Source organism: Nocardia sp. CA-107356, assembly GCF_050946365.1.
In the GTDB taxonomy this organism is placed as follows: Bacteria; Actinomycetota; Actinomycetes; order Mycobacteriales; family Mycobacteriaceae; genus Nocardia.
This window is the reverse complement of record NZ_CP191992.1, coordinates 4,645,081-4,757,432: the sequence shown is the minus strand read 5'-3', so window position 1 is coordinate 4,757,432 and position 112,352 is coordinate 4,645,081. Positions and strand designations below refer to the sequence as shown.

Here is a 112,352-nt window from a genome sequence, read left to right as displayed (position 1 = left end):
AACACGGTCACACGTAGATGTGTCAATAGTCAACCAGTGATATATCAGCATGCTGATGCAGCGTCGGCATCGCGACCGCGATGCCGATGATCGACCCGATGCTGGCGAAGACGGATCCGGCCGCGATGAACGATTTCAACCGGTTGTTGATCGATCACTACCGCGACACCGGCGGCCGCCTGAGCGGGGTGTTCGCGGGTGCGCCGATGCTGGTGTTGACCACGGTCGGGATGAAATCGGCTCGCGCGCACACGGTTCCGTTGTCGTACGTGCCGCATCCGGACGGTGACGGCTGGGTGGTGGCGGTGGCGAAGTCCGGCTCGCCGACGAACCCGGCGTGGTATGCGAATCTGCGGGCCGCCGGCAATGTCGCCACCGTGGAGGTGGGTGCCGGACGGTTCGATGTGCGCGCCGAGGTGACCGCGGGCGCCGAGCGGATCGAGCTGCAGCGCCGCCTGGTCGAGGTGTGGCCGATGCAGGCCGACTACCAGGCCGACACTACCCGCGAGATCCCGATTCTGATCCTGCGCCGCACCAGCTGAGCACGAGCGCGCGTCGAGGAGCCGGCGGGAGGTGATGGTGATGTTGGCGACGCATCTGCTGGGCGGCCTGTCGCCTCAGGAGGTCGACCTGGTCGTCGCTGCCGAACTAGTGGCCCTCGACGACCTGCCCGACGAGCGCGCGGGCCATCGGCCGACCGACCTGCGGTAGCGGCGATCGAGCCCTGTCGCGCGCGTGCCCGACCGCTGAGGATGGGACCGTCATCCGGTTGCCTGGACGCCGTAGTCGGGCGGTGGGCCGGTCGGCCGCGGTCTCTTCTCGACTATTTCGTCGCGCCCGCGCAGCAGACCGCGAGCCTGTACTGTCGCAGGCCGCCCCGCATGTGGCCGCCGCTGGTGACCGGTTCCTCGGCGACGATGTGCCGCGCGTGTTCCTCGTCGGCGACCTCGAAGATCGCGATGCCGGTGTTGACCATGCCCAGACACGGGCCGGCCGCGATCAGGACGCCGTCGGCGAGCAGGCCGCGAAGCCAGCTCGCTTGCGCGTGAAACGCCGTTCCTTCGGCGGCGCTCATCGTCGCGATGAAGTCGTCGCGGGGAGGGGGCATCAGAAAGGCCCCTTCGCTCACATGCGAATCCTTCCACGTCGACGAACCGCCCGCGGTCGCGTGGTCCGTTCGCGCGGGATGACACGATCGAGTCCGCACGGGCACATCGCGGATGATCGGAATGTCGACCGTTGGGCAAACCTAGGGCGAGGGAGGAGAACACCGTGCCGGAGTATCTGTTGCTGATCCACCAGGACGAATACGTCTGGGAGCACACCGACCCGGACACGTACGGGCGGGTGATGCGCGGCCACCACACGTTCGAGACCGCGCATGCGAACCGGCTGCGTGGGGGCGCGCGGTTGCGGTCGTCGTCGGCGGCGCGGTCGGTGCGCCACGACCAGGACGGCGCCCTGGTGGTGACCGACGGCGCGTTCACCGAATCCAAGGAGGTCCTGGGCGGGTTCTACCTGATCGAAGCCCCCGACCAGGCCGAGGCCGCCCGCATCGCGGCGGACCTGCCGTCCCCGTTCGGCATCGTCGAGGTCCGCCCGGTCCGGCCCGACGACGACGGCCGCGCCGATCACCGGTGACGGCGATCGGCGGTGGTCAGCGCTGCTCGGTGGTGGACGCGCCGGTCAGCTTCGCGAAGTCGAAGCTGACCACCAGCGTGGCGGGGGTTTCGACGATGACCTGATGCGGGGTGTCGAGGGAGTGTTCCACGGCTCGGGCGGTGGGGTCGTTCGGGTGGCGGTCGGTGCCGGCGAACGCGGGGAAGAACCAGCCGGTGATCGCGGCCCAGTCCGGGTCGCCGGGGCGATGCAGCCGCGATCGGCCCTTGAAGGTGGCACTGCGGCCGTCCCGGTTGATCACGACGGCAGTCCGGGTTCGGGTGCGGAGCGCCCGGATGCGGGTGCGGGACTCGACCGAGGTGGTCCAGAACGCGCCGTCGCGGTAGAGGTAGCGCACGACGACGCCCATCGGGTATCCGTCGCGGGTGGTCCAGTTGAACACGCACTCGCCGCTCTTGCCGACCAGCTCGCGCGACTGGGCGGTGTCCAGGCGCATGTCGTCGAGGTTGTCGTAGTCGCTGCCGGCCTCGCCCGGGGGCCGCGTGCTCGTGGTGGTCATCGGAATCGGTCCTCTCGGGTCCCTGGTTGGTTCGGGTCGTTCCATTTATCCCGTCGGACCGCGGTCGCCGGGAATCGACAGCGCCGCGCAAAAGATTCTCGACCCCGATTGTCGATTCCGTGCTGCGCCCGCACGACGGATCATGGCAACGACAAACACCGCGGGCCGACGGCCCGGCGACGAGAAGGGGAACGCCGATGACGCAGTACTTGCTGCTGATCCACACCGACGAGCACGCCATGGCCCAGGCCGGCCCGCAGGTGGTGGCGCGCACGCTGCGCCGGCACGAGGAGTTCGTCGCCGCCAACGCATCCCGGCTGCGCGGCGGCAAACGGTTGCGGCCCGCCGCGACGGCCACCACGATCCGCCGCGACGAGCAGGACCGTCCGGTGGTCACCGACGGGGTGTTCGTCGAATCCAAGGAGGTGCTCGGCGGCTACTACGTGATCGAGGCCGCAGACCTGGACGAGGCCGTCCGCGTTGCCGCGCAGGTGCCCGCCCCGTTCGGCGGGGTCGAGGTTCGCCCGGTCTGGCCCACCGACGAACCATGACCACCCCGCCACCGCCACCGCCACCGCCACCGCCACCGCCACCGCCACCGGCGTCGGTGGCGGTGGCGGCCGCCGTCGCCGACGCGCACCGCCGCGAATGGGCGTTCGTGCTCGCCGCCACCGTGCGGGTGACCCGCAACCTCGACCTCGCCGAAGAATGCGCACAGGAAGCGTTCACCCAGGCGCTGCAATCGTGGGCGGTGTCCGGGATCCCGGACAAGCCCGGCGCGTGGCTGACCACCACCGCGCGGCGCCGCGCCCTGGACGAGTTGCGCCGCGACATCGCCTTCGAGAAAACCGTGCCGCTGCTCGTCGACGAACCGTCGGCTCCCGCCACCGACGAGACCGCGGCGGAGCCGGTCGCCGACGACCGGCTCCGGCTGATCTTCACCTGCTGCCACCCCGCCCTGTCGGTGCAGGCGCGGGTGGCGTTGACGCTGCGGCTGTTGTGCGGGCTGGCCACGGGTGACGTCGCGAAGGCGTTTCTGGTGTCGGAGACGACGATGGCGGCGCGGATCACCCGCGCCAAACAGAAGATCACCCAGGCCCGCATCCCCTATAAGATGCCCGACGACACCGACCTGACCGATCGGGTCGACGCCGTGCTCACCGTGCTGCACCTGCTCTACACCACCGGCCACACCGCCCCCACCGGCACCGAGCTGGTCCGCGCCGACCTGATCCAACGCGCCCTCGACCTGACCCGGATGCTGCGGCTGCTGCTGCCGACCGACCCCGACGTCGCCGGCCTGTATGCCCTGCTGCTGCTCACCGATGCCCGCCGCGGCACCCGCACTGACGAGAGCGGCGCGTTCGTGCCCCTGCAAGACCAGGACCGCTCCCGCTGGGACCGCGCCGCGATCACCGAGGGCATCGCGCTCGTCCGCAAAGCGCTGCGCAGCAGGCGCGGTGAGCCGGGCCGGTTCCCGCTGATGGCCGCCATCGCCGCCGTCCACACCGAAGCCCCCGCCTTCGAGGCCACCGACTGGGCCGAGATCGCCGGCCTCTACGACCATTTGATCGCGGTGTGGCCGTCACCGGTGGTCGCCCTGAACCGCGCGATCGCCGTCGGGCACGCCCACGGCCCGCAGGCCGGGCTCGCCCTGCTCGACCAACTCACCGCCGACCCCCAGCTCGGGGGCTACCACTACCTCCAAGCCGCGCGCGCCGAATTCCTCACCCGCCTGGGTCGCCGCGACGACGCCCGCCTGGCCTGGCAGGAAGCCCGGCTGCTCGCCGGCAACACCGTCGAAGCCGACTACCTCACCCGCCGCCTGCACGAACTCGACCCCTAACCCGACGTTAACTTCGGCCTAACCCCCGGGTCACCGACAGGACCGGGAATTCGTTTCCGCGGTTGCCGATTCCGGGACGCACCGCACTCGACGGATCAGCAGGACCGACCATCCGGTCGGGCCGAGGAGATCCGAACGAAGGGGCGAGGCGTTGATCAACGTGGAAACCGAGCCGGACCGGACCGAGCAACGGCTGCGCGCCGGCGAGCTCGCGTGTCCGGGCTGCGGTGGAGTCCTCGGCGGATGGGGCAGGGCCCGGCCGCGCCGACTGCGCGGCATCGGCGGGCCGGTCGAGCTCACACCGCGGCGGTCGCGCTGTCGCCGCTGCCCGGCCACGCACGTGCTGCTGCCGGTGACCACGTTCGCGCGGCGCGCCGACACCGCCGCGGTGATCGTGGCCGCGCTCGCGGCCAAAGCCCGGCACGGCGTCGGGTTCCGGCGCATCGCCGCCGACCTGCACCGTCCCGCCGAGACCGTGCGCGGCTGGCTGCGGCGCTTCGCCGAGCGTGCCGACGCGATCCGGTCGGTGCTCGGAGCGATGCCCAGTGAGGGCATTCAAGGAGATGAGTGGGACGCCAGCATCACGCTGCCACGTGCGGTGACGACGAACAGGGGATCGCCTACCGGACGCGAGTCCCAGGGCGACGGAGGTCTGGTAGTAGTCGCCGGAGTCACGCCCGGCCAGGGAGGACGGGAAAGCCGCCCGCAGGGCGAAGCAGACCAGGTGACCTGAGCATTCACTGATCGGGAGGTATGCGTAATGCAGAGCGCCGAAACGGTTCTGGATGTTCTGCGTGAGCGCGGCAGGCGGGGCCTGCCGCTGACACAGCTATATCGGCAACTGTTCAACCCGCAGTTGTATCTGCTGGCCTACGGCCGCATCTACGCCAACAAGGGTGCGATGACGGCCGGGGTCACACAGGAAACCGTGGACGGCATGTCGCTGGGCAAGATCGACCGCATCATCGGTGCAATGCGCGCCGAGCGGTATCGGTTCCGTCCGGTGCGGCGGGTGCATATTCCGAAGAAGAACGGGAAACTGCGCCCGCTGGGACTGCCGACCGTCGGTGTCCGCGGTATCCACCACCAGATCGTGTCTGCGCTCGGTGGGCAACCCCACGTGCACCACGCCACCCTCGCCCCACAGGCCGCCGACGCGCTCGCCGCCGAGCGGGCGGAGCGTGGGCGGGCAGCGGTCTTGGTCGTAAACGAGGGACACCTTTTGGCCCACGATCAGTTGGAAGCGTTGCGGCTGTTGACAAATTACAACCTCGACAGCTCAAGCCCGTTCGCCTGCCTGCTCGTCGGCCAACCCACACTGCGACGCCGGATGAAGCTCGGCGTGCTCGCAGCACTGGATCAACGCATCGGGCTGCGCTACGCCATGCCGCCGATGAGCGAGCAGGAAACCAGCAGCTGCCTGCGTCACCACCTCGCCCTGGCCGGCCGCGCCGACCCGCTGTTCTCCGACGACGCGATTGGGTTGATCCACCAGACGAGCCGTGGCTACCCGCGGGCGGTCAACAACCTCGCCCTCTAGGCGCTCGTCGCCGCGTTCGCCGCCGACAAGGCCATCGTCGACGAATCCTCCACCCGCACAGCCATCGCCGAGGTCACGACAGACTGAACACCACGCAGACACCCTGATCACCCGGACCCCGCCGGGCCCCAGACGGCGGGGTCTTCACATTGCCGGACATCCTCACCACGAATGCCGCCGTCGTCCTCATCCTGAGCGCCGGTCAACAATCGCCTTCCACTTCCCCGATCAAGTCCCCGCCCGGCACCAGGATGCACTGGCGGCCACCGCCAGCGATCTGGGCATCGGACCGGCGCTGACCAGCCACGCACCATGGCATGAGCACACCAACGCCCGAGCTAGGCGAGCGGCTGCGCACCCTCGCCGGCCCTGGATGGCACCTGCTCGCCGACAGCGACGAATTCCACCAATTCCCCACCAGCATCGACAACGCGATCACCACCGCCGAGAACTCCGGGACCCCGGTGGTCGGCGGCCTGCTGCTCGACCGGATCAGCCGAGACGGCGCACTGCGGCCGATCACCCCCGGCATGGATCTGGATCAGGCGTTTCCGCTCGGCGGGCACCTGACCCACCGGGTACTGCGCGGTGATCCCCGCAAGGTCGTCGCGGTCCGCTCGGATGTCGTGGTGGCCTCGGGTAACCATCGCGCCCCAGGCTATCGTCCAGATCCGGAGCGGCTGGTGTGCGTGCACCATTTCAAATGGCGGCGCGGTGTGCTGGCCGACCTGCATCAGCGGGTGGCCCGGTTCTCGAGCGGCGAGTGGATCGGGCACACGCCCGCGGTCCGCGACGAAGCCGCCCGGCTACTCGATCATGTCGGCAGCCGGCACGGCCGCATCGACCCCGCCGATCCGCGACCGGCCTACCGGCCGATCACCCTGGCCCAGCTGCCCGGTAATTGGGTGGCCGAGGCCCGTAACATCCTGGTCCAATGGCGGCCACCGATACCGACGAAAGGGGACTGACCGTGGGCGAATCCATCGTGGTCCTGCTGTGCGGCATCACCGGATCCGGAAAGACAGTGCTCGCAAAAGCACTCGCCGACACCGGCTTTCACCGGCTATCGGTCGACGAGGAAGTCCACCGGCGGCACGGCCGCTAGCGCATCGACTACCCGCACGACACCTACTTCGACAAGGAACGCCCCGTCGTCCAGGACATCCGCAACCAGCTCGCCGCCGAGATCACCGCAGGCCACGATGTGGTGCTCGATCACGGGCTGTGGCTGCGCAAGGATCGGGACGCCTGGCGCGAGTTCGCCGAATCCGCCGGCGCCGACGTGCGTTTGGTCTCCCGGTCAACAAGGCCGAGCTGCTGCGCCGCCTGGACGAACGCAACCAGCGCGAAGATGCCAACGCCCTCACTGTGTCCGCCGAAGCGCTCGATGACTTCTTCGCCCGCTTCAACCCACCCGAGTTCGACGAGCACGCCATCGTCTACACCGGCGGCGACCCCGCCACGGTGCTGGAGTGAGGATCGAGCCCCTGTCGGTGGCCCGGATCGGTGAGGTCATCGACCTGATGGGCACCGGTGCCCCCTACATCACCGCCCGCACCAACTCGGACTACTGGCTGTACGCGGCCCTGTTCTCCAGCACCTGCCCGCTCGCTATCATCGATGACCAGGTCGCGGGCGCGGTGATCGCGTTCCACATCCAGGACGACCCCGGCGACGTCGGCGACGGCGCGATCCATGTAGCGGCGGGCTTGCCGCAGTGAACACCCGAACCGATCCGCAAGCCTGCGCGCAGCATCGGCCACTGGCATCCACCAACTCCGCAGCCGCGTTGACACGACAGGCGAATTCATCGCACCTTGCAGAGGCGATTGACGCCCGACTTGCGAAACTCACCGCGACTACAGGTGTGGAAGCGAAATCGCGGAGAAAATATGTACGATTCCGCAGCACCGCCGTAGCCGAAGGACGGACCACCACAACTGGATCCAACAGAAATGGGCAAGCCACCCATTGCCTCTGGCTGCACGCTACCGGCCAAAAGAACTTGGCCACCAATTGATCTCACCCTCAGGCAGCGTGTGCGTCCAGGACTGGCTATCTACGCCCGGATAACCAAAAGAGCGCGAGTTGGGTTCGGTTCCGACAGCCGGTGACGGAAAGCGCCTGGGTGAGGTGTTTCTTCACCGTGTCTACGCCTATGTAAAGCTTATGGGAAATCTCGACATTGGTTAGTCCTTTTGCAACGAGGTCGACGACCTCCGCCTGTCGTGGCGACAGGGCGGGCTCTGGGACAGTGGTCTGCGTTTCGAGATGGATATCAACCAGCTCACTCGGGTGTTTTGACATGAAGTGGACGGCGCGGCCGAGTTCAGGAGGGGCAGAAGCACCAGGGCCCTGCTCAAGCGAGCTCATTCCGTTCGCCGGGGTGCTGCGTAGCCGATTTACGAACGCACGGCGCGGGCCGATGTCGAACTCGCCGTTGGGTAACCGAACGAGGTATCCCTCACGACGCAAAGTTCTAAGGAGGTGATAGCATGTGCGCTGCTGCAAACCGAGACTGCGAGCGAGCGACTTGGCGGTTACCGACCCGTTACGTTCGGCAACCGCATCAAGCAGAGCGAGCCCGCGCCTCAGCGTCAGCAGCACTGCGCTTTCAGTATCGCAGTTAACAATTCTCACGTCGGATACCATCACAAGCCGCCCCTGCGGGCTGTTCTGACGATTGAGCCCCCTGTGCCGCTGTTGCGCATCGCTTTTGCGGCAGCTTGACACATCAGAAAACTGCCGCCGAGATTGACGTCGATAATCCGATGAAAGAGAGCCGGGGGAAACTCAAGGGCCGGTGTCGAGGGCTCCTCTATGGCCGCGCAGTGAACGAGGCCGCTCACCCCTCCGAACCTGTCCACCGCTTGGTCGACCACCGATTCCACGTCGCTAGGCGAGGTGACATCGGCAACGACTCTGTGCAGGGACGTCAGACCCGCGTCATCGAGCATTGCGGCGTTGAGATCGCAGGCCACCACATCATGGTCGCGGCTTAGATCGAGTGCGATCGCGCGACCGATCCCTGACGCTGCGCCGGTAACGATAACGGTGCTCACAGCACCTCCTTGCCGAACTCTCAATCCAGAAACCGATCTCATAGGTCGGGTACTTGCATTACCCGACTGGAGCGGGACACACATAGTCAACTCGGTCAGCCATAGATGTGTCAATAGTGAACTCGTGATATATTAGACCCGTGAATGAGGATGACCTCGCCATCTTCGGCGACTCCGTGGTGCCACAGGTCTATTACGCGTTGCGTGACGACATCTTCGAAGGACGCATCGCGGCAAGCGAACTGGTGTTCGAGGCAGACGTCGCAAGGCGCTTCTCGGTGTCCAAGACCCCGGCGCGCGAGGCCTTACGCCTACTCGTGCTCGACGGGCTGCTGCATCTCATGCCCAGACGGGGGTATGTGGTGAGGGCGCCGGGACTGTCCGACATTCTGGATATCTACCATCTGAGAGCTAGTATCGAGCCGCGATTGGCGGCCGAGGCTGCCCGGCGCGCCACTGTCGAGCAAGCTGAACTGCTCGTTGATCTGTCGGCTCGCTACAGCGCAGAGACAACCTGGGGTGAAGAAGTGCGGCTGGCGGTCAAATTTCACCACGAGCTGGCGGTAGCGTCGAGCAACAAGCGCGCGGTAGCCATCGTCGACCGTCTGGTTTTCGATGCTCACCGAGTATGGATGAGCCTGCGAGGGGCACCGCCGCGTTCGGCCTACGAGCAGGCCCGTCCAAGCTACGAACGGTTGGCCTCGGCGGTCCGTTCGGGCGATGCCGCAGAAGCTCGCGACACGATGCAGGGCCTGCTGGCGACCGCCCAACAGCTTCTCACCGCGGTAGCTGCCGGGACCACCCCGACCGAGGCGGCCGACCGTACCCGCGCCTCCGGTCTGCCGGGGCAACTACTGTGAGCCTGGCAGAGGCCGACGGGCCGCTCATCGACACCGCAGTCACGCGCTGGTGGTTTGCGGCGCGGCGACTCGATCTGTCGCACGCACGGTTCGTGCAGCATTGGCGCGGCCCGCACGCCGACATCGCGATGCACCTCCCGGCGCTACAGAGCTACCGCCAGTATCACGTACTAGCCGACTACGAGCCCGAATGTTCGGCACTACCGGTCCATGGCTGTGCCCGAATGAACTTTCCATTATTTTCCTCCATGGCGATGGCAATGAATGGGTCTGTCGCTGCCCGTGCGAGTGCCGACGAACCCACGTTCGTTGACATCCGACGATGCTTCGCGCTGGTGACCCGACACGTCGGTACTCAGGAGCTTCGGCCGAGGACGCGAGGGGAGACCATCGCAACGATCGACCGCGACTATTCGGTGATCCAAGTCGGACCGAGAGCCGCCGAATTACCGACTTCATCACATGCACACATGATGGAGACGTATCAGGCTCTGCGTGAGGACTCGCGCGTGGTCCAGGCCATCTCATTCACCGATGCAGAGAGGGCAATCGACTACGCGAGTGCATTGAAAGAATCCATCTCCGGCGCAGGCGCGTTCGTCCTAGCCGCGCAGTGCGTTCGTATCCGGTAGCAGAGGCGGTGGCTCGCATCTGATCACAGCCCCGCCCGATATGCAGGCAACCGTGTTGGTGGACCTTTCACACCGGACCGCAGCACGGGCGACGTGCGGTGTCCCACCAGCGTGGACAACACGATCACGCTAGTGGAGCGCACCACATGCGGCGAGCGGTCGATGGACAGCAGCACCTCCTGCAGCCCTGCATGGTCAGGAGCGGCGATCCGGCACATCACGTCCCGCTCCTGTTGTGGCGAATGCCTCGATCACCCGCGGGATCTTTGCAAGATCAGCTGCGACCTCCTCCAACGCCCCCTGGGAGATCTCCAGCGAAATCACTGCCTGGACCGGGAAGCCAGCCGCGACGATGTCGATCGCCGGTCGATAGCTCCGAATCACACCATTCGACTCCAATCGCTGCAGCCGAGCCTGGACGGTGCCTCGGGCTACGCCGAGAATGCGGGCCAACTCCAGAACACCCACCCTGCCGTGCGTGGCCATCGCCTCGAGCAGTTCGACGTCGAATGCGTCGAGTCTGGTGCCTCCCTTCATCGCGCTGCCCTTCGAAACCTCAAACACCCTCCCAAGGCGGAGTGGTCATCTGGAATGGTCATTCTGACTAGTTGTAGTGCCGAAAACTGACCTGAATTGTACAGAAGTCACGTTATCAGCATGACTGATTGCAAACCAATCTCGATCCAGATAACACTATGCGCCACCTGGCCGAACACCGGGCACCGCCGTCCGATACGGCCACGATGAAAGGATTCAGATGAGTCTTGCGGATGAACTGAACACGGAGGAACGTTCGGCTCACCTCGACCTGCCCCAGCTCACGCAGCTGGTGGGTCTCGTACCGTACGACGTGAGCACAGATCCGTTTCCGGTCATGGGATGGGATGGCGTGTGGTGGATCGTCGGCAACGCCACCCAGACAGCTGGCTACTACCAGACAGTTTTCGGAATGGAACTGATCGCCTACTCGGGCCCCGAGACGGGCAATTCCGATCACCATGCCTACGTATTGCGCAGCGGCGCCGTGCGCTTCGTCATCGCCGGAGGTGTCTCCCCGGACAGCCGTATGGCCGATCATCACCGTCGTCACGGCGACGGCGTGTTCGACATCGCCCTGCAGGTGTTGGACGTCGATCGGTGCGTCGCACATGCACGACGGCAGGGGGCGACCGTGCTAGAAGAGCCACACGACATCAGCGATACGCATGGCACTGTGCGGCGAGCGTCGATCGCCGCATACGGCGACACCCAGCACACCCTCATCGACCGGAGCCGCTACGACGGCCCCTTCCTCCCCGGCTTTATACAACGGCACGCTGGCGACCGCCCCAACCGCCGCCGACTCTTCCAAGCACTCGACCATGTCGTCGGCAACGTCGAGCTCGGCGCGATGGACCGCTGGGTCGATTTCTATAACCGTGTCATGGGCTTCATCAATATGGCTGAATTCATCGGCGACGACATCGCGACAGAATATTCGGCACTGATGAGCAAAGTCGTCGCCAACGGAAACCATCGAGTTAAATTCCCGCTCAACGAGCCCGCCCCCGGAAAACGCAAAAGCCAGATCGACGAATATCTCGAGTACTACCGATCCCCCGGCGTGCAGCACCTCGCTTTGGCTACCAACAACATTCTGCACACCGTCGATGAACTCCGCAACGCAGGCGTCGAGTTCCTTACTACCCCGGATTCGTACTACGACGATCCCGCGCTGCGACGACGAATCGGCGACGTGCGCGTGCCTATCGGCGAACTCAAACGGCGCGGCATCCTGGTAGATCGAGACGAGGACGGCTATCTGCTTCAGATATTCACCAAGCCCATCGGCGACCGTCCGACTGTATTCTTCGAATTCATCGAGCGCCACGGTTCACTGGGATTCGGCAAAGGCAATTTCAAAGCCCTGTTCGAGGCGATCGAGCGAGAGCAGGAACGTCGCGGCAATCTTTGACCCGTCCGATCCCCGACCTCAGAATCATCAGTAATTCGCTGATCACCACGGTAGGAGCACAAGATGCCCTTCTATCAATACAGGGGCGAAGTCCCCACAAAACGGCATACGCAACACGCCGATAGCCTCGGCCGAATGTATTTCGAAGAACTCGTGGGAGAAGAAGGGTTCTCCTCCGATTCCTCGCTCTTATACCATCGTCGCAATCCCGCCGCGATCATTGCCGTCGCTCCCTGGGATCCACCGACCGTCGACGTAAGCCCCAACCACCCACTGCAACCCCGCCATCTGCGGTTGCCCGACCTCTTCGCGGAGAACTGCTGCGGCATCGATGCGGTCACTGGCCGCCGCATGGTCCTGGGTAACGACGACGTACGGATCAGCTACGTAGTCGCCGAGGAAACTTCACCGATGTATCGGAACGCCATCGGTGACGAGTGCATCTTCATCGAGGACGGCACAGCCAGCCTTGAAACAGCGTATGGACCGATCGAAGCCTCAAAGGGGGACTATGTGCTTATCCCCCGCACAGTCATCCACCGATGGGTGCCCCATGGCCCCTCGCCACTGCGCGCATACATCATCGAGGCGAACTCACACATCAACCCTCCGCGCCGGTACCTCTCCGAGCGTGGCCAGTTCCTCGAAAACGCGCCCTACTGCGAACGCGACCTGCGGCTGCCCGCGGCTCCGGCGATCGTCGAGGACGGTGGTGTCAAGGTATATGTCAAGCACCGCAAAGGCGCTGGGCTCGCAGGAACCGTCGTTACTTACGAGCACCATCCGTTCGACGTCGTCGGGTGGGACGGGTGTCTGTATCCCTATGCGTTCAACATCGGCGACTTCGAGCCTTTGACCGGCAGAATCCACCAGCCACCGCCGGCGCATCAGGTGTTCGAGGGCCACAACTTTGTCATCTGTAACTTCGTTCCTCGCAAGGTCGATTACCACCCGCAGGCCGTTCCCGTCCCTTACTACCACTCCAACGTCGATTCCGACGAGGTGATGTTCTACGTCGCCGGCGACTACGGTGCGCGTAAGGGCTCCGGCATCTCAGCCGGCTCGGTCTCCCTCCACCCTGGCGGTCACTCGCACGGACCCCAGCCGGGAGCCATCGCCGCAAGCATCGGTGTCGAGTACTTCGATGAGCTGGCGGTAATGGTTGATACATTCCGGCCGCTCGGGATCGGCGCGGCCGGGCATGCCTGCGAGCAACCGGAATACGCATGGTCCTGGGCCAACAAATGCAAGAGCATCCGATGACCGTCGACACCAGCGCTGGGCGTATCAACCGCGCGCTGGCCGCACTCGTAGACGACGCCGGACTATTCCCTCCAGCAAATCTGCCTATGGCCGAGGCATTGTCGCGTCACCGCCACGACACCCAGTACGCCAGTCCAGTACTGACCCATCGGTTTCTATGCCCTGTCGAACGTATCTCCGAGTTGCTTGAAGATCTTCACCGCGACGATACGATTCGCATCGTTTTGCTCGGCCCCACCACTGGGTCGAGCAGCGACAAGGTCGATGACGTCATCGCGGACCCTCGCGTCGAGGTCGCTGCGTTGGAGGCGCCCCTCGCCACACTCACCGTGTGCCACCCGGCACTGGACAGACTCCCGCGCTACGCCGAGATCCACCCCGACAACCTGGCAGCGCTTCCAGCCATCGCAGCCGCTGGGTTGCGTGCCAAGATCCGCTGCGGCGGGCTGCAAGCGGAGGCATTTCCCTCGGCGCGGCAGCTCGGTCGCTTCATCGCGGAGTGCGCACGTGTGGGTGTCGGATTCAAGGCAACCGCGGGCCTCCATCATGCGCTGCCCTACCGTGACCGGGTCACCCAGTTCCAGCATCACGGGTTTCTCAATATCCTGCTCGCTGTCGCTCGGGCGGCCGACGGGGCACCAGAGTCACAGATTGTGCACGTCCTCCAACTCGCCGATTCGACCAGCGTCGCCGACGAAGTTCGAGCGCTCGGCGCGGAACTAGCCGCAGCTGCCCGCCGACTGTTCACGGCATATGGATCGTGTGACACCCAACAGCCCCTTGACGATTTATACTCACTCGGGCTGATTTCCAGAAACGGCGATCCCCGATGACAGACACCTGGCTGACAACACCCGACGACACCGACTTCCCCATAGGAAATCTTCCCTACGGGGTGTTCTCCACAGCCGCTCTGTCGCCGCGGATCGGCGTCGCCATCGGCGACCACGTTCTCGATCTCAGAGCAGTAATCGCCGATCCTGTATTTGCCGCGACCACGCTCAATGCCTTCCTCAGAACCGGTCCGGTTCGATGGCGAGCGACACGCGATCGTGTGACCGAGCTACTGACGCAACCCTCCTACCGCGACCAGGTCACGCCGCATCTCTACCACCGGGCTGAAGTCCGACTCCACCTCCCCTTCGAGGTGAGTGACTACGTCGACTTCTACGCGTCTCGACACCACGCTATGAACCTGGGACGGCTGTTCCGGCCCGGAATGAACCCGCTTCCCGCGAACTGGGAGTACTTACCCAGCGGCTATCACGGTCGAGCAGGAACGGTTGTGGTGTCCGGGACACCCATCGTCCGGCCTTCTGGACAGTACCGGCCCGACCAGCATCGCCCTCCCAGGTTTGGCCCCTCCCAATGTGTCGATATCGAGGCCGAGATCGGCTTCGTCGTCGGTGTGCCGTCACCTCAAGGCCAGCGCGTTGCCCCATCAGAATTTGCACAGCACGTTTTCGGTGCGGTCCTGGTAAATGACTGGTCCGCACGCGATATTCAACGCTGGGAGTACACCCCTTTAGGACCGTTCCTGGGCAAGTCGTTCGCGACATCGATCTCCCCGTGGGTCGTCACTCTCGACGCCTTACAGGCTGCACGCATCGAAGGCCCACGACAACTCCCCTCACCACTGACCTACCTGCAACGCGCGGAGCCATGGGGGCTCGACATCGACTTGGAGGTGCACTGGAACGACACCTTGGTCTCTCGTCCGCCTTTCGCCGACATGTACTGGACGGCAGATCAGCAGCTGGCACACCTGACGGCGAACGGAGCCGCGCTGCGAACCGGCGACCTTTTCGCTTCGGGCACGATATCCGGGCCCGAACCCCAGCAACGAGGCTCGTTCGTCGAACTCACCTGGGATGGAGCCACTCCGGTGACGTTGCGTAATGGCACTACCCGTAGTTACCTACACGACGGAGACACCGTCACGATCAGAGCCACAACCAACGGAACAGACGGGCGGCGCATCGGCTTCGGCGAGGTGACCGGAACCATCACCGCCTATTAGCGAGGCCAGCTTCTGTCGTCCTAACCAGGAAATCTAACCCAGCCGAGCGGCTGGCCATAGCGGGCGCCGGAGGTCGAACAATGGCGAGCGCCGCCATGCGTCTGTTCAGAACAATTTTCCCACTCCAAACAGAAAGTGATCAGAAAGTGCGTCTCCGCCCCATGCTAGCCACGTTGCCCGTCTACAAACCAGGACATAGGTCGCCCGGCGCAATCAAACTGTCAAGCAACGAAATGCCCTATCACCCGCTTCCTTCGGTGCTTGTCCGGATCGATGAGGTTGCAGCGGAAGCGAATCGCTACCCCGACAGCTTTGCCCTCGAACTCACATCGGCGCTGGCCCGCAAGTTCAAAGTGAATGCTGAACAGGTCCGCGTAGGATGCGGGTCGATTGCCCTCCTCGACCAACTCATCCAAGCTGTTGTCGAGCCCGGAGAGCGAGTTCTGTTTGCTTGGCGATCATTCGAAGCCTACCCCATCATGGCAACAGTCAACGGAGCAGTACCTGTCCCGGTGCCGCTCTCTGCCGACCACGTTCACGACCTCACCGCAATGTCTGAGCAGATAACACCAGACGTACGATTGATATTCGTATGCAACCCCAACAATCCGACTGGAACAGTCGTTGATCGCCTGAAGCTCAAGGACTTCTTGAGCACAGTTCCCCCGGATGTCGTCGTAGCCCTCGATGAGGCATATCGCGAGTTTGTCACCGATACCGAAGTCCCCGATGGCTTGGATCTGCTCGAGGAATTTCCCAATCTTGTCGTCCTACGGACATTCTCGAAAGCCTACGGGCTCGCGGGGCTGCGGGTCGGTTACGCGATCGCAGGCGACCCCGCTTTATCCGAAGCGCTGCGGCAGACACAGCTGCCGTTCTCCATAACGAGTATTGCCCAGGCCGCAGCACTGGCCTGCTTGGAGCCCGCCGCGGAAAACGAGCTATCCAACCGCGTACTTCGCGTCGTCGCAGAGCGAAACCGGGTGCACACGGAACTCAGCCTGATCGGCTACAAACCTCCGCCCTCGCACGCCAATTTCGTCTGGCTGCCGCTTGGTGCCGCCACAGCGAAATGGGCCGCGGAGTGCGAGCAACGACAGATCACACTCCGCGCCTTCGATGGCGTCGGCGCTCGGATAACAATCGGCACCCACAGCGAAAATGACCGCCTGCTGGCCGTAGCTTCAGAATTGAGAAATCTTCTGCCTCCAACGGGCTAATAAATTTGACTATGCAGCCTCCCTCGACCCGGACACCAGCGCACCTGCAGCGGAGCTCGATGTACGAGACGTTCCTCCGGATCCGCGCTTTCGTGGCAACGCTCCGCCAATTATTCAAAAAGGACTATCGCCGACGAGGCGTATTATCGTCACGAGACGTTGTCGCCATGATGGGTAACCTTGAGCTGAGAACTGAAACGACACCAACGCGATCGATCCATTCACAATTTCGCTCCCGCACCATGGGCATTCACGGAGAGAGACACAACGCCGCTTCCGAGGCGCTGTGGTCGACGTTCGAGCACGCGTGCTGCCACCGCCACGCCTACGGAAACGACGGCTGAACTCGTTGCCGCAGTTGACAACGACGAACTCGTCCCGTCCCACCGACGAGCACTCCCGTCGAGTGCTGGGCCATCGCCGATCACATGCACGCCGAGTTGGTCGTGCATGCGGTAGACGGGGCGGGGTTCGTGCGCGGTGGCCGCGTTCGCCATGCGATCCTGGCTGCGATCGCGGCACTGAATACACCGCTGCCGCGGCCGGCGCGGCGTGTGCGCGGCATGGCTGATCAGGCTGATGGGCGCGACCGGGATGTTGGGACCATCCACGCGTCGAATGCGAAGTGCATGAATAGATTCGCCGGAATCGGTGAAACCGCTGACCCCTGTGGGGTTCCATGTCCTGTCGTTCCAACGTCCCGTCCGGACGATGCAGCGGCGCGTGTGTGGGCCAAACGCTGGTCGGGTTCGTGGCAGGTGCCGACGAGCGCGGCCATCTCACGGGCCCGGGTGAAGCTGGGGCCCGCGCCGCTGAAGGCGTTGTTCGCCGAGGTCGCGCGGCCGTTGGCCACGGAGTCGACACCCGGTGCCCGGTATCGGGGATGGCGCCTGGTCGCGGTGGACGGCACCGTGTTCGACGTCCCCGACAGTACTGAGAACGCCGAGTACTTCGGGCGCCCGAAGACCCATCGCACCGAGCGGTGCGCGTATCCGCAGGTGCGGATGGTGGCGCTGGCAGAGTGCGGCACTCATGCGATCACCGCCGCCGCTCTGGGGCCGTTCAAAACGGCTGAACCGGTCCTGGCCAGGCAACTGTTCGGGCATCTGGGTGTGGGGATCTGCTGCTGGCCGACCGAGGCTTCACCGATGTGCAGCTGTGGCGGGCAGCGTGCGCCGGTGGCGCGGATCTGTTGTGGCGCATCAGATCTTCACCTGATCCTGCCGGTCCGTCAGGAACTGGCAGACGGCTCCTACCTGTCGGAAATTGTCGAGGCGAAAGACCACCGCAAACGCCTCGATCCAACGATCGTGCGGGTCATCGAGTACACCCTTGACGGTCCCGGCTTCCCCGTCCAAGAGGCCCCCTACCGGTTGATCACCACGATCCTCGATCCCGACGCCGCCCCGGCGACTGATCTGCGGCATTGCATCACGAGCGGTGGGAGATCGAAACCGCGCTCGATGAACTCAAGACCCACCAGCGCGGACCCGCGCAGGTGCTGCGGTCGCGTTCACCCGAGGGTGTCGAGCAGGAGGTCTGGGGCCACCTGCTGGTCCATTACGCCATCCGCACCCTGATGCCGACGCCGCGAGCATCGACGCCGACCGGTTATCGTTCACCCGCAGCATCCGCCTCGCGCGCCGGCAGGTGACCGCGCAGGCGGGTTTCCCCGTTACCACCTGGCCCGGGCGTTGGCCGAGAGACTGCGCGAGATCGCCGGCCACCTGCTGCCGGCCCGCCGCGGACGCGTCAACCCCCGCGTCGTCAAACGCAAAATGTCTGGCTTCAAGGTCAAACGCGATGAACACCGCAAACCCGTTCCACCACAACCGAATCCAGCCGAAGCCGAAACCATCGCCCCGCACTGGCGCACCGCAACAACTACCCAGCCAAAACGAACGAAAGACAGCTCGCCAGATCCTCAAGTCACTGGTATTGGCCCCAGCCTCGATCTTTCGCCGGGCTGGCGGCCTGGCCTGATCGGGTTCGGATTGGTTTCCGGCGGCTGATCAGTGGTTGGTGGGCAACACAGGAAAGCCCGGTCAGCGGGTGGCTGCCGGGTTCCACGGGTCCGGATGGGAGCCCTTGCGATGCTTGCAGGAGTGGTTTGTGCTGGTCAGTCGGGTTGCAGCCGGTCCAGTGCGATCATCAGCAGTCCGGTGCCGTGGTGATGCCGGGAAAGACGCAGGTGGATGCGACGGGCGTGGCAGAAGATCCGGGCGGGAATCGAGAATAGTTGCAGGCGAAGGGTTTTCGGTTCCCAGCGCTGTGCTGGGTAGCCGTGCAGGCTGATGGTCTGCAGCCCAGCGGTCAGGTCCAGTGCCAGCGCGACGATCGTGACCCAGATCCGATTCGCATCGAAACTCTTGAACGTTATCTCTAGCTGAATCGCGTCCGTCCACAACGTGTTTGATGCGCACGAGAAGCCCTCGGCGTGGCGTCGTGGACGGGATTACCTTCCGTTATCCATCACGGAACGGGAGGTAGAGGTGCGTGTGCAGCGCGTGCTGATGCCGGGTACAGGGTTCGAGTCGTGGACGGTGCTCGGTGATGACCAGATGCCGGTGGAGCCGATCGAGCGGTTCCTGTCGTATCTGGCGTCGATCGAGAAGTCGCCGAACACGATCAAGGCGTATGCCCACGATCTGAAGGACTGGCTGACCTATCTGGAGCGGCACGGTGTCGACTGGCGGGCGGCGCGGTTGGAGGGTGTGTCCGGGTTTGTCGCGTGGCTGCGGATGCCGCCCGCAGGCCCGCGAGGCCTGGTGGTGGTGCTGCCGACGGTGGAGCCGTACTGCTCGGCGGCCAGCGTGAATCGAAAGCTGTCGGCGTTGACGTCGTTCTGCGGGTTCCATGCCCGCCATGGTGTCGAGTTGTCGGGGCTGTTGATGCAAGGCCCACACGACACGGTGGACTCAACTGGGTCGTCCCGACAGCGCGGAATACCTTGCGCACTGCCGGCGGCGTGGCACGGCGCGCATCGACTTCCGTGGGTTGACGCCCCAGCTCACACTTGAATTGCAGTACGCGGTCCAGTGCCGCCACGACCAGGCCACGATCACCGCCGCGCCACCGATCATCGCCTGGACTATCCGCATGGCCAAAGACACCGGAGTGACCTCGTTGCTCGATCTCACCGCTCAGCAATGGCGTGAGCTGGCAGGACCGAAAGAGGGTACCTACCAACGGTTCCTGATTTTCGCGCGCGACGCCGTCGACACCCTCGATATCGGCACTGGATGGGATGTGGAGTATCCGCGTGACATCTGGCGCCTGCATCAGCTGCCCGGCCTGACCCGAAGTCCCGGCAAGGCCCCACACGCCCGCATGCACCTGCGGTTCGACCGACTGCCTCAGCCGTGGCTCAGAGCACTGGCCAAACGATGGGCTCGGCTACGACTCAGCTCGGGACTGAGCCCGAGCACCGTCTGCAACGACGTGCTGGGCCTGACCCGGTTCAGCACCTTTCTCACCGAGTCCGAACCAAAAGCTCACGCGCTCAGTGACATTGACCGATCTCTGCTCGAACGCTACCTGGCATGGCTGGCCACCCAGCCCATCGGCCGCGGCGCGAAGGAGGACGCCCTCACCGCACCCGGAGTCTTCTTCCAGGCGATCCGGCAACACGACTGGGACCACAGCCTGCCGACCACCGCGGTGTTCTTCCCCGGCGACATCCCCGCTCGCCCACCCAGGCTCGCGCGTCACCTTGCCGAGCACATCATGGCTCAGGTCGAGGCAGCGGCCAACCTCGACCGGTGGCCCAACCCCGAGGGCCGACTGATCACGATCATCTTGATCCAGTGCGGGCTGCGCGCCACCGACGCCTGCACATTGCCCTTCGACTGCCTGCTCCATGATGGGCACAAAGCCGCCTACCTGCGCTACTTCAACAACAAGATGCGCCGCGAGGCCGCCGTCCCGATCGACGAAGAACTCGAACGCGAAATCCACGCCCAGCAGCAACGGGTTTCGGCCCGTTGGCCCGAACCTCACCCGCACTTGTTTCCTGCCTCCACCCGCAACCTCGGCGGTCAGAACCCGATCACCTACTACAGCTATCGGGGCATGCTCAACTCCTGGTTAACCACTTGCGAGGTTCACGACGAGTATGGTCATCCCGCGCACCTCACGCCCCACCAGTGGCGCCATATTGTCCCTGCTTAGTTCCCGTGTTGCATTAGCCTGGAAGTGGTAGCGGACCAGCGGGTTTGGGCGTTGCGTCGGATCGTGTGCTGTTCCTAGCGTGGCCGCTCATGATCTTGAGTTACTTCACCTCGGCGGGCTGGCAGTCCTGGGATGTCGAGCACCGGCCGGTGGGTATGGCGTTTCTCGTCGATGAGGACCTGTTGTTCGAGGACGGTCCGGCCGCGCCGCGCCCAGCGTCGGTGATCAACCTGTGGTTGCGGTTGCTTCCGGTGAGCGGGGCGCCGGCGCCGAGTTCGTGGGAGAACTACGCGCGAGCGGTCAAGGAATGGACCGAGTTCCTCGCTGAACATGGTGTGGCACTGTTTGATTCGCGCGACCGGCTCAAGGCCGGGCTGAGTCGCTACGCCGAGCATCGCGCCGCGGGGCCGGTGCGGGAAAGGTTCGCGGCGACCACGTGGGGCCAGCACATGAGCATTCTGTCGCTGTTCTACCGGTGGGCGATGGAGGAGGGCTACGCGGCCGCGGAGCCGTTCACTTACCGCACTGCGCGGGCGGTGTTCGCTGGCACCGGTCGCGAGGTGAGGGTGAACCTGGCGGTGCGTCGCACACCGAAACCTCACGTCACGGTCAAATACCTCGAGCCGGAATTCACCGACCTGCTGCGAAAAGGGTTGCGCGGCTTGGCTCCTGACGGCACCCGTGACACCGGGTATTCGGGGCGGGAGATGACCCGCAACGCCGCGGTCGGTGATCTCGCGCTGGCGACCGGGCTGCGACTGGGTGAGTTCACCCACCTGCTGCCCTGGGAGATACCGGCGCTGCCACCGGCACCGACGGTGGTCCCGATCCCGTTCCCGGTGCCGGGCGGAATCACCAAGGGCCGCAAGTTCCGCACCACCTGGATCTCCTTCGACGCCCTGGCCGGGCTGCACAACTACCTGCAACTCGACCGCGCCGCCGTGACCGACGGCTCGGTCTGGCGGCCTCCGCGTCGCTGGGGCGAACCCTTGCACGTCACCGACCCGGATGGACGTGGTGGCCGGATCAACGGCGTCCGCCGCTCCTGGGCGTCGCTGACCCCAGCGGAGCGGCGGAGGTTGGTGGCACCCGAGGGCGGGTCGTGTCTGCTGGCAGTCAAAGGTGACGGTGGCCCGTTCACGGCGTGGGCGACGGTTTTCGAGCGCACCGCCGATCGGATCCGGGCCCGGTTCGAACCGCGGTTCCCGCACGTCCACCCGCACCGGCTACGGCATTCGTTTTCTATGCAAACCTTGGAGTATCTGGTGACCGGTTACTACCGGCAGGCGGCGAAACTGGTGCGCGACACCGACTCCGACGCGGCGCTGGTGTTCTACCTGACCAAGGCCGACCCGCTGCTGGTGTTGCGGGACCTGCTCGGCCACTCCTCGGTGCTGACAACCGAGAAGTACCTGAAACGCCTTGATACGACACGCATTTACCGGCAAGCCTACGAAACAGCCGGAACCGCAGCAGGACTCACCGACGATACCGCAGCCCAGCGGGAAGCCGACGCCGAATTCGGCGACGACACCAACGAGGAGCTGTGATGCCAGCCAAAGTGATCGACGATCCGTTCGGGCTCAGCTGTGTGTTCAGCGACGGCAGCCGAGCCGAATTCGACTTCGCGGGGTTGCCGAATCCGCAGTTGGCGCGGGATCTGGTTGTCGGGCTGATCGAGTTGATCCATCCGCACGGCAGCGCCGATTCGGCAGGAACAGTCGACGCTTATGCGGTTGCACTGCGGGCGATGGTCCGCAAGCTTGCCGAGCTGGGATTTACCGGCAGCGCCGGTGATTTACGACGCGGGCAGTTGGCACAGTTCTGGATGGCGGGCTCGTTCCGGTTGGAGGCCGCCACGCGGGGATTGGTGAAGGGTTACGCCCGGGCCGGTGGGGTTCTGGGTGAGGGAGTGCTGCCGCTGGCGGCGGGCCGGAACTTCAATATCCAGCCCTTCCGTCGGCCGCTGCCGCCTTATCCGGAGATCGAGTGGCAGCGGTTGACCGATCACTGTCGCCAGCAGGTCGATGACTCCTACGCCGCTCACCGGCGCGCACTCGAAGCCATCCGGCACGGACGTCACCCGGATCAGGGTGGATGGACGCTGGGGAATTTCTGCTGGCTGCTGGCTCGATTGGGCCCGGTCGGAACGTTGGGGATCGTCGATGAGCTCGGGTTGACCTACGCGGCTTTCCGCTACCGCGGCGGCGCTGACCACTGCATACAAGCGCAGCAGGATGTGTTCCCGCATTTGGACGTCATGATCGCCCATCGATTGTTGTTCGGCGTCTACTCCGGCATCGTTCCCGACGGCATCGCCGACCTGCAGGTCGGCGATATCGACTGGAGTGGCGACGCCACCGTCTTGTTGTCCTACATCAAGCGACGCACCGCCGCCGAGAGCTTGAACCTGCCGCGACCCGCGGTCCGACTGCTCGAACAGTGGCTGGCCCACTCTGCGTTGTTGCGCAGCCATGTCCATCCCGCGCTGCGCGACCGGTTGTGGTTGGGGCTGAGCCGTCCCGGCGATAGCCTCATCGTCGGCGAGCTCCACCGCAACTCGATCAAACGCTGGGCTCTGCGCTGCGGCTTGACCGGACGGAAAACCGCTGAAGATTCACCGGGGACGCATCCGAACCACCCACTACGCGATGCGCAGCAAGAACGCATGGACCGGCAATACGCGGGCAACGATCGACCCGAACCACACCACTGCGGTCGAGGGTGACCACTACCTGACGGCGACAACACCGGGCCAGCGTCACTCCGTCGACACCATCATCGAAGACGCTCAGCACGATCTGCTGCGCCGCGCCCACCCGCCCACGGTGCTCACCGAGCAGGACACTGCCGCGATCGCTCGTGAATACCCCCAGCTGGTGACTGCGATGAATCTCGACAGCAGCGTGATCGACGAGCTGGTCGGCGGATCCCGTGACGTGTTCACCGCAGCATGCGCCGACCAGCTGGCGGGCCTGCACGGTCCGGTCGGCAAGCCGTGTCCGGCTCGGCCGTGGGTTTGCTTGCTCTGCCCGCTAGCTACTTGCCCCTGAAAAAGCCTGTCTGAAGGCGATCGTGGGACGGCGGCCGATCGGGTTGGCTTGCTGGCCAATTTATCTCCGCTGGTGTTCTGCCGTCTTGGTGCTCACCGGCTGATCACGGTCATCCGCTGGAGGTTGTAGGCGAAGATGCCCAACCCGATCCAGGTGCGGGCTCCCTCGTGGCGGCGCATGCGGGTGCGGCGCAGCCCGAATCCTCGTTTGAGGTGGCTGATGCGGGCCTCGACGCCGATGCGCCAGTTGCGCATTCGTCGGAAGGAGCGGGTGCGTTCGTGTTCGCGGCGGGTCTTGGAGAGGGTGCCGTTGCGTTGCAGGCCGATGTGCCGGACACCGAGTTCAGCCAGGGCTTTGTCGTTGGCGGCCGTGCCGAAGCCGCGGTCGGCGACGACGGTGGCCGGAGTGCGACCGGAGGCGGTGATGACGTTCTCGACGGCGGGAATCAACTGCCGGGCGTCGCTGGGATTGCCCTTGTTGACCTGATGGAACGGAATGAAGCCGCGATCGTCTTCGACGAGCAGGGTGGTGTAGCCGAACTGGGTCGGGTGTTGCGGTTTGCCTTTGCGGATCGGGCGCGCGTCCGGGTCGGCCAGCGACACCATCCGGTCGGGGATGATGCGGTTGCCGGCCAGTCGTTGTGCGGTCTGATCGAGCAGGCGCCGGGTGCCGGCGATGGTGTTCTCCAGGTCGGTGACCAGCCGGTACAGCCGTCTGGAGGGGCGGCGGGCCAGCATCCGGCGGGCGTTACGTGTCACAGCGTCCACCTCGGTCACCGTGTGGGTTGCGATGTCGGCGATTTCGCTGGTGAGCCGGTCGATCTCGCCCAATGCCTGGCCGGTGCGGCGCCGCAGCGTGCGGCTGATCTGCTTAATCCTCCGCCCGGCGGCGCGGCTGCGGTCGCGGAACGCGGTCCGCGATGCCGCGCCGGTCGCCTTGATCCGCCGCACCAGCCTGCCCAGCTTGCGGATGCCGTGGTCGAGCAGATCAGCGTCGGTCGGATGGTCGATATCGGCCTCCACAACGGTGGAATCGATGCGCAACTTGCCCGCGCGCAGCAGCCGGTCGGCAGCCAGTTTGCCCACCAGCTCGCGGTTGAGCTGGTCGAACACCTCCGGTCCGGCCCTGCCGACCAGCTTGACCAGTGTCGTCGGATGCGGCACACGGGCCTCCAGCGGGATCCGGCAGAACCGGCGCCAGGTGATCGAGTCGGCCACCTCCCGGCACAGCGTCTCGTATCCAAACTGGTAGCGGTGCTTCAAATACAGCAGTCGCAGCAAAGTGTCGACCGGCACCGAAGGCCGCCCCAGCCGGGTGTCGAACATGCCGCGCCACGATATGACAAACCGTTCATCGTCGAGATAGGCGTCGATGCGAGCCAGCTCGTCGGGAAGACGCATCATCTCCGGCGGCAACACCACATCCCACAACGAGATCTGCTGATCCGCGACCCGCAACATCGACCGCTACCTCCACCTAGAACGACACCGATGCCATTGTCACAGCGAAACATCCACTGCCGCAGCGGATTCCACGAAATCAGCACCGCTCAGCCGCCCTTACTTTTTCAGGGGCAAGTAGCTAGCGGTGGTCGCCCCGAGACATGCGGTGAACCTGTTGCGGCTCAAGGCGTTCTTCTCCCGTCAGTGGCAGCAGATGCCTGCCGCCCACTTCATGGCCGTCTTCGGACCCTATGCCGCCCGCATCGATGAGATCCTGCAACGCTTCGATCCCGCCGAGCTGGCCTCAGCATCTGTCCACGTCGCCGACATCGACGACGAAATTCCTTTGCGCCCAGAGGAACTCACCGCATGATCGCCTCAGCCGCTTCTGCGATCGGATTCGGGTCGCAGTCACCATTCACCGGCATCGACATCTGTGAGAACGCCGGACTGGTTTTGCCCGAGGGCACCCGCCGACCGTTGTTCGATGAAGACCTGTGGGACTTCACCCATGTCATCGGACTACCGGTCGACATGCCGCCCGCCGACCGGCGTCTCGACTTCACGCCGATCAGCGACCCACGCTGGCGTCTGGTCGCCAAGGAACTCATTTTCGCCTTGCTCGTTCCGCGTCATCCGGCGGTGGCACCGCTACCGAGGGCTCACCGGATCCCCTTGCATCTGCGAAGCTGCTCAGCTCGGCTGGAAGAAGCGGCCCGGTTGTTCGCGTGGCTCACCGCCCGGGCGGCAGCCTCTCTGACCGAATTGGACGACCACGCCTGCGAGGCTTACTTGGCGTTTCGCCGCTACGCCACCGATGAGGATGGCACGGTGGTCGGCGAGCAGAGTTCCAATGTTCGCGCCGCGGCGCTGATCGTCGTCAATCTGGTCGACTACCAGGAGTTGTTCACCGCCGACCGGGTTCGACCCGATCTGCGGCCCTGGGGCGGCGCCACAGCGAACGCAGTTGCTGAAATGTCTTCCGGCACAGGGATGAACAAGACTCAGCCGGTCCCGAACGAGGTGCTGCAGCCGATGCTGACAGCGGCACTGCACCTGACGGAGACCATCGGCCCCCATGCGATCGAACTCAACCAGGAGATCCGCGAGAACAACCGAACCTGTTCCGCCAATGCACCCGGGTTGCGGGCCACCGCACCAACAGCGGTCGACGACATCTCCGCGCTGCTGGCCGACTACGCGGCCAGCGGAACCCCATTACCGCAGATCGAGGATCACTTCGCCGACCGCAGGATCACGGCCGGGTGGTCGATCGAGGACCCGCTGTTTCGGGTCTCCTTCGGCACCTTGGCCCGGCAGGCCGGCTACAGGCAGTTGCTGCCGCACTGGTTGCAGCGGCTGCGCCCCGAACTCATCGAGACCGTCGCCGCTGTCGGGGTCGAGAAGATGTTCGCCCGCAACGCATCCGACGCACCCACCACAGATGGCAGCATCCGGCCCTGGAGTCTTCCGCTGCACAGATCCGAAGCAGCGGGCCTGGTCGGGATCGTGCGCACGGCGGCGATCATCACCCTGGCCGCCTGCTCGGGGATGAGGGCCTGCGAGTTGATGGAACTGCGGGTCGGGTGTCGGCTACCGGTCGAGGAACCGATTCCCGGCTTGAAGCGATTCCGCCTGGCCAGCAAGCTCATCAAAGGGCAACCCCTCGGTGGTGTCGATGACCAGTGGATCGTCATCGAACCTGCCTACCGCGCAACCGAGCTCCTCGAACGACTCCACGAGGAGCCCAGCGAGAGAGCATTGCTGTTGTCCCGGTTCGCTTTCCGGGTCCGCTACATCTGGTTCCGAAATTGGGTGAACTCCCCGGCCGGAGCACGCCTCGGGCTCGCTGCGATCCCGAAGGGACCGGTGGCACTGAGGATGCTACGAAGAACCCTGGCGCTGGAGATGGCCTATCGTCCTGGCGGAGTTCTGGCCACGAAAGTCCATATGAAGCACTGCGTCGTCGCCACCACCGAGGGCTACGCGGCACGGCCGGGAGGAGCGCAAGCCGAGCTTTTGGCCGAGGTCAACAAGCACGAGGCCGAGCGGAATCTGGAGCTGGTGCTCACCGAGTTCCGCAACTACCGCAACGGCATTCTGCCTGCCGGACCCGGCGCGCGCAGCCTAATCGACTTCTTCGCCAGCATCGACACCGACCTGGACACGGAATCGGTTGCGGCGCCGAAGATCCAGCGCAACGACCGCGACATTCTCAACCTGCTGTCCAAACGCGCCAAGACCCTGCACATCGGCCCAGCGAACTACTGCTGGTTCACCGACCCCTCCCGCGCGCTCTGCTTGAAACTGGCCGGCACCCCGACCGCGGACCGACCGCTGATCGGGATGTGTGACTCGGCCCGCTGCCCGCAGGCCACCCACCATCAGATCCACCGGCCCGTCTGGGCCCAGCACGCCGAAACCACCAAAACCTTCCTCGGCCAGCTCGGCAAGACCCGCACCACCGAACGCGCACGCCTGCAAACCGACCACGACCGCGCCCTGCGCGTCATCGCCAGCATCGACACCGCCACAACCGAGAGACAGTCATGAAAATCAGTGCAGCCCAACGCGTTCAGAACGAGAACCGGATCCGCGCCGCGATGGACCGGCTACTGCGCGGCGAGATCCCACCCGGCGGGAACTGCGATATCAAGACCCTCGCCCGCGAAGCGAACGTCGACCGCACCGCCTTCTACGGCACCCGCCCCTATGCACACCTCCGTGAGGAGTTCGAACACCGCATCCAGCAACTACAAGCCACAGGACACAACCCCGACCCGAAAACCGCCCAGATCGACCGGCTGAAATCCGAGATCGACAAACTCAAAAACAGTTTGGCTCAAGCGAACTCGACCATCCAAGAACTCTCCGACTTCCGCAGCCAAGCCCTCGCGCGGCTCGCCGCCCAACACGACGAAATCCAGCGACTCCGCACCACCGCCGACCCAGGCACGAACATCAGCCTCCTCCCATCAGCGCGACAGAAGATCATCGGACCATGCTGACACCAACGACAGTGACGTCGATCACATCACCGGCTGGATTATCGCCACACGGGCGACGATCCGCATCGCGAAGTTTGCGCCCGGGATCGTCGCAGCTCCAATACAACACGGACTCGACTGCACACGGCTTCTGCGGGCACAAGCCACACCTTCGCCTGCCGCTTGATCAACCGGGACGTTCCCCAAGAGGTCATCCGGGTCCTTCTCGATCACGAATCGACCCAGATGACCGCCCATTACGCCCGACTCACCGACCAAACCGTCCGCCGCCGCTGGGAGGCTGCGACCAAGGTCAACATCAAAGGTGAAAGGGTCTCGATCGACCCGGAAGGTCCACTGGCACAAGCACAATGGGCCAAAACTCGCTACGGCATGGCCACCCAAACCCTCCCCAACGGGTACTGCGGGCTGCCCCGGCAACGAACCTGCCCACACGCCAACGCCTGCCTGACCTGCCCAGTCTTCCTCACCGGCCCAGAGTTCCTGCCGGAACTGCGCGAACAGCAGCAGCGCACTCTCACGCTCATCGATGTGTCCGAACGCTACGGGCAGGACCGCATGGTCGAGATGAACCGGCAGGTCCTGACCAACCTGGTCCGGATGATCGGCGAGGTCGAAAAGACAATCTCGAGCGGCGAGGAGACCGCGCATGCGGGCTGACAACTCCCACCACATCATCGCAGCAGCTCGGCGCCGGACAACCGCTACGCGCCGCCGCGCCGCCGCCGCTCTGCGCCGGATGGACAATGCCGGACAATCGATCTCGTTCGACGCCCTCGCTCGCGAAGCCAAGGTGTCCCGCTCCTGGCTCTACAGCCAGCCCGATCTGCGCGCCGAGATAGAACGTCTCCGAGACCGCCGAAATCCAGCATCACCCGATCGACAAGTTCCCGACCGGCAACACGCATCCGACGCATCCCTACGCCAGCGCCTCAAGGTCGCGGCACATTCTTTTTCGGAATGCGCATCGAGCAGGGTGGCGTCCAGATCGATGGTCAGCAGGTTCTCGGCGGTGATCGCGTGATCGGGCGCCTGATCACCGGCGACCCGCCAAGCCGCCGCCCGGGCGATGGCGCGGGCAGAAGCGATGACCGGCAATGCTTTCGGTGCGTCGGCAGCCAGTATCGCGATCAACCGCGACACTGTCGCGTCCGACGCTACGCGACCGAACACTCCCGGCTCGCCGCGCAGCAACGCCAGATCGGCGGCGCAGTCGCCGCCGACAGCGATCATCACGGCCAGATCCAGCAGAACCTTCCCCAGATCATGCACTGCGGGGGGCTTACGCCACGATGCCAGCACCTGGGACAACGCCAGATCCAGCCCCACTTTCACGGCAGTACGCAGCAGCGCGACCGCCCCGGATTGTGCCACCACACCCGAACCATCCCTGCCAACTTTCGGCGACGGATACCACAACGTAGACTGCCTCACCAGAAGGGTGCTCCTCGATACTGCCGATTCAACCTTAGACAAGTCGAATCATCGCAGTTCAGAGCACCTCTCGCCATTCCTGGGCTATCAGCAACTCACTCGGCGTGATTGGCCGAGGCTAGGTAGCTGGGTGTCGAACAGGGATGTGGTGAGCTGTGATTTGCCGGTGATGCCAGTTGTTGGCCGATTTGGGTTGCGTCCGTGGCAATTTGGCCTGACAGCGTCGGTAGCCCGGCACTGTCAGGCACCGTTGGATTGCGGTGTCGACTGGGAGACACTGGAACCGTGGTGCCCGTCGAGGTGGAAGTCGGGGACATCGTCGTCTTCGCGTTGTTGACGCCGCATCGCAGCGGCCCGAACGTTTCGTCGGCACACGGAAGGCCTACATCGTGCAGCACGCCGTGGATGGGTCGGATGTGCTGCGCGACCCGACGCGCGGCCGTCTGAATGTGGCATTGACGCTAGTCAGCCGGTCCTGACGACGTCGAGCGCCAACAGGCCGTGGAAGACCAGGTCGGGAGCGTACTCTGGCTCGGTCGCCAGCATCCATGCCGACATGCGCGGCACCAGCTGCGCGAGCGCGACCTCCGTCTCCACCTTGGCAAGTGCCGAACCGGCAATACTAGATGCCGCGCCCGAATCCGAAAGCAGCATCCACTGCGGTCACCAGTCATCTCCCGCGGGCGCGGGCAACCGTCGTGAACCCGTAATCACCTCGGCCGCCAGATCACCGTATGCATCGACCAACTCGGCCAGACGGTGCCAAGCAGCGTGCACACTCGGATCGGCTGCGGTCGCCACGTTCATCAGTAGCGACTCCGCCCGCACCTGGGCGGCGGCAATCCGGTCGATTACGGTGCCGAGCGTCTCCGTGTGCAGGGCGCCGCCACGGCGGTGCTGCGGTACGTGCCGCTCGACCCACAGGTCGATAGCGTGGACGAGATAGCCCCGCTCACTACACCAATTTTCGCGGCCCATACCGGCGTCTAGGGTGTCGCCAAGAATCCGATGCAAGCCCGCCAGTAGGCTCGCCCACCGCGCCAACGGGTGATCATCGAGGTAATGACCCCGGATAGCGCACAACAGCACCTCCGCCGACGGCAACGGCTCTACACGATGCACAGTTGTTCCTTCCACGACTAACTGGCGCCATCGGGACGCCATGGTGAGTACCGTGCCGAAACTAGCTCCGGCCTCAGCCTGCAATTCGGTGGGTTCAAGTGACATCAATGCCTCCGAAACAAGGGCACGTTTTGTCAGAAAGAAAATCTTCTGCCAAAGGAATGGTTCCTGGTTGAGTCGTAGTGGGAGCTCCGGCACCTTTTGCCGTTTGATGATCTCCGACGCGCGATTCAATGCAATCGGTTGCTACTGGCAGCGCTAACCGTGTCCGGCACGTTTGCCGGGCGCGACGCGACCTAGTCTCAGTCCATCGCCCCGGAGGTGTGTCGTCGCAGTATCTGTGCCACTCTTGCCGCCCGATCGATCGAGACAGGGGATTAACGCAACCGTGGGCACCTCTCCGCTGCTGAGGGAGTCTCCGGGATCAGGCAACGCGCCTAATGCCGCGGGTGCAAGGCGGGAGAATTCGTGTTCTCAGCCGTTGGCTTGGCTGCATTCCATTGGCGTGCCCAAGAAGTCGTATGGACTCCACGGCTATGCATCCTCGACCACCGTCCGTCAGGCCGGGCCACCGATCCGCACCTGCGCCTATCTTCACCACAACGCCTCCTCTCAATCCGAAGACTGACGATAGGCTGTATCCCCACGACGTGGTCATGGCACAAAGGTGGAGCCTGTAGTCACAAAGCAGTCACACCGGATTAACGGGTCTCTTTCGTCGTCCGATTTCGACGGACCCGGCTAACGGCACCGGCGTGTCTAGCCAGCTTTGGTCGGCCACTTGCCCAGCAGTTCGAATGCGTCTTTAATGGGCCGTGCCGGTTGATAACTTCGGTGTTGAGCAGGCAATGCCGCGTAGTTTATGGCATTGGGAGGCAGGTCAACTCGGGTCTTATTGAGCCGAAACTATTAGGTTTCCTCTATTGTCGTGTAGCGGACGTGGGGAGCGTGAGAGTAGCTGCGGACGATGTGGGGTTGCTGTTGGCGGCGGTGCAGGAACCGGCGTGTCTCGGCGGGCGAGGTTGTCGGTGGAGCGGGCGCGGGCGGAGTGAAGGTGCCGTTTGATGTCGGCATTGAGGATCTCGTCAGGGTTGAATTCGGGGCTGTAGCCGGGCATCAGGTGCAGCTCGATGCGGTGGGCGTTGGCGGCGAGCCAGGCGGTCACCGCCTTGCTGGCGGGGACGCCTCCGACATGAGTGGCTGGAGCCCCTATACTCCAGGTGCTGAACCGGGTTCGGTTCCGGGGCGCCCCTACTACAAGGCCGAAGCATGGCGGCGATTCCGGCTGATCGACATCGCAATCCTGGATAACAGCGTCTTCGTGAAGTGTGCGTGGGATGAACCGGAGACATCCCACCTCGAGTACTTTGCGATTGTTCCGGTCGATCGGTACACCGGACTCGGAGCGTCTGCGTCTGACGTAGCATTCATCGTTCGAAGCCATATGCGGGACCTGTTGGCCCCACTGGACGCTCTCAAGTCCGCTCCCTCGAACAGCACTCCAGGCTGGTGTAATAGCGTCTCGCACACCTGGCTCGGACCGAGTTTCGCTCTTGTTGCCCAGCCCATGGCCAATCACACCCCGTCGGTACTCGATCCCTCATGAAACACCCGACCCGGGTCGGCGGCCGACGACAACGCACCAGCCCAGGATGACGACTACGCGCAACCGGCGACCGTTCCCGGCTACAGCGCTCTACACGTTTCGACGTCGGTACGAGGCCGAAGGCGCGACCATCAGCGAACCCCGACGCCCGCATGCCCCGCACCCGCCAAACCCCTTGGAATTACCCGTCTAGGCGCAATACCAGTGATTAGGAACCGTCGCGAAACAACACGTAATTTAGCTGAATGTTGTTGTGGTGGAGTGGTATTGGGTGACCGCGTCGGCGTCGGCGAGGGTGGTTCCGGTGGGGCTGACGGTGTGTCCGGCCAAGACGAGCAGCGGTCGTGTCTGGCGGACGATGTTGCTGATGGTCTGTTGGTTGATGCCGAAGAGGGTGGCGATGGCGCGCTGTCGGGTGGCGAACCGCAGGTGTAGCAGGGTGATGGCGACGCGGTCGTCGAGCGTGACTGCGGGTTTGCGGCCGGTACCGGGTGCGACTGTGCGGGTGCCGCCACGTCGGCCGTGGAGTTGCAGTTCGCGTTGGGCGTGGCGGGTAACGGTCAGCTTCTCGATCGGCGCGTCGCACGCGGTCGCAGTCAGTCCGGTCAATTGCGGAGACCGCAGCCAGGCGGTGTCGGGTCAGGCGGGAATCCGAGCGTGGTTGGGCGGGTCGGCGGGCCGGGCGGGTTCGTGGCCGATGGTATAGCTCCAGTCGCCGTGCCAGTCGTGGCGGGCGATGGGGACGGTGGCGAGTTGCTCGTCGGTGATCTTGACCTCGGTCGGGTAGAGACCGGGGTCGAGTTCGGCGTGCACCGTCAACCCGGTGCGGGTGGTGGTGGCCACGATGGTGTTGACGACTACTTCGTGGCTGGTCAGCGGCCTGCCGCGCCAGTTCGTTGTGATGTGGGAGAACAAGCGGTGCTCGACTTTGTTCCACTTGGACGTGCCCGGCCAATGCCGTTGCTTGACACCACAAGTGGTTCGTCGCGGTCGTGGTGGCATGTTGGTGGTGTGATCTTGTATCGGTCATGCATCCTTGGACCGGGTTGTCGGATCACGTGCGGTTGGGGGCGGTGACCCGGTGGGTAACTCCTGAGTTGATCGCAGAGGCGCTGGCCGAGTGCGGCGTCGGGGACGCCAGGCCCAGTGCGCTGCCGGCCGGGTTTATGGTCTATTTCGTGCTTGCTTTGGCCTTGTTCCAGCAGGACTCCTATGACGATGTGGCCGAGCACATGGTGGGCGGTATCGCGGGGCTGGGTAACGACATTCCGAACAAGTCCTCGTTCGCCCGGGCCCGTCAGCGCTTGGGGCCGCGGGTCCTGGAGACGGTATTTCGCATGCTGGCCGGGCCGCTGGCCCCGACACGGTTGGAGGGCTCCTTCTTTCGCGGGATGCGTATCGCCGCGGTGGACGGGTTCTTGCTGGATGCACCGGAAACCGAAGCGAATCGACGCCAGCTCGGTGGCTCGAAAGACGGCAAGGGACAGCCGGCGGGGTTCCCTCAGGCGAGGGTAGTGACGCTGACAGAGACCGGGACGCATGCTCAGATCGATGCCGCAGTGGGCGGATTCCGTTGTGGCGAACCCGAATTGGCGATCAGGCTCGCTGCCTCGGCCGCCGGGATGCTGGTGATCATGGATCGGGGATTCCCCGGGGTTGCGCTGTGGCGGGCCTATACCGAGGCCGGGGCTCACCTGTTGATCCGGGCGCGCTCGTGCGTGGCCGCCCGGCCCATCGAGTACCTGCCGGACGGGACTTACCTGGCCCGGATGAACCTGGCCGGGCAGAAGCGAGCGGCACCGGGGCATGTCGTGCTGCGGGTGGTGGAGTACCGAGTCGGCGCAGGCGAGGTGATCCGGCTGCTGACCGACCTGCTCGACCCCGACGCCTACCCCGCGGCCGAGTTGGCGTGGCTCTACCACGAGAGATGGGAAGCGGAGTCTTCGTACCGTGAAATCAAGACCTTCCAACGCGGTCCGCAGCAAGTCCTGCGGTCGGCCGATCCGGACCTGGTGTACCAGGAGGTGTGGGCACATCTGATCGTCCATCATTGCCTGACCCGGATCATCATGGAGCTGGCCGAAGGAGAGAAACTCGATCCCGACCGTATCTCGTTCCTCAAGGTGCTCAAGCACGTGCGCCGCAGTGTGATCGGGCAGACCGCGACCACGGCCAGGAAGATCAGGCTGTTCATGAGCACGCTGGCGTCGAAGGTACGACGCAAACTCGACAGCGGACAACGGCGTCTGCGCGAGTCCGACCGGTTACTCAAGCGGCCGGACTCGAAGTACTCCTTCCGCCAGAAAGGCCAAGCACGCAAGACAACCCGCAGAACCGCCGGCAAAGTCATTGCGTTACACCCCGTAACTGCTCAGTAGGTATGACAGATCAAGCAACGGCATTGCGTGCCCGGCGGGAAGTGGCAGACCGTGACCGCCAGCCCGGTCTCGGCGGCAAACCCGGCCAGCTCGGTTTTCCAGGCGCGGGTGCTGTAACTGTTGGAGCCGCCGGCGTCGGCGGTGACCAGCACCCGTCGACTGTCCGGGTAGTCGATCCGGCCCCGGCCGTGCCACCAGCGGCGCGTTCGCGGTCGAGTCGACATTGCCCCAGCCGGTGTTCGCGGTCAGGTCGTAGCCACCGTAGAGGATCGCCTGGCCCAGCTCGGCGTCCGGGAAATCGTGGGTGTTGACCGGCTCGGGCTCGCCCTTGGCCCGCCACTCGCGCCCGCCATTGCCGTAGCGGCCCACCAGTCCCTTCTTCTTGGTGTCCACACTCACCACCGGATCCGCACTGTCTTGATGGTCTTTGACCCGGTCGTTGAGATAACGGAACGGGCGTCGCGGTCTTCGTGGCATGCGCCCTCGATCGTCTTCGCGTTGGCCTGCAGACTGAACCCTTCGGCTCGCAGCAGCTCGCACACCACGTCCGGCGACGCCCGATGCTCGCGGCGTCGGCGGTGTCCTGCATCAGGGTGCGGATGGCGTAATGGACCAGCAGGTGGCCCCAGACCTCCTGCTCGACACCCTCGGGTGAACGCGACCGCAGCACGTGCGCTGGTCCGCGCTGGTGGGTGTTGCCGGTAACAGCATGGATCCGCGCGGCAGTGGCATGTGCGGCGTGCATCATCGACAGGAAGCAGGCTTGATCGTTGGTCGACTGGCCCAGGTGAACAGCGATGATGAGTTGATCGCCGGTCACCGCGAGTTGGGCGTTGTAGCCCGGCAGGAACCCTTTTCGGGTCGGCATGATCCGCGATTGCGGATCGGTGATGTTGGCGACTGTTTTCGGCAGCGACTTCGTTCGGGACGAAGAGGTCGCAGGTTCAAATCCTGTCACCCCGACTCGTGGTTGAGACGAAGAAAAGGGTCCTTGACCTGGGAAACCAGGTCAAGGACCCTTTTTCTTTGTCCCGCATCACCGCGCCGGTCCTACCCAGATCTGGGCCGAAACCGCAGTCTGGGGGAAATCTGGGGGAATCTCATTCCCCAACCCCCGCTTCCCTGCCGCATCCCAGCCTCGACAGTGGCGGAAATCTGCCGCCCGCAGACACTTTCGGCAACCGCGTGGCATCCACCCGACCTGGCGATTCACTACGGTGACCCGAAACCTCCTGGTTGATGCTGTCTGACATCAGGTGATCAACTGGACGCGACCTCCAGCCTCTCGACGGATCTAGCCCATCCTTAGAGCGGCCACAAAAATTGCCCCTCAGCGGACCTAGCCCGCCCGCCAAGGGGCCGCCAGGAAGAAGGAACCTTCCCGACATGAGCATTGTCACACGCCTGCGCCCGCAGGGCCGAACCCCGGTCACTGACCCGTTCAACCACGACTTCAACTACTCCCAACAGCAGCAGCGCGCACAGCAGCGAGTTGCCGAGCAGGTAGACCAGGCCTTCGTCGAAGCGCTCTCGAACGACGGCCTACTCGCCGATCGCGCTATCGAGGAGGAGATCCGAGCGCTGAAGCGAGCAGCACGCCTCAATGCAGCGAAGGACGCCCACCACCATCACGAGCGACGGCGGCGGCAGGAGTTCGCCGCTGCAGAAGCCCATGCGGACGCGGTCGCGGAGCATCGCCTCTTTACCAGCCCCGCCGCCCAACTCGGCCAACTGTTTCAGGGCCTACAGACTGACGGCCGCATACTTACTCGGCTTCTCTGGGCCTGCGTCGCCTGGGGTGCGGTGAACGTGCAACACAGCATGATGGTCGGTGTCCCGTTGACCGAACCACTTTGGTGGCTTGCGTTCGGCGTCGAGCCGATACTGACGCTGCCCCTCATCGTGATCATGCGTCTGGCGACCCGAGCATCGCGCCGAGGCCATGTGATCGCTAAGAAGAAGATCCTCCCAATCGAAGCCGCGCTGGTGCTCTTGACTGTGACCCTCAACGTGGGCCCGCACATTTGCGTGAGCGACATCTGGACGCTGATCTTCTATGGCATCCCGCCACTGATGATCGCCTCCATTGTCGGTCTCCATGCATTCGCGTCCAGCGAATACGCCACCATGATCGGCGACCCATCTCTTGTCGAACCGGCTCCATACCGCAAGGCGGACACCACGGTCGAACTCGTCTCCGAGGCGGCTTGACTACGCCCGGCCGGTCGCCCCAGGACAACTGAACAAGAACCTGTTGGACGCTCTGGCCATTGCGCACAGTTAGTTTCGCCCGATGGCGCTGATGCGGCACCCCCTTCCGCCCGACGCGCTGCTGCGGACACGAGTAGTCACCGGCAATTCCTTGCTTGGGATAGTGGACGATCCCGCAAGCCGATACCCCCGGTCACCCACGCCAGGGGCTTCGGAGCTCGGCACCTCGCCAGGGGCGGGCTTGCTTGCGTGTTGCGCCGCTCCTGCCCTCGGGGAATGGCGTGGCCATTGGGACCATGACTGATTGTGCGTCAAGCCAGCACGCGGGTGGATCAAACGTTGCGCATGTGGTGATGTTGATCTCGCCAGGCCCGGTCTCAGCCAGGCCACGTCATCCGACTGCGGGTGATGACGGCATTCGAGGCGAATCGGGCTGGCTTCGTTCGACTTTCGCGCTACACGGCGCGATTCGCTTTGCCATTGCGGGGTCGTTGGCGCATAATCAGGGCAGCTCGGCCTGGTCCGGCTGGGCACTCAGCGCGAATGTGCAGCTTCGATGCCTAGCGTTGGACGCGGACAGGGATTCTGCGATTCATCTGCGGTAGCTGTGTGTCGTATGTGCTGATTCGACGTACCTCCATGCAGTTTACATGGATGACGTATTGCACATCTAGCGTCCGCGATTTGTCCCCGATGTGCTGAGGATACGTTTGTGGAGCTGGTCCGCACCGACGATGATCTGTCGCGTTCTCACGGTCATAGATTCGCCGCAATTGCTTGCCCGACAATGGGTTTTCGCGTGAGCTCATCGCGATCAAGATGATCGAGCAGCAGAGTGCGAGGGTTCCCGAAGGTCATTTCGTCGCGTACTCCGGCACAAGCAGGCTGGAACGCCAATGCGATTGCGATCGAGATGAGACGCCTCACTGCCGCATCGGTCTATCGATCCACGATCGACCTCCACGTCCTGTGCGCGAAATCAATGGGTCTAGAAACCCCGTCCTGGTGGGCACTGCCACCCACACGAATCGCCTGAACCATGGCTAGTCCATCAGACTTTCGCACAGTGTGCCCAACCTCGTCGGTCAACCGAACATGAAGGCCGCCAAACATCGTGCAATTCCGGGCCATCAACTGAGAAGGAGGTAGCAACCCGAGGATCGCAAAGCCGGAGTAATCCCTTGCTGCTTCGAACACGTTGAGGCACAAGACATAACAAAACAAATGGCCCCCAGCTGGAACTGAGGGCCGGACAACCCGAAGGCTGCTAGTGCTAACCAGGTCTAAGGGTAGCTCATGCGTGCGCATGCCATCAAGCTCGGTTGGAGACAACCGCAGCGGTTGTGGCGTGCTCACCGACCGGCTATCCCCGCTACCCGAATCATCTTTTCCCGCTGATGTTTTGCCCGCGGAAGCGGTCGCGCGGGCTACGTTCGCGCGGTTGGCGCCGCTGCTGGCCGCGAGGCGGTCGATGCGACCGTGGGATCCGGCGCGGGACCGCTACAGCGACCGGTCCCGCGCGCTGACCAAACGCCTGCCCGCGCAGCCGGTGGCCCTGCCGCTGTATCAGCATCGGCGAACCCGGCTCTTGGGGCTGGATTTCGACGCTCGCCACCACGGCCGCGACGCGGTCGAGCGGGATGTGCGCCAATGCATGGCCTGGATCGGCGAATGCGGCGGGCGCGCGATCAGCGACCGCTCCACCAGCGGCGGCCGCCACGTTATCGTCCCGCTGCCGATCAGCAGCGTCCTGACCAAGGCCGAGGTGGAGCCGATTGTGCGCCTCCTGGCGGAGTGTCTGACAACCCTTGACATCACCCCGATGTGCAACGACGTCACCGGAGCACTCACCCCACCCGGATCACGATGCAAGGAAGGCGGCTACCGGCAGCTCGACGACACTCTCGACGATGCCACCGATGCCCTCGTTGTGCGCTCCGAGCCGGGCTTCGTCGGCCGTCTGGTCGAACTTCTCGGCGGAGCACGCATCACACCGAAAGTCGGTCGCGCACACGCTATCGCTAGTGCGCGCGCAACATGCACATCGCGCGCGGTGCAGACGAGCGCGCCGAACGTGTCTCGCACGCGCGCAAGCGAGACCGCGCGACTGTGGGAAGGCACCGGCGATGATGCGCGACTACGCACCGAATACCGCCGTCACACCCCGATGCCCCCCACTGTGACCGCGTTCGCCCTGCGCGGTGTCGCGCCCCCGGATCGGCGGTGGCGCGCGCGAAACGGTCGTCTCGACCGCTCCGCCGCGCGCCAATCTGTGCTCACCGCAGCAGTACTGCAAGGGATGTCCCTGACCGATGTCCAGGCACAGTTTCCCGCTGCCGGCGGGACGTGGATCGGCTTGGCCGAGGCCTACACCCGCTACGGGCACGGCGCCGCTGCCGCAATACGCCGCGACTGGGACAGCGCCTGCCGCTGGGCATCTGCGAACGCCCCCGAATTCCTGCCACTCGAGCACAAGAGGTCAGAGCACACAGGGGGGTGGCGGGGGGACCATCACGTTCACGCGAAAACCCAAACCCGATGGCTCGCAACCGCGATCGCATGGGTCGATGCTCAGTGGCCTGGTTCCCCTCGACGAGCCAACGTCCTAGCCGTCCTGCAAGCCCTCGCGCACGCCTCCGTTGTCGGTGGCGAGATCGTCGCTGGCGTACCAGCAGTCGAACTCGGCGGTCGATCGCTGTCGCTCATGGCTGGGTCCATGCCCGAAACCACGGTATGGCAGGTCCTCCGGGATCTCCGTGACGTGCCTGGCGCTCCCCTGCTCCGCGTTCGTCGCGGCGCGGGCCTGCTCGCCGACCGCTATGCCCTGGTCACGGCCCGGGTTGACGGCCGCCGCCCCCAGCCGAGCCTCACCCAAACCACACTTGCGCGGGTCGAACCTGTGCACTCGGCATGGAGCATCCTGGGGATCCACCACCGGCGCCTCTATGAGGTAGTCGTGCATCAAGGCCTCACCAAGCCCGCCGATGCGCTCGCCGCCGCCCGCATGAGCCGCAGCACTGGCTACAACACCATCGCTAGCCTCGCCACCGCCGGACTCATCACCCACTCCCGCGGCACCATCGGCCCCGGCCCAACCAGCCTGGACGACATCGCGCGCGCCCACGGACTCCACCACGCGCGCACCGAGCGCATCGCACGTCATCACCAGCAGCGAAAGGCGTGGATCTGCTGGCTCACCGCCCGATTCGGTACGTCCTCAATCACCGAACCACCCGAAAATCCCGCATTGACCGAGCCGTGGGAGGCCCACGACACCGAGGACTATGTTGCTTCTGTCCTTGCTGCAGGCCCACCGAGGTTCCCTTGAACGATCATCACCAGAACTGTCCCATACTGCCGCCAGGCCGAGTAAGCACATACGACCGCTATACGAGGCGCCGCAGATCGGATGTACGGGTCGATCACGAGCCCTCCCGCGATGGAAAATCTGGCGCGGCGTCGTTCCTCTCGTCGCGTTGGAGGTCGGCGCGGAACGCGGCCAGGAATAGCCCCAAGTGATCGATAGCAATGTCCCTGGCTGTCTCCTTGTCACAGGCCCTGTCGGTCAGCACGCTGATTGCCGTGTTCACTCCGGTCTTGTAACTAGATTGATCGTTGCGGCTGGCGGAGTCGACCGCATGAGAGAGCACCAGGACGTAGTCACCGCCGTACTGGCTGGTCAGCTCTGCGATCAACTCGGCGACTCGAGGCAACGGCATCCCTGCATCGCTGACAAATATGAACTCCCGCCGCGGACGGTAGGTCACGGGACGCCTTTCTGTTTCAGGGCAAGGGAAGTCTTCTCCGGCGCCCACGCCCAGCTGGCGCTGAACGGGTCAGATCGCTGCTGCGTGCGCGTGCGATGCAGCTTGTGCAGGAGCGCTCATCTATGACGGATAATTTCTGCTGGTTATGAGAGGGCAGCGCGGTGCTGGGAGTCCAGAGCTGAAAGGGCGTGATCCTGCGCCTATCGCTGCTCGCGTTCCGACTCGGTAACCAGCGGATCCAGGTCGAGCCTTTGCCAGGAGCACCCACCCATCGACCGGGCCGTGAGCAGCGCCGACGCCAAGGCTGCAGTGATCGGCCCTCGCCAGCTATCGCGGTTCGGTTCCAGATACCAGCTCGACAGCTTCGCTGCCGTGCAGGTAGTGCGCAGATCCGACGCCGAGATATCCAGATCGGCCGCCGTGTCCACCATCCGAGCGGAGACGTCGTCTTTCGTGCGCTGCTCACGACGATGCGCCCACAACAGTGCATATTTGTCCAAGCTCACCAACTCGACTTGACCTTGGACCGTCGAGCACAGCGGCTTGAGGGCACCTGCCAGATCGTGGCCAGTGATCACCTCGGCATGGCGGTTGCACTCGGTAATCCGGCCGTCGAGCTCGACAGTGAGGCTCGTCTGCGAAGTTGCGTCGTTGAGGACTTCGTAGCCGAATGTGAACCCTCGTTGATCCGCCCCGAGATCGCGAGGTTCCTGCACAGAAAAAGTCGCATACACCAGCCCGACACCCAACGGAGTGACTGCCAGAGCGACCACTGTCGGCATGGCAGCGCCGGTGGACCGGCCCGGATCACCGAACGGCTTCCGCGGATTCGCGAGATTCGTTGCGCTACTCAAGATTTCGTCTCCATCTGCCATCCAATGTACGGGTTGGTTGTCAAGCCCGCCGCATAGCGGCGAACGCGCTCAATCTGTCGTGACGTCGACCAGCACGCCGTCAAACACCGAGATACCCCACCCGCGCCCGGCAGTCGCGGTTGAACCGTCGCGGGATGGCGGCGGTGATCAGCTGGATCTGGAGATCGCTGAGCACGCCCCTGACTCGCGATTCGCCGACGATCGATGCCGCGGTGGGTGTACGAGGTTTCGCTTCAATACCGCTGGGAGGTTCGCTCGTTGGGTCCAGCCAGTGAGCTCGTCGCGATCGGCGAGGCCACGACTGACCGAGGGAGCACTCTACTGAGGCGAAGGGGTCGAGGCGGTCAAGAGTCACTCCTGATTCGGTCACCGAAACCCGAGACGAGCCACACACTGGTGACCGCCTTCGGACATAGAAGGTGCATCGGAAAAATGACATCGGCGATGTGCCGGGCCGTGCAAGCGTCGCGATCACAGCGACCACACTGATTTGGCCACGCGGGGATAGGTTGGCGCTCATAGCGGGAGACCTCACGCGGCGCGTTCGGCGAGCACATGTTCGACCAAGGCACGCAGCGACGCCGTTTCAACACAAGAGGCGCTGCTATCGGTAGCGGCCTGTCCGACGACGTTCGTCAGCAACATCACAGCGCCCACCTCGGGTCTCACAGCCGGATCGACCCCCGCCTCGCGCATAGCATCGGCTATGAACTTGGTTGCCTTACACCGGATTTCACGTAGCCGATCACGAGATACGTCCTCTGGTGCTGCGTCGCCGAGATCGAGTTCGAGCCGCACCCATCCAGGGTGCGCGGCCGCGAACACCACCCATGTTGAGATAGTGGCAACGAGTTGATCGTGATCGCGGACCTGATAGCGACGCACATGAGCATCAGCGCGGCGAAACAGCTGCTCCAGCACGGCGTCGGCGAGGGCAGGTTTGGTCGCGAAGTACTGCACGATCGCACCGGGGGTGAGTCCTGCGCGTTCAGCGATCCGCTGAAGCGACACCGCGGCATAGGAATCGGTAAAAAACAGGTCGGTCGCGGTCGCCAGCGGACGCTGACGGGTCAGTTCGGAACCGCGGGTGCGCGCTGTACTCGTTGCGAAAGGTTCGCTCATGTTCGACGCGCCTTACTGGTCGCGAGGGCAATACGGTGTTGTGAGCTACGTGGGCGGGCGTGAATCCGGCACCGAAGTCCGCCCCAGCTGTCTACGCTCTGCACGGGATGTGGCATGGGTGCGCAAACACCATGCGAGGAAGTCAATTTCAGTCGACCGCTCTTCATGCGCAGGCCGCCTGCCGATCTCCGGCCGCGCCGGCCGCAACCGACCCCGCCCATGCCACCAAACAGTCCTGAAACAACTTCGCGTTCGGCGCGACGGTCACCGCATGACCGGCCCCCGGGAGCACAAATGTCTTCAGCCGGGCCGCTAGCGCGAAATAGGGCCGCTCCGCCTCGGCCAGGCTCGCACTCGACGCGCACACCGCCCGCGCACACAGCAAATCCAACTCCCCATTGGCGACCAGGACCGGCACGTCGATGGCGCTGGTCAGGGGCGGGATCGTGCTGGCAAGCCCGTCCAGCATCGCCGCTGGACTGAACGTGTCGGCAACCTCGGCATCGTCAACAGAAAGCACGACGGGATCCGTACCCGGGCCCACGAAACTGGCTGCCCGGGTGCCCTGGCGAGTGGTCAGATACCCCGGGTCGAGGCCACGGTCGGCGAATCGTGAATCTGTGGCGGCGGGGACGAAGCTGGCCACCGCCTTCAGCGTGTCGATGGGCGACACCGAGTGTGAAAATCCTTGCAGCAGAACACCATCAACGTCATGGAACGTGCTGGCCTCTATCGCGGCCACACCCGCTCCCATCGACACCCCGCCAATGATGATCGTTGGGAACTCGTATCTGGCTAATCCGGACCGCAGCGCTGTGACGATCTCATGCAGGCCCTGGGCTTGAAGGGTGGCAGTCACCGCCGCACTCGGTGGTCGCGTGCTGGCGCCAGTCCCGAGCAGATCCAGGGTGAGCGTCGCAAAGCCAGCAGCGGCCAAGGAGCGTTGGACGCTGTAGGTCTCCGGCTGCACCGGCCAATCCCAATAACGGGCATTGGTCGCAGCACCCGAAACCAACAGCACCACCGTGCTCGTCGGCCGCTCGGGACGACACACCGTGCCGCCCATCGCACCACCCAGCACCGGCCATGACGTGGCCCGGCAACGCCCGGACACGGACGCGGATTGATCGGCATGCCCCACTGGGGATAAGCAGAGCAGCGCCGCGATCGCGGCTGTGACCGTCGAGACAATCTTGGCTCTGGCGCGGTACTTCGCCGCGGCGCTAGTCCATGTCACTGCCTGCTCCCTATGACGAGCTCTTCGACCCGACCAGTCGGCGCCCACCCCCGGCATGCGCCGAAAATCAGAACGGCCCACCAGACGGCCACAACAACATCAATCACTAGGTGCCAGCGACTGTCGTTGCCCCAGTCCGCTTTTCGGGCAGCGGCGGACGCTTCCGTCAGCCATGGCGGCATTGATGGCTCGCCTACCCGGGACACAATGTCCGGATGTCGCTCGGCGTCAGCATCATTGCGGGCCATCAGTTGATTCACGCCAAGGAAATGGGCGGCCATTCAATACCTCCAATTCGGCGAGTGCTGTGCGAATACAGGTCCGTCCAGGCCGCTCGGTCCGGATCGTTGTCTGACCGGGCATCCCAGCGAGGCAGACGATGTGACATGGTGGGTGGGCGGCGGCGGGGCCGTAGCGGCCATGAGCGAAACCCCCGAAATCTGTGGCGAGTGGTTGTCCCGCCAGCGAGGACATCGACGATGGCCCGCTGCCGGGAGTTGATAGAGCATTCGGCGCGTGCGGGCCGTACCCTGTAGCCAACCGTCCACAGCGGTCACCGGCCAGAGCACCCGCTGTGCACTATTGAGGCGTGAAAGAGGCATTGCCCCGCTGATCTTGGGTGTTACACAGGGGCGGAAGGCGGTAAGGGTATGGCGGCTGCCGGGCGCAGGGCGCGCCGCAGGTTCGCGCAGCGCCGTAAGGCGCAGGGGTTCACCCAGGAGTCTTTAGCTGCCTGTCTGGAAGTAGAGCGGTCAACTGTGGTCCGCTGGGAGGCCGGCAAGAGCCAGCCTCACGCGGAGCTGTGGCCGAAACTTGCTGCAACGCTGAAAGTTACGTCCGAGCAACTTACCGACTTACTCGCCGAAGGTTCCGTTGGTGCGGTCACCCACTCGCAGCTACAGCCACCTACGGTGATGACCTTTCCCGGCGGCGATACAGCCTTAGATAACTCAAACAGCGGCTCGCACCACGACAGTATGTTTCATTTGCGGCGGGTGCTTATGGGACGCATTCCAGATACACCGCCAGGAACACAGATAGAGCTCACGGCTGCAGTAGCGCGCGCATGGGATTTGTTCTTTTCGGCTCGCTTCGGCGAAATGGAACGGATGCTTCCTAGCGTCATAGCAAGCGCATATAGCGCTGCTCAGGCAGCGAAGGGTGGGCCACGGCGTCAGATCAATATTTCGCTTGCTCAACTATTGCACGCCTCATCAAATCTTCTGGGCTACGTCGCTCAGGAGGACTTGGCCGCCTTGGCGCTCCTCCGTGCAGATGCATTAGCAGCAGAAAGCGGAGACGAGCTGTCACGAGCCGCGATTAAAGGATCACATTCATGGCTGTTGGCGAAAAACGGCATGTATGACGACGCCGCCGCGTATGCCGATCAAGCAGCTACCGAAATTGAACCACGATTGTCTACCGCTACACCGCGCCATGTCTCCATTTGGGGAGAACTTCTGTGCTACGCCGCATTCGCGGCCTCTCGCACGGGAGACTACCAGCAGGCACGACGATATTTACGTTTATGCGAATCGGCCGGGACGCAGCTAGAAGACGACTATGTCAGCAGACCTGAGGCGTCGAATGTGTTCGGTAGCACCTCGGCCGCGAGTTTCGGTGTTATCAACGAGACTGGGGCGAATCGGCCGCGTGAAGCTCTAAAACTTGCCGCTGTTGTCAGTGGCAGTGGTACCGGAATTCCGCCCACGCTGCGCAGCCGCAGGCTCATCAACGTTGCGCAAGCCCGGATTCACAACCGGGACTATGCGGGAGCCGTGGATACGCTTCGTCATGCGTGCTCGATGGCACCGGAATTCGTTGGTCACATACCTCTGGCCCACTCGCTGACCAATGAGCTACTGGCCCGTCGAGGTAAGCAACGGCTGGATGGGCTTGTTGGCGTCGCTAAACACCTCGGCGTATCTGTCCAACCCGTAGGAATCCGACGTTGAATGTTAACCCTGCTGCGTTTACCATCTTGTGCTTCGGTGACTCCAACACCTTCGGCCAACCCTCCGACGGGCACGGCCGATGGCCAGCCGACGTGCGCTGGACCGGTCGGCTACAGCAACTTCTGGGTACCAGATACGCCATTATCGAGGAAGGTCTCGGCGGTCGTACCACCGACTTGGACGACCCCGATCGTGATGACCGCAATGGCCGAACCTACTTTCAACCCTGCCTGCGCAGCCACTCGCCACTGGACATGGTGGTCATCATGCTCGGGAACAACGATCTCAAAACCAAGTTCGGTCGAGAAACAGAAGCCGTCGCTACTGCGCTCGAGGGCTATATCGACAACATCGAGCGCACTGCTTGGACCCGCAACGGTGGAGTGCCTGCGGTATTGTTGGTCAGTCCGATCCATCTCGATGCCGATCAGCCCGCGTTTGCCGAGCGTAGTTCCGAGTACGACGCCAACTCCGTGCGTAAATCGCGCGAACTCGGCGCGGCGATACGGCGCGTCGCTGACAAGCGCAAAGCTTTGTTCGTGGACGCGGCTACCGTCGCGTGTCCGGGAGATGACGGTACACACCTGAGCCGTGACTCACACGAACCTCTTTCAAAGCTGATCGCGCAAGAAATCAGGCCAAATATTTAGCCCTCGGCTCCGACTGCCCCACCGCACCCGCCTGCTGGATTCTCGATTGAGAAGACTTCGGCCTGGCACCGCAAGGTCTCGACGCGGCGACACTCTGGACGAACTCACTGGTGGTTCCCGCCTTGGCCGACAAGGTATTCCGGAAAAGACGAGCCGACTCGGAGACAAGGTCAGGCAAGCTCATGGCTCTTCTGCTGCTCCCAGGATCTCAACGACCCCGACTTCGCCTCCGCTCCGCCTTCCAACCGACACCACAGCGCGCAGCCGAGCTCGTAGCAGACCTACATCATCGAGATACTCCCCCAAGGAGGGGACAACGTGCACAATGCGTCTCCGCTCGCCGAACCCGCGCAGCCGGTTACGTCACTCGGTCTGCGGCGAGCTCGCGGTTCACTCGGTAGCGGTGTACATGAGTATTGTGCCTTCAGCCGCACACGTCGTGGATCTGCAGCCAGCTCTCCCTCACAGTGTCCGGCGGATTCAGCACAGCCGAACGACGAACTCACCAGCAGCACCCACTGGAACATCGCCATCATCGGCCGCAGCATCGCCCGACACCGTCGCGCCGCCGACCTCCCACACCAGTTGACCAGCATCGTCCGAAAAGTCCATGCACAGGAGCGCCCATGATCGTCACCCCTCTGCAGGTCCAGCACATCAACGACGTCCATCACCTCATGGAGCTCGGCGAACCCTACATCCGCGCCCGCGGCCTGTCCGACTACTGGCTTTACGCCGAGTTGTTCTCCTCCACTTGCCCCGTCATGACCGACAAGGACAACAACATCACCGGCGCCGTGATCGCGTTCCGCAGCCAAGACAACCCGGCAGAGGTCTATATTCAGGACGTTATGATTCATCCCGAGCACCGGCAACGTGGCATCGCCCGAGCGCTCCTGAACAGCATCCGCACCCAAGCCGAAAAATGGGACTGTCAGCGGATATGCCTGACCTCCGAGCCGGAAAACCATGCAGCACACGCCACATGGACCACACTCGGATTCGTCAACGTACCCGGCGACCACCAGATCTACGGTGTCTCGGTCATCACCGACTACAAAGGGCCCGGGCGCAGCCGAGCCGTCTACGAATTGCTATTGCGCCAATGAAGCCGGGCTGCGCGGGGATTCGCAGCCGACAGACAGCCAGGTGATACGGACAAAGGACCCACTGACCCGATCGTCGCCCCGCAGCTCTGGAAATACGGCCGCCTCGTCGGCGGCCTACTCGAATTGCAGTAAGGGGACATCGAATAAGTCCGGGTCTGGTGTGCGTCGTATGCGCGGGTGGGTCACTTCGATGACGAGCATCTCGGTGAGGAACTGGACGTGGGCGCCGAGTAGATGGCTGGTGTGTCCGGTGGCTGAGTACTCTTTGAGGCCGACCGCGACGTGGATGTGTGGTTGGATCTGGCCGGTTTCGGGATCGTAGGCGAGGGTGCCTGCGCCGAATGCTTCTACGTTTCGCAGGTGGACTCGCGACCAGACGGGTGCTGCCGGGTTCTTGAGTTGATCGCATGTTCCGACGAGATCGACGTGGCTGAATCCTGCGATGAAGGACGGGATGTAGCCGCCGCGGATGTCGTGGCTGCGGCAGAACTCTGCCAGCGCGGGGTAGAAGTCCTCGCCGTGATCGAAGGTGACCCCGAACGATCGTCCGAGTGTGAGTTCGTGTGAGCGCATCAGAGGTCCTTGCTGGAATCGTTTGGCCAGGGCCAGGTTTCGGCGGGACGGTAGCCGCCTGCGGCTCCGAAAGCGGCACTGACTGCGGGTATGTCAGTGCCGCTGGACAGCAGGGTATGCAGGAGGACTCGCGCTTTGATCGGATCGAGGTATCCAGCGGAGATCACGCCGCGGGCCAGCAGATCTCGTTCGGAGCCAGGGAATCCGTACGTGGATTCGAGCACGGAACCAGCGCCGGTGCGGGAAGCCAGAACTGCGGGAACTCTGGCAGCGAGTGCTTCGATACCAGGCACGAGGCGGGCGGGAACGTGGCCAGCTCCGACAGCAGCGAGAACGAGACCGTCGATATGGTCAGCAAGTGCGTGCAAGGTGGTCCCGTCGTCGCCGAGGGTGACGGTGAGAATCGGCACGCGGGTGTCGTCACCGGGTTTAGCTGTGACGGTGAAGCGGTGGCTGAGTTGGTTGAGCCGGCGAGGCCGTCCTTCGACGACATAGCCTAGAGGGCCACCGTTGGGCGACTGGAATGTCGCGGTGCTGGTGGTGTGTGTTTTCCGGACGCGGCGGGCGGCGTGGATCTCGTCGTTGAATACGACCAGGCACCCTTGGTGGCGAGCCGAGGGGTCAGCTGCGGTTTGAATCGCGGCGAGGAGGTTGGCGGGGCCGTCCGGTCCGGCCAGGGATGGGTTGCGCATGGCGCCGGTCACGACCACCGGCTGCGGACCGGTGTGTAGGAGATCGAGCAGGAACGCGGTCTCTTCGATGGTGTCGGTGCCTTGTGTGACGACTACACCGTCGGCATCAGTAAGCCGATCATGGATTGCTTCGGCGAGGGCGGTGATATCGGAGATGGTGAGGGATGCGCCTGGTACCTGACGAAAGTCCACGACGTCTACGGTGATGCCGGTGTCGGTCAGGCCGGGTACGGCGGTCAGGAGTTGGTCGGCGGATAGGGTGGGCGCGACGCCGCCGGAGGAGGTGGTCGACATGGCGATGGTGCCGCCGAGACCGAAAACTACGATGCGGCGAGGTGTTTGGGCGGTGGGCACTCCGGCAGCCTAGCCATCTTGTCTGGTGAGGTCAGCTAGAAATCGGCATGCGCGGTCCAGGCCGACCGGGGAGAGCAGGCGGCTGCGAGGTTGGCTGAATCCGGATGTTCCGTAGTCGGCGAGTTCGGCAGCGCGCACGGTTAGCCAGGACCAGTCGAGCCCGAGGTAGTCGGCTAGTGCGTGAAGTCGCAGGGTGGGTGTGGCGGCGGCGAGGATGGAGTGGCTGCGTGCCCATCCAGCGGCATCGTTGAACTCACGCAAGATCGGGCGCTGATCAGTGACGTCGGTATGCCAGATGCGGTCGGTGTTGATCCATGTGGCGATGATCGCGCGGTGTGTGTGGTCGAGGACGAATCCTGCCGTTGCGGTGTATTCAGCTTCGGTGCAGACCGCGACATTGATGCCGAACGACTCGATCAGCGCGGCGGTGAGCAGCAGTAGCACACGTTCGGGGGCCTTTGACTCCGAGACGGCTGCAGGTGGGATACAGAACGCTCTGATCAGGGGTTTTCCGGTGGCGAACATCGTCGCGGTGCGTTGCAGGTACTGGTACTTGTGCGCGAAAAGCAGCCATGTGCTGGCTTCCTCACCGCGCTGTTCGCGAGCCCAGAACGTGGGAGTTTCGGATAGCTGGTCGGCATGGCGCAGGATGTGTCGGGCGCAGAAGTCTGAGCCGACCCACATCTGAGATACCGCCGACAACTCTTGGGCGAGGTCGGAACCGGCGAGTGAGCGCGGCTGGCTGGCAAGGGTTGTCGACCGCAGTGCCGTGGTGGCCAATTCCGCATCGTCATCGAGCAAAGCGTCATCGAGATTGGTCACCGCCCAGTAGATGGCCAGGGTGAAATCATCGATGCGGTATGCAGGCGGAACCAGCAGTGGCGCAGCACCGTTCGAGGCAGCGAGCCAGGCGCGTACGCGGCGACGGTCGAGGCCGTACACCGCGGTTCCCGCATTGGTCGCTACGGCTGCTATCACCATGCTGCGTTGAGCACGGTGCACTGTGAAATCACCCGCTGCATCTACGTTTACGGTGGCGATGATGCGGTCGCCGTCGGATTCCGCTGGCAACACAACTGCAGGAGTTGACGAGCCGGCGAAGAACCGCCCCGCTGGCGTACGGATACCCAGCACGCCGGTGTTACCTGGTAATAGCGAAAGGTGGTCGGTGCCCGGCGGCGGTGAAGCCAAGAACTGGTGCGCGACACCAGAGGTCACGTCATGTGGGATCCGGGCGGGGTGGTTGATGATCCGGAGAAATTCGGCTCGCTCGTCACCGCTGGCCCGCGACAACTCGGTGTCGAGTAGCCGCTGGGTGTGCGGGCGCAGCTGAATCGAGCGTCCACGCGATCGCCACTTGCTGACCGTTTTCGCGTCGACGCCGAGGTTGCTCGCGAATTCGCGGACCGACTGACGTGTAACGGTCTGCAGCGCGACAGCTTCGAACCCGGTCCATTCCCGACCCGCCATCATGATGTTGTCCCCTGTAGGAATTCGGTAATCCCACGCTAGTCCCACGCCCTGCCTACAGGCGGCGGTTCCGCTGGATCACCGTGATGCGGGACAGTCTGATCAGCACTTTTCCGGGGCGGGTTCAAAGACTGAAAACCGTTGATCCGCAATCGAACTCACCCCAGAGGAACAGGTGCCCATCAACAGCTCTCACTGTGATCCCCCATTGCTAGGAGGCGCATCCACATGGCCACTCAGATTCCCCGGGTGTTCGATTTCCAGACCTCCATCGAGACCCTGCGGGCCCACCACTGGCGCGTGTTCGCCGACGCCTACTCCGGCTGCGCCTTCAACTGCCAATACTGCCTGTACAAGGGGCCCGACGACTACGGCAAGCACGTGCGTGTAGCGCCGGGATCGGCCGAAGCCGATCCGAGTCTGGGCATCCTCGATGTCGGCACGAGCACCGATCCGTATCAGCCGATCGAGGCCACCGAGCGACGCACTCGCGCAATCCTGGAAGCCGCACTCGCGCAGAGGATTCCGGTGTTCCTGCTGACGCGCGGCACGATGGTGACCCGCGATATCGACGTTCTCACCGATCTGGCCCGAGAGGGTCTGGTCGAGGTATGTTTCTCGGTGATCACCCTGAATGAGGCGCTGGCGCGGCGGATCGAGGTGCGCGCCCCGTGCCCACGCGAGCGGATCGCCGCCGCTGCCGAGTTGGCCGACAAAGGGATTCCGGTGAGTTTCCATGTGGCGCCGGTGATTCCGGGTATGAATTCGGCCGCGCAGATGGACGAGCTCGGCTACGAGCTCGGTAGCTTATCGGGTCGGCACGTGTTCAACGCGGTGCTGGGCGCGCAAAAGGCTTGGTGGGGGCCATTTTACGACGTGATGGAGGCTGCGGCCGGTGACCTCGATTCGCTCGAGGCATTCCGTGCCGCCTACCCCCGTGAGCTGCAATTCGAGCGCGACAGCGCGGTCAACTGCGGTCTGGACGCGGTACTGGGGACGCTGCTGCCGTTCCGGCAGGGCGTGACCCGAGCGGGCGCGGTGTTCGTTGCCGAGAACTTCCCCCACCTGACCACCGGCGCACTCGAGGGCGGCATCTATCGGTGGAAACTGCCCACCGTCTATGACATGGCCGCGTGGGTGACCGACCAGGACCGGCCGGTGGACTGGACGGCATTCTGCGCCTGGTATCAGGGGTTCAATCCCGGACAGCGGCTGACCGACCTGGTGAGCGAGCTCTGGGACTCGGGCGAATTGTTCGTCGGCACGACCGTCACGGCCGCAGACGATTTCGCCACCTATGTCGGCGGCGACACCGTGACAGAGACCGCACATACCACTCTTGTCGCGAGGCGGGCGGCCCGGCGATGAACCCGCAACCCACTGCCCCGCCCGCACCGACCACAGACGACGATGCACTGATCAGGACACTGCCGCACCTGCACAAGCGCGCTCAGTCCGAGCTGCTGCCCGACGTGTGGGCCTACATCGACTCCGGCGCGGGTTCGGAGATCACCGTCAATGACAACGAAGACGCATTCCGAACCTGGCGGTTATTGCCGCGACAGCTGACTGGCGTTACCACGGTGGACACCACCGCGAACTTCCTCGGCCTGCGCTTGGCGGCTCCGGTGCTCACCGCCCCGATCGGCTGCGACGGACTCCTACATCCGGACGGGCAGCGCGGCATCGTCGAGGCCGCCGCCGAATGCGGCATCGCAGCAGTGGTTTCGGAGGCATCCGGCTTGGCGCTCGAGGACGTCGCCGCCGCGGCGACAGGCCCGAAGCTGATGCAGGTCCACGCCCGCGGCAATGTGGGCGAGTTCCTGGCCATGGCCGACCGCGCCCATGCCGCTGGATATTCGGCGCTGTGCGTGACGATCGACTGCCCGGTGTTGGGATGGCGCGAACGGCTTCGCCGCCTCAGCGTCACCGTGGATCCCCAACACTTCTCCGGCAACCACCCAGACGGCCGATTCGCCGCTGAACTGCTCGGTGAAACCGGATCCGCATGGACCTGGCGCACCCTTGCCGAGGTCGCGGCCCGGCTACCGCTGCCCCTGGTAGTCAAAGGTGTCCTGTCGGCCGCAGACGCCACCCATGCGCTCGAATGCGGTGCGCAGGCGGTGATTGTGTCCAATCATGGTGGTCGCCAACTCGATTCGGCACCAGCCACCCTCGACCAACTCCCAGAAGTACTCGAGGTGATCGACGGGCAGATTCAGGTCGGCATCGACGGCGGATTCCGCACCGGCACCGACGTGTTCAAAGCGCTGGCCCTCGGTGCGGACGCGGTACTGCTGGGCCGCTCTGTTGCGATGGGACTAGCTCTCGCCGGGAGGGCCGGAGTAGCGAAGGTGGTGGAGCTGTTCCTCGCCGAATTGCGCCGCACGATGCTGCTGGCTGGGTGTGCCCGAATCTCCGACATCAACGCCGACCTACTGCGGAGGCGGCCATGACCACAATCCACACCGGTCCCATCGACCGCACCGCCCAGGTGTGGCGCGGCAACCCCGATCGGCTGCGCGTCGACTGCCGCCCGCTGGTCGGCGGTGCGCGCCGCGACATGCCCGACTCCGCCACATTCGAGATACGTTCGCCGATCACCGACACTGTGATCACCCTCGCCCCAGAGTGCGATGACCGCGACGTCGATGACGCGGTGCGGGCGGCTCGTGCCGAATTCGATCATGGCGACTGGCCCCGGACACCGCCCGCCGAACGCTCGGCCGCGCTCACTCGGTGGGCCGAGGCAATCCAAGCCCACGCTGACGAGCTGGCGGTGCTGATCTGCTGGGAAACAGGCAAACCGGTACGGGACTGCCTCGAAATCGACGTAACCGGGGTAGCAGGAGCCATCTGCTGGTATGCCGCAGCGATCGGCAAACACGCTGGCGCGCACCCCGATACCGGAACACGGTCGCTGGCGTTCGTCGCTCGCGAGCCCGCCGGAGTCATCGCGGCGATCACACCGTGGAATTTCCCGCTCGCCCAGCTCGGCTACGAGGTCGCACCCGCACTGTCACTGGGCAACACCGTGGTGATCAAGCCCTCCGAGCACGCCCCGCTGGCGATGCTTCGCTGCGCCGAACTGGCCCACACTGCAGGGATTCCCGGCGCAGCACTGGCTGTCTTACCCGGTGGGGGCCGAGCCGGTGCCGCGCTGGGTCTGCATCCGGGCATCGACGTGGTAAGTGTGACTGGTTCTCCGGCGGCTGGGCGCGCATTCCTGACTTACAGCGCCAGCAGCAACGCCAAACGGGTGTGGCCCGAGGTCGGTGGAAAGTCGACCGCAATCATTTGTGCCGACGCCCCCGATCTGGACATGGTGGCTCGAAACCTGGTGTGGGGCGCCTACTTCAACCAGGGGCAAATGTGCACCGGTGTCAGTCGCGTCCTCGTCGAACGCGCCATCGCCACCGACCTCGTCGCCGCGCTAAGTAAGGCCATCGACGGCCTGGTGCTTGGCGACCCGATGAACTGGGACACCGATATCGGGCCGATGATCACCGCCGCGGCGGCACGCACCGTCACCGACCTCATCGACACCGCCGTGGATGGGGGCGCGACGATCCTGCGCGGCGGACCAGTCCGGTCCGCGCCAACCAGCGGGGCGTATGTCGCGCCGACATTGCTCACCGGGGCCGCACCCCATGCCCGCATCCTCACCGAAGAGGTCTTCGGACCGGTCGCGACCGTGCTGGAAGTCGAGGGCCCCGACCACGCCGCCGAGCTCGCTTCCGGGTTCGAAACCGGTATCGCGGCTTCGATCTGGACCCGCGACCTCGATACCGCCGTAGGACTGGCCAAACGGCTGCATGTGGGCACGGTGTGGGTCAACGGGTTCGAGACCGACGACCTGACGGTACCAGCCGGTGGCCGGGGTCCATCCGGGTATGGACGATCGAAAAGCCTTGCCGTGCTGGAGAAATACTCCGACCTGAAGACCACGTGGATCACCCTGAAATCAGGGTGATCCACGTGGCATTTCAGTAGGCGCGGGAGAAGATCACCCGCTTGCCGTAGATTGCCGGTGAGCCACAACGCACGCACCGTCCCGTCTCCGGCGGTCCATCCAGTGGCACGCATCGCGGCGTCGCCGAGGTCACCGCTTTGATGTCGTCCTCACAAGCCGGTTGCCCGCAATGCAGCGCTCGCACCCATCCCGTTGCAACAGCGGTCTCGAACGCATCCCAGTCCTCGACATCGGCGGTGTGGGTGTCGCGGAAATCGGCTGCCCGAGCCAGCAGGAACGCCTGGAACTCCTCAAGGATGCTCGGCATGAGTTGCGGCAACGTATCCAACTGCACCGACTGCTTACCGTGATCACCCAGACGGCGCACCAGCACCGCGGTCCCGGCCGCGAGATCACGCGGCCCCAACTCAACCCGGACCGGGACACCCTTGAGCTCCCAATCGTTGAATTTGAATCCCGGACTGAGCTGATCGCGATCATCGACATGCACCCGCACACCCGCACCGCGCAAGCCCTCAGCCAGCGCTTGAGCAGCCGCCACCACATCCGCGCCATCGCCGCGGGTGATCGGCACGATCACCACCTGATACGGAGCCACCCGAGGCGGCAGCACCAGACCCCGATCATCACCGTGAGTCAACACGATACCGCCGAGCATTCGGGTACTCATCCCCCACGACGTGGTGTGGCACAACTCCTCTCGCCCATCGGCGCTGGCGTAGCGGATACCAAACGCTGTCGCGAAATTCGTGCCCATGAAGTGCGATGTACCGGCCTGCAGCGCCTTGCCGTCACGCATCATCGACTCGATCGTCACCGTCGACACCGCGCCCGCGAACCGCTCACCAGCGGTCTTCTCACCTGGCACCACCGGCATCGCCGCGTACTCACGCGCCACCTCCTGGTAGATGCCCAACGCGAGCATCATCTCCTCACGCGCCTGCCGCTCATCAGCATGCGCGGTGTGGCCTTCCTGCCACAAAAACTCGGTGGTGCGCAAGAACATTCGCGGCCTCATCTCCCACCGGACCACATTCGCCCACTGATTCAGCAACATCGGCAGATCCCGATGCGAAGAGATCCACTTCGCCATCATTTCCCCGATGATGGTTTCCGACGTCGGCCGCACCACCAACGGTTCTTCGAGCTCCTTACCGCCCGCGTGAGTCACCACCGCCAGCTCAGGGGCGAAACCATCGACATGATCGGCCTCGCGCTCGAGGTAACTCTGCGGAATCAACAACGGAAAGTACGCATTCTCATGCCCCGTCGCCTTGATCCGCGCATCCAGCTCGGCTTGCAGCAACTCCCACACTCGATAGCCATACGGTCGGATAACCATCGTGCCCTTGGCCGGACCCCGATCGACGAGGCCAGCCTTCACAACCAGCTCGTTGTACCAAGAAGCGAAATCCTCACTCTGGGCGGTCACACCGCGCTCATCGCGTGCCATGCCACCAGGCTAATGCCCCCGCAAAGGGTGCGGTGACCTACCTCACTTGCATCCAGCGGCAACCATTCCCCGCGCGTGCGGGGAGCACACAGAGAATTTCTCGCCGCTTGCCCTTTTCCGGCGCTGTCTGCCGCCAGAAGCCTTCAGGATGGCAGGCGACATAAAGCTGCGTTTGGTCTCACCGCAGCGAGGCAGGGCGGTGTCGTGTGACATCGGCACCCACCCGCTGAAAGCTATGTCCTGCCAGCCGAATTCGATTGGCAGAACGCCGGTGTTGCCGTCGGGCGTCGCTCCGCTGCGCGACCCCTACACAGGCTTTTCGCCGCCGCTGAACGTGGAGTTGAAGAAGTCTGTGCTGACAGCACTCATCCCCATCTGGCGTGCGATTGGTTTGATCGTCCAATCCTACTGGTCGACAATGGAATTCGATATCAGAACGGCCTCGCTCCAGAACCTGGAGCGAGGCCGTTTGCTGTACCTCAGGTGTGCTGAGTCAGGGCTTGTCGAACTCGCCGTCCGCGACGCCCTTGGTCCACGCGTCCATTTCGTCGATATCGAACTCGAACCTGACCGGTTGGTCGTGAGCGTCGATTCCCCGGAAGGCCGCTGTGCCATCGGCGTGCAGTTCGATGGCAATCGCGCCCTGAACCTCGCCTGAGGAGGAGCTGAGTGCCAAGTCCCGGACGGCGGGCCAATGCGAATCCGCGAAGACGATCGTGGGCTGCTCCGCTGGGATGTCGACGCAGTCGGCGTCCTGTTTGCTGTCCTGGATGAGCACGAGGTTGCCTTCGCGGCCGACCGCGACACAGGTCTGCTCTCCACCGCTGTATGAACTGATTTTCCTCTTGACTGTGCTCACCTATTCACCCTATCTGACGTGCGCTTTGATCGATCAGGTGCAAGGACTCCTCGCGCCCCAGGGCAATCGCCTGCACCTGTTTGTACTTGTAGGCAAGTTTGTTTACGTACTCGGGTTCTTCGATGATCTCACCCCAGATCGCACCCTCGACCCAGCCCAGAGTCGGAAGTCGCCCGGATTCGAAGTCGAGAAGGTGGTAGGTCGCGGAGTTGAGACTCGCCACTGCTCCTCCAGCCTTGAACGGGACAATACGAAGGTCCAGCCGGTCGGGGTGCGCTTCCGCCAAGTCGTGTAGGTGGCGCAGTTGCTCGCGATGGATCTCGGGTCCACCGACTTCGTGCATCAGTACCGCCTGCCCCATCACCACCGACAGCATGTCGATTGGATCAGGGCCGGTGAGTAGGTGTCCTCGTGAAGTACGAACTTCGACGCGCTGCTCGAGCTCGGTTGGCAGGCTGATCGTGACTGTCGAACTGATCAGGTCTCTGGCGTATTCCTCGGTCTGTAGCAGGCCGGGCACAACGTTGGGTTCGAAGGTTCGGATGCTCTGCGCTCCGGCCTCCAAGCCGTAGAACCGCATGAGGTTGTCGTCGAACAGGCCCGAGTACTTGGCGTACGGGCGTGGTTCCTTGGCGATTTCGCGCAGTTCGAACATCTCGGTGCGCTCGACCTTGTCGAACTCCAAGAGATTGATCAGGATTTCCAGCTTGTCCTCCGCGAGAACGCCCTTGCCGTTCATCAGCAGCGAGACGTACTGCGGAGTGAATCCCAGCGCTCCCGCGAGCTTCTTCGCGGTGACGCCTCGGAGTGCGGCGCGGTCACGGATGCGCTTGATCAGATCCCAGTTGGCGACCGTGGGAGATGTCGTTGGCATCCCGTTCCTTCCCTTCATGGGCCGTCCTCACCGTACAGCACAGATTCCTCCAGATTCGCGTTCCATATGTATTGGATACTTGAATCAAGTATCGTATTCTCATCGTACGCAACATCACTGTTCAAACCTTGCTTCGGCGATTGCTGAAGGGATAGAGGAACGATGGCTGTACAGGTAGTCGGTCAGTCGTTGATGACCAGCGATCAGACCGAGCATCAAGCCAAGAGCGTCGGGGACGGCAAGTGGGTGGTGTCGTTCCTGCCCGGCCGGACGCTCAGGTGCGACCAGGCCGTCGCGGCTATACAAGCTGCCGAGGCGGTGGCGCTTCTGAATGCGGCGGCTGACCTCGTCGAGCTCACCACTCTCGAAACCGTTGGTCTTGCTCTCCAAGAATCGCCCTGGGAGAACTCTTCACCGAAGCCTCCTCGCGACAGGTGGCGCTGGCTTGGTCGATGCTTCGGCAGCGCCCAGCCGGACCGGCGGTGAGGGCAGCCTCATGGCACTCGCTGAATCAGAAGCTCGTGTTCTTGCGGTCCTGGCAGAACTGCCCAGACGGGCGACGACATACGACGAAATCGCCGCCACCTTGGAGGTGGCCTATAAGGCCGTCGCGCGAGTCACGCCCGGACTGGTCAACGCAGGTTTCGTAAAACGACTGGGCGGAGCGAAGCCTTTCCTTCACCGGATCACCGCCGCAGGTCAAAAGGTAATCGCGCAACCGGCCTACCGCGAGGTCTGCCAACAGGTATCGAGCAAGGCGAAGCCATGAAGGCGCGAACAATCGCGATCGGATACCTGCGCCGCGACATCTCCGGCGACTCTCAACCGTGGGACGAGATCCAGATACGCACTCGCGCAAAGGGTCTTGGTGCCAATCTCGCCAAAACCATTGTCTTCAGCCTCTACACGGACTGCCGGATTCAACGCCTGATCGATGCCATGAACGCAGCCGGTGCAACCTGCGTCATCTGCCCCGGTGTCGAACATCTCGACGGCCACGAAGCGGAGCTGGAAGCCGCTGGATACACCGTGGTCGCCCTACCCCCCAAGCGGTCGGGGCCTCAAGCGGCTCTCGCGGCGCGGCTGAATCCGGCGCGATCCGCAACGGCCTGACGGCAATTCGAATTCTTCCCGCATCAGCTAGGGAGTCAGCAGCGACGACATCGGAATGGAGGTGACCCATGTTCACGCAATCTCACGAGCCATGACCCAACACCGCGTCCCACGATCTGTGGAACGTCCCGGCGAACGACGACGACGGCCAGGACTCACGGTTGCAGATCGCGGGAGCAGGCGCGGCGACTCCTGCCGGTCGCCTGGCCCGCCTCGACGCGAAACAAGCACCTCTGCAACACCTTTAAAGATCTATCCAGTTGAGGAATGTCATGGGCACAATCACGACCCCGGCGCTCGATGTATGGGCACGACGCCACATTTATGAGTATTGGTTCGGACTGAACAGTCGCGTCGACCCCGATGACGGGATCATCATGCTGCCGGTCGGTTACGGCGCAGATACCGAAGCGCTGTCCACAAATCCCGAACTCGGCGCGCGACTGCGCCGCACCCTCCCCGATCGGTTTAGCGCCCCGATCATCGCCAGCACGATCGCCGATCCGATCACCAGGATCGATTCCAGACGATGGCTGTTCCTGGCGGATGGCAAGACTTCGCCGAGGGATGCAGCCGACTGGTTGGCGGCCGATCCGGTCGCCGCCGAACTCGATGTCAGAGCGTGTCGCGGGCAGATCGCTCTGCCGACACCGGGGCTCCGTACATCGGTGTGGATGGCACTGCCCTCACCGACCGGGCTGCCGCCGTTCACACGCCTGGCTGCTTATGCACGCGATATCGCGCGACACAGATGAGGGAGTCACCGCGATGCTGCCCCTGTGGCTTCAGCTCCTTATCACAGGCTCGATGGTCGGGCTGTGGATGAGTTGCTTCCTTCTCGGGTGCCGCCGGATGGAACAACGAGCCGACCAGGTCTACCCACCCGCAACGCCGCATCGAACCCTCCCCGCGGATCGACACCGGCAGGCGGCACATCGCTCGCGATCAAGCCCCGGACGTGTTCGTCCACTACACGGCGATAACGCCGAACCGCAAGACTGCCGCTGGGAGGCGGTATCTGTGCCGCCACAAACGTGTCAAATTCACGATCGGCGAGGGACGAAACGGCCGCGTCGAGGCCAAAGACATGCGACTGCTCACGTGAACACGCCAGACCAACAAGGCAAGGCTACAGCGACGCAGCTCGCGGCCTTTCTACGATAGAAGGATTGAAACTCCATGTCCTACAAGCGTTTCGTCGGCAAATACACAAACGCTCAAGTCGACACGCTCAAGGCTCTGGCCCATGCCGATGAAAGCCGAACGACACGACAGATCGCCCAAGTGATGGGCAAGCCGTCCATCGGCGGCGTGACCCGAACCCTGAACTGGCTCAAAGACAACGCGCTGGTGCGCGGAGACCTGTCACCCGGCGACAACGATTCCCCGCCCGCGTGGATGTGGACCCTCACCGACGAAGGCCGGGGTGTGCACCGGGAGTTGACCGATGTCGCAGCGCGCGGGAAAGCCTCATGACCGGTCATCAGATCTCCGTTGCCCCGCGGCCGCTGTGCGATCACGTGGAAGTGGAGCTGGCACACGCGTTGTGCCAGCGGCATCGCTGCTGCCGGATCGATCACTGCGTATGGAAAGCGGCTGCTCATCACACACTTGTCCTGGCCGGTCGGCTGGTCCCGCAATCGATGAACCCACATGAACGCGCCGCCGCCAGAGGTATCGACTACCCAGCCGGACCGGAAACCGACACACAATGGCCCAGCAGCCCCGTACCTGAAACATTACGTGAGGTCTTGGACAAGCTTGAATCCCTTGCACACGACACAGACGTTCCGCTTCTGCGCTAGAGTAGCAACGGCCACACGAACAAACATCCGCACCACAGCTGGCCTGGCCGTGGTGAGCGGGCCACGGACCGCCGACCGGACCAGGGTGATTGTGTCCATCGTGGCCACCGCGTCATACAACGGCGTCGAAGCGCCGAATCGTCCCCTGTTACATGCGGCCGATTCGACCGATGGTGGCAGAAAATTCCAGCCACCAGGTGGCGGGGTCTGTGTCGAGTGCTGCTTGGCCGAGCGCCTTGCCGGTCGGGGTGAGCAGGGCATCGAGCATCGTGTCTTTGAACACCTGCATATTCCTGTTGCCTGCGGCTTCGTATTCGCATGCTTGGAGAAGGCATTCGAGTTTGTCGGCATCGTGGGAGCAGCGGGCTTCCAGCGTCGCGTCGGGCCCCTTGCACGACTCGTGTTCGTCGACGAGTTCACGAATTCTGGTCGCGATGTTGTCCGGCAAGCATTTGGTCTGGTCGTGGATGACATCGCGTGGATCGGCGGTTTTGACGTATCGGCGGGTGACGGCGTTTTTGTCGCCGAGTCGTGTTTCGGGGAGGTCATGGAACGCGCCGAGGGTGGCGGCACGGTCAGGGTTGGGTGAGCCTTCCAGGATCGCGATGATGTAGGCCAGTACCGCGGTGCGATGGCTGTGCTCGGCTACCGATTCCGGGTTGGGGACCAGGGCATTCTCCCAGCCGTCACGGGCCAGCCTCTTCAGGCGCCCTGTCTCGTAGGCGAATGTAGCGATGCACCGCAACTCTTTGTCCGACATCGTCATTCGCTCCTCACAAGGTAGAACACCTGGTCTAAACACCGCCGCGCGTTCGGACCGAGTCCTTCGCTAGTCAGTGCGGTCTCGACGGTAGACGATATTCGAGTGCGCCACCGTGGATCAGTAGCCAGCCGGCGCCGGGTCGCCAGCAGGGCAGTCAATGTGTGGATACACAACTCCCGGTAGGGCGCATGCACGATGCCGTCGAGGAGACCGGCGAGCAGGCGGTCACCGGACCAGGTATCGGTGCTGGCGAGGAACATCGCGGTGTCCCGGTCCCAGGTACCTGCGATGTCACCGGCCCAATATGCCCAATAGGTGAGGTTTATCAGGGCGTTGCGGTCTTCGATGCCGCCCGCGGCGATGAACCGTTCCAACGGCTCGGTGTCGCCCACGGCGGCCGCGCTCACCGCCGCTGAGCGGGTCAGCGCCCACTCTGGGGACCATTGCCGCAGCTCACTGTTCGGCCGTCGCATCGTTCGCCGGACCTGGTCGGCGATCCAGTCTTGCGAGACTTCGTGCCGGGCAACGAGATACATGGTCTGGCGGCGCAGTTGGGCAGCGGTCGCGCCGCCGGGTCGCGCGGAGTCGGCTACCTCGCGCAGGGCGTCCACAACCTGATCGCGGGCACCGCCCGGGATATGCAAGACTGCGGAGGTTTCACGCAATTCGCGTGGTAGCCGTCCGGTGAGCGCCCAGGAGATCAGGTCACTGGTAACGCGATTCGGGACGGTCAACGCCAGCGGGTGGTGCTCGGGGTCGCTGGTGTCGAAGGCACCGAGCAGATCATCAACGGCCAACGCTGTGTCCCACAACGACATCAGCTCGACGGATGCGCCGAGCCCGACGAGGGTGCGCTTGACCGCCCCCAGTCGCGAGAAGGACAGGTGGATCAGGGGTTTGGTGCCCAGTTCCCAGCTTTGAACGGTCTTTTCCGCCACCTCGAACCGTTGAGCGAGCTGTAACTGGCTGTGGCCGATGGAGCGGCGGATCGTGGCCAGCAGCGCCCCGGCCACCCGTCCGGACAGCGCACTCCTGCCGGCAGTAGGTGATCTACTCGCCGAGCCCGGCATGTCGCGCTCCTTGTACCCCGAAAGACCTACTCGCAGTGAGTTCTTCGGCCCGCTCCGAGTTCCTACGGTGGAACGGACGCTGCACCTTCATCTCATCACGTGCGTTGTGCCGTGTGCTGCTGTTTAGGAGATCAGATGCTCAACCACCTCGCATCCGCACCCGTGGTCGACCTCGCCGGGGCCGGCGCGTCACGACGGCGAATAGCGGTCGCCGAACCTGCCGAACGCGATCTCGGTGCCGCTGCTGTCGCCGCCGCAGCGATGCTTTCCGCTCTGGGAGTGGATGTGTCGGCAGAGTCGTTGCGCCAGACCCCGTTACGGATGGCGCAGGCATTCCACGAGATGCTCAGCGCCCGCGAATTCGACCTCACGGTGTTCCCGAATGAGGGGTATCAGCAGTTGGTGTTGACCCGCGACATCGCGTTCCGGTCGTTGTGCGAGCATCATTTTCTGCCGTTCTTCGGTGTCGCGCACGTGGGATACCTGCCGGGCGATCACCTCGTTGGCCTGTCGAAGCTCGCGCGGGTGGTGGAGATGTTCGCCGGGCGCGCGCAAACCCAGGAGCGGATGACCGAGCAGATCGCGGGGTGGCTGCACGAGCAGCTCGACGCCCGCGGGGTCGGAGTGGTGATTCGTGCCGAACACCTGTGCATGACGATGCGCGGTGCGCAGTCTCCCGGCGCGACGACGGTGACCTCGGCGTGGCGCGGTCTGCTGCTCGACGAGCCGAGCCGCCGCGAGGAATTCCACAGCGCCGTCCGATGAGGATACAGCCGAAAGCTGGCAGGACGGGCAATTCACGGGACTTGCGTTCCCCCAATGGATTTCGCTGACTGTGCCGCAGCGCCGTCCCGGCACGGGCGAGCGGCCAGCCCGGAACGCATCCGTTCGCAGACCTACCGCTCGGTGCCCGGCGTGGTGTCCGCACGCCGCCGGAGCCGGGCTTGTAGAGTACGGACGACCTTGTACGCCATGCGCTTTCCATGGAGCTGACTGTGTCGCGTCTCATCGTTCACATCCGGGCAGGAAGTCCCGAAGGAGAATTCTTTCCGGCTGTGATGGGGGTGCGCCGTGGCGATCAGTGACTCGGACATCTCGGATGCGATCGCGGCCTATCTCGAGGTTTATCCAGACGAGGCTGCGGCCCTGGCCGAGCCGATGGATCTGTTGCGGCGGGGAGAGAATCTCGCTTGGCGCCGGACATTCCCGATGCATGCGACCGCGGGGGCATTGCTGGTCCGCGATGGCGAGATATTGTTGGTGGAGCACCGTGCGTATGGCATGACGCTTCAGCCCGGCGGGCACCTCGAGCCGGAGTCCGACGCGTCGCTGATCGACGCCGCGGTGCGTGAGCTGGCCGAGGAGACCGGCTTGGACCCCGGCCACGTGGTCCTGGCGTCGTCGATCCCGAGTTACGTTGAGTTCGGCCGGGTTCCGGCTCGACCGGCGAAAGACGAGCCACCGCACTATCACCTCGACTTCGGGTTCAGCTTCACCACGACGCAGGCGGATATTGGGGACCTCCAGGCATCGGAGGTGACCGGTGCCGCGTGGTATCCGCTCGCGGAGGCCGAACGTCTTGTCGGGCCCCGCATCGCGCGAGCGATCAGCACCCCGGCCCGCTGACCGCGCTCTTTCGGACGCTGCGGGCCGGTCGATGCTGCAGGATGCTCGCAGTTATTCGAAGGAGGGTTTGCGGTCCCGGCTGCGTTTGAGTTCGAAGAAGCCGTCGGTGCTCGCGATCATGACCAGGCCGTCCCAGAGCTGCCCGGCGGCTTCGCCGCGAGGAGCGGGGGTGATCACCGGGCCGAACAGCGTTGTGCCGCTGATGCGGAGAACGGGTGTCCCGACATCGAGGCCGACCTGGTCGAATGCGTCGTGGTGCGAGTTCTTGATGAGCTGATCGAACTCTGTGCTGGTCGCGGCTGATGCCAGCGAGGCGGGCAAGCCTGCCTCGTGCAGGGCTTCGGTGATGACGGTGGGGTCATCGCGGCGGCGCTGGTTGTGCAGGCGGGTGCCGATGGCGGTGTACAGCGGCCCCAGGACACCGCGGCCCCGGTGCGCGGCGGCGGCTGCGCAGACCCGCACCGGCCCCCACGCTTTGGTCATCAGCTCACGGTAGTCGTCGCTGAGCCCTTGGCCTTCGCGCTGGACGAGGTTGAGATAAGCCAGTGACATGATCCGCCAGTCGGCGCGTACCGGGCGCACCTGCTGGACTTCCAGGAGCCAGCGCGAGGTGATCCACGCCCACGGGCATAGCGGATCGAACCAGAACGGGACCTCCTGGCGGTCCTGGTGCCCGGGTTGTTCCTCGATCATCACCACGAGTTCCGTTCCCTCTCAGCTCGGGTCCGCAAGGGCTTGTTCTTGCGGGAAGTCCTCGATGTCGAACAGTCCGCTTTGGACGGGGATGTTGCATTTGGCTGTGCGGCCCGCGATTTTCACCAGACCCGCGAGACCGCTGAGCTGGGGGCTCTTGGCGGCGGCGTGCACGAGTCGGGCGAATACCTGTGCGGTGACCTCGACATCGGCGGCGGCCCGGTGACGGTCGGCGGGCATCGGGACAGCGAAATGTTCCAGCAGGGTGTCGAGCTTGTAGTTGCGCAGACCGGGAACGATCGTTTTGGCGAACGGGATAGTGTCGAGCAGGTCGACGCGGGCCAGCGCTGGGCAGTGTTCACGCTGGTTGTAGATGAGGTTGGCCTCGGTCGCGGCGTGCTGAGCCACCAACAGGTACGGGGTGTCCGCGGTGAATCGTCGATCCAAGGCGCCCAGCGCCTCGGCGGGGCTGGGCGCGTGATGCACCTGCTCGGGGGTCAGTCCGGTTTGGGCTGTCACGGCCGGGGTCACCGGGGCGAATTCGGGCGGGCGGATGAGCGATTCGTACTTGCCGACCGTGGCCCACGCGCCGCGCTGATAGCGCAGCGCGAGCGCAGCGACTTCTATGGGCTGGGCCGGGTAGCCCGTGGGGGTCGTGGCCTCGAAGTCGATGACCACGAACGTTGTCGCCGCGAAGGCGGGGTCTTCGGTCAAGCCCATGTATCCACCGTTCTCGTAGGTTTGGTGGCGGCCTTTGCCGGCCGGATCGAGGAGAGCATGCTCGCGTGCGGGCTCGCGCGATGCGGGTTCATCGGCCGATGAGGTGTGCAACGGCGTGGGTGGCGCTCTGTAGATCCGGTGTGTCCCAGAGGTGTTCGCCTGTCCAGGTCTCGGCCAGGGATCGGTACAGGTCCGACATGATCGGCCCGAATGCGGGTGGGAGTGAGGCTGGTCGCGGCCATTGTTCCCAGGGGACGTGCTGTGCGATCAGCGTGTTGACCGGCACCTCGAGCCCTTGGTTGACGTACCAGTTGCGCAGGACCTGCTTGCCGCAATGCACGCCGCCGTACATCAGGCGGCTCTCGTCGGGTGTGCCGGGGCTGTCGGCGAGCACGAGTTGTCCATCGCCGGAGACCAGGAACTCGACTTTGCCGTCGCAGTGGCTCAGACCGACCGCGCGTGCGCGTGCGGTCAGTACGTCGTTGACGGTGACGGCGATCCTGCGCATCGCCTGGAACTGCGCCTGGCTCAGGCCGGCGCGGCGTTGAGCGTGCCTCGGTGGGATGAACTGGTTGACCTCGTCCAGCATCGTGGCGTATTCGATGATCGGCTGCCGCAACGTTTCGCCGACGGCGGGAATGTCGTCCAGGCCGAGCTCTGCTGGTGTCAGTTGTCCGGCGGCGATCCGTCGATGCACGGAGCTTCCTTTGGGCAGTTCGTTGCGGAACAGGACCTGTACCGGAATCAGGTAGTTCCCGGCGGCCGGGGTCTGTGGCCCGGCGGCTGGGTTCGGGACACGCGCGAGCGCGAATTCGATCCGATTCGGGGGGATGAACCGGCGGAAATGAGTGCGCACGCCCGCAGCCTCCAACATCGCGAAGTTGAATACGGCCATGCGGCAGGTCGCTTCACCTTTCCCCGGGATGGAGTCCGGCATTCGCCCGAAGTGGAAGAGCGAGAAGTGGTCCGTGTACTCGAAGACGCCGACTCCCTCCCGCGTTGCCGTGGGTGGTTCGAGAATTTCCAGATTCTTGGTCGAATGGAGTACGGGCATCATGCTCCCTGGTCTGGCGGCCTTGTGCCGTCATGAGGTGGACTCTGCTGATCGTGGCGGTGCTGCGATATTCCACCGTTCGCGGCGGCTTCAGCGCCGTCCTCGAGGACGGCCAGGTGGTTGTCGATCACCGTGAGCACTCGCATTCCGGCCGCGCGGGCGGAGGCCACGCCCTCGGGTGCGTCGTCGACGGCCAGGCAGACCCGCGGTGCGACGCCGAGACGGCGGGCAGCTTCGGCGAACAAATCGGGGGCGGGTTTGCCGTGCGCGACGTCCTCTCGCGCGACGACGGCCGCGAACTCACCGGCCAGGCCCAGCGCCTCGAGCCCGGGCCCGACCAGAACCCGGCTGGCGCCCGACGCCACAGCGCAGGGCAACCCAGCGCGGCGCGCGACATGCACAAGCGACACGACGCACGCGATCGGGGTGATGGCGTGCACGCCCGCCAGCAGACGGATACGGCTGTGCCGGATGATCTCCTCGTGGGGCAACAGTGCGGCTCCCGGGAGCACGGTCAGCAGCTCGCGGATCGACAGGCCGACATGGTCGCGATACCAGCGGTGATCCAAGTCGATGCCGTATGGCTGCAACGCCTCTCGCAGCGCCAGCTCATGGCTGGCTGTCGTGTCGGCGAGCGTGCCGTCGAAGTCCACGATCAGGGCCTCGACACTGTCGGGAATCACCGGCACGCAGCTACATCCGGGTGCCGGGGTCGGGCCGGTCGACGCGCGGGCACTCGGGCTCATATCGCCGCCGCGTGCGCGCGGTGGCCGCAGCACATGCACCGGGCCTCGGGGCCTTGCCACGGCTCGCGCACGCAGTCCAGATCGGTCCGGGCGTTGTGGATCCATGCCCGGATCTGTTCGGCGGCTTCGTGTTCGTCGACGGTGCGCCGGTCCAGGACACGGCAGCGCACCGGGTCGGTCGCCGCGACCCGTTCGTACAGGCTGGCCGCGTTGTGCATGAACGTGGACTGTTCGGTGGTCAGGACACACTGGTCGCGTCGTTGCGTGCGCGCGACGGCTTGGGCTGGGTCGTCGGTGATGAGGATCGTGAGGTCCGGCAGCGGCCGGTAGGAGGCCGCGAGGTCCAGCAGGGCGGTCGCGGTCGCCAGCGCTGCGTCCGTGCTGTCAGGGTGCAGGAGCAGCGCTTGGCATACCGCGGTGGAGTCGACGCTGCGGCCCTCGACGACGGTCCGACCGACCGCCAGATCGGGCAGCACGCTGTCCAGGTCGTGGCGTTTGATGGCCAGCAGGATCAGGGCCTCGGCCATTGGCGCGCCCCCACGCAGGAACGGATCCCCGCCGCTGGCCTCGCGCAACGCTCCAAGCAGCCCCTTACCCAGTCCCGGGTGCCCGTCGATCCGCTGGGAGAACCCCTCGAGCAGCAGCGGTGTGTCCTCGAGGGTGTCGAAGGCACGTTGGGTCAGATACGTTTTGCCGACTCCGGTGATGCCCTCGATGGAAATCAGCGGGCCGCGGGTGCAGTAGCGGTCGTGGTGGTGGTGTATCGGTGTGATCGTCATGGCATCCGAATCCGTTCGGGGACAAGGACAATGCGGTGCATGGACCGGCCTTCGGAGGGATCGGCCGGTGGCCCGATGCCGGTCACGGTGCCCATGCGGCGGCCTCTCGCGCGATGACCGCGGCGTACCGCTCCAGCGTGGTGTCGGTGTCGTGTTCGGTGAGCACGACCGCCAGGGTGTGGTCCATGATCTGCGCGGCGCCACGACACGGCCGGTCAGCACTGGGGAACAGGCCCCGGGTGTCACACGGCACGAGCCGAAAGCTCCCTGTGGAGTTCGGAACGCCCTGGCGCGCAAGGTGTTCGGCGAACCCGCGGGGGGTCGGCAGGTCGATATGCAACAGCGGAGCGAACCCGTTCCACTGCTCACCCACAGCGGGATCGACGGCGGTCAGGCCGGGGATGTGTGCCACGGCGGTGAGCAGGTGCCGGGTTTGCGCCTGGCGCAGCTGCACCAGGTGGGAGATCCGGTGGAGGTTGGCCAGAGCGATCGCCGCCAACGGTGCGGCGAGGCGGGAATTGGTGGCCAGGCGACTGAGCGGGGCTTGCCCGGCGGGCGCGGGCAGCCAGTGGCTGCGGAACGCGGCAGCGTACTCGGCCACCTCGCGGCGGTCGGTGAGCAGGAACCCGCCTTCCCCGCTCCACAGGATCTTGCCGTCCTTCATCGAGAAGCAGCCGACCGTGCCGACCGTGCCTGCCCACTGCCCCTCTCGGGTGGTGCCGACGGCTTGCGCAGAGTCCTCGATGACGGCGAGCCCGTGCTCGGCCGCGAACACCGCCAAGGCTTGCGGGTCTCCCATCCGGCCCCACAGATGCACCGGCATGATCGCCCGGGCGCGCGGGGTGAGCTTGCGAGCGGCATCGGCGTAGTCCAGGTCCAGGGTGGCCGGGTCGCTGTCGACGAACACCGGCCGCGCCCCGAGCGCGGCCAGAGGCGCCACCGTCATCACGACGGTCAGCGCCGGAACCAGTACCTCGTCCCCCGGGCCGACACCGCACGCGGACAACGCGGCGTGCAGGGCCGCGGTGCCCGAGGAGACCGCCACCGCGTACGGGACACCGAACGCGGCCGCCAGTTCGCGCTCGAGGTCCGCAGCGACCGGGCCACCGCTCGGGTCGGGCATCTGCTCGAGTACGGGACCGAGCTGATCTATCAGCAGCCGTGCACCATTGGACGGTTGAGGCATCGTCATCGGGCCGCCTCCTGGTCCAGCAGTCGCGGCATATCCAGCACGAGGGGCCACATATTCACACAGTCCCGGCTGAACAGTGAGCATTGCGTGCACGGCGGTCTCGTGGCGAACAGCGTGCGGGCATCGGCGTCCCGGATGGTGCGTCGCCGCTCCGGTGCGGTGGCGGCGATCCGGCGATCGGACGGGCAGTCCCAGACCGAGCCGTCGGGCTGGATGAAAAACAGCCGAAAACCACCGAAACAGTCCGGAACGTGTCCGCCCTCCTGGGTGGAGATCGAAGACAGAAAGCGCCGCACATACGACGGATCCGGCAGGCTCACCCCTCGGGGGTCCTGATAAAGGCGCGTCAGGTGCTCGCCGACATCGGCGACATCGCCGGGCGAATGGCACATCTTCTCGAACAGTGCATGCTCGGGTGCCAGGGAAATCGGCTGGGGCACAAAGTAGTCCACACCGAGGTCAGCAGCCAAGGCTCCCATCTCGGTGATCTCGTGCGGACGGGACCGCGTGACCACGGTGTAGATCCCGACCTTGGGCACAGGCCCGCCGACGCGAGCGTGCAGCAAGATCTCGATGCCCTCCAGGACGTCGCGATACCCGAACCGGCCCGAGCGCGAAGGCCGCATCAGATCGTTGGTGTGCGCGTCGGCGCTGTCGAGCGACACCGACACCCCATCCACACCGAGATCGACAAGACGTTGCGCCACCTGCGGGCGGGTAAGCGGGACACCGTTCGTCGCGACGACTACTGCGCAGCCAGCGTCCTTGATCACCGAGATGAGTCCGAGAGTGCCGGGCCAGTCCAGCGGCTCACCGCCCGCGATGACGACCCGCTCGACATCTGAGCCCGGCAGCGTCCGCGCGAACGCTGTCACCGCCTCGGCGGACAGATCGGTGCGCGACAGGTGCGACAGCACACCTGCCTGCTCCGGCGGATTGGATTTGTGCTCCTCGATGGTGCCGAAGTAGCAGTGCGGGCACGCGAATGCGCAGGGAGACCTCAGGCCCCACAGCAACGTCACATCACGAGGCATGAGCGACCCGCCGATCCAGCAGCGCGGTCACGATGCCGCACACGGCCGCCGCACTGTCCTGCGGCGAAAGCTCACTCACGTCCAGGCGGGTGTATCGCCCGGGATCCTGCGCCGCCGTGGTGAGGTACAGGCGGTCGATCTGATCGAGCAGCGATATCTCCTGAGGCGTGAGCGGATGGCCGATCCGCTCGGCGAACCGCGCTGTGCACACCGCGGGATCCCCGGTGAGCAGAATGGTCGCGTCCGGAAACACAGTCCACCGGCGAAGACTCGACAGCACGTGCTGCACAACCGATTCCAGCCGCGCCTCGGGATACTCCGAGCACAGAATCGCGGCCTGGCACGCAGCGACGGTATCGACACCGCGATCCTCGAGAATCACCTCGACTCCGGTCAGGTCCCGGCTCGCCAGACGCTCGGCCTTATGGACCTGAAGTGCCAGGAACGCGAGCGTCTCCGCGACAGGGTGGCCCGTGCGCAGGAAGACCGAGTCGCCGCCCACGGCCCGCAGCGCGGCAATCACCAGCCCGGGGAGCGTGTCCCCGCGCTGATCGGTGAGTTCATCCACCAGGAGGCATCGCGGACCGAGCATGGCGGCCACCGAGCGGGCCGCGGTCGTCTTACCAGCACCGTTGCGCCCTTCGATACTGACCCACAGCGGCTTTCGCGTGGTCATTGCTCGGTCCGTGCGCACACGTACAGCACCTCGCTGGCCGCGCTGTCCAGCGCGGTCGCGGTGACCGGGCCCAGCAGCGCCGCCGGGGTGTTGTCGGCCATGGCCCGGTAGAACTCCAGCGCGGCGGCGCCCCACCGTTGTTTCACCGCCTCCTCGGTGGCTTCGCTGGTCAGCGGCGGCAAGATCCCGACGATATTGCGCACCACCAGCCCGATCTGCTCGAGCACCGCCGTCAACTCGTCGTGCGACCACTCGTACACGTGCACCCGATGCTGAAGCCGGCGCGGCGTCGACTGTGGAGTGTTCGGCGTGGACAGATACAACACGCCGTTCTCGGCCAGCGCCGCCGCGGCGTGCTCGAGGCTGGCCACGCCCAACTCGCGCGGAAGGTGTTCCAGCGCAGAGGTATACACCGCCACATCAGCTGGCTCGAGCTGCGGCCACGATCCGGCGACATCCACCTGATGGAACGCGACGGGAAACCGTGTATCCGGATAGATGTCGCTCATCTCGGCGACCCGCCCGCGCGCCTGCTCAAGGTTGTCAGGGCAAATATCCAGGCCGACATAGCTGCCCAGCGTCGGGCAGTATCGATACAGCGGCGGCAACTGCAAGCCGCGGCCGCAGCACACATCAACCACCCGATCCCCCGGGCGGATGCGTTCGGAGATGAACAACCGTTGCAGATAGTTCATGATCCCGGTCTGTTTGACCTCCCCACGTCCGAGCGCGAGATAGAAATCGTCCATCTGGTTGACGCTGTACGGGCCGATCATCGGCGTGCCGGGACGAGTACCGAACTCGCCCTCGAATGCTGCTGTGTCGGTGACTGTGTTCATCGGACCTCCCAGGGAAAACGGACCCATCCAGCGCAGAGGCAGCCGATGTAGTCCTGAACATGTTCCGGCGCAACAGAATCCGCGTGCGCCGCATACCAGTTGACCGTGTTCACCACGAGCACCGCCCGCCGCAACCGTCCCGCACCCGACAGCAGACGGGCAGCGTGCTCGACGGTGTCACCGGACCCGGCGACGTCGTCGACGAGCAGCACATCGGCGCCGGGGGTGATCGCGCCGAGTGACGCAGGGTTCGTGATCTGCGGGACCGCAGCCTTCGCGCCGTTCGGCCCGTCGCTGAGGGTGTGGGTGACCTCGACGCCGCGCACATCCCGGACACCCAGAAGATGAGCTAGCATCACCGCAGGCACCATGCCGCCGCGCAGAATCCCCACGATCACCTCGGGCACACCGTCCTCACGGATCCGGCACGCCATCGCACCCGTATGTTGCTCCAGGGCAGGCCATGTCAGATCCAACGCCACCTCTGCGGTGTGCGCGCTGCTCACCGCATCCCCTGCAAGATGTGCAGCCGAGTGCTCACCTGCCAGCCGCGGGCCGCGGCCGGCTCGCGCAGCTGTTCCACCCCGGCAGCGACGCTGTGGGCGGTCTCGCCTTCTGGCATCACCCACATCGTCGCCGGGTCGAGCCCGAAATCACCGACCAAGGCATCGATCTCGGCGAAATCTCGGCGCGGGTCGGCGACGACGAACTTGAACGCGACCCGGCCCGTGTCCCGCAGCGCGTCCAGCGCCGGTGGAACGATTCGGCGGCCGTAGGCCACACCCGAGTGCGCCAGTTTCGGGCTGACCACCCACAAGTCGACCAGCTCGGCCAACTCTGGTGCCGGTGCCTGTGTGCCGTTTGTCTCGACCTGCACCCGCACCGACGGGCGAACGCGTTCGGCCAGAGCGATCATGGCGCGCTGCTGAATCATCGGCTCCCCGCCGGTGATCACCAGTAGGTCCACACCCGACTCGCGCACGCAGTCGGCTACCGCCGCTACCGGTACGCGGCGGCTCACCTCGGCGGGCCGATAGCGGGTCCAGTCCCACGTGCGTTTTTCATCGCACCATGAACACGTCAGGTTGCAGCGGGAGAACCGGACGAACGCGCAACGCTGGCCCGTAAGCGGGCCCTCGCCCTGCACCGATACGAACTGCTCGGCCAGCAGCACGCTCACTTCGCCCTGCCCGATCACCGGATCGGGCGGCATCGTGTCAGGCACCATCAGGTAACGTCCTTTCCCACACCGCGAACGAGGTCGGGGTCTCACTGACCTGAATCGACACCAGGCGGCCATGAATGGTCGGCTCGACATGCTCGATGAACCACCGGCCCAAATGAGCGGCGAGCAGCTCGCTGGTCGGCGGGAACGACACGACATCGTTGAGCAACCGGTGGTCGAAGTTCTGCGCCAGATAGTCGCCGAAGGCCGCGAGGTCGCCGAAGTCGGTGACGAACCCGTACTCGTCGAGCCGGTCCGCGGTCACCGTCACGGTGACGGTGTAGTTGTGGCCATGGTTGCGTGCGCACTTGTGCTCCGCCGGAAGCTGCCGCAACTCGTGACTTGCGTTGAACGCGAACGCTTTTGCGATCGTGTAGCGACCCGCTGCATCAGGAGTTGTTCTCATGCCGCCCTGCTTCCCAAACGAATCGAGCTGCCGTCGCCTTCGAGGCTATGAACAAACAGACCTGCGAAGAACTCACTGCGAGTAGGTGTTCCACCGCCCTCCGGCAGCGACATGCCGCTCCCACGGCGGAATTCACCTCTCGGTAGTGGGTGCGAGTCCACAGGCCCTCCTCTCGGGCTCGCCAGAACCGCGGAATGGGCTCTCACTGCGCACCTTTCGCGTCACGTGGGTGCCGCGAATCCGTGTTGTCGCTCATCTGACGTGACGTCCCCGCCAGAAAGATTTCGGCAAGCCGTGACCACGACGACCAGGCCCAGGTGCCACCCAGCATCAGGCGATGGCATCTGATCGGTGGCGGCTGTAGCTGGCCCCGTTCGCCACGGTGACCACCTCCTCACACCACTCGACGACCGGCGCCGTGTCACCGTCGAGATGCTCGAGGTTCGGGGTGAGCACGGCAGAGATCTGCACCCCGTGGACCCGGGTCATGTTGCGGGCCACGTTGCGCAGGCGCATCGCCGGATGGTCCGTGTCGTTGCCGAACACGACTATTTTGATCAGGCTATAGCCCAAATCCGTTGCAGCGCGTCGGATTTCGGTCTCATCCCACGGTCGACGGGTGCCGGATTCTTCGCGACGGATGTAGCCAAGGGCTGCGGGTGATCTCATGATGGTTCGTTCCCTGCGGTGCGTTGGTTGCTTGGACTGAGGAATGGTGAGGTGCGCGGGCAACCTCGCCCGCGGATCACGCGGCGGCAGGACATCTGTCATGACTATGACCGAACTCCTCGCGCAGGGAGCGAGCAGGTTGGGCCAGCACCGGCCCAGCCGCCGGATCCGTGTTTTCATGGACCTCAGAATCGGCCCACCACGGCCTGCCCGGAACTGTCGCTGAAGGTCGTTGCACTGACGTTTCACTGACGTTCGACGCTAGGCCCGGCTTTCGAGACACACCCTCGGTGACACACTGGCCGTATGGAACTCAACGGGTCGCCGATCAGTCAGTCCGAGCTCGCCGCGCTGGGTTTGGTCGGGTACGGGCACTTCACGTCCATGCGTGTGGAGAATCGCGCTGTGCGTGGGCTCAGCCAGCACATGGACCGGCTCACCCGCGACTGCCGCACCGTGTTCGACGCCGAACTCGACCCCGAGCGCGTGCGCCACCTCATCCGACGCGCCGTGGCCGACACCGACACCGCGGTCGTCGTGCGGATCACCGTGTTCGACCCGCACATCGCCCTCGGCGGGCCCGGCGCTGACGCCGACCCTCAAATCCTCGTGACCTGGCGTGAAGCACCCCCCGTCCCACAAGTCCCGATGACTCTGCGGTCGGCGGTCTACACCCGCGACCTACCAAAAACCAAGCACGTCGGCCTGTTCGGCGCCCTTTACCAGCGCCGCCTCGCCCAACGCGACGGCGCTGACGATGTCCTGTTCACCAACGCCGACGGCACCATCACCGAGATCGCGACGTCCAACATCGGCGTCATCTCCGAGGGCCAGCTGATCTGGCCGCAGGCCGACGTGCTGCCCGGCATCACGATGCGCCTGCTCAGCCAGACTCTGGATGAGGAAGTCGTCGTCAAACCCATCACCCTGGCCGAGCTGCCGCATATCGATGCGGCCGTCGCGACCAACGCCGCGGTCGGCGTGCGTGCAATCGCCCGCATCGACGACATCAACCTTTCCGTCGACCACGAGATGATCGACCGGCTCCGCGCGGAATACGAATCCATTCCCCCGCAACACATCTGACGCGCACCGCACCGCCCGCGGCGACTAAGCTCAGACCCCACCGCATGGGAAGGGAGGACCCCCGCGATGGCCATCGTGGTCCGCAGCTGGACCGGCGCCGAAGCAGCCGCGCTGCGAGACGCCCGGCGGATGAGTCTGATCGAATTCGCGGCGCATATCGGCGTCAACCCCCGGGTGATCTCCCGCTGGGAAGCCGGCGGCGCGAACATCCGCCCCCGCCCTGTGAACCAAGCAGCCCTCGACACCATCTTGTCGCACCTGAACGACGACGAACTCGCCCGATTCGTCGAAGCGATATCGCCCACCGCCCTGAGCGACGCTCGCGATACCGACGTCGTCCAGCAACACACCAACACCCGCCATCCCGCCGACGGCAAGCTGATGACCTGGGTGCCCGAAGGAATCTTCCTCGCCGGACCGCAAGACCAACCCGTGTGGGTGGCCGGATTCTGGATGGATGTCTTCCCGACCACCAACGCCGACTACGCGCGATTCGTTGCCGCCCACCGACATTCCACGCCCCAGCATTGGAACGGCCCGACCCCCGCCCACGACATCGCCGACCACCCCGTGGTCTGGGTCAGCTGGAACGACGCCAACACCTACGCCCAATGGGCCTACAAGACTCTGCCGACCAGCCAACAATGGGAGAAAGCCGCCCGAGGCACACGCGGCAACACCTGGCCCTGGGGCAGCCAGCCGACCCCGGCCAAATGCAATGTCCGCGGCTCCGGGCCCGGCACAACGACGCCGGTCTCCACCTACGCCAGCGGAGTCAGCCCGTTCGGCATCTACGACCTCGTCGGAAACACCTGGGAATGGACATCCACCGAGACCACCACCGACCGATTCGAGCTCAAAGGCTCGGCGTTCACTAGCCCGTTCGACCGAGGCGAACCAGCAGCATTCAACGACGCCTCGCGCAGGATGCTCGACGATGACACCGGATTCCGTTGCATCACAGGCAATCTCGCGAACTACTCAGTTTGAGTCGACCGTCAGATGACACTTCACGTCGACCGCGGCCGGAGTCATCGGAGCACCCCCGCTCGACAGGAGCGCGACCTCCGTCGTGTTCGGCCCCCGCTTTGAGGCCAGCACACTTCGGGTTCGCCGATTTTCGGTTGTTGGCGACAGTACTCTGGGCTGCATACCTCGGCCCGCACGCTCACCATCGGATATCGAACTCCCGCACCAGTTTTCGCAACCGGTCCCGGTCCTGATCTGTGGCGGGTTCCCACATGTCCGACGCGGGCAACAACATGATCTCCGGTGACGGCGCTTGGTCGACGTCGATCTCGAACTGGATCCTGCCCACCAGATCACCGGCCTGGGTGACCACCAGCTCGGTTAGCTCACCGATGATTGGCTCGGACAACCGGATTCCGAGCGCGCGCTGCCACAACGGTGTGTCGGTGCCCCACCGCACCCGCCTCGGCGGCCACAACCGAACCGGGAACACGCGAACTCGCACCGGTGGCACGACCGGACGCACTCCCCGATATTTCCGTGAGCTTCCAAATCCGGCCATCAGCCCGTGGCCATGGCCGGGAACTCGATCACCGCTGCCGCAGACTCGACGCGACCCCACTCCACATTGCCCCCACCGCACGCTGCCATACGGATCTCGCCGTACACGCTGCGTCCACCCCTTGGTGTCGCGGTCACCGAATACCTTTGCCCTCGTAGTAACCCACGGCCACGACTGAGTCCCTCGTACCCGGCACATTCGATGACCAGGCGGAGATCAGCGCTTGGGAACTGGCGCCGAGCATCGGCCAGCACCAGCGTGCACTCCCGATCATGTGCACGCTTCGCCAAGATCTTCGCCACCCCCGGCGCCAGCGCGGCGTCACCGACACCCACGATTACGAGCGCCAGACCGTCGAGCAGGGTATTCACAACGGTCGCCAACTCCTGTTCGGGCGAAGCGACAGCGTACATCCGGGTGAGCACGCCCCCCATCTCCTGCGCGGCCAGCAGACCGGCCGCAAGACCTTGACGAGCTGGGAGATTCACCAAGGCGGTGTCCAGCCCAGCCGCCGAGGCCACGGCCAGCATCCCGAGCAACGGCGACACCGCGCCTCGATAGTCCACCACCGCACCGCAGGCGAGCCCATCCGGCAACAACTGCGCCAACGGCGCGATCGTGGGCAGCCGTGACCTCGGCGACCAGTCGTCGCCTTGCTGCGCAGCGGTTTCCAGACGGCGACGAACATACGCCGCACGCTGCGCCTCAGTCTTTCCCTTGAGGTCGTCGACGCCCACACGAATCATGTGCAGCACCCACACGAACCATGATATTCGAACACATATTCGACTTTACCTCGAGGTCGACCGCCACATCCAGAGGCGGAGCTATCGATTAGCTAACCAGCTGCTCCAACACCCACGGGCGTACCTGTGCGCAGCTGGCCCAGAAATCCCTGCGCGGACCGCATTCGATTGCAGCGGCTGCCGATAGTTGTTCGGCGAAGGGCGACAGGGATCGGAAGTGTGCGCGCCGACCAGAGTGGCCATCGAGAACAAGTCGGCGCTCCAGCGACGGCGTTGTTCAGTAGCGTGAGCTTGAATCAATCGGCAGAACCCACTGCGGTCCCGTTACCGTGGTCAACCGGCCACAATTGCGACGCATCCACCAATCCCTCAGCGAACACCTCGCCCTCACCGGGCGACGAGCTCTCCCGTTCCGACGATCCATGCCGAAGGGGAATCCGTAATCGACTCACCCGTCGATGACCCCATGGCAGCGTCCGTGAGAGCCCGACGCCGACATCTTCTGCCGCCTCGATGAAGGTGCAGCAAAGCGGATGGCAAACCAATTGCTGCGCAACCTAATCACCGTAACCGTCCACGAGACCCGCACTCCGCGAGACTGACTGATGCGCGGATCGCTCAAACGGCGTGGGCCGAGCCTGCGCTGTCGCTTTCACCGGACGCGGACAGCCGACGACACTGTTTGGCAGTTGTGCTGGATACCTTGTCGGTGCCCATCCACATCGTATTGTGGCCTTAGCTGAATTCCCCGACCTCGTCGGCGCAGGCACCATGAGATCCCTTCTTTCAGACAGGAATTACAAGTTGAGTACACCCGTTTCGCCCAGTCCGAGTCGAAGTCCCCAGTCCGCATACGTGATGAGCGAGATGCTCTCCCAAGTGCCTGCTCCTGCTCGCCAGTCAACGGTGACACCCCTGGCTTGGGGCCTGACCTTCCTGGTGCTTTTTCTGTCCTCGTTGCTGATCGCTGCGCTCCCGTTGGCCGAAATGGCTCATCAGCGATCCAGTAACCGTGGCACGATCGTGGGTGTGACGATGCTCTTCGTCATGTTCGGAGTGCCGTCATTGGTGGCGTTCGGATCAGCGGTATCGAGGGCGCGGTCGAATCGGCGGCGGTAAGGGTAGCCCACCGCTTGAGCGCACGTGAGCTTTGCGAAGTCAAGTCATGTAGAGCCGCCTCCGCATTACGAGTGCCGTTGCGTTGCAGGTAGTTTCACGGAACGCAACGGCCGAATCCGTCGGCAGCGCGTCCCAGACTTTGTCTCTCTCAGCAGCTGCTGCGCTCGATGGATAACTGTGTTTGTTGCCGCAATCGACGACGGCAACGAAGACAACAGCCGGTGGCACCGCCCGGACGCACCCGTGCACTATCGCCGCATCCCACCGATCACCATCCACCCAGCACCGGCACCCGCAACGAACTCCCGGTACCACGGACTCCATGCGGGGTCACTCAGCACCATTCAGCCGGTCTCTCTCTGAGTCGGTCAAGCGATCAGACAGTGGACAATTGGCGAAGTACACACCTTCCTGCCATTCGCGCCACTTCCCCGCGGCGCTTAAGCGCCCCTCGGCGGTATATCCATCGAGACAGAACGACGCCAGCTCGAATTCTGGATCTTGCGGATGTTGACTCATACAGTGTTGGACGCGGCACGTGTCAACCGACAGCACGCGGGGCCCTGGTTCCCGCATCCGCGTAACCTCGTCTATATGCCCGACAGAGCATGTGCGGGCGCGGATTTCAGGAGGGGAGATGGGTTACGCCATCCCACTGGGCGACAAGGCTGACTACGCACTCGCCAAGAAGATCTTGACCCACCTCACCGCCCACGCAAGCGGTAAAGCAGCCAACGACCCCGAGTGGAGTTCTCGCCTCGAGGACTACACACAACGATTGGCCGACCTGAAACCGACTGACCGTGAAGCGATCGACGCGGTGCTGACGCACGACAGCGCGGTCTACAGGGAACTCACAGGCTTGCGCTGATGTCCAGCTCGGCGCCTGCACCATCATCTCCGATGCCTTTGGAGGTCGCCGAGCAGATTTTCACCGAGCACATCATCCGCAGTCTGCTGTCCGAGGCGTTCCCTGAGCACAGTCCCCGCGCCACTGTCCTCATCGGCCACCCCGGCGCCGATGTCACAACCTTCGCGCGATCGCTGGCCGACGCCGCCGTGGATGCTCGCCCAGTCGTGATCAGTGTCGAGGACTTTCGCGGCTTCTATCCCGATTACCTGGCTCTGCTATACGAGCCCGGCTGGGAAGAAGCCAACCGGAACCAGGTCGACTTCGAGGCTTACCGCTGGCAGAACATGGCCGTGGAATACCTGCGCGGCATAGGTGCGAGCATGATCATCCACGGCGTCTCCAGCCGACAAACGGCCGCCGATATCGTGGATCGGCTCGCCACCGCCCCGCCCGAAACCGCACCGTATGAGGTCGAATTCGCCTTCCCCGCGACCTCGGATGCCGAGATCGATCTGCTCAGGCTCGAAAGCCACCAACGCGCCTACGAACAGCTCGGGCACAGCAGCTACGCAGTGACGAACCTACCGCCCCCCTGCAGACCCACATCCTCGACATCGCCCGCTTCGCCGAAACCGAATCGGGCGTCGGAATCGTCACGGTCTACACCGGATTCGACCACGATCTAGTCGTTCGCCGCCACCGCGGCCAAACCGGCGACTGGATCCACGATCAGCTGCCAGGCCCACCCCGGATCCAGGGCGCGCAGATGATGTCAGTGCCTGAGGTGATAGCGAAAACGCGCGATCTGAACTGGAACATGCTCCAGACCCAGGACTGGCTCACCCTCGCCGCGAGCCTGAAGTTTCGGCTGGACACCGCGCTGCTCCCAGTGCTGAACCACACGCGCGAACTAGCTGAGCCGCGAATATTCGCTCCAGCCCGCGATCAGCGCTCGGCCTTACCAGCGGTGACCTGGGGTCGCTACCAGCTGGTCACCACATGGCACCTAGACGCTGTCGTGCACATGCTCCAGCATCACCCGCGTGTGGTCATCGGCGTGCTGGACCCCGCCCACCAGCCAGATCAGTCCGTGCAGCCGCCGCCAGAACACGCACATTTCTACCGCGAACGCAACCGCGCATCGGCCCCACAACTCAACCCGATGACCGCCCATGAGGTGACCGCGATGTGGAACGCGGCACTCATCGGTGCCGATCTTCACCATCGAGTCACCGTGATACCAATCGGGCGGCCCGAACTGGACCCGACCGCGTTCAACGAACTCTTCAAGGAAGGCGAGTACGACACCATGCTTCCCGACGGAGGAGCCGACGTCGAGCCCACAACAAGCCAACACCAACACTATTCGCAGATCCTGCACCGCATTATCTACTCAGCCGACTCCTCGATCGACCTCGACGGCGAGCTGCGAGCGTTGTTCGAGGAAGGAAACGACGCCTGGAAACGACATGTGCCCCGCGGCGCGTTGGAAGTCTTTCAAATCGTGAATGGAGAAGATCGACTTCTCAGGTCCGCACCGATCGAGGCGATCCATTTCCATGCCCAACCAGCACCCAGCGGAGCCGCCGCCCGGATCGCCGCCATCGTCCAGGACGGTTTGCTCCCGCACACCGACCCCACCACGTCCACGGCGGGCGACCATCCCCGACGACGCTTCATCGACGCGTACTACGCCTTCGGCACATCGAACGACTTCGCGACAACAATCGAGGCGGTCCTGCCCTCGGCCTTCGACCGCCCATGGACCACCGACAGCACACGATCACCGCAAACCGACGGCCCAGCGACTCCCGGACCCGAACGAGGGCAAGACCTTTGATTCCCCGCAACACGACTGGGGAGGGTAGCGTATTCGAACCGGAGGGAGGCGGAGAATCGAGCGCCACCAATGATCTTAAGGGGCTGGCCCCCACAGTCTTTCGCCTTCGGAGGCCAAGGCCGTCTTCGGCCCCCGCCACCTCATCTCGAACGAGCCCGCGGGTCACTGTGTCGGCATCCTGAACGAGGTTGATCCTGATGTGGTTCGCAACACCGTCGTGCCCGTTATGGGTTGGGACGTGGCGCCCGTACTGGAGGACGCACCGCCGGTGGTCGTGTTGTTCACCAACTACGGCGGAGTACGGCACGCTCATCTTGAGCCGGTAGAACTCACCGAGGGTGGCCGGATTCTCCATACACCGGCTGCGGCGCCCCGCTGGAACTTCGCGGGCGACACAGATCGGACCGCCGAGTTCGGCAAGTTTGTCACAGATGCCGAACTATCCGGCTCACGACCTGCTGCGCGTTCGATCACTATTCGGCCACCCGTCATCGACGCCTGCTCGAACGGCTATGGACGCGCGAAGGCAAGGCGTGGGCCCTCTATGACGAAGCCAAATACCGGTTCGCCCGATCCCAGGCCGCGTCCCGATTCCGGGCAGCCAAGGAATCCACCGGCACCACACTGCGCAGCATCCAGGGCCTGGAAAAACAGCTACGCGATATCAACCGATCGATCAGCAGCCAACACTGCTCCGAACACGCCCTCTTGATCTATGCCGCCGACATATTCGAACGTGTCGAGGAGATCGACTACTGGCACTGGATCATCGAGGAATCGGGCGCGAAGGTCTGGGGCCCCGACGATTTCGACATCGGGGACTTCGTCCAAATCAGCCGAGACTCCTCGCTACGACGCCACACGATTCCTCGCCCACGTCGCTCCTCGAGCTCACGCCCGGCCAACACACCCCGCAACCGCCCACCGACCGACAAGGATCACCGATGAGCACACCCCAGAAACTCCGCGACCGACCCCGAGCTGTCGCGTCCAGCCAGGTCCTCACCGACTACTACTACCGAACCATCACCACCACCGAACTCGGTGGCCACCAGCAGGTGCCCATCATCATCGGCGCCGCCCTGATGACGACGGGGCCAACACTCCAGGGACACACGGCCGCGGCCCTCGACGACTGGGGCACCCTGTTGGGCGACACGGAAGATGCCGACGAAAAGGCGTTGCCAATTCCAATCGGAATCCTTACCCAGCCAACGGCTTTCGTCGGCACGGTGTCTCCGCCGGTCGGCAAGGTCTCGCACCCCAGCGGCCCCCGCTTCACGGCACGGCCTTCGTCGCACGCTGCACCACTGCCGCCGGTCTGACTGCTTCACCGGCGCGTGCAGTCGGCAGTCCTGTCGTCGGACCACCGCCCACGGAAAGTCCGCGGCCCAGCAGTCGGCACGGTGCCGCCGCCAATGTGTCCGATTCAGGCCGATGGTTCGTGAGCACCGCCAATGCCCGAAGTCACCCGCGACGTCGGCATTTTCAATGTCGGCTAACAGGCACCCACGTCCCGCAAGGCTTCCTTGCATGCCCCGCCACACCTTTCGCCATCGACTACGAGGCCGGACCCGCATGAACTACACCAATCACGCAGCCCCACAACCGAACCCGCATACCACAGACACCCCACAACAGCACACTGGGACCCCTAATCCAGCGACAGCGGATCCACTCGCCGACGATCGGCGCCTTGCGTGGGTGTATTTTTCGCAGCTATGCCTGGGGCCATGCGCCGAGCTGTCGGAGCTGATCGCCTCGGTCGGAGTGCTCGAAGCCGCCCGCGCGGTCCGCGACAACGATCTGCCGCACCCACTTCGCAGGCGATCGCCGGATCGACATACCGCCGACGCCGCCGAACGGGATCTAGAGCGGATCGAGCGTCTCGGAGGCCGCGTGGTCACACCTGAGGATCCGGAGTTCCCGACGTGGAGGATGCTCGCGCTGAGTCAGCTTGACCCAGACGAGGACCCTACTGCAGCAGTGCCTCTCGTGTTATGGGTGCGTGGCTCGCAATCGCTGTCTGCGCTGACCGAACGAGCGGTTGCCATCGTCGGCGCGCGCGCCAGCACCGCCTACGGCGAGAACGTCACCGGAGAAGTCGCCGCCGAGATGGCCACACAGGGCTGGTCGATTGTCTCCGATGCTGGGTATGGCATCGCCGCCGCCGCTCACCGGGCCGCCCTCGCTGCCGGAGGCACGACCATCGCGGTTCTCGCATGCGGCGTCGACAGGCCCTACCCCTCCCAGCACGAACGGCTACTGGCCCATATAGCCGAGGAAGGGCTCATCGTCAGCGAATACCCACCCGGCACCACGGCGAGAAAGGAGCGCTTCACTACCCGGCACCGTATCCTCGCTGCCTTGGCTGACGGGGTCGTCGTGGCAGAAGCCGGTCTACGAAGCGGCACCCGCAACACGGTGCAATGGGCACGGCGCCTGGGCCGTCCAGCTCTCGCAATCCCCGGTCCAGTCACCACCGCGACCTCCGCGGGCTGCCATCGAATGATCCGCGAAGGCCGAGCAACGCTCGCCACATGCACCGACGACGTCCTCACCGAACTCACCCCGCTACGCCTGGCGAGCGCAGCCGTAACGAGCAACACGCACATAGGGATGCCCTGATGGCGTCGCTGATCAACATCCTCGATGGAAATTTCGCCAGCCACATCCCAGGTGGCAACCACCGCGTACTCAACCGGGTAGTCCAGTTCACGGTGCCGGTGCCAGATTCGCGGGCCGAAGACCTCACGCCGATCGCCGAGATCCTTCACGCGACCGGCGGGAGTGAATAGCGTGCACAGATTCGAACCCGAACATGTCGATGTCGGAGGTGGACGCTCATATACCGTCGAATTCCCGTACGACCTCGACGCCGATAGCCCGCGCATCTGCAACAACACAATCCTCGTTGTGAACCGCGGTGGCGATGTCTCCCGGGATGAGGCCGACGACAGGTCAACGCTGGAGGCTCACGCGCTGCTGCACTTCCTCGACGAAGTGGGCTGGTCGCGGCTCGACCAGATCGAGCGCCGATTCAACATATGGCGTGCGATCACGGGCAGTAGCTTCCAGCTGTTCACCGGCAGCGACTACGCCACTGCGCATCAATCGGATTGGTTCCACTACCTCATGCTCGCTGAGTCGGCCGCCGACGCCGAAGGCGACCTGGCGGTGTGCCGGACGTGGCTCGGTGGCGAGGTTTTCGGGTGGGTGCTGCTCAGCCCAAACGGCGAACGGGTCGAGTCCTGCTTCGGCTACTACACGATCGAGCCGGCCGAGCAGGACTGGCGGGCCACGCTCGAAACCGCCGAAAAGGAAGCGATCCAAGAGGCGAGCATCGTCGGCGCGGGGTTCGTCGGGCTGATGTGAGACGCGGCGGGTGCTGTGCGTGGTTGTTAGAGCACCCGCAGCACAGACACGGCTAACCACTACGCCTAATTGCGCGATGCGACGGCGACGGCGTGGTCATGCAGGGCGGTGTTGCTGCATCGATGGCTCGTCCTTTGTGAGCGGGAAATTCGACTCCACCGAAGGCACTGACGGCCGCCGATCCGAGCGGGCCGCATTGCAACGCTGCGCGGCTTTGACCCTCGAACCCTGAGCCTCGGCTGTCATCGAAACCAGATCCCGGGCCCGACCCACCGCGAGCATTCACCTCCTGTTCCTCGCACCCACAGCGAGGCGTCATGACCGCGACCACCGAGGAAGGAATCCCCATCCCCGACATCCACACCCAAGTACGCATCCTCAAGGGCAACCTCACACCTGGTGAGACGGTCGAAATGCTCTCAGAGCGAAGTGATGTCGCGACCGGGCGCCCACACGGATGGGTGGCCATGGTCGGCACTTTTGTCGGCGACTACTACAGCCAGGAATCGGGCGGACCCTACTTCCTGTTCCGCGACGGTCGCATCGGAGAGACACGACAGCCGATGTTTGGTGTGCCCACCGACCAGTTCACCGCCGAAGTCCTCGACGTATACGGGCCTCTCGTGCGCAGCGCTCAAACCATTCACGAGGGCTGAAGGGCGGTCCGGCCTGTCCATCTACCTACCTGCTCCTCGCCCCTACCCGCGCGATCCCGACGATTGAGGTTGGAACCTGCTCTCCCAGAACGCATTACGGAGCGCCGGTCGCCAAGTGCACGCTGCGCCCACGCACCTTTGCCGCGCTCGCCGACACCAGACGCGGCTGGCGAGAGGGGTGCCACATGACGCGTTTGTAGTCGCCCTGGGTGCTACGACGCGCGACCGGCCTGCACCCGTTGCCCCCTGGAAACCGACGAGCCGAGCACGCTCGTCTCGCTCTCAACGCCGTCACGGTCTGCGTGCCTCGACCGGTCACTCCCTCATGGCGTGTCAACCCCGTTCGCCGCCGCCTCTGCGTCCCCGCGATCCCGTCGACGGGAACCATTCCAGGCTGACCGCCTCACGGTGACCACGCGAAGCCGCGCCGTCCGGCCTACCTATGCCTGAGCCGACCATCCGCGAGTAATTGGGCGACCAATCGGACTGGGGCCCGGCGTCCGACCGGCAGGGACCTGGTGCAGACCCTTGGACCCCTATTCCAGGAGGAAGTCCCTATGTGGACGAACAATCTTGTCCAATTCGCCCGCCTCGTCGCCGAACTGGAGGCGGCCGGGGCGTTCACCGAAGAGATCATGGGCTGTGTGGCCGCGTCGATGGACGTGACCTCCCAGGACGTGATCGAGCTGAAGGATCGAGCCGTCCGGATCTGGCAGGAGGCGGTAGCACGAGCGAACAGTCCCACCGGCCGTGACGATCTCGCAGCCCCGGACTGTCCAGAGCTGGCGGGCGACCCCTGTGGGGTGGGTGGCCTGTGAAGCGGATTGTTCAAATGTCCGGTGGTATCGGGTCTTTCGCCTCGGCTGTGCGGATCGCGCAGCGCTACAGCACCGACGAGATGGTGTTGCTTTTCGCCGACACTCTGGCCGAAGACCCCGATTTGCACAGATTCTTGGGTGAGGCGGTCCAATACATCGGTGTGCCGTTGACGCGGGTCTGTGACGGCCGCGATCCGTTCCAAGTGTTCGACGACGTCCGCTACATCGGCAATTCCCGGCTGGCCCCGTGTTCGAAGTGGCTCAAACAGATCCCGTGCCGACGCTGGCTCGAACAACACTGCGACCCCGCTAACACCGTCCTCTACGTCGGGTTCGACGCGGTCGAGTGGCGCCGTGAACCCGGCGTCGTCAAGGGGTGGGCGCCCTGGCGAGTGGAGTTCCCGATGACCGAGGAACCGTGCCTGACCAAGCAGGACATGCTCGACGAGTGCCGCGCCGTCCACGGCATCGAACCGCCACTGCTCTACGAACTCGGCTACTCACACAACAACTGCGGCGGTGTCTGCGTGCGTGCTGGAAAGAAACAGTGGCTGCGCACATTGGAGTTATTCCCCGAGCGTTTCGCCTACGCCGAACGCCGAGAAGCCGAACTGCGTGAAAAGCTCGGCAACTATTCGATCCTCGTGGAGCAGCGGAAAGGGATGAAGTACCCCCTGCCACTATCGGAGTTGCGCCGCCGCGCCGAAGCCGATTCGCGGCCATATACCGATCGGTCAACCGCCCGCCGCCGATAGTCGCCGAAGCAGGCGCCCCTTGGCGTCGATGCCGTGTACCGCGCACGACACCACACCACCACCGACACCGAACCCGAGGACCGAGGCTGCCGGTGCGGTTTGGCCGATTGCACCGCGCTGCGACACAACGGCGACCTGGACACCGAGCACCGATACTTCGTCGTGGTCGAGCGCCCCGAGCGCATCCGTTTCGAGCTCCACGCGCACTCCCGAGGCGACGCCGAAGAGCGCTATCTGCTCGATGGCGAGACAACCGGCACCAAATCAGCCGGATCGACCGCCATCGAGATCGGACTCGCGTAACCCGCACGGGCCCAGGCTCTTATCGAATCGAAGCGCCATAAGCCCGCCCAGCCCCCGTCCTCAACGCGGCCGAGACGGCCTGGACCCTCCCGACACAGACAAGGAACCTATCCATGACAGCACCAGCGTGCGACATCCACACCATCGCCGATAGTCAAATACCGTTATCGGCAACAAGTTACGGTCGCACCAGCACTGCCCTGACGCATTTGACCGATCATTACGTGGGGGTGCTGTAATGGCTTCGGCCCGCACATACTCGATCGCGGTGACCGGGATCGACGGGCATCTCGTCGAGATCGAAGCCGATATCGGACAGGGTCTGTCCTCGGTGAACACGACCGCCGGGCCCTATGCCGCCTTACACGAAGCCCGTGGCCGCGTCCACGCCGCCATCGCCAATACGGCCGGAGCCGCATGCCCGGACGGCCGCATCGTCCTCGCACTGTCTCCACCGACCCCGCTGAAAGTCGGCGGCGTCCACGATCTCGCTCTGGCCGCCGCGATCCTCGCCGCAGCAAGCGCGGTGCCCTCGCGACGACTCGCCAGCACCGTGCTGCTCGGTGAACTCGCTCTCGACGGCCGACTCAGGCCGGTGCGTGGAATCCTGCCCGCGGTCCAAGCGGCCCGCGACGCGGGATTTTCCACTGTCGTCGTGCCGCAAGCCACGCTGGCCGAGGCCGGTCTCGCGACCGGTGTCGATGTCTTCGGCGCGTGTGATCTGCGTGCGGTTCTCGACTGGCTGCGCGGTGAGGGCGTACTGCTCGAACCGGCCACCGCGACGGCGCCGGACACGGTCGGCAACTACGGCGATCTGAGCGAGGTTCCCGGCCACAACGAAGCGCGCTGGGCAATGGAAGTCGCGGCCGCTGGTGGCCACGCTCTGCGCCTGAGCGGCCCGGAGGGGGTGGGTAAAGTTATGTTGGCGCAACATCTTTCGGGATTGCTGCCGCCGCTGACGGAATCGGAGTCGCTTCAAGTGACCGCGATCCACTCGATGGCCGGAACCCTGCCTGACACCAAAGCCCAAATCACCGAGCCCCTCTACGTCACAGCGCACCACTCCACCTCGGTTGCCGCGCTTATCGGCGGCGGGGTCTCCGCGCGCCCCGGCGCGATCAGCCGAGCCCACTTGGGCGTGCTTCACCTCGATTTCTACCAAGAATTCAATGCTACGGTCCTGGAAGCATTGCGGAATCCATTGGAGGACGGCGAGGTTCGCATCGCCCGCCGTGACGGCGTCATACGATACCCCGCGCAGATTCTGCTGGTGCTCACCGGCAGTGTTTGCCCGTGTGACGCAGCCCGCGACACCGACTGCACCTGTTCGCCGCTGACACTGCGCCGCCACCGCGCGAGACTCCGCGGCCCCGTCGCTGACCGCATCGACCTGTCCGTCCGGATGTTTCCCCAGGACAGAAGCTCATTCTCTGATGTAGCGGCCGAGAGCAGCGCGGTCGTGCGCGAGCGCGTGGCCGCAGCCCGCGTCGCCGCGGCCAGCCGCTGGCACGACGAGAGCGCGACCACCAATTCGCAAGTCCCTACACGTGCACTGCGCCAGTTTCCGCTCTCACAAAAAGCCATCGAACCGATCAAGTCGGCGCTGCGCTTAGGCCAGATCTCCCCGCGCGGCGCGGAGCGGACCATTCGCGTGGCCTGGACCATCTGCGATCTGCGCGGCGGAGAACGCCCAACCGTCGAGGACCTCACACAGGCCTTGAATTTCCGTCATATCGCCATGCGCTAGCCGGCCCAGGCAACGCCGGCAATCAGTTCGCGGCCCACCGGCCCTGGCGGTAGCGGCATCTGCCAATCGCGTGAGCAATCCCATACGGCCTCACCGAGCCGATACCCCCGTCTACCGAAGGCGAACTCGCACAGCGAAAATCGCGCACTCGTACCGTGGCCTGCACATGCTGTGTCGCGGTCGATCGGGCCCACGCAGCCGCTGCTTGCTCGGCTCACCCACCGGCCTCAGCAACGCAAATCCGCATTTACGTCGGCACATCCCCGGCGTGACGTCGGTCCAGCCCGAGACCGACGGCCAGGTGCTCAGCGCACAGAGCTGGGGTTCGCACTGACAGGACCGCCAGCACATCAGCGAAACCCCCTAGTAGACAAGGAATAACATGAGCAACCCTGATGAGAACGCCGAAATCGCCGACATCCAGCAGCCTCCGAAACCGGTTGGCAACAGCGTTGCGGTGCCCGATGACCCGCCTCCCGTGGATCACGAACATGCCATCGAATGGGTGCAGGGCCTGCTGGATCAGGCCGAGCAGGTCGGCTCGGTGGCGTTGACCCACCATCAGCTGCGAGAGATCAGCGCTAATCTCAATACCAGTGACTTAAGGATTGTCCTGGTAGGGTCTGCGTTCGGGAGGTGCGTGGATGCCGAGGCCGGGGCAGGTCAAGTCGGAGACGGACGAACGGTTGTCCGACCGTATCGCGGTCGGGTTGTTGACTCGGACATTTCCGCCGGAGTTGGTGGATCGGGTTGTGGCCCAGTGCGATCGGTCCGGGCAGCGGATTCGGTTGCTGCCGCCGCGGGTGGTGGTCTATTTCGTGCTGGCGATGTGCCTGTTCTCCGGGCAAGGCTATGAAGAGGTCGCACGGCTGTTGACGCAGGGTTTGGTGTGGGCCAAACGCTGGTCGGGTTCGTGGCAGGTGCCGACGACCGCCGCCATCTCACGGGCCCGGGTGAAGCTGGGGCCCGCGCCGCTGAAGGCGTTGTTCGCCGAGGTCGCGCGGCCGTTGGCCACGGAGTCGACACCCGGTGCCCGGTATCGGGGATGGCGCCTGGTCGCGGTGGACGGCACCGTGTTCGACGTCCCCGACAGTACTGAGAACGCCGAGCATTTCGGGCGCCCGAAGACCCATCGCACCGAGCGGTGCGCGTATCCGCAGGTGCGGATGGTGGCGCTGGCAGAGTGCGGCACTCATGCGATCACCGCCGCCGCTCTGGGGCCGTTCAAAACGGCTGAACCGGTCCTGGCCAGGCAACTGTTCGGGCATCTGGGTGTGGGGATCTGCTGCTGGCCGACCGAGGCTTCACCGATGTGCAGCTGTGGCGGGCAGCGTGCGCCGGTGGCGCGGATCTGTTGTGGCGCATCAGATCTTCACCTGATCCTGCCGGTCCGTCAGGAACTGGCAGACGGCTCCTACCTGTCGGAAATTGTCGAGGCGAAAGACCACCGCAAACGCCTCGATCCAACGATCGTGCGGGTCATCGAGTACACCCTTGACGGTCCCGGCTTCCCCGTCCAAGAGGCCCCCTACCGGTTGATCACCACGATCCTCGATCCCGACGCCGCCCCGGCGACTGATCTGCGGCATTGCATCACGAGCGGTGGGAGATCGAAACCGCGCTCGATGAACTCAAGACCCACCAGCGCGGACCCGCGCAGGTGCTGCGGTCGCGTTCACCCGAGGGTGTCGAGCAGGAGGTCTGGGGCCACCTGCTGGTCCATTACGCCATCCGCACCCTGATGCCGACGCCGCGAGCATCGACGCCGACCGGTTATCGTTCACCCGCAGCATCCGCCTCGCGCGCCGGCAGGTGACCGCGCAGGCGGGTTTTTCCCCCTGACCACCTGGCCGGAGCGCTGGCCGAGGGACTGCGCGAGATCGCCCGCCACCTGCTGCCGGCCCGCCGCGGACGCGTCAACCCCCGCGTCGTCAAACGCAAAATGTCTGGCTTCAAGGTCAAACGCGATGAACACCGCAAACCCGTTCCACCACAACCGAATCCAGCCGAAGCCGAAACCATCGCCCCACACTGGCGCACCGCAACAACTACCCAGCCAAGAAGAACAATAGGCAGCTCCCCAGATCCTTAAGTCACTGGTATTGGCGCTAATCTGCATGTCACGGCGCAGAATGCAAAACGCTTCGACAAGGCGGTCGAGGTGCTCGAACGGATCGTCAAGACAGTCACCGGTGACACCGCCACCCAGTCGATGCCGTTCACCGAATTGCCCGGCGTCATCGACTCGATGCTCGGCGAACTCTCGTCCCAGACAGTGCTGTCGGTCGTCGGTCTGAGCAGGATGATCCCAAATACGCTGACGCCGAGCGAACTCGACCAGCTGCGCGAACAGATCCCGCAATCGAGTATTCGTGACGCATTCCGCGAGAACATCTTCCAGATGCTCGACAGCCGCCGAGCCGAACTCGCGAAGTCCGTGCCGCCGTCGGCTCCGCCCAGCGAACTGGCCGGAGCCTTCCGCAACTGGCCCTCGCTCGACGCAGTCCCCACCGCCACTATCGGGTCTGTTCTCTCAGCCCTGTCGAATTTCTGCGGAATACGGATCGTCCGTGTCAGTTTTTACGGTCCCGCGCAGTTACGCTTCGAAGACCCGAACGGTGTGCGCTTCTACGAAGTGCAGGGAAATCTGGAGCCCTGGCTCAGCGGACGGACGAAATCGCCAGGATCATCCCGAGAATGGCTCGGCGACACGAGCTACGACCAGCCGAACGAGTTGTCAGTTGACACGAGTTCGTCGAGACGGACACGCATGACTACATCCTGCCTGGCCCGACAGTGCAGGCGGGTGCGTGATGGCCACCGATCACACCCAGCCGACGACTACGAGCACCTGTTCCCGAGAGCCTGGACTTCCTCACCAGGCCCGCCTTCCTCCGCCACTAGCGACGCCCGTTCTACTTCACCGCCGACTATGCCATCGACGGCACCACCGGCTGACCAACCTGCTCGCCCCCGAGCGCCCCAGCACCACCTCCAGTAGCGTCGTACGCGACCACCTCCAAGCCGCCACGATGCCACGGACGACCCACCACCATGAACCCCTTCGACCCCCAAACACTGACCACCACAACCTTGTTCGACATCGGTGGCGATCCCGTCCTGCACGCCGCCGGACCCGTCAGCGGCGCGATCAGCCTGCGCTACGGCTGCCTGGATCAACCCACAAGGGCATGGTTCCTGCGCGTGCAGTTCGCGCCGAACATCCCCGACACCAACTCCGAAGACACCGCCCATACCGCGCTGCTGTCCATCGACGGCACCACCGTCTACAGCGGGTCGGCCCACCTGTGGCTGACTCCCGGGCGCCGCCCGCCCCGCAACGGCACCGATCTGCCCGACGAGATACCGCGCGACCTCGTCACCGACCCGTGGTCGCCCGTCCCTGCCTCACTGCCCGCAACGGCTGCCGCGGCACTGCACGGTGTCTATGAACTGATCCTCACCGACTGGCACACCCCCCAACGCTGGGCCAGCGCCCAACTCATCCACCTGCCGCCGCAGACTGCATCCGGTGCCGACGACGGTCTGGCCCCGATCCATCCCCTCAGCAGACCACCGCAGTAGCCGCGAAACCGCGGCGCCAGCTCGAGCGTGCCGAGGCTCGCGCGCCACCGGCTGCATCACATGGATCAACGCCGTGTCAACAGGTACGCAGAACTGCGGGCGTTCGAGGTGTCGCCTGCCAGGGTGATGGGTTCTGGCGCAAACAATGTGATTGCGCCGTTCGGCGTGTTGCCGTTGGATCCGGTGCCGAATGGGTGATGGTGGCAGGCGTGCGTTGATCTGGTCCGAAAGTTGTTGCCGCACTTGAGTGATCTGCTGATCGGTGATGTCGATATCGAGGGCGATATGGTGGTCGTGGAGGCGACTGTTGCCACCGGACTGGCCCAGTGTCCTCGGTGTGGAACGGTTTCCGCGCGTGTGCATTCTCGCTATCGGCGGCGGTTGGCCGATGCCGCGGTCGCGGGCCGGAGGCTGGTGTTGCGGCTGGTCGTGCGCCGCTTCTTCTGCCTGAACAACGATTGTGTGGCAAAGACTTTCGCCGAGCAGGTCGAGGGACTCACGGTGCGTTGGTCACGGCGGACGGACCAGTTGACCTCGATGCTCACCGCGATCGGGGTGGCCCTGGCGGGTCGAGCCGGTGCACGGCTGGCAAGCCGTTTGGGTCTGTCGGCCAGCCGAGACACCCTGCTGCGGTTGGTCCGCAGAGTGCCGGATCCGCCGGTCGGTGCCGTCAAAATATTGGGCGTCGACGATTTCGCCGTCAAACGCTCCCGCAGGTACGCCACAATCTTATGCTGGATATGGTCACCCACTGGCCGATCGATGTCCTCGACGGTCGCGAGGCCGATCCGCTGGCCGTATGGCTGTCGGCGCATCCAGAAATCGAGGTGATTACTCGAGATAGGGCGGGGGCGTACGCTGAGGCCGCCCGCCGCGGCGCGCCGCAGGCCACACAATGCGCAGACAGGTGGCACCTCTGGAACAATCTGGGCCAGGCGGTGGAGAAGACCGTGATCGCGCACCGGGGCTGTCTCACTGAATTTTCAACTGCCAATAGCGATCCCACCGATTCGGTTCAATGCACTCCGGCCGTGGTCGACGCCGGCGGAACTGCCGATCCCGCGACAGCGCCGCCCGCCTCTCCTCGCAGCGAAGGGTATTCGCGGCTGCGTGCCCGCACCATCGAACGCTACGAGGCGGTGCAGCGGCTTCGCGCTCAGGGCAAGGGATTACGCACCATCGCCACCGAACTCGATATCGACCGGAAAACCGCTCGCCGGTTCGCTATTGCTGCCAGTCCTGAGGACGTCATCGCCGCCACGACGGCCCGCGCCGGGATGCTGGACGAGTTCGTGCCGCACCTGCTTGCCCGCTGGAACGCCGGGCACACCAACATCGCGGCCCTGACCGCCGAACTGCGCGAGCTGGGCTACCGGGGCAGCCCCAACAACGTCTACCGCTTCCTGCGCCCCTACCAAGCCAGCAAGGCATCGACCCGCCCTGCTGTCGCCCCGCCACCGAAACCAAGAATCCGCGCGGTGACCGGCTGGATCATGCGCAATCCCGACACTCTCCCCGGCGCCGAAAACCAGCAGCTCACCAAGATTCTCACGTGCTGCCCAGAACTCGCCGCCACCCGCCGGCATGTCGGCGCCTTCGCGGCCATCATGCGTGACCTGCGCGGGGACCGTCTCCCAGAATGGATCGCACAGGTCCGTGCCGACGACCTGCCCGCGCTGCACTCCTTCACCACTGGCCTCGAACACGACTTCGCCGCTGTCACAGCCGGATTGACGCTGCCGTGGAGCAATGGTCCGACCGAGGGCACAGTTAACAAACTCAAGCATCTGAAAAGGCAATGTTTCGGTAGGGCGAATCTCGACCTTTTGAGAAAACGCATCCTGCTCACTCACGCAACCGCTCAGCATCTCGACAGATGACGATCACATTGTTTGCGCCAGAACCCATGCACCTGGCAAAAACAGCTCCGAAGTGGTCCCTTCCCCCTGGCAGCAGCGCGCCCATGAGCGATCAGACCGGTCCCCGCGATCAGTCTGGTGTGGCGCGTAGCCGACGAGTGCCGCGCCACTTTCACTGATCGAGACCTCGCCGACTTCCTTGCCGAACTCTGGCCCTCGCCGACGTCGACCCAGCGAACGCGGCCACGCGCCGCCTCCGCAAATCCGACACGACTCATAGTCCAGGTCCGGCACCGACTTTCGGCCCGCACGGGGCAACCTCTGAAGCCTCTGAAGCGTCCCGTGCCGAGGGGTGATCCCGGGCGCACCAATGCAAGGTCCGCGGCCGCTGACTCAGCATCCCGGAGCGCCGGAACTGGGACAAGACAAGTCCCGATGCACAGACCGCGGGTGACTCGTCGAATGCTGCACGACAACAGTCGATGCCAAAATGTCGTATTGGCTTACATAGGCAGTGATCACGGCGTATTCTGGATATGTAAGCCAATACGACATTTCGAGAAGGTGTTGAGGATTGCCGATCATTACAGTGCCCGATCCAGGAGGCAATCATCACGGCAAACGCTGGGTGAAAACGCTGACCGGAGTCGATCAGTCGAAGACAAACGGCTTTGCCTTCGAGGGCACCTTCGTGAATATCGAATCCCTGGCCGAAGTCGCCGAGGGATCGTATCTGCTCGGCTACGCCGAGGACTGCACCAGCAGAGCCCGCGTCCGCTGGGTGGATGTAACTGTCTGGCAGGTCCGCGACGGCGAGCTAGATGAGATCAACGGATGGCGGCTGTCGGAGCCGACATCGAAGACGTGGGCTCTGGCTGTCCGGGACGAGGTCGCCGCCATCCTGGACGCTTCTGGTTCGGCTGATCCCGAGGAAGGCGGCGCGGCCGTCGGTCCCGCCTCTGCTGCCAACAAATCCGCGCCGACTGCTGGGGAACCCGACTCGGCGGCGCCGCAGCGGTCGGTGCTGCGCGAAGGTGTCTACATCGATCCGACCGCGCGTGTGGAGCATCCAGGCATGATCGGGTTCACCACAGTCATCGGCGCCGACGCTCAGATCACCGGGTTCACCCGGATCTGGGGGGCAGCCAGCGGCCTACCGACCCGGATCGGGCCCGGCGCTGTCATCATCGGAGGCCTGTCTCGGCTCGATGAGACGGTTGTCGGTGAGCATGTTCAGGTCGGCGCGGGAACCCGGATCGAGGCAGGCGCGGCCATCTCGACAGGCGCGCTCATCGGAGCAGGCGCACACATCGGACCCCGAGCCCATGTCATCGCCAACGTGATCATCCCACCCGGATTGGTCGTGCCCGAGCGCGCTGAGGTCATCGGTGACCCGCAGTCGGCCGCCCGCGGCCGCGAGAAACGAGAGAAGTTCACCGGCACTCCTGATCCGCTGCTCGTGGCGGTCGCCGATCTACTGGAAGAGCCTGCGGCGCTGCCGAATTCGGTGACCAGTGCTTGCGATGGGGCGTACCGGCGCGAGCGCGGATCATGGCGATATGCGATCACCAATCTCAAGGGCCGTCCGGTACCCGGCGCGCGTGATGTGACCCTGGGGGACTTGACCGGAGATGTGTTCACCGTGAATGGGCGCACCGACGTGGTCGCGGTGCCGCTGGTGCCCACCCTCGCCCACCGCGCCTGGTTCGAATGGGCCAACCGCTACGCGATCAAGCACACCCACATGGACCAACACGGACACCGCACCGACTGCCGCCTCATCGACACTGAAGTCTGGCAACAAGCCGCCGCAATGGTCGTGGACATCATCGCACCCGAGCTCTCACCCGCCGCACTGCTCACCACCGAACAGGCAGCCGCACACGCCGAGACCACCAGCGACGCACTCATGCAAACCACCCGCCGCAGCCCCGACCAAATCCGACCCGTCGCCGGAAGCCCGCGCGGCTACCTGTGGTCAGCACCACTCATCGCCGCCTATGCCGTCGGCAAACGCCCCAAGGGCCACCACGCCAGCCGGTTCTGATCATCGCGCTCACGCCGTAGGCGCGACGATGCGGCACGAACCCATGACGACAAGCCAAAACCGATGAGCACCAACCCATTAAGGCCGCAACCAGCTGCCGGTTGGCGCCAGTCAACCCAGGTGAGCCACTGTTGCGGTATCTGCCCGCCGAGTTCGATCTATGGTGGGCGCGACGACCGTCCGCCGACCCCACCCGCTTCCCGATCCCCCGATTCTGACCTGGAGGTTCCACGTCGTGTCTGACCACGTCGATCCCGCCACGGTGATCGCAGCCACCTACGGCGCCTATGCGATCCCCGGCCGCCGCTACCCCCGCACTCTGCCACCGGAGTTGGAGCCCTGGTACCTCTACACCGGCGATGGCGGCCACAGCATCCTGATCACCCTCGGCGGCGAAAGCGAGGCGGTCGCGGTCCCGGTCAAAGCGGTCCTGCGCGCAGGCTGGACCCTCACTGCCAAGGGCTACGTGCGCTGCGATCTGCCCTATGACCCCGACCGCGGGCTGATCACCGATCCCGACGACGACGAATACGACGACGCCACCTCGGCCACCGACACCACCTCCGCCACCCCGTTGCACCGGTACGCCGTCGGCGAGCTCTACCACCCGAACCGCACCCACTGGCCCGACGGAGCATTTCACTGGGAGCTGTCCGAGCAGGGCGCCTCGATGGTGATATTCATGGCAGCACCCACCGACACCGAAGTCATCGCGGTGAAGAAGGGTGCCGCCCGTTTCGCGCTGCTCGCGGGCCAGCACGCTCTCATCCTCGCGCACCGGTTCGACCCGATGCCCTGGTCCGACGCTCCCTGGCAGGTGGTGCGCCAGACCAACGCGACCGCCGGTCTGCCGCTCATCGGAGCAGACGGTCGCCTGAGGGTGACCGTCTTCCTGGTCGACGCCAACACCGGGATCATCGCCGCCATACGCGGCACCACCTGGACGGCCCGATTCGTCGAGGCCGTGCGCGCCGCCATCCGCACCCAGTCACTCAACCACTCCACCGAAGCCCAAGGAGCCGCCGAGATCAACGCTTGGTACCAGCGGTACCCCACCAGCGACAAACTGGTCGCGGCCGCAGATATCAACACTCGCGGCTGAGAATCCGTCTCTCACCGGCGAAGGCGACGGGTACCGCAAGTACGACCCGAAACGCAAAGCCAGCATCATCCTCCGACCGCTCCCCAAGCCGAAGTCGCGAAGAGCAGGAGAAACCATGATGGATAAGGGCGAGTCGATCGCGGGCCTTCCGCACAACAGGGATGTCGACCCGGAGCAGGTCCGGGAAGCGTTCCACGCCCTGCGAGTCCCCGCCGATGCGGTGATATGCCCGTGGCCTGACGACGAATCCGTGGATCGTGCGGTTGCAGAGGCAGAACTCATCGTCATCCGCCGCACGGACGCGATGCGCGTTGTCATCACCCCGGATGCTAAAGCGGCGCTGACACGCTCGCCGCTGGGTGGCGACCTGGACCGCCAGTTGCACAGGGTCAGCCACAACGCCTTCAGACATTCGCGGGCGCAGGGACTGTTCTCCGCGTACTTGGAAGGAGGTAATCCGTATAAGGCGCTCATCGACGCGTATCAAGGTCTCGCCGACGCGTGTACGGCTCTCGCTGTGATGCGTCCTCACCGCCGCAGCGAAAACGTCGTGGTCACCTTGTGGTCGCAGGTATGCGACACAGTTCTGGCCATCGACAGGGGCCAACAGGAGTGGGTGCGGGTCGAAATCGGCACCGACCAGCAAGAACAGGACAAGCGAGATGGATAGTGACGATTTGGCGCGGCCGCTCGACCCGCAACCATGGGCAGTGTGCGAGGAAGACCAAAAGACATCGAACGAGACTTCACCGATGGCTTTCGCGGGTTGTTGAAACTCGATGAGGACGATGGAGACGAACCCGACTGGTGATGGTGCCCCGGACCGAAGGGGATGGTCCGGGGCGCCGTTGGGTAATGGCCGCTACCGCAGGTGTGGTTAACGGCGAAGTGACTGTACACAACCTGACTACTCCCGAGCCCGGCAACCGATTCCGATGCTATCCTCCGTCGCGCCACGATCGGCGCACCTGGTTTCCGGGCCCGGCACCCAGACTCCCGGCGAGTTGCTTTCCGACCCGACCAAGCCGCTCACCCGCGATGAAGCCCTCGCGTTATCGCTGGACCTGTCGCGGCGCAGCACCCCCGCGGAAGGCGGATTTTGCACCTTCCAACCCGTCGTCAACGGCGATGCCTGCCCCTGGAAACTCAACTGCGAGAACTGCGACAAGTTCGTGCTCTCCGGGGCAGACCTGCTCTACTGGCGCCGCAAGCAGGAGCAATGGCGCTCGATCGCCGAACGAGCACCCGACGACACCACCGCCGACCTGCACCAAGTGTTCGAACCCACCGCCCGCGCCATCGATGGCCTGGAAAAAGCGCTCGACGGCCTCGGCCTGCTCGAAGAAGCCTTGCAACTCGACATGCGCCGCCCCCAGGACTACTTCCACCGGATCTGGTCCACCGGATTCAAGGCCGCAGACCTGGCTGCGCTCGATACCACCGCGGACAGTATCGAACCCGAACTGGAGTCGGAATGAACGCCGCAAGCAGCACCGCCGTGTCGATCGACGCCCGCCGCGACGCGACGGACACCCTGCTCGAACGCGTCCGCAACGTCCTCGGGCAGATCAAGCGCGAGCGGGCCAAAGTCTCGTTCGCGTCCGTTGACGTCGCGCCGACGTGTCACGAACGTTCCTCTACCAGAACCCCGACGCCCGCAACCTCGTCGAAGAAGCCGCCGAAGCCGCCGAAACGAACCGCTCCCACGAGCGCACCACCCACTCAGCGCAGGTCGAGGCCAGCTGGCACGAGAGGGCGCTCAACGCCGAAGAAGCCCTCACCGCCGCCTACCGGGAGATCGCCCAGCAGCGAACGGCGATCGGCGAACTTCTTGGCCGAATCCGCGATCTCGAAGGCGACCTTCCCGAAGACGGCGTCCAACGACTGATCACCGAGAACACCACCCTGAAAAAAACAGGTCAACCAGCTCAACCAGGACAACCGGCGCCTTCAGGATCGACTGCAAGGCGCCCGCGACAACAACCGATTCCTCGACAACCGAATCGCCCAACTGGAAGCACAACCCATCGACGGCGCCGCCGATCAAGATTTCCCGTCCGGCTCGACCCTGATCCGGTTCACCGGCCCACCAGCCACCCTGGTCGGCGACAGTCGACACGGGTGAGTGAGGGAGGTCGGCCGGGCATCTTCGATTCGGCCGGATTGGGAGTGGTGCCCGCTGGTCCGGCGCGGTGGTCCAATTTCTGCGAGGTGCGTTCAGTAAGGGGCTGATACTCGCGCGGCTACCCTCAGGAGCTGGCGAACCAGTCGGCAGGCTACAGTTTCCACGTGGGGATCACTGACCAACCTCCGTGGACATCCGGTAAGTTGAAGAAATTCGGAAATGCGATTCGCGACCAGCGTGAAAAGTCCGATTCCGATGTGTCCTACAACGAAGTCATCATGTGGTACGGGGATCTAGCTACCTCCGTTCAGGAACTCATCAAGCAAATCGATCTCTCATCTGTCCTCGGCGACCAAATTCCCCAGGTTAGTTCGCGTCCAAAAACAATCCATACACTACGTCAGAAACTTATCGCGAATCCGCACTTGCAGCTTCCCAGTATCGTTGACTTGGCTGGAGTTCGCGTCGAGGCGGCGATGGATCTGGATGAACAAGACGATTTGGCAGTAACCATCGCCCGCGAATTAGTTCAGGATTTCGACGCAGTTGTCAGCGACACCCGAATTTCTCCCCACTCCGGCTATAGGGCGCTACACCTTCGTGCTAGGTTTCCCGCCGGCAGAGTCGAGATTCAGATCCGCACCGCACTTCAAAGCGCCTGGGCCAACCTTTATGAAACTCTCGCCGACAACCTCGGTAGGGAAATACGCTACGGAACACTTCCGACTAACTCTAAGGATCGGAGCGAAGTCGAAAAGGCGCTGAACCTGTCGGCGTCTTTCCGGAAGATCGAAGAACGCAAGCGGATACTCAGACAGTCCCACGCAGTGCAGGACCGCGCTTTCGATGAACTTGAGGCCGCGTTGATTAATGTCTTGAAACAGCTACCCGACAACGACTTCGTTCAGCGGAGTACGCACACTGCGAATTTGGAGAAATGCCGCGTTGACCGAGAAGCAGAGAGTCGCAGGCGGCAGATAGATGGCGCAGCCAACGACAGTAATGATGAGCAACTCATCCGAAAAATGAAGTCGATGGAGGAATTCATCGCCAGAAGGCGGCGAAAGGGAGCGTGAAAGCATGTCAGGTTTTCTCATTATCTACAAAAGGCAATCGGGTGAGTATCAAATCGTCGAGTATGACGGAGAGGACGGTCACAGGGCGGCGCTGAACCAGCGTCTTGCTTTAGAATCGGAAGGCGAATTAACCGAAATGGAATTCGAAATTGCAGCTCTTTCCTCTGATTCACTTGAGAGCATCAAAAAAACACACTCCAGGTACTTTCACGGAAAAGAAGTCCAATTCATCGCACTTCAATAGCGGGTCACATGACGGTCGTTCGCACAGTTTCTACCGTGCCCTCTGAGGTCAATGGCCGGCGCGTTACCGACGGAGGCGTTCTTCTTCAACGTCAGCAGGTTGATCACCGAAGCGGTGAGCTGAAGTCGCCCCTCCAGATCGGCGCAGCGCGCCAGTAGCTCAGGGTGCTTGGCCTTCAGCCCGTCGTAGTCGGGGTTCCCGTAGAATTCGCCGAATTTCGGGCGGATTTGAGGGATCCCGCAGCGAACGGCGTCCTGGCAGCCCAGGGTGCGGCTCCTCCCACTGAGATCCGCAGGATGTCAATTGAGTAGCAGAAATACGCCTTGACCAGCGCATATGTTGCATTTCCACCGTAACTACGACGACCCTAGCAGGGTATGGAAATCGCTGACGATATGGTCCGCTGTCAGCGGTTCGTCCTCGGAAATGAACGGGAGAACCTTGGGACCTGGCTCATGTTGCTTGTCCACGAGCTGCCACAGCCTGGCGACCGAGAGAACCTTCTCATCCGATCCCGTAATGCCCCACAGCCGTCGCAACCACCTACCTGCGCCACCCTTTTCGACGACGTACACCAGATTCGCGACGAGCGTATCGGTGGAGATCAAGCCCTTCGGCAAGTCACTCCGCTTGCGTCCGGTGGAGATCATGCCAGCCAGCAACGGATAGGTCGGTGTCGGTGGCATGTCTTGGCCGAATTCGACGGCAAGCACCATCACGTACTCGTTCCAAATCACACGCCAGTTGGCACCCTCGTCGAAGGGCGAACGCTCATAGACGAACTGATCCTCGAACACCGGCCGCAGAAGCTCGGCTGCTTCCGCGACGATGTCATCCAAGTCGAAGAGGGCTTGCTTACGGAGGTCTTCGACTTCGCGGCGCTTTCTGTCGCGACGCGCTTGTTCCGCATGTTTGGCGTTCGTTTCCTCATCGATCCGACGCGCCGTCACAGCAATGCTCTCCTGAACAGGAGACGCCAGAGGTTTCGATACCTTGCGGAGAGCTTCGATCACTGCGCGAGCGTCGGCATGCCGTCCAGAGGGCTCCTTGCTCAGCAGGCGCCCGACCAGCCGGTGCAGCAGGATTGGAAGCTCCTCGGGCAACGGTGGCGGCATCTCCTCCAGATGCTGGCGATGAAAGTCCTCGGTATCCGGACCCTCGAAAGGCTTCCGACCAGTGAGCAGCTCGTAGGCGACGATCCCCAGCGAGTACAGATCCGTCTTCGCAGTCGCGATGCCGCGTTCGATGTACTCCGGCGCCATATACTCGAACGTGCCCTCGCCGCGCCGGGTCGCAGTCGAAGTCCGTTCGGAGAGATCACGCGAGATGCCGAAGTCGGTCAGGCACCACCGGCCGTCGACCAGCAGTACATTGCCCGGCGTCAGATCTCGATGAACAACTGCTACCTCGGCTAACTGCTGTAGTCCTGAAGCGATCTGGCAGAGAATATCGATTTTCTCAGCGAGTGGCATAGACCCGGCCGAGTTCTTGATCCTCTCTCTGAGGCTCTCAGATGCCAGCGGCATAACGATCCAGATCGTCTCGTCGGCCACGGCGAACCCGTGGTGGAGCACCAAATGATCTCGGCTCGTCGCAGCGCTGAGCTTCCTGCCGATTTCGATTTCGCGACTGTGGATTCGTTCCGCCAGAGATCCAGATCCGATCTCAACGACCTTCACCGCGACAGACGAACCGTCGCTCGCGTGCCCACGATAAACAATCCCCGCGCCACCCCTGCCCACGACAGAGTGTTCATCGTATTGCCAGACAACACCATTGGTGTCCTCGACGGTTTTCACGTGACTCGCTTTCGCACCAATCAGGGCAGGCCATCCGTACCTCGGTGAGGTATCCGGCCCTGCACCGTACACAACGGCACCGACAAGGAGGCCGGGAACAGCTACAGGCAACTCGAACAACAGCTTTCACCAACGAGTTGAGGGTGGCACCGCGCAGCGGTGCCGCCCTCAACTCACTTCGGCACAGACCCTAGCTCGGTTTCCAGATCATCACCATTATGGTCGCGCCTGAGAGAATTTTGGACGGCTCATACCAGCTCGTTGACAAGCGCGATGACAGGATCAAGCGCGGCGCCATCGCTTCGGCCATCAACCTCATCGAGGCGACGGCCCGATATCTGGGCACGCAGCTGCTCACCGCCAAACTGCTGACCGACTTCGGCCATGGGCGACGTTCCGCCGAAGTATCGCGCCGCTGTGCTGCTTGGCATCCACTACATCCCGGTCATCACCCGGTTTGCCACTCGTATGTGGTTGCGGCGGCACAGCTTCCGAAAGTTCGCTGTCGCGCTGTTCGGTCACCACACCACCCATGGCGGATTCTGGCGCAGCGCCGGAGGCGATATCGACCGCGTCGACGCTCAGCCGTAGCGCTACAGGCACCACTTTCAGCCGAAGCAGCACCGTTCTTCGACGCATGACTGCACCTCGGCGGTTTCACTCACGAGGAGGCCTGAGATAGCCCGTCCTACCGCGTTCAACAAGACAGCCACCACCGAACGCGAAGCTATCAATTCGATTCTCAAAGTCTGGGGCCACGCTACAGGCGAACAGATCTCGGCCGGACACACCTGGTATCGAGATGCATTCATCCTGGCAACCAAGGTGTCCGAGATCGCCGATATCAGCCTCGAACGTGCCGCTTGCGTCATTGCCGCGCTGAGCCCGCGCACGACGTGGGAGCGAAACGTCGTGGCAGCACTCGCAATCGCCAACGGCGAGCCCGTGCCCGCGACGTTGCCCGCCAATGTTGCCCGCGCGAACCTGGCGATGACCGCTGCCGATCCATGGTCGATCTTCACCCCGCACAGCCGCAAGATCCTCAACTTCACGAAGAACATCCTCGGCGACGAGTCTGCGGTGACCGTAGACATGTGGGCCTCGCGCATAGCTGGAATCACCGAGATCGAGCTGGCCCGCGCCGGAGTGTACGAGGCAGTGGCACACGCATACACACGCGCAGCAGCCCACCGTGGCGTCTCGCCCGCAGTCATGCAGGCAACGACATGGATCATCGTCCGCGCTACCAAGCGCCCGCAGACGAAAGTCGTTGAATACGTACACCTTTAGGCAGGTTGAAGACAAATATGTCCGACAACGGTCAACGTGCGGCATCCGCTATCGACACAGCAGATTCCGAATACACCCTCGACATCCATCTCCTCGCCACTGTGAAGGTACGCGCCAAGGATCTCAACGCCGCGCGCCGAAAGCTACGCACCGAGCTCGGAGCTATCGATCTGCCGGACTATGCGGGTCGGGTCACCGATCACATCGACGTGTCCAGTATCGAATTTCGTGGCGCGGTAAGGGCTTTCGCGCCGAGATCCTCGCCGGAGGAGCAGTCCGCCGAGGCTTTCTACGACGGCGGCGGGTTCGAGCTGATGGAGCGGTTGATGGTGCATGGCCACGATCTTCCGCTGCTGTTTCGCCCAGTGCAGCTCTCACCGTCCGGTGAGGATATGCGCCCGATGACCCCGCACAAGCTGGACGCGTTCATGGGTGTCGACCATGTGATCCGTGTAGGGCTCGCCAGCGAGGTGTGCGTGGAACCGGAGATCGACGCCCCCGAAGTCTTCATCGAGGACGATGTCCTGCGCATAGCTAGCCGCGGCGATGAGGCGTGGGAGCCGGTCACAGGTTTCGGCGACTCCGACAAACCGATCATGCCATCGCCGGTGCCGATCAGCGACAAGCTCGCCGAGCTCATCCTGCGACGGCCTGGCCTATACGTCCAGGTCCACAGCGGTTGCCCGGATCACTCCCGGCTTGTGCTGCATTGTGACGATTCCGAGCAGGTGTGGGCGGCGAAGGGATGACCGCCACGCCCCGACCCGCCGCCGCGAACCAAACGAGAGGACAACAGTGAACCAGTACCGCATCACGACCGTCGACGGCAACCACGTCAACCGCGAGGCCGACGGCCCGATGGACGCACTCACCATCTTTTACAGCGATTACACCTTTGGGGAGCAGGCCGGAGGTTGCTCGCGTGGAACTGCTCGCCGAGCTCGCGGATGAGAACGCGGCCTGGCGTGCCGCCGCCAGTGACTATTCCCATCTCCCTTGCGACCTCGTCGTCATTCAATGGCGCCGCACCGACGAATACTGCGCCAACCTCACCGGCAAAGACCTCCACGACCTGGCCGTCGCGCTCGGAAAGCCGGTCGCCGAAATCGTCGAGGACGACGTGGTCGAGCGACTCGGCGAGTTCCTCGATTCCGGGGAGGATCCCAACTCCAACTTCCACACCGGCAATACCGAGCGAACTCCGCTGATGGTGCACTTCGCCCCCGGCGCTACACCCGTCGACGACGACGCTCCAGACGTCGATCAGTAGACGGCCTGCAGCCGTGATGCTCCAAACCTTTTCGGTCCGTGCGAGCGGGAGTTCCGGTATACGACAACAGTAATGAGGCCATCACGTTGGCCGCCCTGAGCGGTCCCCGATGACGCGACCACCTGGTCTCATTTATCGGGGACGGGCCAGCCGCATGCTTGTTTCCAGCCTGGACAGAAGGGCAAACGATAGTGGAATCCGCCGAATTTGTCGCGCTGGCAACCGATATCGCCACTCATCTCGAAGACACCTGGACCGCGACTATCTGATCCCAGTAAATATCTCTGTCCGTCGACGACAGCGAGCGCGTCTACATCAACCGCCGGTGACCACGGCCCGCGCCGGGACAAAGAGAAGGCTCTCGTAGTCGCCGAACATTCCTTTCGGTACATACCGGTCATACGTTCGCGATCACGTGCCACCAAGACGAAGCGGCGCAGCGGATCGCCTGTCTCGTCTGTCTCCCCGCGGCCACCCTCTTCCCGCGCATCACCGAGCCTCGAGCCCCGATCTTTCACCTCAAGCCCCTCACCTCTTTCTCGGAGAACAGAACTATGACCAGTACAGATCTTCAGCCATACACACCTGTGGCAGCACCGTCGATGGCTACGCGATTGCAGGCCGTCGTCGCGGAGTTGTCGGCAGAGTTTCTCGAACGCGACGCCGTGGTGCGCGCCATCGTGATCGCGATGCTCGCCGGACAGCACTCATTTCTGCTGGGACCACCCGGCACCGCGAAATCGGAGCTGTCGCGGGCATTGACCGCACGGATCTCCGGTGCCCGCCGGTGGGAGTTCCAGATGTCGAAGTTCACCTCACCCACCAAAATGTTCGGTCCCATCGACGTCGCCGCGCTCACCCAAGGTGAATACCGGCAGATCCTCGACGGCCGCGCCACCACCGCCCACATCGCGTTCATCGACGAAATCTTCAAATGCAACCTCGGCGCTCTCAACGAGATGTTGTCGTTCCTCAACGAACGCCTCTACATCCCCGAATCCGGTGGCGACCCCGTCGTATGCCCGCTGATCAGCGCTGTCACCGCCAGCAACGAGCTGCCTGCCGGTGAGGAAGCCGCCGCCATCTGGGACCGGCTCACGGTCCGCCTCGTCGTGGACTACCTCACCCGGCCCGCCAGTTTCGACACGCTGCTGCGCTCGGCTGTCGCGGCGCCGGCGGCGACGGCCGTGCCGACCACTATCGACCTGTCGGAGCTGCAGCGTGCGGTCACGGTGGAGGTTCCCGCAGTCGCCGTGCCCGACGGGATCATCGACACGGTAAGCGCGTTGCGCGAACAGCTGGCCGAGACCGGGGTTGTGGTCTCCGACCGGCGATGGCGCCAGAGCGTGCGACTGCTGCAGGCCTCGGCCTGGCTCGATGCCCGTGATCAGGTCACCGACAACGACCTGGCGATCCTGACACATGTGCTGTGGTCGACCCTGGCCCAGCGTGAAACCGTCAACGCCGCCGTGGTGACCATGATCAACCCCGACGCCGCCGCTGTACTGGATGAGCAGGAAGCCCTCCAAGAACAGATAGCGCAGTTCAACACCAAGCTGGGCGGGGACCCCAGCGTTCTCAACAACTGGGCTATCAACGAGGCGCTGCCGAAGCTGCGTGCAATAGAGGACCGCCTGACAGCGCTGAAAACCGCCGCGCAGACCGCCGGTCGGGCCACCGACACCATCGACGAGGTCATGGCCCAGCGCGCAGCTTTCGACAGCCAGATCATGGTCGACGTCTTGAAAATCAGGACGCCGCGGACGGGGGCAGCACAGTGAGTACTCGCCTATCCCGCACGATCGCCGAACTCACCCGCAAGGCCGGGCAGTGGCTCGGGCTCACCGACCCACCACCGCGGCACGACCATGTCGTGGTCGGCGACCGTTTCGACGACGACGCCTGGACCAAGACCCGCAGCGAGGCGACCGCCCTCACCGACCTCGAGTCCGAGCTGACAGCGCAGCTTCCCCACGCCACTGATCTGCTGCGCGACTTGTTCGTGCTGGCGATCAAACACTCTGCGACCCTGCGTGATTGCGATGACATCGAGGCCTCGCGGGTGCCGCACCACGCGATCATCGACGCGATCGTACGGACACCAGAGTTCGCCCAGTTGCACCGCCACACCGTCGGTGACCGGTACGCCTCGGCGATGGCGGTGCTCGCGCAGGCGCCGATCATCCGCGAGATGCTTGACAACCACAGCACCGACGCGATGACCGCCGCCGATACCGCCGACCAGCAACAGCAGGCCGCGGCCGCCGCGGCGGCCGCCGTCGCCGACGCGTTAGTCCAGGCTTCGGCCGCCAGCATCGACGACGTGGTGCCCGCCGATCTCTCCACCGCAGTAGAGGGTGCAGTCGAGGCCGCCGAGGCCGCGCACCGCGCCGCCGAAGACGCCCACGCCGACGCTACGGTGGCGGCCGCAGCGCTGGGCGCCGCCCTGCGTGCCCCGCTGCGTGCCGCAGCGGCCGAGGCCGCCACCGCCGCCCGGGCGGAACGAACGTTGATGGATGCCTGGCAGATTTCACCGGATCGGTTGCAGCGCATGTCGTTCGACGAACGCACACGGCTCGCGCAGCGGCTACGGTCGGGGCGGATCGGCGACTATGCCGAGTTGATCGGCCGTTTCCGGATGGTCGCGGGCGCCCAGGATGCGTCGCGCTCGGACCACGGCCACGACGAGCTGGCTGGTGTTACCCGCGGCGATGACCTGTCCCGCCTCGTTCCCGGCGAGCTGACTGCGCTCGCGGTGCCCGCGTTGCGGGCACAGTTCGCCGCCCGCTACGCCGACGCCGCGCTGAACCTCTACGAGATTGTCGGTGACGCACCGCAAGGACTCGGTGCGATCATCGCGGTCATCGACTGCTCGCACTCGATGAGTTGGACCCATCCCGGCCCAGGCGGGAAACCGGTGTCACGGGAGGCGTGGGCCAAGGCCTGCGCACTGGCGCTACTCGACCAAGCCCGCCGCCACGACCGCGATTTCGTCGCCGTCCTGTTCTCGAGTCCCGGCGACCTGGATGTGTTCCGGTTCCCCGCCGCCGAACCCGCCCCACTCGACCGGGTCCTGGACATGACCGACTGCTTCCACGACAACGGCACCGACTTCAAGCCCCCACTCACCGCCGCCGCCGACATCATCGCCGAGCAGTACAACACCCGTCACACCCCACGCGGCGACATCGTGCTCATCACTGACGGCGAGGACAAAGTCGACGACAAGTGGCTCTGCGACTGGAGTGCCCGCAGATCAGCTCTCGGATTCCGGGTGTTCGGGATCTCCATCAAGACCCAACCCAGCCACACCCTCACAACCCTGTGCGACAACCTTCGCATTGTCGACGAACTCACCCCCACCGCCGCCGCCGAACTGTTCCACACCATCTGACACCCACCGGCGTCCTCCAATCGAAAGCACCCACCAGAGATGACTTCCACCACCACACCCCCGCACCCCGCCCTGGCACCGCCGACCTCCTCGACCGGCGCGCGAAACCTACTCACCGATTACGACGCCACCATCAGCCAGGGCCCGACTCTGGGATACATCGTCATGTACAGCGTGTTCGGTGGAGAAGTCACCCATGAAACCGCGACCGCCTGGTTCCGCGAACTTCGCCTCGATCAAGCGATGCTGCCGGGAAAACTGCGGCTCGACAACGCCTTCGAACGTGTCACCGGCAGCGACGGTGTCCACGACACCTACAACCTGGCCGACCTCGACACCCCCGATCCGCTCACCGCCACCCCGTCGGTTCCGGCACCAGCAGCACGTGTCCGGTCGGCAAATCTCATGATCCGCCACGTCAACCGCAGCACCACCAAGATCCTGCGACACATCGTGCGCGAGGTCTGTGACGAGACCGCCGCCGAACTGGCCTACGACCCCTACCTCGGGGAGGTCGAGTTCCGTCGCGCCTTCGGCCGCGACGGTGACGGCACGCTCACGGTCACTCTCGACCACGCCGCGATCGCGAACCTGCCCGACGCCGAGCAGGCGCGGGTACACGCAATGGCCGACAAGATCTGGGAACGCTACCGCTGGCAATGCACCTACCTCGGCTCCGACCGGGTGCGCGCCCTGCTGCTCAAATACATCCGCACCCTCGACGCCATCGCCGTACGCCCCACCGGCGGCGTGTATTTCGTCAACGCCGACCACACCAGCGTTCTCACCAGACTGGGCGAATTTGTGGACCGCGTCGGCGGCGGTAGCATGCTCATCCACGTCCCGCTGCCCGACCAAGCCCAGAACCGGCAACTGGTGATCCAATCGTTCGTCACCTCCGCCAGCGACGAACTACGCAAACTCTCGATCGATATCGCCGACGCCCGCCGCAACGGCATCAACCCCAACCAGCTCACCGCCCTGCACCAGCGCTACCTCGCGGTCCAAACCCGCACCGCCCGCTACTCACAACGCCTCGAAACCAGCCTCACCACAACCGAAGCGGACCTGGAACTGGTCCAGCGCCAACTCAGCGACCTGATTGCGCGCTGAACCCTCCACCAGCTACTCCGCTCGGCCCCGACCGCCGCCCTCCGAGCGTAATGCGGATCTCAGCAACGGGTTTCGCACCGATCGCCGTCGCCACCATCCACCTGCGTCCGCTGTCACGCTGATCGCGACTGCGGCCCGCGCGCCGAACCTGAGCCCGACACCGGCGGCGGTCCGATCAGCGCGCGATGGAAAGCAGGAGCACCCACCCAACTCGGCCAGCAGTACGCCACGTTCTCGGTCCGGCACGCTGGGCGAGAGCGTTCACGCCGCACTGAGCACCACCTTCACCTACGCCGGCAGCGGCATGAGTCTGATTCCGCTCCACCGCCTCACAATCGCCACATACCCCGAATCCGCCCCGGATTAGATCCTGGGCTTCATCGGGGCGGTACATGGTCACCATTTCGATGAAGGGCTTGCCGAGCTGCGGCGGCGTTTCAGCGCCGCCGATCCCGAGGTACTGCCCTACTTCGAGCCCGGAACCGACCGCTTCACTTGCTGAGCACGCCCAGCGCTAACACAACGCCGAAACCTCATATCAGGCAGGTAATTTCGGTCGTGACAATCGCTCCAGTCCAGGACCTGGTCACGAGCTCGCTGCAAGCCGGTCTCGCGCCCACCTTCAATAGTCACAATCCCCCATCGGGCCGGTGATCGTTCAACTCCACCCACCCACCACCTATTCCAAGGTCCCTACCATGCTCGATCCCACGACCACCGCAGCGCTCCCGCCGCCCTCGCCAGCGCAGGACACTGTCCCCGCCACCGCACGACAAACCCGCCCGGCCACTGCTTGTCGATGTCATCGCCGAGTACTCGAACCCCGAAGCGAACACCACCATCCATCGCCTCGCCCCGACGAAACCCGATGGCAGACAGTCACATCCGAATACGCCGCCGCCACCCGATGGGTCTACACCGGCCCCGAGGACTACCACGGTGTCCTCACCACCGACAGCAACGGCCACCACCGCGGCACCATCCACAGTCCCGGCGGCGGACCCGGTCCGCTCACCGATGACCTGCTCTCCCCGGTCCTCGACGAGTCCAAGCTGGCGGTGGAAGGCATGATCGCCCTCGAGATCGGCGCCCACAACGGGCGTGCTCTCGTGTGGCGTCGACTCGGGCCCGACCCGCGCATCGACGCTGCCGAGGTCCACCACTACGAAGGCCCGTTCGACTTCTCCGCGGTCATCGACGTCGGCATCGACGGCGTCATCCGGCTCACCGTCTTCGGCCGACGCGAACCCATCTGCCACAACGAACCAGTCGACTCGGTGGCCATCGGCAAAGCCGACGCCCTCGCGGTCATCCGAACCCACATCGGATCGGCCACCCAACTCGAAACCTACACATCCACCACGATCCACCCCGGATCCCAACCGAAAGCGACCGCACACGATGGCCGAACTGAGTGAGCAGAGCTGGGACGGGATCACCTCATTCCTCGCCAACAGCCAAGCGAACTGGACGGTAGCCGCCGACATGGATTGCCAGACCGCGCAACTGTTCGCCGACATCGCACTCGAAGCGCACATGCCCGCATCAGCCGCCGACTGGCTCGACTCCCACCGCACCGGACACGACGGAGGCCGCTGCGAGCTGGATAAACCAACCTCACAATTCTCCGACATCGACCGCGCGCGAGGTGCGTAAGCACCGAAACCGGAGTGCTTGCAGACGTGTTCAACGTTGTTGAACACGCTCGACATGCCGCTGCGTCGAAGGTGCGCTCTGTGCGCCGGTACTCGCATGTGCTGCCTTGTCTCCCTTCTGCCGAGGAGTTAGCGCTGCCATGACCAGCAGCAAACCGACGCCTGTGCGCCCTGCACACGGCCATCCTCACAACACCAGACCAAGCCCTGCTCCCACGGGCCGCTACGGCTGGACTACCTCTCGCCGCTCTTCCGGCCGAACACGACTCCCCCGCACCGGCCGTGAAGGTGATGGACAACCGCCTGGTCCGGGGCCGCACTCCTCGATCGAGGAAGGCCCTTCCGACCAGGACTGTCCACCACCGCCGCAACAGGACCCCGACGCAGGCCAAGCACCGTGCTGAGCCGAACGGCGGCACGGTCATCCACGTTCCCGGCATCCGTCGAAATGCATGGTTGTCCATCGACGTCGGCTGCCTGCGCGACCCACACGCGTCCCGCCCGACTCCGGTCGTCGACCGACCAACCATGCCACTTCTTGCGACTGTCCCCACTGCTATGAACCGCAGGTCCTCGTGGGATCGCCCCGAA

At 64.3% G+C, this 112,352-nt stretch carries 121 protein-coding genes, 1 tRNA gene and 9 pseudogenes; 81 read left to right on the top strand and 50 right to left on the bottom strand.

Annotated elements, in window-relative coordinates:
- The first annotated feature begins 98 nt into the window (after positions 1-98).
- Both ACQP1G_RS21410 and ACQP1G_RS21405 read left to right on the top strand, forming a co-directional pair.
- Positions 99-542 carry a nitroreductase/quinone reductase family protein gene (locus ACQP1G_RS21410; RefSeq protein ID WP_433207159.1) on the top strand — a complete coding sequence of 148 codons (444 nt, stop codon included), beginning with the start codon at positions 99-101 and terminating at the stop codon, positions 540-542.
- A 40-nt stretch (positions 543-582) separates the two neighbouring features.
- Entirely contained in the window at positions 583-711 is a 129-nt protein-coding gene (locus ACQP1G_RS21405) for a hypothetical protein (protein WP_433207156.1), read from the top strand.
- A gap of 112 nt (positions 712-823) precedes the next feature.
- Here the strand turns inward: ACQP1G_RS21405 and ACQP1G_RS21400 are convergent, their stop codons facing one another.
- Positions 824-1,129: a YciI family protein gene (locus tag ACQP1G_RS21400; protein ID WP_433207153.1), complete on the bottom strand. Its 306-nt coding sequence runs from the start codon at positions 1,127-1,129 to the stop codon at positions 824-826.
- 143 nt (positions 1,130-1,272) lie between these two features.
- Here ACQP1G_RS21400 and ACQP1G_RS21395 point away from each other — a divergent pair, with 143 nt between their 5' ends.
- The gene (locus ACQP1G_RS21395) at positions 1,273-1,641 is read left to right on the top strand and encodes a YciI family protein (protein ID WP_433207150.1); all 369 of its coding nucleotides are present in this window, start codon (positions 1,273-1,275) and stop codon (positions 1,639-1,641) included.
- Positions 1,642-1,657: 16 nt separating this feature from the next.
- Here the strand turns inward: ACQP1G_RS21395 and ACQP1G_RS21390 are convergent, their stop codons facing one another.
- A complete protein-coding gene (locus ACQP1G_RS21390; RefSeq protein WP_433207147.1) occupies positions 1,658-2,179 on the bottom strand; it encodes a hypothetical protein in 522 nt (173 codons plus the stop codon).
- A gap of 197 nt (positions 2,180-2,376) precedes the next feature.
- Here ACQP1G_RS21390 and ACQP1G_RS21385 point away from each other — a divergent pair, with 197 nt between their 5' ends.
- The 7 genes and pseudogenes from ACQP1G_RS21385 (at position 2,377) to ACQP1G_RS21355 (ending at position 7,286) form a co-directional block, all read left to right on the top strand.
- Positions 2,377-2,730 (top strand): YciI family protein, encoded by a 354-nt coding sequence (locus ACQP1G_RS21385; protein ID WP_433207144.1) that lies wholly within the window; start codon positions 2,377-2,379, stop codon positions 2,728-2,730.
- On the top strand, positions 2,727-4,025 hold the full coding sequence (locus ACQP1G_RS21380) for an RNA polymerase sigma factor (protein ID WP_433207141.1): 1,299 nt from the start codon (positions 2,727-2,729) through the stop codon (positions 4,023-4,025). The genes ACQP1G_RS21385 and ACQP1G_RS21380 overlap by 4 nt, the downstream gene beginning before the upstream one ends.
- A 151-nt stretch (positions 4,026-4,176) precedes the next feature.
- A pseudogene (locus tag ACQP1G_RS21375) lies at positions 4,177-4,554 on the top strand (hypothetical protein); the annotation flags it as partial.
- Between the two features lie 528 nt (positions 4,555-5,082).
- Positions 5,083-5,652: pseudogene (locus tag ACQP1G_RS21370) on the top strand (ExeA family protein); the annotation flags it as partial.
- Between the two features lie 230 nt (positions 5,653-5,882).
- Positions 5,883-6,533, top strand: a complete 651-nt coding sequence (locus ACQP1G_RS21365; protein WP_433207138.1) for a hypothetical protein — start codon at positions 5,883-5,885, stop codon at positions 6,531-6,533.
- Positions 6,500-7,075: pseudogene (locus ACQP1G_RS21360) on the top strand (AAA family ATPase). The gene ACQP1G_RS21365 and the pseudogene ACQP1G_RS21360 overlap by 34 nt, the downstream one beginning before the upstream one ends.
- Positions 7,038-7,286 carry a hypothetical protein gene (locus ACQP1G_RS21355; RefSeq protein WP_433207136.1) on the top strand — a complete coding sequence of 83 codons (249 nt, stop codon included), beginning with the start codon at positions 7,038-7,040 and terminating at the stop codon, positions 7,284-7,286. The pseudogene ACQP1G_RS21360 and the gene ACQP1G_RS21355 overlap by 38 nt, the downstream one beginning before the upstream one ends.
- Before the next feature lie 334 nt (positions 7,287-7,620).
- Here ACQP1G_RS21355 and ACQP1G_RS21350 read toward each other — a convergent pair whose 3' ends face one another.
- Positions 7,621-8,205, bottom strand: coding sequence for a LuxR C-terminal-related transcriptional regulator (locus tag ACQP1G_RS21350; protein ID WP_433207133.1), 585 nt, complete (start codon positions 8,203-8,205; stop codon positions 7,621-7,623).
- 11 nt (positions 8,206-8,216) lie between these two features.
- Positions 8,217-8,627 (bottom strand): SDR family NAD(P)-dependent oxidoreductase, encoded by a 411-nt coding sequence (locus ACQP1G_RS21345; protein ID WP_433207130.1) that lies wholly within the window; start codon positions 8,625-8,627, stop codon positions 8,217-8,219.
- A 140-nt stretch (positions 8,628-8,767) separates the two neighbouring features.
- Between ACQP1G_RS21345 and ACQP1G_RS21340 the strand changes: the two genes are divergently transcribed.
- Together ACQP1G_RS21340 and ACQP1G_RS21335 are read left to right on the top strand one after the other, a co-directional pair.
- A complete protein-coding gene (locus ACQP1G_RS21340) occupies positions 8,768-9,487 on the top strand; it encodes a GntR family transcriptional regulator (RefSeq protein ID WP_433207127.1) in 720 nt (239 codons plus the stop codon).
- On the top strand, positions 9,484-10,119 hold the full coding sequence (locus ACQP1G_RS21335; RefSeq protein ID WP_433207124.1) for an EthD domain-containing protein: 636 nt from the start codon (positions 9,484-9,486) through the stop codon (positions 10,117-10,119). Before ACQP1G_RS21340 ends, ACQP1G_RS21335 begins: the two co-directional genes overlap by 4 nt.
- A gap of 23 nt (positions 10,120-10,142) precedes the next feature.
- On the opposite strand, the gene ACQP1G_RS21330 is transcribed toward ACQP1G_RS21335, so the two are convergent.
- A complete protein-coding gene (locus tag ACQP1G_RS21330; RefSeq protein ID WP_433208702.1) occupies positions 10,143-10,337 on the bottom strand; it encodes a hypothetical protein in 195 nt (64 codons plus the stop codon).
- Entirely contained in the window at positions 10,315-10,656 is a 342-nt protein-coding gene (locus ACQP1G_RS21325) for an Lrp/AsnC family transcriptional regulator (RefSeq protein WP_433207121.1), read from the bottom strand. The genes ACQP1G_RS21330 and ACQP1G_RS21325 overlap by 23 nt, the downstream gene beginning before the upstream one ends.
- A 220-nt stretch (positions 10,657-10,876) precedes the next feature.
- Here ACQP1G_RS21325 and hppD point away from each other — a divergent pair, with 220 nt between their 5' ends.
- From hppD to ACQP1G_RS21290, 7 genes are all read left to right on the top strand, one after another.
- Complete coding sequence (gene hppD, locus ACQP1G_RS21320; protein ID WP_433207118.1) at positions 10,877-12,073, top strand: 4-hydroxyphenylpyruvate dioxygenase; 1,197 nt, start codon at positions 10,877-10,879, stop codon at positions 12,071-12,073.
- A gap of 63 nt (positions 12,074-12,136) precedes the next feature.
- Positions 12,137-13,336, top strand: coding sequence for a homogentisate 1,2-dioxygenase (locus tag ACQP1G_RS21315; protein ID WP_433207115.1), 1,200 nt, complete (start codon positions 12,137-12,139; stop codon positions 13,334-13,336).
- The gene (locus tag ACQP1G_RS21310) at positions 13,333-14,169 is read left to right on the top strand and encodes a hypothetical protein (protein ID WP_433207112.1); all 837 of its coding nucleotides are present in this window, start codon (positions 13,333-13,335) and stop codon (positions 14,167-14,169) included. The genes ACQP1G_RS21315 and ACQP1G_RS21310 overlap by 4 nt, the downstream gene beginning before the upstream one ends.
- Positions 14,166-15,356 (top strand): fumarylacetoacetase, encoded by a 1,191-nt coding sequence (gene fahA / locus ACQP1G_RS21305; RefSeq protein WP_433207109.1) that lies wholly within the window; start codon positions 14,166-14,168, stop codon positions 15,354-15,356. Before ACQP1G_RS21310 ends, fahA begins: the two co-directional genes overlap by 4 nt.
- 95 nt (positions 15,357-15,451) lie before the next feature.
- Positions 15,452-16,576: a histidinol-phosphate transaminase gene (gene hisC, locus ACQP1G_RS21300; RefSeq protein ID WP_433208699.1), complete on the top strand. Its 1,125-nt coding sequence runs from the start codon at positions 15,452-15,454 to the stop codon at positions 16,574-16,576.
- Positions 16,577-17,334: 758 nt separating this feature from the next.
- Positions 17,335-18,156, top strand: coding sequence for a hypothetical protein (locus ACQP1G_RS21295; protein ID WP_433207106.1), 822 nt, complete (start codon positions 17,335-17,337; stop codon positions 18,154-18,156).
- Positions 18,157-18,270: 114 nt separating this feature from the next.
- On the top strand, positions 18,271-18,588 hold the full coding sequence (locus ACQP1G_RS21290) for a hypothetical protein (protein ID WP_433207103.1): 318 nt from the start codon (positions 18,271-18,273) through the stop codon (positions 18,586-18,588).
- A 107-nt stretch (positions 18,589-18,695) separates the two neighbouring features.
- Here the strand turns inward: ACQP1G_RS21290 and ACQP1G_RS21285 are convergent, their stop codons facing one another.
- Complete coding sequence (locus ACQP1G_RS21285) at positions 18,696-18,983, bottom strand: transposase (RefSeq protein WP_433207100.1); 288 nt, start codon at positions 18,981-18,983, stop codon at positions 18,696-18,698.
- A gap of 85 nt (positions 18,984-19,068) precedes the next feature.
- Here ACQP1G_RS21285 and ACQP1G_RS21280 point away from each other — a divergent pair, with 85 nt between their 5' ends.
- The 5 genes from ACQP1G_RS21280 (at position 19,069) to ACQP1G_RS21260 (ending at position 23,799) form a co-directional block, all read left to right on the top strand.
- Positions 19,069-19,596: a site-specific integrase gene (locus tag ACQP1G_RS21280; protein ID WP_433207097.1), complete on the top strand. Its 528-nt coding sequence runs from the start codon at positions 19,069-19,071 to the stop codon at positions 19,594-19,596.
- Position 19,597: 1 nt separating this feature from the next.
- Positions 19,598-20,746 (top strand): tyrosine-type recombinase/integrase, encoded by a 1,149-nt coding sequence (locus tag ACQP1G_RS21275; protein ID WP_433207094.1) that lies wholly within the window; start codon positions 19,598-19,600, stop codon positions 20,744-20,746.
- 89 nt (positions 20,747-20,835) lie between these two features.
- Entirely contained in the window at positions 20,836-22,296 is a 1,461-nt protein-coding gene (locus ACQP1G_RS21270) for a tyrosine-type recombinase/integrase (protein ID WP_433207091.1), read from the top strand.
- Entirely contained in the window at positions 22,296-23,474 is a 1,179-nt protein-coding gene (locus tag ACQP1G_RS21265; RefSeq protein WP_433207089.1) for a hypothetical protein, read from the top strand. The genes ACQP1G_RS21270 and ACQP1G_RS21265 overlap by 1 nt, the downstream gene beginning before the upstream one ends.
- Complete coding sequence (locus ACQP1G_RS21260) at positions 23,398-23,799, top strand: hypothetical protein (RefSeq protein WP_433207086.1); 402 nt, start codon at positions 23,398-23,400, stop codon at positions 23,797-23,799. Before ACQP1G_RS21265 ends, ACQP1G_RS21260 begins: the two co-directional genes overlap by 77 nt.
- Positions 23,800-23,891: 92 nt before the next feature.
- Here the strand turns inward: ACQP1G_RS21260 and ACQP1G_RS21255 are convergent, their stop codons facing one another.
- Complete coding sequence (locus ACQP1G_RS21255; protein WP_433207083.1) at positions 23,892-25,259, bottom strand: ISNCY family transposase; 1,368 nt, start codon at positions 25,257-25,259, stop codon at positions 23,892-23,894.
- A gap of 127 nt (positions 25,260-25,386) precedes the next feature.
- Here ACQP1G_RS21255 and ACQP1G_RS21250 point away from each other — a divergent pair, with 127 nt between their 5' ends.
- From ACQP1G_RS21250 to ACQP1G_RS21230, 5 genes are read left to right on the top strand one after another with little or no spacing between them, the layout of a single operon-like run.
- A complete protein-coding gene (locus tag ACQP1G_RS21250) occupies positions 25,387-25,614 on the top strand; it encodes a hypothetical protein (RefSeq protein ID WP_433207080.1) in 228 nt (75 codons plus the stop codon).
- On the top strand, positions 25,611-27,794 hold the full coding sequence (locus ACQP1G_RS21245) for a site-specific integrase (protein WP_433207078.1): 2,184 nt from the start codon (positions 25,611-25,613) through the stop codon (positions 27,792-27,794). Before ACQP1G_RS21250 ends, ACQP1G_RS21245 begins: the two co-directional genes overlap by 4 nt.
- A complete protein-coding gene (locus ACQP1G_RS21240) occupies positions 27,791-28,249 on the top strand; it encodes a hypothetical protein (protein ID WP_433207075.1) in 459 nt (152 codons plus the stop codon). Before ACQP1G_RS21245 ends, ACQP1G_RS21240 begins: the two co-directional genes overlap by 4 nt.
- Positions 28,250-28,282: 33 nt before the next feature.
- Positions 28,283-28,909 (top strand): tyrosine-type recombinase/integrase, encoded by a 627-nt coding sequence (locus ACQP1G_RS21235; protein ID WP_433208696.1) that lies wholly within the window; start codon positions 28,283-28,285, stop codon positions 28,907-28,909.
- Positions 28,899-29,273, top strand: a complete 375-nt coding sequence (locus ACQP1G_RS21230) for a DUF6262 family protein (protein WP_433207073.1) — start codon at positions 28,899-28,901, stop codon at positions 29,271-29,273. The genes ACQP1G_RS21235 and ACQP1G_RS21230 overlap by 11 nt, the downstream gene beginning before the upstream one ends.
- On the opposite strand, the pseudogene ACQP1G_RS21225 reads toward ACQP1G_RS21230, so the two are convergent.
- A pseudogene (locus ACQP1G_RS21225) lies at positions 29,189-29,683 on the bottom strand (transposase); the annotation flags it as partial. The gene ACQP1G_RS21230 and the pseudogene ACQP1G_RS21225 sit on opposite strands and share 85 nt — an antisense overlap.
- A gap of 201 nt (positions 29,684-29,884) precedes the next feature.
- Between ACQP1G_RS21225 and ACQP1G_RS21220 the strand changes: the two are divergent.
- A complete protein-coding gene (locus ACQP1G_RS21220) occupies positions 29,885-30,130 on the top strand; it encodes a phytanoyl-CoA dioxygenase family protein (protein WP_433207070.1) in 246 nt (81 codons plus the stop codon).
- An 18-nt stretch (positions 30,131-30,148) separates the two neighbouring features.
- Here the strand turns inward: ACQP1G_RS21220 and ACQP1G_RS21215 are convergent, their stop codons facing one another.
- The 3 genes from ACQP1G_RS21215 to ACQP1G_RS21205 form a co-directional block, all read right to left on the bottom strand.
- The gene (locus ACQP1G_RS21215; RefSeq protein WP_433207067.1) at positions 30,149-30,337 is read right to left on the bottom strand and encodes a hypothetical protein; all 189 of its coding nucleotides are present in this window, start codon (positions 30,335-30,337) and stop codon (positions 30,149-30,151) included.
- Positions 30,338-30,346: 9 nt separating this feature from the next.
- Positions 30,347-31,039: a DUF4254 domain-containing protein gene (locus ACQP1G_RS21210; RefSeq protein ID WP_433207064.1), complete on the bottom strand. Its 693-nt coding sequence runs from the start codon at positions 31,037-31,039 to the stop codon at positions 30,347-30,349.
- Positions 31,040-31,697: 658 nt separating this feature from the next.
- Complete coding sequence (locus ACQP1G_RS21205) at positions 31,698-31,922, bottom strand: hypothetical protein (protein WP_433208693.1); 225 nt, start codon at positions 31,920-31,922, stop codon at positions 31,698-31,700.
- Here ACQP1G_RS21205 and ACQP1G_RS21200 point away from each other — a divergent pair.
- Positions 31,860-32,411: a hypothetical protein gene (locus ACQP1G_RS21200; RefSeq protein ID WP_433209617.1), complete on the top strand. Its 552-nt coding sequence runs from the start codon at positions 31,860-31,862 to the stop codon at positions 32,409-32,411. The genes ACQP1G_RS21205 and ACQP1G_RS21200 overlap by 63 nt on opposite strands.
- 237 nt (positions 32,412-32,648) lie before the next feature.
- Here the strand turns inward: ACQP1G_RS21200 and ACQP1G_RS21195 are convergent, their stop codons facing one another.
- Positions 32,649-33,020, bottom strand: coding sequence for a transposase family protein (locus ACQP1G_RS21195; protein ID WP_433207061.1), 372 nt, complete (start codon positions 33,018-33,020; stop codon positions 32,649-32,651).
- An 87-nt stretch (positions 33,021-33,107) separates the two neighbouring features.
- Positions 33,108-33,362, bottom strand: a pseudogene (locus ACQP1G_RS21190) (ISAzo13-like element transposase-related protein); the annotation flags it as partial.
- A 77-nt stretch (positions 33,363-33,439) separates the two neighbouring features.
- On the opposite strand from ACQP1G_RS21190, the gene ACQP1G_RS21185 reads away from it, so the two are divergent.
- Positions 33,440-34,789, top strand: coding sequence for an IS4 family transposase (locus tag ACQP1G_RS21185; protein WP_433192182.1), 1,350 nt, complete (start codon positions 33,440-33,442; stop codon positions 34,787-34,789).
- Positions 34,790-34,815: 26 nt separating this feature from the next.
- Here the strand turns inward: ACQP1G_RS21185 and ACQP1G_RS21180 are convergent.
- Positions 34,816-35,415 (bottom strand): annotated as a pseudogene (locus ACQP1G_RS21180) (ISAzo13 family transposase); the annotation flags it as partial.
- Positions 35,355-35,483, bottom strand: a pseudogene (locus ACQP1G_RS21175) (IS4 family transposase); the annotation flags it as partial. The pseudogenes ACQP1G_RS21180 and ACQP1G_RS21175, both read right to left, overlap by 61 nt.
- Before the next feature lie 191 nt (positions 35,484-35,674).
- On the opposite strand from ACQP1G_RS21175, the gene ACQP1G_RS21170 reads away from it, so the two are divergent.
- From ACQP1G_RS21170 to ACQP1G_RS21160, 3 genes are all read left to right on the top strand, one after another.
- Positions 35,675-35,752: transfer RNA gene (locus ACQP1G_RS21170), tRNA-Pro, on the top strand.
- Positions 35,753-36,175: 423 nt separating this feature from the next.
- The gene (locus ACQP1G_RS21165) at positions 36,176-37,000 is read left to right on the top strand and encodes a hypothetical protein (RefSeq protein WP_433207058.1); all 825 of its coding nucleotides are present in this window, start codon (positions 36,176-36,178) and stop codon (positions 36,998-37,000) included.
- 1,402 nt (positions 37,001-38,402) lie between these two features.
- Positions 38,403-40,328 carry a hypothetical protein gene (locus ACQP1G_RS21160; protein WP_433207055.1) on the top strand — a complete coding sequence of 642 codons (1,926 nt, stop codon included), beginning with the start codon at positions 38,403-38,405 and terminating at the stop codon, positions 40,326-40,328.
- Positions 40,329-40,422: 94 nt separating this feature from the next.
- Here the strand turns inward: ACQP1G_RS21160 and ACQP1G_RS21155 are convergent, their stop codons facing one another.
- From ACQP1G_RS21155 to ACQP1G_RS21140, 4 genes are all read right to left on the bottom strand, one after another.
- Positions 40,423-40,767, bottom strand: coding sequence for a hypothetical protein (locus ACQP1G_RS21155; RefSeq protein ID WP_433207052.1), 345 nt, complete (start codon positions 40,765-40,767; stop codon positions 40,423-40,425).
- A 200-nt stretch (positions 40,768-40,967) separates the two neighbouring features.
- The gene (locus tag ACQP1G_RS21150; RefSeq protein WP_433207049.1) at positions 40,968-41,621 is read right to left on the bottom strand and encodes a hypothetical protein; all 654 of its coding nucleotides are present in this window, start codon (positions 41,619-41,621) and stop codon (positions 40,968-40,970) included.
- A 552-nt stretch (positions 41,622-42,173) separates the two neighbouring features.
- Positions 42,174-42,764 carry a TetR/AcrR family transcriptional regulator gene (locus ACQP1G_RS21145; RefSeq protein ID WP_433207046.1) on the bottom strand — a complete coding sequence of 197 codons (591 nt, stop codon included), beginning with the start codon at positions 42,762-42,764 and terminating at the stop codon, positions 42,174-42,176.
- Between the two features lie 163 nt (positions 42,765-42,927).
- The gene (locus ACQP1G_RS21140) at positions 42,928-43,830 is read right to left on the bottom strand and encodes an alpha/beta hydrolase (RefSeq protein ID WP_433207043.1); all 903 of its coding nucleotides are present in this window, start codon (positions 43,828-43,830) and stop codon (positions 42,928-42,930) included.
- An 821-nt stretch (positions 43,831-44,651) separates the two neighbouring features.
- Here ACQP1G_RS21140 and ACQP1G_RS21135 point away from each other — a divergent pair.
- The 3 genes from ACQP1G_RS21135 to ACQP1G_RS21125 all read left to right on the top strand — a co-directional run bounded on the left by ACQP1G_RS21135 (position 44,652) and on the right by ACQP1G_RS21125 (position 47,715).
- The gene (locus ACQP1G_RS21135) at positions 44,652-45,956 is read left to right on the top strand and encodes a helix-turn-helix transcriptional regulator (RefSeq protein WP_433207040.1); all 1,305 of its coding nucleotides are present in this window, start codon (positions 44,652-44,654) and stop codon (positions 45,954-45,956) included.
- A complete protein-coding gene (locus tag ACQP1G_RS21130; protein ID WP_433207037.1) occupies positions 45,953-46,606 on the top strand; it encodes a GDSL-type esterase/lipase family protein in 654 nt (217 codons plus the stop codon). The genes ACQP1G_RS21135 and ACQP1G_RS21130 overlap by 4 nt, the downstream gene beginning before the upstream one ends.
- Before the next feature lie 626 nt (positions 46,607-47,232).
- The gene (locus ACQP1G_RS21125; protein WP_433207034.1) at positions 47,233-47,715 is read left to right on the top strand and encodes a GNAT family N-acetyltransferase; all 483 of its coding nucleotides are present in this window, start codon (positions 47,233-47,235) and stop codon (positions 47,713-47,715) included.
- A 114-nt stretch (positions 47,716-47,829) separates the two neighbouring features.
- Here the strand turns inward: ACQP1G_RS21125 and ACQP1G_RS21120 are convergent, their stop codons facing one another.
- Genes ACQP1G_RS21120 through ACQP1G_RS21110 form a run of 3 tightly spaced genes read right to left on the bottom strand, consistent with a single transcriptional unit; the run spans position 47,830 to position 50,807 of the window.
- Positions 47,830-48,288 carry a PPC domain-containing DNA-binding protein gene (locus tag ACQP1G_RS21120; RefSeq protein WP_433207031.1) on the bottom strand — a complete coding sequence of 153 codons (459 nt, stop codon included), beginning with the start codon at positions 48,286-48,288 and terminating at the stop codon, positions 47,830-47,832.
- A complete protein-coding gene (locus ACQP1G_RS21115; protein ID WP_433207028.1) occupies positions 48,288-49,334 on the bottom strand; it encodes an asparaginase in 1,047 nt (348 codons plus the stop codon). Before ACQP1G_RS21115 ends, ACQP1G_RS21120 begins: the two co-directional genes overlap by 1 nt.
- Before the next feature lie 9 nt (positions 49,335-49,343).
- Positions 49,344-50,807: a hypothetical protein gene (locus tag ACQP1G_RS21110; protein ID WP_433207025.1), complete on the bottom strand. Its 1,464-nt coding sequence runs from the start codon at positions 50,805-50,807 to the stop codon at positions 49,344-49,346.
- A 225-nt stretch (positions 50,808-51,032) separates the two neighbouring features.
- On the opposite strand from ACQP1G_RS21110, the gene ACQP1G_RS21105 reads away from it, so the two are divergent.
- The 3 genes from ACQP1G_RS21105 to ACQP1G_RS21095 are packed head-to-tail and all read left to right on the top strand — an operon-like array spanning position 51,033 to position 54,777.
- Complete coding sequence (locus tag ACQP1G_RS21105; RefSeq protein WP_433207022.1) at positions 51,033-52,172, top strand: SPL family radical SAM protein; 1,140 nt, start codon at positions 51,033-51,035, stop codon at positions 52,170-52,172.
- Positions 52,169-53,260 (top strand): alpha-hydroxy acid oxidase, encoded by a 1,092-nt coding sequence (locus tag ACQP1G_RS21100; protein WP_433207019.1) that lies wholly within the window; start codon positions 52,169-52,171, stop codon positions 53,258-53,260. Before ACQP1G_RS21105 ends, ACQP1G_RS21100 begins: the two co-directional genes overlap by 4 nt.
- Complete coding sequence (locus ACQP1G_RS21095; RefSeq protein ID WP_433207016.1) at positions 53,257-54,777, top strand: aldehyde dehydrogenase family protein; 1,521 nt, start codon at positions 53,257-53,259, stop codon at positions 54,775-54,777. The genes ACQP1G_RS21100 and ACQP1G_RS21095 overlap by 4 nt, the downstream gene beginning before the upstream one ends.
- Positions 54,778-54,790: 13 nt before the next feature.
- Here the strand turns inward: ACQP1G_RS21095 and proS are convergent, their stop codons facing one another.
- From proS to ACQP1G_RS21075, 4 genes are all read right to left on the bottom strand, one after another.
- Entirely contained in the window at positions 54,791-56,230 is a 1,440-nt protein-coding gene (gene proS / locus ACQP1G_RS21090) for a proline--tRNA ligase (protein WP_433207013.1), read from the bottom strand.
- A 493-nt stretch (positions 56,231-56,723) separates the two neighbouring features.
- Positions 56,724-57,089, bottom strand: a complete 366-nt coding sequence (locus ACQP1G_RS21085) for a DUF397 domain-containing protein (RefSeq protein WP_433207010.1) — start codon at positions 57,087-57,089, stop codon at positions 56,724-56,726.
- 4 nt (positions 57,090-57,093) lie between these two features.
- Positions 57,094-57,963: a helix-turn-helix domain-containing protein gene (locus ACQP1G_RS21080; protein ID WP_433207007.1), complete on the bottom strand. Its 870-nt coding sequence runs from the start codon at positions 57,961-57,963 to the stop codon at positions 57,094-57,096.
- Between the two features lie 114 nt (positions 57,964-58,077).
- Positions 58,078-58,353: a hypothetical protein gene (locus tag ACQP1G_RS21075; RefSeq protein ID WP_433207004.1), complete on the bottom strand. Its 276-nt coding sequence runs from the start codon at positions 58,351-58,353 to the stop codon at positions 58,078-58,080.
- Positions 58,354-58,408: 55 nt separating this feature from the next.
- On the opposite strand from ACQP1G_RS21075, the gene ACQP1G_RS21070 reads away from it, so the two are divergent.
- The 4 genes from ACQP1G_RS21070 (at position 58,409) to ACQP1G_RS21055 (ending at position 60,552) form a co-directional block, all read left to right on the top strand.
- Positions 58,409-58,732, top strand: a complete 324-nt coding sequence (locus ACQP1G_RS21070) for a hypothetical protein (RefSeq protein ID WP_433207001.1) — start codon at positions 58,409-58,411, stop codon at positions 58,730-58,732.
- Positions 58,729-59,076 carry a hypothetical protein gene (locus tag ACQP1G_RS21065; RefSeq protein WP_433206998.1) on the top strand — a complete coding sequence of 116 codons (348 nt, stop codon included), beginning with the start codon at positions 58,729-58,731 and terminating at the stop codon, positions 59,074-59,076. Before ACQP1G_RS21070 ends, ACQP1G_RS21065 begins: the two co-directional genes overlap by 4 nt.
- 272 nt (positions 59,077-59,348) lie before the next feature.
- A complete protein-coding gene (locus tag ACQP1G_RS21060; RefSeq protein WP_433206995.1) occupies positions 59,349-59,831 on the top strand; it encodes a hypothetical protein in 483 nt (160 codons plus the stop codon).
- A gap of 424 nt (positions 59,832-60,255) precedes the next feature.
- Positions 60,256-60,552, top strand: a complete 297-nt coding sequence (locus ACQP1G_RS21055; protein ID WP_433206992.1) for a hypothetical protein — start codon at positions 60,256-60,258, stop codon at positions 60,550-60,552.
- A gap of 477 nt (positions 60,553-61,029) precedes the next feature.
- Here ACQP1G_RS21055 and ACQP1G_RS21050 read toward each other — a convergent pair whose 3' ends face one another.
- Together ACQP1G_RS21050 and ACQP1G_RS21045 are read right to left on the bottom strand one after the other, a co-directional pair.
- Positions 61,030-61,641 (bottom strand): HD domain-containing protein, encoded by a 612-nt coding sequence (locus ACQP1G_RS21050; RefSeq protein ID WP_433206990.1) that lies wholly within the window; start codon positions 61,639-61,641, stop codon positions 61,030-61,032.
- 2 nt (positions 61,642-61,643) lie between these two features.
- Positions 61,644-62,714, bottom strand: coding sequence for a hypothetical protein (locus ACQP1G_RS21045; RefSeq protein WP_433206987.1), 1,071 nt, complete (start codon positions 62,712-62,714; stop codon positions 61,644-61,646).
- Between the two features lie 135 nt (positions 62,715-62,849).
- Here ACQP1G_RS21045 and folE point away from each other — a divergent pair, with 135 nt between their 5' ends.
- Both folE and ACQP1G_RS21035 read left to right on the top strand, forming a co-directional pair.
- Complete coding sequence (gene folE / locus ACQP1G_RS21040) at positions 62,850-63,479, top strand: GTP cyclohydrolase I (RefSeq protein WP_433206984.1); 630 nt, start codon at positions 62,850-62,852, stop codon at positions 63,477-63,479.
- A gap of 306 nt (positions 63,480-63,785) precedes the next feature.
- Positions 63,786-64,340, top strand: a complete 555-nt coding sequence (locus tag ACQP1G_RS21035) for an NUDIX hydrolase (protein ID WP_433206981.1) — start codon at positions 63,786-63,788, stop codon at positions 64,338-64,340.
- Between the two features lie 51 nt (positions 64,341-64,391).
- Here ACQP1G_RS21035 and ACQP1G_RS21030 read toward each other — a convergent pair whose 3' ends face one another.
- The 13 genes from ACQP1G_RS21030 to ACQP1G_RS20970 form a co-directional block, all read right to left on the bottom strand.
- The gene (locus tag ACQP1G_RS21030) at positions 64,392-65,033 is read right to left on the bottom strand and encodes a mycothiol-dependent nitroreductase Rv2466c family protein (protein WP_433208691.1); all 642 of its coding nucleotides are present in this window, start codon (positions 65,031-65,033) and stop codon (positions 64,392-64,394) included.
- Positions 65,034-65,054: 21 nt separating this feature from the next.
- A complete protein-coding gene (locus tag ACQP1G_RS21025) occupies positions 65,055-65,753 on the bottom strand; it encodes a 3'-5' exonuclease (protein WP_433206978.1) in 699 nt (232 codons plus the stop codon).
- 88 nt (positions 65,754-65,841) lie between these two features.
- Positions 65,842-66,810: a phosphoribosylaminoimidazolesuccinocarboxamide synthase gene (locus ACQP1G_RS21020; protein WP_433206975.1), complete on the bottom strand. Its 969-nt coding sequence runs from the start codon at positions 66,808-66,810 to the stop codon at positions 65,842-65,844.
- Positions 66,807-67,553 carry an HAD family hydrolase gene (locus tag ACQP1G_RS21015; protein WP_433206972.1) on the bottom strand — a complete coding sequence of 249 codons (747 nt, stop codon included), beginning with the start codon at positions 67,551-67,553 and terminating at the stop codon, positions 66,807-66,809. The genes ACQP1G_RS21020 and ACQP1G_RS21015 overlap by 4 nt, the downstream gene beginning before the upstream one ends.
- Positions 67,550-68,332 (bottom strand): hypothetical protein, encoded by a 783-nt coding sequence (locus tag ACQP1G_RS21010; protein WP_433206969.1) that lies wholly within the window; start codon positions 68,330-68,332, stop codon positions 67,550-67,552. Before ACQP1G_RS21010 ends, ACQP1G_RS21015 begins: the two co-directional genes overlap by 4 nt.
- A gap of 82 nt (positions 68,333-68,414) precedes the next feature.
- The gene (locus ACQP1G_RS21005; RefSeq protein WP_433206966.1) at positions 68,415-69,524 is read right to left on the bottom strand and encodes a DegT/DnrJ/EryC1/StrS family aminotransferase; all 1,110 of its coding nucleotides are present in this window, start codon (positions 69,522-69,524) and stop codon (positions 68,415-68,417) included.
- On the bottom strand, positions 69,521-70,546 hold the full coding sequence (locus tag ACQP1G_RS21000) for a radical SAM protein (RefSeq protein ID WP_433206963.1): 1,026 nt from the start codon (positions 70,544-70,546) through the stop codon (positions 69,521-69,523). Before ACQP1G_RS21000 ends, ACQP1G_RS21005 begins: the two co-directional genes overlap by 4 nt.
- A 1-nt stretch (position 70,547) precedes the next feature.
- Positions 70,548-71,234, bottom strand: coding sequence for a hypothetical protein (locus tag ACQP1G_RS20995; protein WP_433206960.1), 687 nt, complete (start codon positions 71,232-71,234; stop codon positions 70,548-70,550).
- Positions 71,231-72,010 (bottom strand): class I SAM-dependent methyltransferase, encoded by a 780-nt coding sequence (locus tag ACQP1G_RS20990; protein ID WP_433206957.1) that lies wholly within the window; start codon positions 72,008-72,010, stop codon positions 71,231-71,233. Before ACQP1G_RS20990 ends, ACQP1G_RS20995 begins: the two co-directional genes overlap by 4 nt.
- 59 nt (positions 72,011-72,069) lie before the next feature.
- Positions 72,070-72,579 carry a phosphoribosyltransferase gene (locus tag ACQP1G_RS20985; protein WP_433206954.1) on the bottom strand — a complete coding sequence of 170 codons (510 nt, stop codon included), beginning with the start codon at positions 72,577-72,579 and terminating at the stop codon, positions 72,070-72,072.
- Positions 72,576-73,301, bottom strand: coding sequence for a 7-carboxy-7-deazaguanine synthase QueE (locus ACQP1G_RS20980; protein WP_433206951.1), 726 nt, complete (start codon positions 73,299-73,301; stop codon positions 72,576-72,578). The genes ACQP1G_RS20985 and ACQP1G_RS20980 overlap by 4 nt, the downstream gene beginning before the upstream one ends.
- The gene (locus ACQP1G_RS20975; protein ID WP_433206948.1) at positions 73,291-73,704 is read right to left on the bottom strand and encodes a 6-pyruvoyl trahydropterin synthase family protein; all 414 of its coding nucleotides are present in this window, start codon (positions 73,702-73,704) and stop codon (positions 73,291-73,293) included. Before ACQP1G_RS20975 ends, ACQP1G_RS20980 begins: the two co-directional genes overlap by 11 nt.
- Before the next feature lie 330 nt (positions 73,705-74,034).
- The gene (locus ACQP1G_RS20970) at positions 74,035-74,373 is read right to left on the bottom strand and encodes a hypothetical protein (RefSeq protein ID WP_433206945.1); all 339 of its coding nucleotides are present in this window, start codon (positions 74,371-74,373) and stop codon (positions 74,035-74,037) included.
- A gap of 306 nt (positions 74,374-74,679) precedes the next feature.
- Between ACQP1G_RS20970 and ACQP1G_RS20965 the strand changes: the two genes are divergently transcribed.
- The gene (locus ACQP1G_RS20965) at positions 74,680-75,459 is read left to right on the top strand and encodes an aminotransferase class IV family protein (protein ID WP_433206942.1); all 780 of its coding nucleotides are present in this window, start codon (positions 74,680-74,682) and stop codon (positions 75,457-75,459) included.
- A gap of 66 nt (positions 75,460-75,525) precedes the next feature.
- Positions 75,526-76,449 carry an SUMF1/EgtB/PvdO family nonheme iron enzyme gene (locus ACQP1G_RS20960; RefSeq protein ID WP_433206939.1) on the top strand — a complete coding sequence of 308 codons (924 nt, stop codon included), beginning with the start codon at positions 75,526-75,528 and terminating at the stop codon, positions 76,447-76,449.
- Between the two features lie 178 nt (positions 76,450-76,627).
- Here ACQP1G_RS20960 and ACQP1G_RS20955 read toward each other — a convergent pair whose 3' ends face one another.
- The 3 genes from ACQP1G_RS20955 to ACQP1G_RS20945 form a co-directional block, all read right to left on the bottom strand.
- Complete coding sequence (locus tag ACQP1G_RS20955) at positions 76,628-76,837, bottom strand: hypothetical protein (protein WP_433206936.1); 210 nt, start codon at positions 76,835-76,837, stop codon at positions 76,628-76,630.
- A gap of 152 nt (positions 76,838-76,989) precedes the next feature.
- Entirely contained in the window at positions 76,990-77,736 is a 747-nt protein-coding gene (locus ACQP1G_RS20950) for a hypothetical protein (protein ID WP_433206933.1), read from the bottom strand.
- Between the two features lie 995 nt (positions 77,737-78,731).
- Positions 78,732-78,866 carry a hypothetical protein gene (locus tag ACQP1G_RS20945; protein WP_433206930.1) on the bottom strand — a complete coding sequence of 45 codons (135 nt, stop codon included), beginning with the start codon at positions 78,864-78,866 and terminating at the stop codon, positions 78,732-78,734.
- Positions 78,867-79,492: 626 nt separating this feature from the next.
- On the opposite strand from ACQP1G_RS20945, the gene ACQP1G_RS20940 reads away from it, so the two are divergent.
- From ACQP1G_RS20940 to ACQP1G_RS20925, 4 genes and pseudogenes are all read left to right on the top strand, one after another.
- Positions 79,493-79,726, top strand: a complete 234-nt coding sequence (locus ACQP1G_RS20940; protein WP_433206927.1) for a hypothetical protein — start codon at positions 79,493-79,495, stop codon at positions 79,724-79,726.
- A gap of 32 nt (positions 79,727-79,758) precedes the next feature.
- Positions 79,759-80,394, top strand: coding sequence for a zeta toxin family protein (locus ACQP1G_RS20935; RefSeq protein ID WP_433206924.1), 636 nt, complete (start codon positions 79,759-79,761; stop codon positions 80,392-80,394).
- A gap of 80 nt (positions 80,395-80,474) precedes the next feature.
- Positions 80,475-81,548 carry a hypothetical protein gene (locus ACQP1G_RS20930; RefSeq protein ID WP_433206921.1) on the top strand — a complete coding sequence of 358 codons (1,074 nt, stop codon included), beginning with the start codon at positions 80,475-80,477 and terminating at the stop codon, positions 81,546-81,548.
- A 375-nt stretch (positions 81,549-81,923) separates the two neighbouring features.
- Positions 81,924-82,175: pseudogene (locus tag ACQP1G_RS20925) on the top strand (DUF3560 domain-containing protein); the annotation flags it as partial.
- Positions 82,176-82,202: 27 nt separating this feature from the next.
- Here ACQP1G_RS20925 and ACQP1G_RS20920 read toward each other — a convergent pair.
- Positions 82,203-82,379, bottom strand: coding sequence for a hypothetical protein (locus ACQP1G_RS20920; RefSeq protein ID WP_433206918.1), 177 nt, complete (start codon positions 82,377-82,379; stop codon positions 82,203-82,205).
- 113 nt (positions 82,380-82,492) lie between these two features.
- On the opposite strand from ACQP1G_RS20920, the gene ACQP1G_RS20915 reads away from it, so the two are divergent.
- The 10 genes and pseudogenes from ACQP1G_RS20915 to ACQP1G_RS20870 all read left to right on the top strand — a co-directional run bounded on the left by ACQP1G_RS20915 (position 82,493) and on the right by ACQP1G_RS20870 (position 91,044).
- Complete coding sequence (locus tag ACQP1G_RS20915; protein ID WP_433206915.1) at positions 82,493-82,873, top strand: hypothetical protein; 381 nt, start codon at positions 82,493-82,495, stop codon at positions 82,871-82,873.
- A gap of 112 nt (positions 82,874-82,985) precedes the next feature.
- Entirely contained in the window at positions 82,986-84,176 is a 1,191-nt protein-coding gene (gene dprA / locus ACQP1G_RS20910) for a DNA-processing protein DprA (protein WP_433206912.1), read from the top strand.
- Positions 84,176-84,346, top strand: a complete 171-nt coding sequence (locus ACQP1G_RS20905; RefSeq protein ID WP_433206909.1) for a hypothetical protein — start codon at positions 84,176-84,178, stop codon at positions 84,344-84,346. The genes dprA and ACQP1G_RS20905 overlap by 1 nt, the downstream gene beginning before the upstream one ends.
- Before the next feature lies 1 nt (position 84,347).
- The gene (locus tag ACQP1G_RS20900) at positions 84,348-84,923 is read left to right on the top strand and encodes a hypothetical protein (RefSeq protein WP_433206906.1); all 576 of its coding nucleotides are present in this window, start codon (positions 84,348-84,350) and stop codon (positions 84,921-84,923) included.
- Between the two features lie 317 nt (positions 84,924-85,240).
- Positions 85,241-85,579, top strand: coding sequence for a hypothetical protein (locus ACQP1G_RS20895; protein WP_433206903.1), 339 nt, complete (start codon positions 85,241-85,243; stop codon positions 85,577-85,579).
- A 557-nt stretch (positions 85,580-86,136) separates the two neighbouring features.
- Positions 86,137-86,397, top strand: a complete 261-nt coding sequence (locus ACQP1G_RS20890; RefSeq protein WP_433206900.1) for a hypothetical protein — start codon at positions 86,137-86,139, stop codon at positions 86,395-86,397.
- Positions 86,398-86,411: 14 nt separating this feature from the next.
- Positions 86,412-87,152: a hypothetical protein gene (locus tag ACQP1G_RS20885; protein WP_433206897.1), complete on the top strand. Its 741-nt coding sequence runs from the start codon at positions 86,412-86,414 to the stop codon at positions 87,150-87,152.
- A 33-nt stretch (positions 87,153-87,185) separates the two neighbouring features.
- Positions 87,186-87,455, top strand: a complete 270-nt coding sequence (locus ACQP1G_RS20880) for a hypothetical protein (protein WP_433206894.1) — start codon at positions 87,186-87,188, stop codon at positions 87,453-87,455.
- A gap of 238 nt (positions 87,456-87,693) precedes the next feature.
- The gene (locus ACQP1G_RS20875) at positions 87,694-89,202 is read left to right on the top strand and encodes a YifB family Mg chelatase-like AAA ATPase (protein WP_433206891.1); all 1,509 of its coding nucleotides are present in this window, start codon (positions 87,694-87,696) and stop codon (positions 89,200-89,202) included.
- A gap of 644 nt (positions 89,203-89,846) precedes the next feature.
- Positions 89,847-91,044 (top strand): annotated as a pseudogene (locus tag ACQP1G_RS20870) (IS4 family transposase).
- On the opposite strand, the gene ACQP1G_RS20865 reads toward ACQP1G_RS20870, so the two are convergent.
- Positions 90,983-91,564, bottom strand: a complete 582-nt coding sequence (locus tag ACQP1G_RS20865) for a hypothetical protein (RefSeq protein WP_433206888.1) — start codon at positions 91,562-91,564, stop codon at positions 90,983-90,985. The pseudogene ACQP1G_RS20870 and the gene ACQP1G_RS20865 sit on opposite strands and share 62 nt — an antisense overlap.
- Before the next feature lie 692 nt (positions 91,565-92,256).
- On the opposite strand from ACQP1G_RS20865, the gene ACQP1G_RS20860 reads away from it, so the two are divergent.
- The 7 genes from ACQP1G_RS20860 to ACQP1G_RS20830 all read left to right on the top strand — a co-directional run bounded on the left by ACQP1G_RS20860 (position 92,257) and on the right by ACQP1G_RS20830 (position 99,273).
- Complete coding sequence (locus ACQP1G_RS20860) at positions 92,257-92,787, top strand: hypothetical protein (protein WP_433206885.1); 531 nt, start codon at positions 92,257-92,259, stop codon at positions 92,785-92,787.
- 285 nt (positions 92,788-93,072) lie between these two features.
- Entirely contained in the window at positions 93,073-93,618 is a 546-nt protein-coding gene (locus tag ACQP1G_RS20855; RefSeq protein WP_433208689.1) for a transposase family protein, read from the top strand.
- Positions 93,519-94,667: an ISL3 family transposase gene (locus ACQP1G_RS20850; protein ID WP_433206878.1), complete on the top strand. Its 1,149-nt coding sequence runs from the start codon at positions 93,519-93,521 to the stop codon at positions 94,665-94,667. Before ACQP1G_RS20855 ends, ACQP1G_RS20850 begins: the two co-directional genes overlap by 100 nt.
- A 553-nt stretch (positions 94,668-95,220) precedes the next feature.
- Positions 95,221-96,693, top strand: coding sequence for a hypothetical protein (locus ACQP1G_RS20845; RefSeq protein ID WP_433206875.1), 1,473 nt, complete (start codon positions 95,221-95,223; stop codon positions 96,691-96,693).
- 235 nt (positions 96,694-96,928) lie between these two features.
- A complete protein-coding gene (locus ACQP1G_RS20840) occupies positions 96,929-97,795 on the top strand; it encodes a hypothetical protein (RefSeq protein ID WP_433206872.1) in 867 nt (288 codons plus the stop codon).
- A 118-nt stretch (positions 97,796-97,913) separates the two neighbouring features.
- Entirely contained in the window at positions 97,914-98,465 is a 552-nt protein-coding gene (locus tag ACQP1G_RS20835) for a hypothetical protein (RefSeq protein WP_433206869.1), read from the top strand.
- A gap of 265 nt (positions 98,466-98,730) precedes the next feature.
- Positions 98,731-99,273, top strand: a complete 543-nt coding sequence (locus ACQP1G_RS20830) for a hypothetical protein (RefSeq protein ID WP_433206866.1) — start codon at positions 98,731-98,733, stop codon at positions 99,271-99,273.
- Between the two features lie 244 nt (positions 99,274-99,517).
- On the opposite strand, the gene ACQP1G_RS20825 is transcribed toward ACQP1G_RS20830, so the two are convergent.
- Entirely contained in the window at positions 99,518-99,718 is a 201-nt protein-coding gene (locus tag ACQP1G_RS20825) for a hypothetical protein (protein ID WP_433206863.1), read from the bottom strand.
- A gap of 366 nt (positions 99,719-100,084) precedes the next feature.
- Here ACQP1G_RS20825 and ACQP1G_RS20820 point away from each other — a divergent pair, with 366 nt between their 5' ends.
- The gene (locus ACQP1G_RS20820; protein ID WP_433206860.1) at positions 100,085-100,996 is read left to right on the top strand and encodes a hypothetical protein; all 912 of its coding nucleotides are present in this window, start codon (positions 100,085-100,087) and stop codon (positions 100,994-100,996) included.
- Positions 100,997-101,000: 4 nt separating this feature from the next.
- Positions 101,001-101,240 (top strand): hypothetical protein, encoded by a 240-nt coding sequence (locus tag ACQP1G_RS20815; RefSeq protein WP_433206856.1) that lies wholly within the window; start codon positions 101,001-101,003, stop codon positions 101,238-101,240.
- Between the two features lie 356 nt (positions 101,241-101,596).
- Here the strand turns inward: ACQP1G_RS20815 and ACQP1G_RS20810 are convergent, their stop codons facing one another.
- The gene (locus ACQP1G_RS20810; protein ID WP_433206852.1) at positions 101,597-103,039 is read right to left on the bottom strand and encodes a serine/threonine-protein kinase; all 1,443 of its coding nucleotides are present in this window, start codon (positions 103,037-103,039) and stop codon (positions 101,597-101,599) included.
- A gap of 248 nt (positions 103,040-103,287) precedes the next feature.
- Complete coding sequence (locus tag ACQP1G_RS20805; protein WP_433206849.1) at positions 103,288-103,425, bottom strand: hypothetical protein; 138 nt, start codon at positions 103,423-103,425, stop codon at positions 103,288-103,290.
- On the opposite strand from ACQP1G_RS20805, the gene ACQP1G_RS20800 reads away from it, so the two are divergent.
- From ACQP1G_RS20800 to ACQP1G_RS20760, 9 genes are all read left to right on the top strand, one after another.
- Complete coding sequence (locus tag ACQP1G_RS20800; RefSeq protein ID WP_433206846.1) at positions 103,424-103,630, top strand: hypothetical protein; 207 nt, start codon at positions 103,424-103,426, stop codon at positions 103,628-103,630. The two genes, ACQP1G_RS20805 and ACQP1G_RS20800, sit on opposite strands and share 2 nt — an antisense overlap.
- 87 nt (positions 103,631-103,717) lie before the next feature.
- Entirely contained in the window at positions 103,718-104,329 is a 612-nt protein-coding gene (locus ACQP1G_RS20795; RefSeq protein ID WP_433208687.1) for a DUF7178 family protein, read from the top strand.
- Between the two features lie 17 nt (positions 104,330-104,346).
- Positions 104,347-105,078 (top strand): hypothetical protein, encoded by a 732-nt coding sequence (locus tag ACQP1G_RS20790; protein ID WP_433206843.1) that lies wholly within the window; start codon positions 104,347-104,349, stop codon positions 105,076-105,078.
- Between the two features lie 173 nt (positions 105,079-105,251).
- Complete coding sequence (locus tag ACQP1G_RS20785) at positions 105,252-105,599, top strand: hypothetical protein (RefSeq protein ID WP_433206840.1); 348 nt, start codon at positions 105,252-105,254, stop codon at positions 105,597-105,599.
- A 602-nt stretch (positions 105,600-106,201) separates the two neighbouring features.
- Positions 106,202-107,380: an AAA family ATPase gene (locus tag ACQP1G_RS20780; protein ID WP_433206837.1), complete on the top strand. Its 1,179-nt coding sequence runs from the start codon at positions 106,202-106,204 to the stop codon at positions 107,378-107,380.
- Positions 107,377-108,993: a VWA domain-containing protein gene (locus ACQP1G_RS20775; protein ID WP_433206834.1), complete on the top strand. Its 1,617-nt coding sequence runs from the start codon at positions 107,377-107,379 to the stop codon at positions 108,991-108,993. Before ACQP1G_RS20780 ends, ACQP1G_RS20775 begins: the two co-directional genes overlap by 4 nt.
- A gap of 39 nt (positions 108,994-109,032) precedes the next feature.
- On the top strand, positions 109,033-110,106 hold the full coding sequence (locus ACQP1G_RS20770; protein ID WP_433206831.1) for a DUF6744 family protein: 1,074 nt from the start codon (positions 109,033-109,035) through the stop codon (positions 110,104-110,106).
- Between the two features lie 698 nt (positions 110,107-110,804).
- On the top strand, positions 110,805-111,524 hold the full coding sequence (locus ACQP1G_RS20765) for a hypothetical protein (RefSeq protein ID WP_433206828.1): 720 nt from the start codon (positions 110,805-110,807) through the stop codon (positions 111,522-111,524).
- Positions 111,508-111,762: a hypothetical protein gene (locus ACQP1G_RS20760; protein ID WP_433206825.1), complete on the top strand. Its 255-nt coding sequence runs from the start codon at positions 111,508-111,510 to the stop codon at positions 111,760-111,762. Before ACQP1G_RS20765 ends, ACQP1G_RS20760 begins: the two co-directional genes overlap by 17 nt.
- Positions 111,763-112,352 lie beyond the last annotated feature (590 nt).

Bases quoted from the DNA above. Each gene is read 5' to 3' on its own strand.
- ACQP1G_RS21045 (WP_433206987.1), bottom strand. From the start codon at position 62,714: ATGCCGGGCTCGGCGAGTAGATCACCTACTGCCGGCAGGAGTGCGCTG.
- ACQP1G_RS20940 (WP_433206927.1), top strand. From the start codon at position 79,493: ATGGGTTACGCCATCCCACTGGGCGACAAGGCTGACTACGCACTCGCC.
- ACQP1G_RS21325 (WP_433207121.1), bottom strand. From the start codon at position 10,656: ATGAAGGGAGGCACCAGACTCGACGCATTCGACGTCGAACTGCTCGAG.
- ACQP1G_RS20800 (WP_433206846.1), top strand. From the start codon at position 103,424: ATGGGCGACGTTCCGCCGAAGTATCGCGCCGCTGTGCTGCTTGGCATC.
- ACQP1G_RS20790 (WP_433206843.1), top strand. From the start codon at position 104,347: ATGTCCGACAACGGTCAACGTGCGGCATCCGCTATCGACACAGCAGAT.
- ACQP1G_RS21380 (WP_433207141.1), top strand. From the start codon at position 2,727: ATGACCACCCCGCCACCGCCACCGCCACCGCCACCGCCACCGCCACCG.
- ACQP1G_RS21145 (WP_433207046.1), bottom strand. From the start codon at position 42,764: ATGAGCGAACCTTTCGCAACGAGTACAGCGCGCACCCGCGGTTCCGAA.
- ACQP1G_RS21315 (WP_433207115.1), top strand. From the start codon at position 12,137: ATGCCCTTCTATCAATACAGGGGCGAAGTCCCCACAAAACGGCATACG.
- ACQP1G_RS20875 (WP_433206891.1), top strand. From the start codon at position 87,694: ATGGCTTCGGCCCGCACATACTCGATCGCGGTGACCGGGATCGACGGG.
- ACQP1G_RS20990 (WP_433206957.1), bottom strand. From the start codon at position 72,010: ATGATCGGCCCGTACAGCGTCAACCAGATGGACGATTTCTATCTCGCG.
- ACQP1G_RS21270 (WP_433207091.1), top strand. From the start codon at position 20,836: ATGATCTTGAGTTACTTCACCTCGGCGGGCTGGCAGTCCTGGGATGTC.
- ACQP1G_RS21365 (WP_433207138.1), top strand. From the start codon at position 5,883: ATGAGCACACCAACGCCCGAGCTAGGCGAGCGGCTGCGCACCCTCGCC.
- ACQP1G_RS20935 (WP_433206924.1), top strand. From the start codon at position 79,759: ATGCCTTTGGAGGTCGCCGAGCAGATTTTCACCGAGCACATCATCCGC.
- ACQP1G_RS21265 (WP_433207089.1), top strand. From the start codon at position 22,296: ATGCCAGCCAAAGTGATCGACGATCCGTTCGGGCTCAGCTGTGTGTTC.
- ACQP1G_RS20930 (WP_433206921.1), top strand. From the start codon at position 80,475: ATGATGTCAGTGCCTGAGGTGATAGCGAAAACGCGCGATCTGAACTGG.
- ACQP1G_RS21050 (WP_433206990.1), bottom strand. From the start codon at position 61,641: ATGTCGGACAAAGAGTTGCGGTGCATCGCTACATTCGCCTACGAGACA.
- ACQP1G_RS21405 (WP_433207156.1), top strand. From the start codon at position 583: ATGTTGGCGACGCATCTGCTGGGCGGCCTGTCGCCTCAGGAGGTCGAC.
- ACQP1G_RS20995 (WP_433206960.1), bottom strand. From the start codon at position 71,234: ATGACCACGCGAAAGCCGCTGTGGGTCAGTATCGAAGGGCGCAACGGT.
- ACQP1G_RS21080 (WP_433207007.1), bottom strand. From the start codon at position 57,963: ATGCCAACGACATCTCCCACGGTCGCCAACTGGGATCTGATCAAGCGC.
- ACQP1G_RS20885 (WP_433206897.1), top strand. From the start codon at position 86,412: ATGTCCGGTGGTATCGGGTCTTTCGCCTCGGCTGTGCGGATCGCGCAG.
- ACQP1G_RS21240 (WP_433207075.1), top strand. From the start codon at position 27,791: ATGAAAATCAGTGCAGCCCAACGCGTTCAGAACGAGAACCGGATCCGC.
- ACQP1G_RS21260 (WP_433207086.1), top strand. From the start codon at position 23,398: ATGCGCAGCAAGAACGCATGGACCGGCAATACGCGGGCAACGATCGAC.
- ACQP1G_RS21215 (WP_433207067.1), bottom strand. From the start codon at position 30,337: ATGCTGCTTTCGGATTCGGGCGCGGCATCTAGTATTGCCGGTTCGGCA.
- ACQP1G_RS21185 (WP_433192182.1), top strand. From the start codon at position 33,440: ATGCATCCTTGGACCGGGTTGTCGGATCACGTGCGGTTGGGGGCGGTG.
- dprA (WP_433206912.1), top strand. From the start codon at position 82,986: ATGGTTCGTGAGCACCGCCAATGCCCGAAGTCACCCGCGACGTCGGCA.
- ACQP1G_RS21385 (WP_433207144.1), top strand. From the start codon at position 2,377: ATGACGCAGTACTTGCTGCTGATCCACACCGACGAGCACGCCATGGCC.
- ACQP1G_RS20915 (WP_433206915.1), top strand. From the start codon at position 82,493: ATGAGCACACCCCAGAAACTCCGCGACCGACCCCGAGCTGTCGCGTCC.
- ACQP1G_RS20770 (WP_433206831.1), top strand. From the start codon at position 109,033: ATGACTTCCACCACCACACCCCCGCACCCCGCCCTGGCACCGCCGACC.
- ACQP1G_RS20765 (WP_433206828.1), top strand. From the start codon at position 110,805: ATGCTCGATCCCACGACCACCGCAGCGCTCCCGCCGCCCTCGCCAGCG.
- ACQP1G_RS21060 (WP_433206995.1), top strand. From the start codon at position 59,349: ATGGGCACAATCACGACCCCGGCGCTCGATGTATGGGCACGACGCCAC.
- fahA (WP_433207109.1), top strand. From the start codon at position 14,166: ATGACAGACACCTGGCTGACAACACCCGACGACACCGACTTCCCCATA.
- ACQP1G_RS20760 (WP_433206825.1), top strand. From the start codon at position 111,508: ATGGCCGAACTGAGTGAGCAGAGCTGGGACGGGATCACCTCATTCCTC.
- ACQP1G_RS21025 (WP_433206978.1), bottom strand. From the start codon at position 65,753: ATGGGCTTGACCGAAGACCCCGCCTTCGCGGCGACAACGTTCGTGGTC.
- ACQP1G_RS20975 (WP_433206948.1), bottom strand. From the start codon at position 73,704: ATGAGAACAACTCCTGATGCAGCGGGTCGCTACACGATCGCAAAAGCG.
- ACQP1G_RS21010 (WP_433206969.1), bottom strand. From the start codon at position 68,332: ATGACGATCACACCGATACACCACCACCACGACCGCTACTGCACCCGC.
- ACQP1G_RS20860 (WP_433206885.1), top strand. From the start codon at position 92,257: ATGAACCCCTTCGACCCCCAAACACTGACCACCACAACCTTGTTCGAC.
- ACQP1G_RS20960 (WP_433206939.1), top strand. From the start codon at position 75,526: ATGGCCATCGTGGTCCGCAGCTGGACCGGCGCCGAAGCAGCCGCGCTG.
- ACQP1G_RS20980 (WP_433206951.1), bottom strand. From the start codon at position 73,301: ATGGTGCCTGACACGATGCCGCCCGATCCGGTGATCGGGCAGGGCGAA.
- ACQP1G_RS21135 (WP_433207040.1), top strand. From the start codon at position 44,652: ATGGCGGCTGCCGGGCGCAGGGCGCGCCGCAGGTTCGCGCAGCGCCGT.
- hisC (WP_433208699.1), top strand. From the start codon at position 15,452: ATGCGTCTGTTCAGAACAATTTTCCCACTCCAAACAGAAAGTGATCAG.
- ACQP1G_RS21030 (WP_433208691.1), bottom strand. From the start codon at position 65,033: ATGATCGAGGAACAACCCGGGCACCAGGACCGCCAGGAGGTCCCGTTC.
- ACQP1G_RS21055 (WP_433206992.1), top strand. From the start codon at position 60,256: ATGTCCTACAAGCGTTTCGTCGGCAAATACACAAACGCTCAAGTCGAC.
- ACQP1G_RS20950 (WP_433206933.1), bottom strand. From the start codon at position 77,736: ATGATTCGTGTGGGCGTCGACGACCTCAAGGGAAAGACTGAGGCGCAG.
- proS (WP_433207013.1), bottom strand. From the start codon at position 56,230: ATGGCACGCGATGAGCGCGGTGTGACCGCCCAGAGTGAGGATTTCGCT.
- ACQP1G_RS20830 (WP_433206866.1), top strand. From the start codon at position 98,731: ATGCTATCCTCCGTCGCGCCACGATCGGCGCACCTGGTTTCCGGGCCC.
- ACQP1G_RS20780 (WP_433206837.1), top strand. From the start codon at position 106,202: ATGGCTACGCGATTGCAGGCCGTCGTCGCGGAGTTGTCGGCAGAGTTT.
- ACQP1G_RS21125 (WP_433207034.1), top strand. From the start codon at position 47,233: ATGATCGTCACCCCTCTGCAGGTCCAGCACATCAACGACGTCCATCAC.
- ACQP1G_RS21140 (WP_433207043.1), bottom strand. From the start codon at position 43,830: ATGGGCGGCACGGTGTGTCGTCCCGAGCGGCCGACGAGCACGGTGGTG.
- ACQP1G_RS21165 (WP_433207058.1), top strand. From the start codon at position 36,176: ATGAGCATTGTCACACGCCTGCGCCCGCAGGGCCGAACCCCGGTCACT.
- ACQP1G_RS20890 (WP_433206900.1), top strand. From the start codon at position 86,137: ATGTGGACGAACAATCTTGTCCAATTCGCCCGCCTCGTCGCCGAACTG.
- ACQP1G_RS20970 (WP_433206945.1), bottom strand. From the start codon at position 74,373: ATGAGATCACCCGCAGCCCTTGGCTACATCCGTCGCGAAGAATCCGGC.
- ACQP1G_RS21095 (WP_433207016.1), top strand. From the start codon at position 53,257: ATGACCACAATCCACACCGGTCCCATCGACCGCACCGCCCAGGTGTGG.
- ACQP1G_RS21330 (WP_433208702.1), bottom strand. From the start codon at position 10,337: ATGTGCCGGATCGCCGCTCCTGACCATGCAGGGCTGCAGGAGGTGCTG.
- ACQP1G_RS21120 (WP_433207031.1), bottom strand. From the start codon at position 48,288: ATGCGCTCACACGAACTCACACTCGGACGATCGTTCGGGGTCACCTTC.
- ACQP1G_RS21100 (WP_433207019.1), top strand. From the start codon at position 52,169: ATGAACCCGCAACCCACTGCCCCGCCCGCACCGACCACAGACGACGAT.
- ACQP1G_RS21410 (WP_433207159.1), top strand. From the start codon at position 99: ATGCTGGCGAAGACGGATCCGGCCGCGATGAACGATTTCAACCGGTTG.
- ACQP1G_RS21105 (WP_433207022.1), top strand. From the start codon at position 51,033: ATGGCCACTCAGATTCCCCGGGTGTTCGATTTCCAGACCTCCATCGAG.
- ACQP1G_RS21005 (WP_433206966.1), bottom strand. From the start codon at position 69,524: ATGACGATGCCTCAACCGTCCAATGGTGCACGGCTGCTGATAGATCAG.
- ACQP1G_RS21020 (WP_433206975.1), bottom strand. From the start codon at position 66,810: ATGATGCCCGTACTCCATTCGACCAAGAATCTGGAAATTCTCGAACCA.
- ACQP1G_RS20850 (WP_433206878.1), top strand. From the start codon at position 93,519: ATGCTGGATATGGTCACCCACTGGCCGATCGATGTCCTCGACGGTCGC.
- ACQP1G_RS20905 (WP_433206909.1), top strand. From the start codon at position 84,176: ATGGCGTCGCTGATCAACATCCTCGATGGAAATTTCGCCAGCCACATC.
- ACQP1G_RS21245 (WP_433207078.1), top strand. From the start codon at position 25,611: ATGATCGCCTCAGCCGCTTCTGCGATCGGATTCGGGTCGCAGTCACCA.
- ACQP1G_RS20815 (WP_433206856.1), top strand. From the start codon at position 101,001: ATGTCAGGTTTTCTCATTATCTACAAAAGGCAATCGGGTGAGTATCAA.
- ACQP1G_RS21255 (WP_433207083.1), bottom strand. From the start codon at position 25,259: ATGTTGCGGGTCGCGGATCAGCAGATCTCGTTGTGGGATGTGGTGTTG.
- ACQP1G_RS21230 (WP_433207073.1), top strand. From the start codon at position 28,899: ATGCGGGCTGACAACTCCCACCACATCATCGCAGCAGCTCGGCGCCGG.
- ACQP1G_RS20895 (WP_433206903.1), top strand. From the start codon at position 85,241: ATGACCGCGACCACCGAGGAAGGAATCCCCATCCCCGACATCCACACC.
- ACQP1G_RS21390 (WP_433207147.1), bottom strand. From the start codon at position 2,179: ATGACCACCACGAGCACGCGGCCCCCGGGCGAGGCCGGCAGCGACTAC.
- ACQP1G_RS21110 (WP_433207025.1), bottom strand. From the start codon at position 50,807: ATGATGGCGGGTCGGGAATGGACCGGGTTCGAAGCTGTCGCGCTGCAG.
- ACQP1G_RS20805 (WP_433206849.1), bottom strand. From the start codon at position 103,425: ATGGCCGAAGTCGGTCAGCAGTTTGGCGGTGAGCAGCTGCGTGCCCAG.
- ACQP1G_RS21015 (WP_433206972.1), bottom strand. From the start codon at position 67,553: ATGAGCCCGAGTGCCCGCGCGTCGACCGGCCCGACCCCGGCACCCGGA.
- ACQP1G_RS20855 (WP_433208689.1), top strand. From the start codon at position 93,073: ATGGTGGTCGTGGAGGCGACTGTTGCCACCGGACTGGCCCAGTGTCCT.
- ACQP1G_RS20835 (WP_433206869.1), top strand. From the start codon at position 97,914: ATGGATAAGGGCGAGTCGATCGCGGGCCTTCCGCACAACAGGGATGTC.
- ACQP1G_RS21205 (WP_433208693.1), bottom strand. From the start codon at position 31,922: ATGCCCGGCTACAGCCCCGAATTCAACCCTGACGAGATCCTCAATGCC.
- ACQP1G_RS20965 (WP_433206942.1), top strand. From the start codon at position 74,680: ATGGAACTCAACGGGTCGCCGATCAGTCAGTCCGAGCTCGCCGCGCTG.
- ACQP1G_RS21065 (WP_433206998.1), top strand. From the start codon at position 58,729: ATGAAGGCGCGAACAATCGCGATCGGATACCTGCGCCGCGACATCTCC.
- folE (WP_433206984.1), top strand. From the start codon at position 62,850: ATGCTCAACCACCTCGCATCCGCACCCGTGGTCGACCTCGCCGGGGCC.
- ACQP1G_RS21310 (WP_433207112.1), top strand. From the start codon at position 13,333: ATGACCGTCGACACCAGCGCTGGGCGTATCAACCGCGCGCTGGCCGCA.
- hppD (WP_433207118.1), top strand. From the start codon at position 10,877: ATGAGTCTTGCGGATGAACTGAACACGGAGGAACGTTCGGCTCACCTC.